Genomic DNA, 97,012 nt, shown 5'->3' with positions numbered 1-97,012 from the left:
CGTGAACAATCACCAGCCTGCCATGACCGCCCCCTCTCAGCGAATTTGCAGAACTCTCAGCACACTACCGCTCGACTACATTCTTCGTGGCGGCTCCGCCTGGAACCGCTCCCATCTCATCGAAGGGAAACCAGGTTCTGGAAAGACCACTCTTGGCCTCCAGTTTTTGATCGAGGCGCCAAGAAAGGCGAGACATGGCTGGTCTAGCGCTCTGGCCGAGCCATCAGTTCCGAAAAGACCGCCTCTCGAGCTCCCATATGCCTCTGCAACATTGCGAGAGCTCCGGCGTGGTCTATGCGGCCGACCTTGTGATGAAGTCCAACTCGTGCCTCGGCACTGTGACCCGGGTCATGCGTCGTAGACGAAACTTTGGGCTTTCCCGGAGCGCAGCTTTGTCGCCTTCGTGGTCACTGCCCGCCATTTTGCTCAAGATCCTCGTTGATAGCCCGGATGCGCATCTGAATCATCTGCGACCCGTCTGGGTTCCTACTGGCGTCGTAAAAACCAAGAGGCCCGCAGGCAGGCTCGATCAACGGTCAGCTATCCCGAACAGCAAACGAAATCACCCTCGCCTTCGGCCAACCAACTTTCGCCAGATCACCTTCGCAATGGCTGCGGCCCCAGTGAGGGGCCGGGAACATACAACGTCGGTCGTTGTTTCTCTGATCAGGAGGAAAGATAATGGCAGACGATAAGAGCAAGCGTGATTTTCGAGATCACAACCGTGTATCAGTCGATGAAGATTATGAGGTTCGCTATTTCGCCAAACAGCATCGTATCACGCCAGAACAGGTCCGCGAGCTAATCAGAGAACACGGCAACGACCGGAAGAAGCTCGAACGCGAGGCAAGAAACGGGCTGATATCGGCTGATGGTCGCGACGTATCACGCGGCTTTTCGACGAGCGGGTCTGAAAGGCTGCGCGAGCGTGAAAACGTCTGGCCGGATGCCCGCCTCGACTTGCTTCCATGTGACCGGGTGGGCAATTGGGAAGCCGGGCCGCGCTCGCGGGGAAAAAGCGCCTATTGCGGTATTGCCCCGTCCGTTGCGGAGATAGTCGAGAAAGATCCGGCCTCCTCGAGCTGCGGGGTCAGCTGACAACAGGTATCGGTCAGGATCGGTATCAACCAGACGGTGGGCGAGCGACTTGGCCAGTTTCCGGGCGCTGTCATGGGTCACCTTCGCAACGAGCTGGGCCATCAAGTGGATGCCTTTGCCGCCGGTGACCTTTGGCCAGCTCTCCAAGCCTGCCGCTTCCAAGATGCCCCGTAGCGCCAGCGTGGCCTCGATAACAGCGTCCCATGGGACGCCTTCTCCGGGATCGAGGTCGAGGACGAGCCGGTCCGCATTTTCGATGTCGTCAATCGTCGCGTTCCAAGGATGAAGCTCAACGGCATCCATCTCGACCAAGCCAAGCAGACCATCCATGTCATCTATCCATACCCGAATGCCTTCGCCGCCTTCGCGCTTTTGAACCCCGAGCTGGTGCACGGACGCCGGTATCCGAGGTAGCGGTCCCTTGTGATAGAAGGTTGCGCCGGAGGCGTGGCGGACCAGCTTCAGCGGTCGCCGAACCAGATGAACTAGAGCTTGATCAGCGACCCGCCGCCAATAGTCTGCCAGCCCTTCCTTGGAAGGTGCAACCGCATCGGGTAGCAGCTGGAGAATGTTCTCGCGCGGGACGCCGTGTTGTCCTTCCGACCTCCGCTTGGAGGGCGATGGAGGCTTGGGCGGGATTGCCTTAAGATCCTCGCGTAGTCCCTTGAAGACCGCCTCCCGCAAGATGCCGCGGTCAGACACGCCACTGAATTGTACCTCGGCAAGAACGTCTGGTTTGACCCATGTCGCCTTGGGCTTCTTGATCGGCTCCGACAGCGGTGACTTGGCGATTACAAGCGGATCAAGCCGCTCCCTAACGCGCCGGGCTGCGTCCAGCGTATAGCCGGTCTGGGCCTTCCCGGCATAAAGCAGCCGGTCGCCCTCTCGCCTGCCGATGTACAACGATGCGATGCGGCGCGGCTGCGCGCCAAGTTTCTCGACGAAAGCCACGATTGGAAAAGTGTCGCTCTTGACACATTTGACCTTGACCCAACTGGTCTGGACGCCCGAGCGGTAGTGAGCATCCGCTCGCTTCGATACGATTCCCTCTATGCCCATCCGGCAGGCATGGTCGAACATATCCTTGCCGTTCACCTCCAGATGCTCGGCATAAGTCAGGGTTGGCTCGGTTTCGGTCAGCAGCTTCTTCAGCGCAGCCTTGCGCTTCACTAACGGTTGTTCCCGTAGATCACGGCCATCGAGGTACAGGAGGTCGAAAGCGTAGAGAGTCATCCGCAGCGAACTTGGGTTGCCCAGCTCACGTTCCAGGGCTTGATAGTCCGGCAGACCGGTGTCGCCCAGGACGACAGCTTCACCATCGATGATAGCGGATTTGACCGGCAAGCTTGCCGCGGCCTGAACAATCCTCTTGTAACGGTGGGACCAATCGTAGCCGCGACGCGTGAATGCTCGCGCCTTTCCGCCTTCAACGACCAGCTGCGTCCTGTAGCCGTCATATTTGATCTCGTGAAGCCAATCTCCGCCTTCGGGAGCTTTCTCGACCAGTGTGGGCGATTGGAACTCGATGAACGAAAGCCGGTCAATGGCACTGGTCATATGCTCGCGACTCCAGGAATCGCGACTCAAGCCCCAGCGCCCCTGTCGGTTCCGAGCCTTTTAGAAGAATTGCATCGCGACGATTGGTTATCCGCCTCACTTGTTGATGTGACGGCGCAACAGAGTGATGTTGCGATTGTTCGCCTTAAAATAGACGTCGAAGATCGAGCCGAGAATTGGGACACTTCCTACGAGCGTATCCAGCAGCACGTTGCCTAGCATGCGGGCGACCAACCCATTTCCGGCACCGACGTTTCGAGCTCGCAAGACGATGTAGGCCGAGACAATGCCCGTCGCCGCATCTCCGAGTACGGGAACCAGACCTACGAGCGCATCCAGTCCAAAACGAATTGATGTGCCTGGAATGCGCCAGCGGGAATCGAGTAGCGCGGCCAATAGATCCAACTCGGCAAGTACGTTTGCTGTATGACCACCGTGACCGCCCTGCCCGATCATGCCAACTCGCGCGCCAGTACGATTTAGTATCTCTCCCTGATGGATAGCCGTCACCTTAGATATCGCTTTGACCGCCTGAATTCGCTTGCGTCCTGTGCGATGGCACGTCGTCGAGCAAGGTCGTCTCACCGGAGCTTTTCGGCGCCTCAACGGGCAATTCACCAGTAGGCGTCATCTTGCTGACGGCCTCAGGCAAATCTCGCGTGATCCGGCTTATGAGCTCCTCGCGCGATAGGCCGGTCTGCATCGAGAGGGAAGTCAGGGTGTCTTCGTCTATGGCTGCTTCCACCTCGCTTGGCTGGATCGGCTCGTTCGGCCCGGTGCCTACCCATGAATCGACCTTCGATCCGGCGCCTGCCCCTCTGAACCGGTCGAGAATATCGCCAAGCGCGGTCCCCGAAACGCCTTTTGAAAGCTGATCCAGAATCCCGCCTTGCGGATCATTTGGGTTGCGATCGCCCGCTCCACGGATCATGTCGCCGATCTTGTCGCGATTTTGGTATGCCAAGACGCCGAGCATCGCGATCGCCAATTTTCCTAGGTTAGCCATTGGTACCTCCACTGTTCAATGGACAAGGGCTCAACATCACAAAAGTTCCGACCGGCGACGATCTAATTGAATAAGGGCTGGCGTATCGACACAGACGTGAGCGGTGCTGCCTAACCGGCTTGTTTCCGTTTTTTGCGGTGCGGCTTCGGCCTCGCAGACGCTGATCGTGCAAAGCTCGTTGCCTGCCTGATCGCGCATGCGCACTAACCATCCGGTCATATCGTCATCGCCCAGATCAGCCAACAGGCCGATTACGCAACGGATCGCTTCGGCGCGAGCGGCCTCAAAACTTCGCGTCTCGGCAGGCGGAACCTGGCGAGCCTGGTCGCCGTGGCGATAGTAGAACGTATAAGCGAGATGGATCCCACGCGCTGCCTTAGAGTATGGAACTACCACCCTCATCTTTGACGGGGGTTTGGCCAAACAGCGAACATCGGCTAGGCCTAAGACGATCGATCGAGGTCGACTCGCGCGACGGCGTAGGCGCCAAGCGAGATGCTTTGATCATCCAGCGGTCTTGCGGAACTTTCCATGAAGTCGGGATCGGTTGCCGCCCGCTCGAACTGCTCGGCGCCGAGAAGAGCAATGCGGGCGCTGCTCGGCGAATCCGAAAGCCGCACAGATTGCGTCTTGGCGGTAAGGTTAGCGACCCACAGGGTCACGCGGCGATCTTTTTCAGCCGCGATCGTCACGACGCCGTCACAGCCGGAAGTTCCTACGGACAGCAAGGTGGCTCCGCCGAGCTTTGAGAGACCAGCCAAGACATGGAAAGCGGGATAGACCGTTGGGCCATCCTGCTGGTCATACCATGGCTGCACGAAATCAGCCTTCCTATGGATTTGGCCAAAGGGGCCAGCGAAGTCACCGAACGCGACGGCCTCGATTCCTTCGCGAGCGCAGGCCGCGAAATATCCGACAGTCCAAGCCGCATTGAACAGCCCGCGCTGACGAGGATCAATGCGCGATAGACAGACGCGAGCGTTCGCTTCATTCGGCGCAGTGGATTTCCTTCCGTATGGGTTCTCACGGCAGCCGAGCTGGATGGGACCGATACGCAGTGGCAAGCGTTCCCCCATGAAAGCATGCGCGGAGCGGATTAGATGGGGGATTGCCTGAAGTGTCTCCATCACCGAGACATCATCTGCGGCGTGCACGCTTGGACAGGTGGTGAAGGTCACGTAGTCGAGCGCTTCGGCTGGCGGACGCTTGCGGTTGAGTTCGGTGAAGTAAGCGGCCATGCCGCCGCCCAGCGCGATGCCTGGGAAAGCCCGGCGAGCAGCGGAGTAGCTTTCGTGGAAGCTGGGCATAGTCGGCCACGGTGCTCCCGGCTGTACGGATGTCATGTCCTGCGCCGGAAATACGGAGACAGCTTCTAGTTTGAGGCCGAGTGAGTGGACAGCATCCGCGACCGGCGCCAATTCGCCGAATGGATCGCGCGTGCCCTTGGTGACAATCTCGAGGACCACGCCAGCGCCGGTCAGCCGTGCGAGCGCGGCGTAGCTTTCTAGTTCGTCCTGGCCGTGTGCGATCCGGAGATCGACCTGGCAGACCATCCACTGGGGAGCCATTCGTCGTAGGAGCTCGGGGGTTTCGAGCGCGTGCTTTGCCTCGTCGGCGGCGACGCCGACGCCAGTGCGGGGCACTCGGCCGACCGGTCCGCCGATGGTCAGGTTGATGAGTGGATTGCGATTTTCAGACGTCCCGGCAGGGAGCGTTCCTGACACGTGAAGCCGGACGGCCTGCGTGAATTTCTGGCCCCTGGGCAGTCTGTAAGGCCACGGGCGACGCAGAGGGCGGACATATGTTTTATAGGAGGCGTCAGACCAATTGCGTTGGTCCTCCATCTCAAAGGCATCACCCTCCATGGTGCATGTCGCCCAGATCCCAGGCGCGATCTCGTGCGACAACGCCCGGATGTCGGTGAACGGACATTTTGGATCGATGTGGTCCGGAAAGAACGATAGCTCGTCGTGACCATCCTCATGCAGCACCTTTATCGGCTTGCCGGCTAAGCCCTCGATCGGATGAAGGACGACGAAGCCGGTCCGATTCGTCAAAACGTCAGTCTCGGGCTCTGCCTCCGCCACAAACGACAGCGCACCATCGCCACTGCCTGAGACGCGCGCCCGGTAAATCAGGCGGCCGGATGTTGCGGCACATGTTGCACGGTATTCAATGGCGAACGCATCCGGCCTCTCGTCGATCCGGAGATCATCGAGAACGGTGGTACATGTTCCCCAGTTTTCGTCCCGTACAAGAAACGAGATTCCGCGCAAGATCTCGATCGTCCCGACGTGGATGTAACGCAACGCCCCATTGTCGAACGCGACCGACAAGGATCCGGCGCGCAGTGTGCGCAGCGGTGCCTCGAGCTCTTCGGTGCCACACAAGCGGACTGCCAGGGAAGCTGCCGAGGTCAAATTGCGCGCTCCGTCGTGGCGTCGAAGATCGAGGCCCGGTTCATGTTGATGTCGATCGCAAGCTTCTCGCCCGGACGGCTGACATCGTGCGCCTGCAGCTCAGCCATCACCGGCACGCCGGCCAGTCGGAATGTCGCGTAACTGCGCGAGCCGGTCGGCTGCAGCAGGTCGATCGTTGCCTCATAGCGAAACGTGCCCTGCTCCGGCGTTGCAGTGTGCGCACGAGTGAGGTGTTCTGGCCTCAACCCGAGCAGCACCTGCTGTCCGTCCGCGACGCCCTTCAGCCCCCTGCCGCGCGCTAAAGGCAGCAGTGCATCCGCGAGCCGGATGGCAGCGGCGCCTGCGTCCAAGGCAAGGGTACCTGGCAGGAAGCTCATCCGCGGCGAACCCAGGAACCCAGCGACGAACGTTGAGGCCGGGTGCTCGAACAACTCGAGTGGCGCGCCCTGCTGCTCTATCAACCCGTCGCGCATCAGCNCGCATCAGCACGATGCGGTCAGCCAACGTCATCGCTTCGATCTGGTCATGGGTGACGTAGATCATCGTTGTCGCAATGTCCTGGTGAAGGCGTTTGATTTCGCCGCGCATTTCGTCGCGGAGTTGTGCGTCGAGGTTGGACAGCGGCTCGTCGAACAAAAAGATGCGGGGGTTGCGGACTATGGCGCGGCCGATGGCGACGCGCTGGCGTTGGCCACCGGACAATTGGCGCGGAAAACGCCCCAGCAACGGAGTGATCCCAAGCATGCGTGCCGCCTCGGCCACGCGCACCTCGACCTCTGGCTTCGGCATCTTGCGAGCCTTGAGGCCGAAGCCAATGTTCTTGGCCACGTTCATATGCGGATAGAGCGCATAATCTTGAAACACCATTGCCACGTCGCGATCGCGCGGCCGGAAATCATTAACCACCTCGCCGCCAATCTCGATCGTGCCTTGTGAGCTCTCCTCCAGTCCTGCGATGGTCCTCAGCAGAGTGCTCTTGCCGCAACCGGAGGGCCCAACCAGGACAGTGAACTCGCCGTCGCGGATGTGGAGGTCAATGCCGCGCACGGCATGGAACGCGCCGTAGCGCTTGTGCAAGCCGGTAATTCTGACTTCGGCCATGCCTTCCCTTCCTATCCGCGAACGGCGCCGAGCGTCAGCCCGCGCACGAGATGTCGTTGAGCAAGCACTCCAAGGGCGATCGATGGCACAAGGGAGACGATGGCAAGGGCCGCGGCTTCGCCGTATTGCGCGCCCTGGAAGCCGATGAAGGCGCGGAAGACCGTTGGCAGCGTAAAGGCAGTTCGGCTGGTCAAGATCAGAGCGAAGAAGAACTCCGTCCAGCATGCAATGAAGGCGAAGACAGCCGCCGCGACAATGCCTGGTGCTGCCAGCGGCACGGCAACGCGCCAGAACGCCTCCCATCTCGTGCAGCCATCGACGAGGGCCGCCTCCTCCATCGACTTCGGCATGCCGCGGAAATAAGCAAACATCATCCAAACGGACACCGGCAGCGTGAAGACCGTGTAAGCTATGATCAGCCCGATATGGGTATCGTACAGCCCAACGCCGCGGTAGATAAGGAATACCGGCAGGACAATGCCGATCGGGGGCAGGAAGCGCTGCGACAGCACCCAGAAGGACAGATGCCGGCCGCCCGTGTCGTAGCGCGCCAGACTATAGGCCATCAGCGTGCCTATCAGTGCCGAAAGCACCGTGGCCGAAAGCGAAATAATCAGGCTGTTGATGAGCCCGTCGAGACCACGATAGGCGAACAGCGCAGCTTTGTAGTGGACAAGCGTCGGAGCGGCGGGGAACCAGACAGGCGGTACGGTGAGGTAGTCGTCGCTGGGCTTGATGGAGGTGTTGAACATCCAGTAGAGCGGCCACATCACGAACACCAGGAAGAACCCCAGCAGCAGAATTCGGCCGATCGGCAACGACCGGCGTTTCCTGCGGCGGGCGGGCGCGACGGCGGCCATCAGACCGGTTCTACCTTCAAGAGCCGACGCACCAGCAACGTCACGATGAGCGCCGTAAAGATCAGGAACAGCCAACTTCCTGCTGTTGCCTGCGACAGATGAAACTGCGTGAAGCCGATGGTATAAAGATAATAGGAGGCCGTGTAGGTTTGTGTTCCTGGGCCACCCCCTGTCATGATGAAAATGGTATCGAACATACGGATTGCGTCGAGCAGACGGAAGGTCAGCGCCAGCAGCATCATCGACCCGAGATGCGGGAGCGTGATCGCCCAAAAAACCTGCCAGGCGTTGACGCCGTCGAGTTCTGCCGCCTCATAGAGATTGGGTGGGATTGCGGTCAGCCCGGCGAGCAGGATGACGAACATGAACGGCGTCCACTGCCAGACATCGGCGATGATCAGCGAGACGTAGAGCCACGGGCGCTCCGTCATCCAGCCGATCGTAACCTCCTGCCCCAATAGTTGCGTCAGGACATAGTTGGTCGGTCCAAAAGGCCGCTGTAAGAGCAGCGTCCAGGCTTGGCCAACGATGACCGGGCTGATGAACAGCGGCACGATCAGGATCGACATGATCACACCGCGGCCCGGAAAGCTGCGCACCATTGTCAGCGCCACCAGGAGGCCGAGAACGAACTCTATAGCGACGCTGATGCCCGACAGCGATGCTGTCAGCAACAGCGACCAACGTGCTACGGGATCGAACACGACCCGCTCGAAGTTCTTCAATCCGACAAAGGCGTGGCCCGGCACCTGGAAGTCGTAGTTGATGAAGGATACCACCAGCGAGAACAGAAGCGGATAGATCGACAGTGCCAATATCAGCAGCACAGCGGGGGCGACCAGCAGCCACTTGAAATGACGGTCAGCCCATTGGGCAAAGGCAGACAGCCGGGGCGGTGCGCCGGCGGCCTTCAAATGGCGGATCGTGGCTGTGGGCTGCATAGGCGTATCCAATCGCCGCTTAGCGGGGAGGTGTTGCGAGCCAAGCGCCCGCAACACCAATTGCTCCAGAGAGTCCGCCTCCCTTCAGAGGGTGACCGCCATGCCAAGTTTTTCCACCGTGTTGTCGGCGGTGGCGCCAGGCAGTTTCAAGAACTCGGTGTAGAAGCCCTTCTGCGAATCCACACCCAGTCGGTCGGTCGTCTCGTTCCACTCGGCGGCCGCCGTTTCAAGCGACGCCTTCGGATCCGCACCAGCCCACACCGCCGTGCACATGCGATCGATGCTCAAGAAGTAGTCCTGCGCGCCTGGCATGATCGGGTCGAGCAGACCGACGTTTGCCGAGTTGTTGAGGTTGGCAAGGTACTCCTTGGCACTCGGGAAGAGCGCGCCGTAGAGCTCGGACTTGAAGTGCGAGATGCGGTACGGGTCGCGTAGCGCGTAGGGCAGCATGCAACGTGCCAGCGAGACGGGTGGCGAGCATACCCACTGCATGAACAGATACGCCGCCTCAGGGTTGGGCGAGTCGGCCGACAGTGCCTTGTTGTAGCCGGTGGCATGTTCCGGATTTCCCGGAACCACGGCATAGCCGACCTTGCCGGCGATTTGGGACTGCGGAATGAAGTTGATTGCCGTGGCCGACTGCGAATAGTTCGCCGCCATACGGCCGCTAGGAGGCCAGGAATAGATCATCGCGACTTTGCCGGTCAGGAAAGCCGCCCACAAGGAGACGGCGTCGAGCTCGTTGTTGCCGGGGATCGAGGCCTTGTTTGCGGCGAGCATGTTTGTCAGCGTCTTGACGCCGGCATCCGAAACCAAACCTGCCTTCATGTCGTCGCCGAAGAGTTTTCCGCCGTTGGCCCGGTACTGCTGCAGAAAGTCGAACTGATTGCCGGGGCTGCCCGCCTTGCGGAAATGTCCCGCGCCATAGACCTTTGGCGCCATCTGGTCGGTGATGAACTGGGCGATCTGGGCATATTCTTCCCATGTCTTGGGCGGCCCAAGCTTGGCGTTGAACTTCGCCTGGTAAGCCTCCATCATTTTCGGATCCTCGAAAATGTCCTTGCGGTAGTAGAGAGCGAACATGTCGCCGTCGTCGAAGAACCCCCAGATCTTGCCCTTGTAGGTCGGCAGCGCCTTGTACAGGGGATGATAGTCCTCGAGGTCTGCCGGGTTCATGTATTTGGCGATGTAGTCGTCTAGCGGGGCGATGACGCCGCCATCGGCAAGCGACGGCGTCCAGGCCGGCGAGATGTCGAGGACGTCATAGGCACCCGAGCCGGCGATGTGCTCGGCGACCGCCTTGGAGTACTGGTCCGGGTTCGACAGCTCGACGACATTCGACTTCATCCCGGTAAGCTGCTCCCACATCGGCCCACTGAAATTGCGCGGGTCGAGTGCCTGCAGGCCAGCCTCGTAGGTCATGTTGAGGGTGACGCCCGAATGCGCCTTGGCCGCCTCCGCCGCGCGAAAGGCGGAACCGTCCGCAGGCCCTTCCTTCGATGCTTTCAGGGCTGCGGCCTGCGCCTGGCCGAGCGGCGACGTGGCGTCCGCCAATTCCAATGTTTGCTGCGCCAGCGCCCAATCGGTCATCATCCCCAGCAGCGGGCCGGACACGGCCAACATGCCGGTCATCTGACCGAAGCGGGTGATGAAAGTTCGGCGGGTGGTTTCGCCGCGCATGAAGGCGTCGACCTCTGCTTCGAGACCTGCCTGAAAGTCACGTTTTTCACGATCGTTCATAGTGCTTGGTCCTCCCATTTTCCTTTTGCTTCACTCGTCCGCCGGCGCAGCGGTCAAGCATTTCCTCCCGTAAGGTCGCCGCAAACAGGCCGCGGCGGCGCGCCGAAAATCAGTGTCACTCCTAGGTTCCAAAGCGGGCGGCGAGCCCAGACAGCCTGGTCTTCCACAGCTCGCTCGAAAGCACCTCGCGATTGACCACGCCGCGCGGCTCGCGACCGCGCTGCACCTCCATTACCGCTTTGACGTCCGCCGCACCGTTGCCGGCAAAGCACTGGTCGGTCCAGCAAAGCGCGTGCGGCGCCAGGATGACATTGTCGAGTTTGAGGATCGCATCGTCTGCGTCGGGAGGCTCTTGTTCCAGCACGTCGAGACCGGCGCCGGCGATGCGGCGCTCCTGCAGTGCTTGCGTCAGCGCTTTCTGGTCGACGATCGGGCCGCGCGCGGTGTTGATCAGGTAAGCTGTCGGCTTCATCAGGGCGATCCGCTCGGCATTGACGATGTGGTGGGTCTGGGGTGACAGGGGGCAACTCACCGACAGCACGTCGGCGCGGCGAAACAGATCCTCCGGCCCTACCAGCTCGACGCCCAGGTCGGCAGCGACCCCCTTGTCGGCAAACGGGTCATGGGCAATGAATTGCATGTCAAAGGGCTTCGCCAAGCGGAAGACCTCGGCACCGATGTTGCCGATGCCCAGCGACCCAAGCGTACGCCCGACGAGGCCGACCCCCATATGTTCGGAGCGCTTCTCAAAACCAACAGACCCTTTGCGGGTGAGCGCGTCCTTTGTCAGCAGCTTGCCGGTCAGCGCCAGCATGAAGGTGATGACGGATACGGCGACGGGCCGTCGCACGCCATCGGGCGTGATGACCAAGGCAATACCGGCTGCGGTGCATGCCTCAACGTCGACAGTGTCGTAGCCGACCCCGAAGCGGGCAACGACGGCCAGGCGGCCGCTCCTGGGCACACTCGTGGCATCGAAACGATGGGCGAGGAGGATCAGCGCATCGAAATCCTCAAGTTGGTCGGCGCGAAGCGGACTGTTTGACTCCAGGAACACCATCTCGACAGCTGTCGCATTGCGCAGCGGCTCCAGATCGAAATCTGGGTAGGTCGGCGAGCCGTCCGGCCTGCGGAAATCACCGGAAAGCGCCACCCTGAATTTCACGCTGTCCATCGTCTCCTCCGCTCCTATTGGCACCCGGCCCGGATCTTGGAAACCGCGTCGGCGATCGCGTCGTGCAGGACCCAAACGTCGCCTGAATAACAAATGAAATCGAAGCCCTTTGCGTAGAACTCGTGTCCCTGGGCGACGTTGGGCACCAAGCGTCCAAGCGATTTGTTGTGCTTCTTGGCGGCGGCAACGATTTTGGCCATTGCAGCAGTGAAAGTGGGGTGGGCGAAGTCGCCAGGAATGCCGAGCGAGACGGACAGATCGAAATGTCCAACCCACAGACAATCGACCCCGTCCAGTCCCGCGATGCCGTCAATGTTCTTGACGCCGTCGGCGGTCTCGATCAGGCAGATGAACGTCGAGCGCTTGTTGGCGGCCTCGAATTTATCAGCGACCGAGCCTGGCCGGTAGCGGTCATGAGCGATCTGCAGCGCCACGCCGCGGGCGCCGGCAGGGTGGTACTTCATGGAATTGATGATGTGCTGCGCCTGTTCGACGCTGCTCACCATCGGCGCGATCAGGCCTTCGGCGCCCATGTCCATGGCGCGGGCAAGGAAGTGGTAGTCCTGCGATGGCACACGCACCATGACCGGCAGGTCAGCCGCCTCGAAATAGCGGATCGCACTCTTCAGCGTTTCCAAGTTAAATCCCGAATGCTCCATGTCGAAAAAGACGAAATCGCAGCCAGCGGACTTCAGGATGTGACCGATTCCCGGCGTGGCGAACTCGGCGACGAGCGTACCGAGCTTGACCCGCCTGTGAGAAGCTAACGCCCTGAGACTTGGCTCCGACATGCACTTCCTCCCGTTTGCCCCAATGGGCCAATCCGCCTATGTTCGCTTCAATGCGTGGCTTCAAGAACGAGGTCGCAGGTCGTCACCAACTTGGTCACGACGAGCGGCGCGCTCTGCGTATTGAATTCGTCGAAATGAGCGGTGCGGCAGTGGTCCTCGAATGCGGCCTCGCTATCGTAAATCTCATAGAGCAGGACCCGATCCGGTTCGCCGCGCGCCTCCGTCACGTCAAAGCGGCGACAGCCGGCCTCGGTGCGCATCGAGGCGGTCGCATTGGCGTCGACTAGTTCACGGAATCTGTCCCGGGCACCAGGCCTCAGGCGGAAATCGACCCAGACGACAAATCCGGTCATCACTTGGGCCTCGCAAGTTGCAGATACCGCTTGGCCACATATTCGAGATGGCTGCGCATGGCCGCCTCTGACGCGTCTGGATCGCGCGCGGCGACGGCCTCGAAGATTTCGCGATGAGCCTGGTAAGCCTTGCGGTCTTCACCCTTGGCCAATGTGGTGCGACGCTGTTCGAGCAACCATTCAGCTAAGGCCGCGTGAATAGCTGTAAAGATCCGATTGCGGGTGATTACCGCCAGCACGTAATGGAAGTCTACGTCCGTGCGCTCGAAGCGCGCCAGATCGCCGATCGACTGCCGGTTGAGTTCGAGCGCCTCCTTGAGGCTTTCAACGTCTTCCGGGGTAGCATGCACAGCGGCGTTGCGGGCAAGACCGACCTCGAAAAACAGCCGCGCGCTCTGGAAGTCGTGAACCCCTCCCGGCGCCGAAATCATGTGCCGAGCCGGCCCTGAAAGGGCGTCGATCACGAATTGAGGAGTGGGTCGAGTGACGCGGGCACGCTCCCCCGATTTTATCTCGACAAGGCCCATTTTGCTCAGATGCAGCAGGGCCTCACGGATGGAAGGCCGCCCTACCCCGAACTGCCGCATGAGTTCCCGTTCAGATGGGAGACGGTCGGCTTCGGCCAACTCTCCCTCTCGGATCATCCGCTCGAGGTGCGCTGCCACCTCGTCCGAAAGCTTCCGCTGTTTGATCAGAACTCCGATCATGTGGCATACCTGTTATACCAATTAGGTACGTTATGATCCCATAGCACCCCTTGTCAACGAGATCTAAGCATCCGGTGGCCGGGCCCTTAAAGCGACTCCGTCGTTGTCGAGGCGTCCTTTGCGACGCCTTCAATGTCTTCACGAAGATTTCAGTAACTTGAGGGAGAGCGAGCACAATCTGCTCGGTGTTCCGATCGGGAACGGTCTTCGAACCCTGGGTCGGTGGTCAGTTTGAACCTGCGGTGTGGACCCCAGGAGTGCCACCGGGCCGTGTGCTGGCCGAGACCTACCGAACCGCCTGCTTATGAGCTGGGACATGAGCCCTCGATGGCAAGTAGACCTCGACCTGAGCAAGATCAGCGAATGGAAGCGGGTTCACAGCCGAGGCGGAAAACGCGAACTCTCGCTGCTGGACCCCTTTGGCAATACGCCTGCTCCATCTCGTAATCTTTTTCCCCGCCGCAATGTCGCAAAGGAAGGGATTGTCGGGTTAGTCCCCTCTACGCTCCAGAGCGCTCGTCACGTTGTGCTCATCCTTGTGCGGTTGGCGGCCGCCGCTTGAGGATGCGCATTTGAAACTGTCTCAAGATCATTTTAGTCCTGAGGGGCCTCAGGCGGGGGCGCTTGCCATTTAGTTATCGTCACCTGCGCATGTCGAACCCGTACTCGGCGCCAATCTACGCGCTGGCCAGTTGCGACATGTGGTTTCGGCGATCCGCTTTCAGTGCGACGATCATGCTGGACGGCTGATATGAGGCGCGTTCCCGCCTGGCAGCTTAGGGGCAGCAAGCAGGACGTCGGCTTTCTTGCCTCGACCTGGCCTAAGCAGTCATTCAATTCGTGGCCTCAAGCAGCTCGTCCACGCTCCTCCTGACGCGGCGTGCCATCCAGCCGATCTCGGGCTGATGTGCGTGGACGGCAGTCGTCCTTTGACCACCGCTTCTGGCGGCGCCGATTGGCGAGCCGCCTCGCCATCATTAGCTATGGAACGGAAAAGAAACCATTCAGCATCAGACTACCGCTTTTCGACGCACCTTTTCGAATATGTCGGAACGAGCGCTTGTCGCGCAGCCCACGATGCCCCCCATTGGTGAACCGGTTCCATGAAGAGTCTGACAATACGCCACCGCATCCTCGTCAGTTTCGCAGCCGTTCTGGTGGTCATGTCCGTGATAGCCCTCATCGCGTACGCCTGGTTTCTTCAGGCGGGGGAGGAGGCGACTGAGGTCGAGAAGGGCATCCTTCCGGACCTTTATCACAGTACCGAGATCATGACGGGCCAGATGGCGGCCCATAGTCTGCTTCAGGAATATGCCCTTCAGGACAACCCGGCAGACAGAAGCACGGTTGCAAACGCGATCACGACCAATCGCAACCAGGTGCAGCGGTCGATGGACGACTATGAGGCAACGATCGTCTCCGATATCGACAAGCAGAATTATGCAGCCGTCAAACAACTCGCCAACCAATTCCGTCTGGCTGAAACTGCTGTGCTGGAAACAAGCCGGGCTGCCTTGTCGAAAGGTGAAACTCCCAATGAAAGCCCAGCTATCAAGAACGAAGTAGAGCCGATCTTTGTAAAATTGCAGTCCGCTCTGCAGGCCATGGTTGAGGATCACAGAGGCGAGGCAAACAGCGCGACGCAGCGGATCAGCTCGATCGTCAGAACGGCCGAAGTCGGTTTGAGCGTTGGCTTGTTGATAGCCCTCGGGCTAGCCCTTCTTTTGGGTTACCAGCTGTTTCGCGCCATTACAGGTCCGCTCACCCGTTTGGTCGACGCGGTTCAATTGATGCGGCAAGGCGACTTCAGCGAACGGCTCGATCTGAGGCGCCGAGACGAATTCAGCGTGCTTGCCGACGGCTTCAACGCAATGGCGGACGATCTCACAACCCTCATTGGTCAGGTTCAAAGGTCCAGCATACAGGTCGGCACGTCGATAACTGAGATCGCCGCCACCTCCAAGCAACAGCAGGCAACTGCGACTGAAATCGCAGCGACCACAACAGAAATCCGAGCGACAGCCAAGGAAATCTCCGCCACATCAAACGAACTGGTCCGCACGATGAACGAGGTCTCCATAGTTGCCGAACAAACCGCTGCCGTGGCTGGCGGGGGGCAAGCGGGGCTGACCCGTATGGAAGAAACCATGCAGCAGGTCATGGAAGCGGCTGGCGCGATCAATTCCAAACTGGCGATCCTGAGCGAGAAAGCCGGCAGCATCAATCAGGTGGTGACGACCATCACCAAAGTGGCCGATCAGACGAACCTGTTGTCGCTCAACGCTTCCATTGAGGCGGAGAAGGCAGGCCAATATGGCCGGGGTTTTGCAGTGGTGGCGACGGAAATCCGAAGGCTCGCGGACCAGACAGCTGTCTCCACCTACGATATCGAGCAAATGGTCAAGGACATCCAGTCGGCAGTCGCGGCCGGGGTGATGGGCATGGACAAGTTTTCCGAGCAGGTCCGTCGGGGTATGCAGGACATCCAGCAGGTCGGCGGGCAACTCTTCGAGATCATTCAGCAGGTTCAGGGGCTGGTGCCACGTTTCGAAGTCGCCAATGAAGGCATGCAAGCACAGGCGACCGGCGCGGGGCAGATCAGCGACACGCTAACCCAGCTAAGCGAGGCAGCTCAGCAAACAGTCGAGTCCCTTCAGCAATCGACGCTCGCGATCGACGAGCTCAATCAAGTCTCAGGCGGCATGCGAAGTAGCATATCGAGGTTCAAGCTACGAGCATAGCGAGCCGGCAGTAGGAGGTGACAATGCTATTCCTCGCCTTCAACATGGGTCCGGATCGCTACTTGATCGATGTCCACAAAATTGAAGAGGTGCTGCCCTATATCGACGTGAAAGTTCTTCCGGGTGCGCCAACTGGTGTGGTGGGTTTGGTCAGCTATAACGGAATACCCATCCCCCTGATCGATGTCACCCTTCTTGCGCTTGGCCGACCATCGGAGCGCCTGTTGAGCACCCGGATCGTTGTGACGCGCTATCCGGCGGATGATGGCGAGCGACGCCTGCTGGGGCTGATCGCGGAACGGGTGACGGATACGATCGAGCGAGACCCGGCCGATTTCGCGCCGTTCGGACTGGAACCAGGAACCCCGCCCTATCTTGGGCCGGTGGCTTCCGATGGTTTGGAGATCATTCAGTGGGTCAAAGTGGAAGCGCTGCTTTCGGAAGAGATTCGTACCGCATTGCTCCGCCAGGCGGCAATAGGTGATCAATGACCGGAGCAATAGAAAAGCTCCTGACGGAAACGATTGGACTGGACAGTGCCAGCGTTGGTCCGACAGTGGTTCGTCAGGCGGTCAGAGAACGGATGGAAGCATGCCGGATAACCAACCCTCAGGCCTATAGGCAACACTTGGCCGGTTCCTCGCAGGAGCTGATCAATGCGGTGGTGATCCCAGAGACCTGGTTCTTTCGCGACCGAGAAGCGTTCACGATGCTGGCGCGGCATGCGCGCGCGCACAAGCCTGCTCAGCCGATAAGAATCCTGAGCCTGCCATGTTCAACCGGCGAAGAGGCTTACTCGGTCGCCATGGCCATGTTCGATGCCGGCTTTGAGGCGCATGAGTTCAAGATCGATGGCGTGGACGTCAGCAGCCGCAATATCGCGACGGCTGAACACGCCATCTATGGCCGCAATTCGTTTCGCGGCAGCCATTTAGAATTCAAGGATCGCTATTTCGAAGCGGCCGAGGGCGGGTTGCGGCCTGTTGCTGGGGTGCTGAAACAGGTTCGGTTCATGGTAGGAAACTTGTTCGGTTCTCACGCGCCTTTCGGGCAAGAGGTCTATGACATCCTGCTTTGCCGCAATTTGCTGATCTATTTCAATCGAGAGCTGCAGGATCGCGCATTGATCTGCCTGAAGGACCTGCTGGCCAAAGATGGACTTCTTCTGGTCGGTCCGGCGGAAGCAGCTCTTCCAAGGGTGCATGGCTTTCTTTCCGCTGAATGGCCATTGGCCTTCGCCTTTCTGAAATCGGAGCCCGTCAAGACCACGGCGCCGAAGGTTTCGGCCGCCGTCCCGGTGCGGACGCCAAGCCCTAAGGTCAACAAGAGCGAGCCTCTTCGTCCGTTCCGACCGACAATTGGCAATGAAGGCCGCGGGCAGGCTCCGGCCAAGCCGCTTGCACGCGCCTCGGAAAGCCTCATCGCGGTTGAACGGATCGCCAATGCAGGACGCGTAAAGGAGGCACAGGAGGTCGCCCTGGCGCATCTCAGGGAGTTCGGTCCTTCCGCAGAAATCTTCTACCTGCTGGGCCTCGTCCAGGATGCGGATGGTTCTGCACCCGAAGCCGCGCAAAGTTATCGCAAGGCGCTCTATCTCGCGCCAAATCATCGAGAAGCTCTTGTCCATCTGGCCTTGCTGCTTAGCAAGCAAGGCGACCATAACGGCGCCGAGGCGCTGGCCGGCCGGCTGGGTCGGGTCCAGAAAAGGAGCGGCAGTTGATGGCGGCTTCGACAAGGATCGCTCAGCCGGTGGAGGAGATCGAAATCAACGACTGCTGGCGGCAAATAGGCGTACGGGGTGACAAGTCATGTCCGCTACTAGAGCAGCATCTCCACTGCCGCAATTGCCCGACCTACAAGAAGGTCGCACGACGCCTCCTCGACCGTGCAGCTCCCTCGGCATCTCGCGACGAATGGCCTGACAACGCTGGTCGTGCAGGGATCGATTCGGCAGACAGCGACGCGCTGCAGACGGCCGTTCTCTTCCGTTTGGGGGAGGAATGGCTGGCACTTCCGGTCGGTATTTTTCATGAAGTGGCTGAATCTCGTCGCGTTCATTCACTTCCACATCGCAGGAACAGTGCACTGCTCGGCATTGCGAATGTCCGTGGTGAATTGCTCATTTGCCTGTCCCTGGCCGAATTGCTCGGGATAGACGAGCGCAAGGAAGGGGAACAAGGCACACGAACCAAGGTATTTCGCCGCCTTGTCGTGGTAGGCGAGCGCGACAAGCGGGTTGCTTTTATGGTTGATGAGATCCACGGCTTACATCGGTACCAGGAACGCGACACTCTCGCTGTTCCGGCCATGATTGGCAAGGCACTGTCGGCCGCTACGGTTGCCGTGCTGCCATGGCAAGGACGAGCTGTTGGCTGTCTCGATCCACGACAACTGCTCACGATGCTGGATCGGAGCATCGCATGACAGATGAAGACTTCAGCCAGGTTTCGATGCTCAGCCTCTTCCAGGCCGAACTGGAGACGCAGTCACGGGCTCTAACCTCTGGACTTCTGGCACTCGAACGCGATCCTATCGCCGCCGACGCTCTGGAAGCATGCATGCGTGCCGCGCATTCTCTGAAAGGAGCTGCCCGCATCATCGACCTGATGCCCGCAGTCAAAGTTGCAAATGCGATGGAAGACTGCCTGGTCGCAGCGCAACGCGGGCATCTGAGGGTGCGACGGGAGCATATAGATGCGCTTCTGCAAGGTTCTGACCTTTTGAAATTGATCGCATCGGGATCATCGAGCGAGAGCGCCAACTCAGAAGTCGAAACCTTTCTCGCGAAGTTCGAGGGGTTGTCCCTCCCCCAGGCAAAGCCCGGGCCCCAAGATTCTGCAGCTGATTTCGCAACTCCAGATCATGCCCAGGAGCAACTGGCGACGACCTCTTCAGCGAACCTCCTCGTTGGGGCGGTACCGCAAGCCCACGGCAGCATCGGCTCTGATAGAATGGTTCGGGTGACGGCAGACAGCCTGAACCGATTGCTCGGGCTGGCTGGCGAGTCGCTGATGGAAGCTCGGCGGCTCAGGCCATTCGCTGACGGGCTGCTACGGCTGAAGCGACTTCAATCGGACCTCGCAAGTGCGTTCGACAATCTTCATGCAGTGCTGCCGCCGGTTTCAAACGATGCGGCGGTGGTGGAGGCGCTGGCTGAAGCGCAGCGAAAGCTTCGGTTGAGCCAAGCGTTCCTGGCGGAGCGTTTCGATGAGTTGGATTCAGTGGATCGGAAAGCGACCGATCTTGCCAACAGATTGTACGACGAAACGTTGGCGAGCCGGATGCGGCCCTTTGAGGACGGCGTGCGACACTATGCGAGAATGATCCGCGACCTCGGTCGTACCCTTGGCAAGCGGGTGCGACTGGAGATCGTAGGCGGCTCGACCGGCATCGACCGCGATATCCTCGAGCAGCTCGATGCCCCTTTGGGGCACCTTCTGCGCAACGCTGTAGACCATGGGCTTGAACCGCCTGAGGAGCGCCTCGCGATGGGCAAACCCGAAGAGGGGCTCATCAGGCTCGAAGCGAGGCACAATGCCGGGCTGCTGCAGATAGCCGTGGTGGACGACGGCAGGGGGATAGAGCTCTCGAAGCTGCGCGAGACCGTCGTCGCCCGGCAACTTGCAACCAGGGAAAGTGCTGAAACACTCAGCGAAAGCGAATTGCTCGCGTTTCTGTTTCTGCCAGGCTTTTCCATGAAAGCGGGCCTTACCGACGTCTCAGGTCGCGGTGTGGGGCTCGATGCAGTGCAAGCCATGACGAAGGAAGTCCGGGGAGTCGCAAGCGTCTCCTCAGAATTTGGCCACGGAACCCGATTTCAACTGCAATTGCCGCTGACACTGTCGGTCCTGCGCACGCTGCTCGTCGATGTCGATGGAGAGCCCTATGCTTTTCCACTCGCTGCCATTTCCAAGACTTTGAAACTGCAGCGGACGGAGATCAACGTCCTGCAGGGCCGGCCGCATTTTCGATTGAACGATCGACAGATCGGGCTGGTCACCGCTCGCGAGGTGCTCGATCGAGGTGAGCCCGGATCGGAACCGAACGAACTATCGGTCGTCGTCGTGGATGCGGGTCGGGGCGATTCGTACGGCCTGATCGTTGACCGTTTTCTCGGGGAACGCGAGTTAGTGATCAGACCTCTCGATCCACGGTTTGCCAAGATCAAGGACATCAGCGCAGCGGCCCTGATGGAAGACGGTTCGCCTGTTCTGATCTTCGACGTCGACGATCTGATCCGATCGGTGGAAAAGCTTGCATCGTCCAGCGGATTTCGAGCTCTTCGGCGCGCCGCGGGCGGTCCCGAAGCGAGCAGGCGCAAGCGCGTGCTCGTAATTGACGATTCACTGACGGTTCGCGAACTCCAGCGCAAGATGCTCGGCAATTACGGTTATGAGGTCGAAGTGGCGGTAGACGGCATGGACGGGTGGAATGCCGTCCGGTCTGGTCCTTTCGATCTCGTCGTCACCGACATCGACATGCCTCGCATGGATGGCATCGAGCTAGTGAGTTTGATCAGAAAGGACGCTGATCTCAAGAACACACCCATTATGATCGTTTCATACAAGGATCGGGAAGAAGATCGCGCGCGCGGGCTCGACGCAGGTGCGGACTATTATCTGACCAAGAGTAGTTTTCAGGACGAGGCGCTGATCCATGCCGTCGTGGACATGATTGGCGAGGCGGCTGGATGAGATCGAGATTGGAAGCCAGCGAATGAGAATCGGCGTAGTCAACGACATGCCGATGGCGGTTGAACTTCTGCGTCGACTGGTCCTGTCGACCGGCGAACATCAGGTCGCGTGGATCGCGACCAATGGGCGTGAGGCGGTCGAGGTCTGCAGACGTGATCTGCCGGATCTGATACTCATGGATCTAGCGATGCCAGAGATGGACGGCGTGGAAGCGACGCGCAGAATCATGGCGGAAACCCCGTGCTCAATCTTGCTGGTGACCGCCAGTATCGAAGCCAACCTCGCCGGCGTCTACGAAGCAATGGGTCATGGCGCGCTTGACGCAGTCGATATTCCGTCGGTGGGCATCGAAGGCAACGCGTCCTCGCAATCCGCCCGGCTTTTGACGAACAAGATACGAACGATAGGCAAGTTGATCGGTGATGCGCCTACCCAGGCAAAAAGGCGGATGTCACGTGCGGCTGAGCCGTCAACTCGACGCCTGATAGCAATCGGCGCCTCTGCGGGCGGGCCGGCTGCCGTTGCCGCAGTCCTGAGCGCGTTTCCCGTTGATTTTGGCGGCGCGATTGTGCTCGTCCAGCATCTCGATGCTCAGTTCGTTCCAGGCCTTGTTGATTGGCTAGGGCAGCATACGCGTCTCCCGATCCGTCCGGCGGGGGAAAGGGATAGTCCTCAAGCGGGCACCGTTCTCGTTGCCAGTTCTGCGGATCATCTGGTTTTCAAGTCAGCTCAGCAACTTGGCTATACGCCCAGCCCCAAGGACAATGTTTATCGGCCGTCGGTAGATGTGTTCTTCGAAAGTGCGGCGCAATGGTGGCCTGGCTCGGTGATTGGTGTTCTGCTCACAGGCATGGGCAGGGATGGTGCGCGCGGGCTGAGACAGCTCCGTGACAAGGGACATCTCACAATCGCGCAGGATAGAGCAACCAGTGCCGTCTATGGCATGCCGAAGGCCGCCGCCGACATCGGCGCGGCTGTTGATATTCTTCCTTTGGGTGCGATCGGCTCACGTATAATCGAAGCCTGCGAGCGCTCCACGTGAAAGGCCCCTTCCGATGACGCAAGAACCAGAGTTGGTCCCGCCACTCGCAGATAACTATTCATCCATGGTTCTGCTCATCGATGATCAGATCATGGTTTGCGAGGCGGTCAGGCGCGCCCTAGCCAACGAGCCCGATATTTCCTTGCACTTCTGCACCGACCCGTTGAGAGCGATGACGGTCGCGGATGAGGTAAAGCCAACCGTCATCCTGCAGGATCTCGTCATGCCCGGGGTGGATGGGCTACATCTGGTGCGAGAATACAGGAAGCATGCGTCGACACGCGCGGTTCCAGTCATTGTGCTGTCGAGCAAGGAAGATCCAGCCACCAAGGGCGAAGCCTTCGCTGCGGGCGCGAACGACTATCTCGTCAAACTGCCGGATCGTATCGAGTTGATTGCACGCATTCGATATCACACGCGGGCCTATCTGGATCACGTCCAGCGAGACTCGGCACACCGAGCGCTGAGGGAAAGCCAGCGACAGCTGATCAGTGCAAATCTAGAGCTTGAACGTCTGACGCGGATCGATGGCCTGACAGGTCTCGGTAACAGGCGCTATTTTGACGAATATCTGGCGGCTGAATGGAAACGCGCTTTTCGCGCACAGTCCCCACTGTCGCTGTTGATGATCGATGCCGATAACTTCAAACGATACAACGATACCTATGGCCATATGGCCGGCGACGATGTGCTGAAGCAAATCGCCCGCGTAATCCAGAGCGGTTCGGGCCGCTCCACCGATCTCGCTGCGCGGTACGGAGGCGAAGAGTTCGTCATCGTGCTGGTCGACACCATACTGGAACAATCCAGTGCGATCGCCGAGCGGCTCGTCCAGAGCGTGCGAGAGTTGAACATACCCCACGGCCCGGATCGCGTGACCATCAGCGTCGGCGTCGCAACAGCGGTGCCCACCGAGAACGAGACGCCAAACGATTTCGTCAATGCCGCCGATTTGGCTCTGTTTCGTGCCAAATCGGAAGGACGAAATCGTGTTGCGCTTCATATGTCCCGCAGCTAGAGAAGCTCACATCTCAGTCAACGAAGCGCGCCCTGTTCGATTTGAGGACGACCTTGGCGAAGTCGGGCATCTCGAGACCTTGCCGCACCAGGCCATCAAGAGTTTTCTCAGCCGCCCTGATGGCGGAGAGCCGGGCCAGCACAGTCTCAGCCTCCAGGCGAGGCACCACGGCGACACCGTCGCGGTCGCCCACCAGTATGTCTCCCGGCGAGATAGTCACTCCTCCCAGCACCACCGGGAATCCGACCGTGCCTGGACCATTTCGCGCAGGCGAATTCGCAATGACCCCGGCACAGTAAACCGGCAACCCGACCGCCTCGATCCCGACAACGTCGCGCACCAGGCCGTCAGTGATGAAGCCGGCGACCCCCTTGTTGCGCGCCATGCCGAGCACGAGATCGCCAGTTACCGCGGTACCGGCAAAGCTGTCGGTGGCCGCGACGATGACATCGCCACTTGCTGCGGCATCCAGTGCTCCAAACAGGGCGAGGTTGTCGGCGGGACCGCAGTGACAGGTCACGGCGACGCCGACCATCGTCGCAGTAGCTGGCGACAGTGGCTTGATCGTATAATGCAAGGCGCCGCGTCCCCCCATCGCGTCTACGACCTGGCTAACCGGCACGCCCGCAAAAGCACTGATGATTTCTGCTGCGGGCCGTTCGAAACGGCGCTTGATGGTGAGCAGTGGTGGGTCTTCAATCATGTAGCGGCCCCATTCCCTGAACGAACGAAATACAGTCCGGCCCGAGGTCGCGCAGGCTCCGCGCGCCCATCAGTCCCATGACGCGGTCGATCTCCTTGCGGTAGAGTTCGAGCACGTGGCGTACCCCCTCCTCGCCGGCGACCGCGAGCCCCCACAACTGCGGCCGCCCGATCAGACAGCACGAGGCGCCGAGCGCCAGGGCCTTGACGACGTCAGAGCCTCGCCTGATGCCGCCGTCGATAAGCACTGGTACGCGGCCGGTGACAGCCGCGACAACCGCCGTCAACGCGTCCAGGGATGCGGCGGCGCCGTCAAGCTGACGTCCCCCATGATTGGATACGATGATGCCGTCGATTCCTCGGGCTACAGCCTCGGCGGCTTCGCTGGGATGCAGGACGCCTTTCAGCAACAACGGTCCGGACCAGACAGTGCGCAGCCAGTCGACATCGGCCCAGGAGAGTCCGGGATCGAGCATTGCGGCCATTCGGCCCGCCAATGCACCGACCGTCGCCGTATCTCCGGGGCGCGCGTAGTTGCCGAAAGTCAGTTTCGGGAGTCGGGTGCGCATACGAAGAAGCCACGCCGCCTTGGTGGCGGCCGCGAGGGTTCCGGCCACACCGAAGCGCGGCGGGATGGCAAAACCGTTGCGGATGTCGCGTTCACGGTTGCCAAGCATCTGGTTATCAATGGTGAGCACCAGCGCGTCGTAGCTTGAGGCACGCGCCCGATCCACCATTTCTCGGGTGAAGCCGCGATCGGTATAGACGAACACCTGCATCCACCGTGGGCTACTTCCGGTGGCTGCTATATCCTCCAGCGTGCAGACCGATCCGTGGCTGGCGCAGTAGAATGTCCCTGCGGCCGCTGCGGCTCGGGCGGCTGCGCGCTCGCCGTCGGGCCAGAACAGCCCAGCCAGGCCGGTTGGCGCGATGCCCAGCGGGATGGCAAGTTTCGCGCCGAAGAGGTCAAGGGAAAGGTCTCGCGTCGTTGCACCGTTGAGTGGTCGCGGCAGAATGGCAACCTCACTGAAAGCCTGCTCGTTCCGGCGCAGCGTTCGCTCATCCTCGGCACCGCCATCGGCGAAGTCGAACACCGGGCGTGGCAAAGTCCGCCGCGCGGCGACGCGGACCGCGGCCACGCTGTACAGGCGCTTCAACGCCGCCATCGAAGCAGACGATGCCGCACCGCCGGCGCCGCGGTCGTCGCCTGTGTTTGAGGCTGACGAGGAGCTACTCACGGTTGCTTTCCGCCGATGCGACCATGATGCGTCGGTCCACCGCCTCCCGGAACACGCACGCGGGAGACTGTTCCCTCAAAGGATGGATCGCTGCCGGTCGCCAGCACGCCGGCATTTGTCACCCAAAGCGTCTCGCCCAAGAAGACGCAGTTGGTCGTTGCCTTGCCGCAGACGAAGAAACCTTCCGCTGTTCCGTCCGGCCTGAGCACATGAATGCCGTTGGCGGCAATATCCGTTACGTAAAGGCGGCCGTCCGCACCGACCTTCAGCCCGTCCGGGATCGGATTGACCCCAGGCAAGCGGCCAAGGTCTTCGACGCAACCATCCGGACGCTGCCGCTTAACGCGCCCCGTATAGGACTCTCCCCAAATGACCGAGCCGTCGGCTTCGATCGCCACACCATTCGGGAAGGTCGGCTCGTCGAAACCGAGAGCAAGGTACGCACTGCCATCGGGGTTGACGGCGAAGATGTAGCTGGGGTCCGGGTTCCCCGGGTTGTATGTGCCGGGATCGCTGAAGATAAGCCGGCCATCAGCAGCAAATACGAGATCGTTTGGACCATTGAGCCGGATGCCTGCAACTTCGGTCAGCAGGATTTCCGGCTTTCCGCCTTCGGCAACCCGCTGGATGGACGGTGTCGTCATCTCCGCGGCCCGCCAAGGTCCTGTCGTGCCGCCGTTCTGGCAGACATAGAGCAGGTCATCCGATCCGAGAACGCAGGCGTTGGGCGCTCCTGCAACATACGCGAACTGGCGAGCACTTCCGTCGCGATCTATGGCCGTCAGCTGGCTGCGATAGCTTTCGACGATGACAATTCGGCCACCGGGCAGCACCGTCGGGCCCTCGGGCCAGCCAAGGCCGGTCGCGACAACCTCGACGGCCAGCTTTTCAACCTCGTTCATCGTGCGACCCCCAGAACGGCAGCCTATCAAGATTTGTCGGGTATAATCCAGCCTGACGATCTGGCGGTCACCGGACCCGGCGACTCGAAAGATAGCCAGGCTGACGTGCGCGTTGCTGGGCCCCCCTAGGCCGGCCCCCACCCCGACGCCGGTGAACCCCGACGGGCGGAGGCCTATGGCTACAGCGCGAGCCGATCGGTGTCTACACAGCTCGGTAGCACTGGCTTGCTCCTCCAGGTTGCGTGGCAGGATTAGGTGCTGCTGAGGCCAGCGTGCAATGAACAAGTGCAGGTGGAGAAGGTTGAATCTCAGTTCCTCTCCCTCTAACACTCACAAAGTCCAACAATTCTCTGCTCCGCTGCCAGGCGCTCTTGAGCCGAGCGTTTGCAGGGCGTGCGTGTGGCCAAAAGCTGGGGAGCGCCGCAGCGCCCAGGCGTGCAAATTGCTCTCTGAACGCCGATCCTTCTCCGAAGCTGGGGAGTAGCCCCAAAATCCAACAGCAATATCATGCCTCAACGGCGGTTTTGCCACTGCCAGTTTTGCGGTTCGCTCGCCTGTCAAAAGGGACAGTCTTTCGGGTCACGATCCGGAGTGGGTTTGCCAAGGCTCCCGGAATCGAGGTGGCCCACTTTTGCGTCGGGGCTCCGCCACTCTTCAGATCAACAGCAACCAGCACCAATACGCACCAATCACCATTTGCACAGCGAACGCGGTGAACCTGAGACTGACCGCGAGTTGGCTGGTTGAGACGAGGTGGATCACCGACTGCACTATACGTGCGCCTAACATCGTGGAGGCCAAGGGATCCGTGACATCTGTCTTTGAAATGATGATCGCGACTCCGAGCAGACCTCCGAAGATTGGAAGCCCTTCAATGCAGTTGGCGTGGGCACGGGCTAACCTCCGCATAAACGGGGAGAGGGCTCCGTTATCTGGCGTAAAGCCGTTTGCCGGGACTTGCCCAGAGATCACCAGGTAGCTCCGGATAACTTCCATCACGATCAGCAGGGCCAGCGCCCACGAGATGAAGCCAGTCAATGCGTAAGCACTCGCCGACATGTGCCCTCCCCGTTGCTAGCACTCTAGGTCGTTGTAGCCGATCAACTAGTCTAATGCTATTCGACGAGGAGGGGCGGCCTGTAGTGGGGCCGAAACGGAATAGCAGCTTTTGGACGTTGTGCCCGGAATAGCTGCCGTTCAGCCAATTAGCAGTGATTGACCGCTTTCGCCCTTTAGCGACCCTTCCGCGCCAGATCAGTCGATGCTTGAAGCTGCCATTCGCAGAGTGAAAGCGGCGTCGAGCATGATCAGAAAGGCGCGCACGGCGGGGTTGGCGCGTCGGCTTGCCGGCCAGAGCACGGTGACATTGTTTCGCTCGACCGCGAACGTGGACAGCACTGGGACCAGTTCGCCGCGCTTCACATAGGGAGCCGCCATGAAGGAGGCGCCTATGCCTATCCCACCGCCGGCTGCCAGCATGATGAGCACGGCATCGCTGGCATCGGCGACCACACCGGAATTGGGCACGATCTCGATTTCACGGTCGCCAATCCGGAAGGGCCAGCGAAAGGCCTGGCCTGTGCTCTGATATCGAAGGTTGACGGTGTCGTGCCCTTCCAGGTGATCGGGATGGGTCGGTGTGCCGCGTTCCTCGAGATAGGCTGGCGAGGCGAAGCAGCAAAGCCGATGGGGTGCGAGCTTGCGTGATAGTAGCCGGGTGTCAGCCAGATCACCGATGCGTATGGCGACATCGATCCCTTCCTCGATCATGTCCACCATCTGGTCACCCAGCCTGAGATCGACGATCAGGTTCGGATGGAGCCGACGGAAAGCCGGTAAAGCCGGAGCGATCAGATGCAGTCCGATCGGCAGCGACGCGGCCACGCGCAACGTGCCCGATGGTTCGGAGCGCGCGGTCATTGCCGCCTGCTCTATTTCCTCCGCCTCGCGTAGCAGACGCAGCGCGCGCTCATGCAGGTCGCGCCCTTCGGGCGTGAAGGTGAGCGAGCGCGTTGTACGGGTAAACAGCGACACTCCTAAATGCCGCTCGAGCCGCTGGACGCTCTTGCTGACCGCCGACGGGGAAATCGACAGCGCGCGCGCCGCTGCCGTGTAGCTGCCCAGCGATCCCGCACGCGCGAAGGCGATGATGCCAGTGAGCCGATCCAAAGTGATATGTTCCGCCATGGCATTACTTAACCGCCATCGGCACCGATTATCAACCGGCGTTCATGCCGCTAGATTCGCTCCAATGACATGGATGATTGGAGATTTCACCAATGAGCGATAAGATGAAGGCAGTCCGTCTGCACGCATTCGGTGGTCCCGAGATGCTGGTGTACGAAGACGCGCCTAGGCCGGGTGTGAAGCCCGGCGAGGTGCTTGTCCGTGTCCAGGCGGCCGGGCTTAATCCGCCCGACTGGTATCTGCGGGATGGCTATCGCGCACTGCCGCCAGAATGGCGACCCAACGCGTCCTTCCCACTGATTCTCGGCACGGACGTGTCGGGCGTCATTGAAGCGGTTGGCGCTGACGTCGCTGAGTTCAGCATCGGGGACGAGGTCTACGCAATGGTTCGCTTCCCCGATAACTTGATGACGGGTAGCAATGCCTACGCGCATTATGTCAGTGTGCCGGCATCGCATGTTGCGTTGAAACCAGCCGGCATCGACCATATTCATGCGGCTGGTGCGCCGATGTCGCTTCTGACGGCATGGCAGTTCTTGATCGAACTTGGCCACGACGAGCCGAATCCGTTCCAGCCCTTACCGCATGAGCCGGTGCCCCTCGACGGCAAGACGGTGCTCATCAATGGTGCCGGAGGCGGTGTCGGGCATCTGGCCGTCCAGTTGGCGAAATGGCGGGGCGCTCGCGTCATCGCCGTGGCATCGGCGAAGAACGAGGCGCTGATGCGCGGTCTCGGCGTGGATCAGTTCATCGACTACAAGACGACCGGGGCGGAAGATGTCGTCCGAGACGTCGACCTTGTCCTCGACGCGGTGGGCGGCGCGGACATGGAGCGCTTCTTCCAGGTTCTGAAGCCGGGCGGCGCGCTGTTCCTGGTCAACCCGCTGGGCTTCGCTGGTCACGAAGAGACAGAGAGGCTGGGGATCACGGTCTCATCCGCACAGGTCCGATCCAATGGCGCGCAGTTGGCAAAAGCCGCCCGCCTGCTCGACGACGGCCTTGTGCGTATCGTCATCGACAGCACATTCCCTCTGGCCGAGGCGTCGCGCGCACATGAGCGCGCCGCCGACGGCAGTATTCAAGGCAAGATCGTGCTGGCCGTCTGAATTGTTGCTTTCAGTCGCCCGACCATCGGGAGTGCAGACGGTCGGGCGGGATTACGCCGTTCAGCCGACGAAGACCACCGACCGACGTCCGGCTAAATCGTGCTCGACTACAAGTGCCGCGATGGCTGCCGCGATCTTCGCGCCGCCTTGCACTGACGGTTCGATAGGATTGGCGAAGTCCGCGTCCTCATTCGATACCAAGCGCAGGTCGACGAGCGGCAAACCGCGCGAGAACGCCGCCCGGGTGATGACGTCGTTGAGGACCGTCAGGGCAGTTGCGGCAAGTCTACGACGCTGTGGGTCGGGAAAGCGCGCCTCGTAGATCGTGCAGACAGCGGTGGGTAGGTTTTGGCCCAGCGCCCCCTCGAGCATCGTACAGTAGTCGTGCTCGAATTCCTCCCGGATATCGCTGATCCTGTCCAGAACCTCGGCCACCGAACAGGCCCCCTGCTCCAGAATCCCTGCATGACGAAGAGCATCATTGCCACCGACGCTGACGACAAGATGGCTAGCATCCTGGGGGAGCCGTTCAAGCTGCCGCTCGACGCCGCTTGTGACGGCGCCGTCGACGGCGTTTAGCGTTGCACGCCACCCCTCCGGCAAGCGCTCCCGCAGCTGCCGCACTACGTCGGGCCCGTGCGCGACATAGGCAGCGTTGTCAAAGATCGAATCCCCGAGAAGGACGACGTGTGGCATCGGATGCTCCGTTGAGGCCTCTGCAATGCTGCATCAGCAGAGGAGGTAAGGTGGTGGGTTGTGACCGCGGCAGCGAGCACGGTCAGGAGATCACGGCGAGTCAGGCCACCTGCAGAACGGAACGGCATCTCAGCCGTCCAGGAACGCCAGAAGCGCGGCATTCACCGCGCTGGCCTCTTCGCGCTGTACCCAATGCGTTGCCTTCTCGAACGTCTGCAGGCCCCGATCGTTGCAAAAGGCCAGACTGCGCTCGGCCAGGCCATATTCCAGAGCTTGGTCCTGCATCCCCCACAGTACAAGGGTCGGTGTCCTGATCCGCTGCTTCAGGCTTGGGCGGAAGCGCAGCGCCCGATACCAGTTGAGCATGCCGGTCAGCGCCCCCGGCCGTTCCCAGGCCTGCCGATACTCTGCGATTTCCTCCGCCGTGAAGGCATCTGTTCGGCTGGATTTGATGAGCGCCCGTGCCAGCAGAGCCGAGTGCCCTGCTCCCAGAACAGCCTCCGGCAGCAAGGGGAACTGGAAGAAGGCCGCATAGCTGCTCCGCAGGAACTGGGTCGGAGATCGCAAGGAATGGGCAAGCAGCACCTCGGGATGGGGCGCGTTCAGGATGACGAGCCTTTCCAGACGGTGCGGCAGCTTTGCGCCTGCCGCCCAGGCGACGATACCGCCCCAGTCATGACCGACGAGGTGAAACCTTCCGATGCCGAGCGCGTCGGCGATGGCAACGACATCGCCGACGAGCTTGGGGAGCGTGTATTCACGGATGGCTTTCGGCTTGTCACTGGTGTTGTAGCCCCTCTGGTCGGGGACGATGACCCGGAATCCGGCGGAAGCGAGCGCATCGATCTGCCGTCTCCAGCCGATCCAGAAGTCGCCGGGAGCAGTCTGTCCCGGTCCAGCCGCTAGGCTGGCAGCAGCGGAGGCGTCGATCAGAGTTAATATCTCGCGGAGTTGACGAGGAGTTCTGATAAGCAAGTTTCAATTTCGCGCTTTTTCCCGCAAATTCGAGAGCGTGAGGAATTGAAACCATTCGTTGATGAATCAGGCGTTTTCGCCGGCCTGTCACGCCGGAGGTCGCGGGTTCGAGCCCCGTCACTCGCGCCATTTCTCCTCAGGAGAAATGTGACATAATCGCCTAAAATCATGGTCTTGCATGTGGAAATTCAGATCCGGTCGGATCTGAATTCGGTCTCTCCCGCAACGACGTCACCCCTTGGCCAGCAGCGCCTCGACCTCCTGCAGCGTCGGCATGGATGGCGCCGTACCCGGCCTTGTCACCGAAATGCCGGCGACGGCGCAGGCGAAGCGGACGGCTTGCAGCGGCTCCACGCCTTTGGCGAGTGCGGCGGCCAGGCCGCCATTGAAGGCATCGCCCGCGCCGGTGGTTTCGACCACCGGACCGGCACTGACCACGGGAACATGGTCGGACCGAGCGGCCGTGTGCAGCAGCGCGCCTTTTTCGCCGAGCGTGATGATGACCGAGCCGACGCCCTTTTTGAGCAGGCTGTCGGCGGCGCGGCGAGCCTCGTCGATCGAAGAAACCTTGATGCCGGTCAGCTCTTCGGCCTCGGTTTCGTTGGGGGTCACATAGTCGCACAGCGTGTAGATGCGGTCCGGCAGCTTGGCCGCGGGCGCCGGATTGAGAATGGTGGTCACCCCTGCCCCGCGCGCGATCTCGAGTGCGCGCAGTGCCGCGTCGATCGGCTGTTCGAGCTGGGTGACGAAGACGCCGGCTCCACGGATCAGGCCGGCATTGGCCTCGATGTCTTCAGACGAGATCAGCATCGCCGCACCCGGGCTGACGATGATGGCGTTGTTGCCGGTCGTCTCCTCGATGAAGATATAGGCCGCGCCGGTATAGCTTTGCGGCGTGTCGATGACGGCGGATTTCACGCCCGCCTCTGCCCAGGTCGCCTTGGCCATGTCGGCGAAAGCATCGACGCCAAGCCGGGTCAGGAAGGTGACGTCCGCGCCGAGCTTGCCTGCCGCCACCGCCTGGTTCGAGCCCTTGCCGCCCGGTCCCAGCTTGAAGGAATTACCAAGAATGGTTTCACCCATGCGCGGCTGTCGATCGGCGCGGTAGGCGGTGTCGGCGACGAAAACGCCCAGAATGACGACAGGTTTGCCCGACGCCATGGCCCTACTCGGCGTCCGGCGGCACGACGCCCTTGCGAAAGGCGAAGCAGCCATAGAAGCGGCGCTCGCCGGTCTGGATGACGCAATAGGCTTTCTTGGCGCGCTCGTAGAAGGCATAGCGCTCGACCGAGATCATCGGCCAGGCCTTGCCTTCCGCCTTGTCGATCTCCTTCTGCACCTCTTTTTGCACCGGCGGGATCTCGTCCGGCTTGCCGACGATCTCCATGCGCGCGGCCGCATCGTCGACGAAAGTGTCCAGCGGATAGAGCGACAGCACCGCCTTGGCCACATCGGCCGCCGGCGCATCGATGTGCAGCAGCTTGCCGAGCACGGTCTGCTTTGCCACCGAATCGGCGGGGAAATTGGTGTCGGCGATGATCAGATCGTCGCCGTGTCCCATTGCCCTGAGCGCCTGGAGCACATCGGCATTGAGCAATGGGTTGATCCCTTTGAGCATGGCAGTCCTCGTCAAACAGGTTTGGTCAAAGTCGATTGGAAATCAGAGCCGGTTGCCGGTCTCGGCGTCGAAGAGATGGACCTGGTCGAGGCGCGGCTTGAGATTGAGCGTGTCGCCCGGCTTGAAGTCGTGGCGCTCGCGAAACAGCGCCACCATCTCGCCGTCGCCGAAGCGCACGAAGACCAGCGTTTCGGAACCGGTCGGCTCGACCACCGAGATCTTTGCCGGCACGCCGTCGGGATGGATTTCGAGATGCTCGGGCCGCACGCCATAGACCACGGCCTGGCTCTCCTTGGCGGCGCTGCCGGCCGCGACCGGGAACAGCGTGCCTGCAATCTCGACCTTGTCGCCCTTGCGCACCACGCCTTTGAGCAGGTTCATCGACGGCGAGCCGATGAAGCCGGCGACAAACAGATTGGCCGGCCGGTCGAACAATTCCAATGGCGCGCCGACCTGCTCGATACGGCCATCGCGCATGACGACGATCTTGTCGGCCATGGTCATGGCCTCGATTTGGTCGTGGGTGACGTAGATGGTGGTGGTCTTCAGCCGCTGGTGCAGTTCCTTGATCTCGGTGCGCATTTGCACGCGCAGCTTGGCGTCGAGATTGGAGAGCGGCTCGTCGAACAGGAAGACTTGCGGATTGCGCACGATGGCGCGGCCCATGGCGACGCGCTGGCGCTGGCCGCCGGATAGCTGGCGCGGATAACGTTTCAGGTACGGATTGAGGTCGAGAATGTCGGCGGCGCGCTTGACCCGCTCGGCGACCACGGCTGGATCGGTCTTGCGCAGCTTCAGCGCAAACGCCATGTTCTGCTCCACCGTCTTGTGCGGATAGAGCGCGTAGTTCTGGAACACCATGGCGATGTCGCGCTTGGCCGGCGGCAGATTGTTGACGATGCGCTCGCCAATGGCGATCGTGCCGCCGGAGACGGTCTCCAGCCCGGCCACCATCCTGAGCAGCGTGGACTTGCCGCAGCCCGACGGGCCGACCAGCACCACGAACTGGCCATCGGCGATGTCGACGCTGACCTCGTGCAGGACCTTGACGGTTCCGAACGCCTTGGCCACATTGCTGATCGCGACTTGAGCCATCGTCCCCCCTTTTCTCGCGGTGAAGCTAGCCATTGCCAACGGCAAGGGCAAGTCGGTATGTTATCGATAAAAAGCCATTCGTGTTGACAAGGTAATCGATTACGCAAATATTGGCTGTTGCCAATCCGGCAGTCGGATTTTTATCCGAAAATCGGAGCTCCAGGCGACGCAGGGTGGGGTCCCACGTCCCCGTATGATAAAGGAGAACCGCCGACGTTTCGGCGTCGGAGGGATTGGCATTTTAATTCACGACTGTTGTTCTGGGAGGAATAGATGAGAGTCGGTCTGTACGAAAAACTCGTCCGCGCGGGTGCCACCCGGCGTGACATACTCAAAGGCGCGGCCTCGATGGCCGCGATCGGCGCCGCATCGGGCGCTGGGCTCGGCGCTTTCACCCGCCCGGCTGAAGCCGCCAGCGAGCTACGCTCCAAAATTCTGCAGATCCCCGGCGTCGGCAAGGGTCAGCCGACGGATGCCGATTTCCAGAAGGTCGGCGAACTCTGCCTGGAAGCCACCAAGGCCAACGTCAAGGAAGGCGAATTCGCCGGCGTCGAGCTCACCTTCATGGGCCTCAACAACCAGAACCTGCACAATGTGCTGTTCCGCGGTTTCCTGAAGCCGTGGGAGGCCTATACCGGCGCCAAGATCAGCTGGATCGACCTGGCGCAGGCCGACTACAATGCCCGCCTGCAGCAGTCGATCGCCACCGGCACCGTCGACTTCGACATCATCGAGATGGGCGCGCCCTTCGAAGGCGATGTCTGCGGCAAGGGCCTGACGTCCGAGATGCCCGACTGGGTCAAAGAGCAGATCGACATGAAGGATGTCGTGGCCTATCTGCAGCCGCCGGTCGGCACCTGGGACGGCAAGCAGTACCGGATCACCGTGGACGGCGATGCGCATAACTTCAATTACCGTACCGACGTGTTTGCCGATGCCGACCTCGCCAAGGCGTGGAAGGACGGCGGCGCGACCACCGAATGGGGCGTGCCGAAGACCTGGCAGGAAGTCCAAGCCGTCACAAAATTCCTCAAGGGCAAGCAGTTCAAGGGCCAGGACGTCTTCGGCTATCTCGATGCGCCCAAGGCATGGGGCGGTTTCGGCTTCTACTTCCTCGGCAGCCGCGCCACCGCCTATGCCAAGCATCCCGACGACAAGGCCTGGCTGTTCGATGCCGACACGATGAAGCCGCGCATCAACAATCCGGCCTGGGTGCGCGCCATCCAGGACGTCATCGACGCGCTGCCGTCGGAACCCGCCGACCAGATCAACGCCGACCCGAACACGACAGCCTTCCAGCAGTTCCTGGCCGGCACCGGTTCGATGGTCACCTGGTGGGGCGACGTCGGCTCCAACGTCAAGACCAATGATAGCTCGGTCATCGGCGACGTCACCGGCTTCTCGATCCTGCCGGGGTCCGACGACGTCTACAATGCCAAGACCGGCGCTTGGGACAAACTCGCCAGCGGCCCGAACTATGCGCCGAACTGCGCCTATCTCGGCTGGGGCGTCTACGTCATGGCCCGCGTCGATACTGACGAAAAGAAGAAGAAAGCGGCATGGTCGGCCGCCGCCCATCTCGGCGGCAAGGACCTGTCGATCTGGACGGCGATGTATCCGTCCGGCTTCCAGCCCTACCGCAACTCGCATTTCGACATTCCCGAATGGGTGGCGGCAGGCTACGACGAGGCCTTCATCACCTCGTATCTGAAGTCGGAAGCCGACAGCTACAACCATCCGAACGCGGCGATCGAACCGCGCATCCCCGGCATCTTCCAGTACTATTCGGCTGCCGAGGACATTCTGGCCAACACATTCGCCGGCAAGATGAAGGCGCAGGAAGGCGCCGACGCCATTGCCGCGGCCTGGGAGAAGCTGACCGACCAGATCGGCCGCGAAAACCAGATCAAGCTCTACAAGGCCTCGCTCGGCGTGTAGGCTGATCCTATCGTGACAACAGGTCCGGCGGTGCAAGCCGCCGGACCTGACCGGCTCGGGCCGGTCGCAGGCTTGATTTTTTAAACGGACGGGGACGCGTGGCTGACCAGACCACCAATGTATGGCCGGCCAACGCCGGCCCAGCCGATCTGATCTCGCCGGCCCGCAAGCGGGCGGGTTTTGCCCTGATGGCGGCCGCCACGCTTGGCCTGCTGGCGGTGATCGCGTTTGAGATCCTCTACAAGAACGAGATCACCACGCTCGGCTTCGAGACCTGGCGTCCGATCGTCTACGCCTATGTTCTGTGGGGCGTGGCGCTCGGCATCGGCCAGGTGCTGACGCGCGGCGAGGACGGCCAGCGCGCGCTGTTCCTGCTGCCGGCGCTGCTGTTCACCATCGCCATGGTGATCTTCCCGACGCTGTTCGGCTTCTATATCGCGCTGACCGACTGGAACCTGTCGTCCTTTTCCGGCCGCAAGTTCAACGGGCTCGACAATTTCTGGCAGATGCTGGCCGATCCCTACTACCGCAACGCGCTGTTCAACATGGTGCTTTATGTGCTCGCCGTGCTGGTTGAGTATGTGATTGCCTTCGGCCTGGCGCTGCTGCTCAACGCGCAGATCCGGGCGCGCAAATTCTTCCGAGTCGTCTTCCTGATGCCGCTGATGCTGTCGCCGGTCGCGGTATCCTGGATGATCGGCAAATCGCTGATGGAATACCGTTTCGGGCCGGCGGCGACGCTGGCGCGCCATCTCGGCTGGGAGAACCCCGCCTTCTTCTCCAACCCGATCACCGCCCGCATCTCGATCATGGTGCTCGACGCCTGGACCTTCATCCCGTTCATGATGATCATGCTGCTTGCCGGCCTGCAGGCGATGTCGCGCGACGTGCTGGAAGCGGCGCGCGTCGATGGCGCCACGCCCTGGCAGACTTTCTGGCAGGTCACCTTCCCGCTGATGCTGCCGGTGTCGGTCACGGCGGTGATCCTGCGCATCATCTTCAAGTTGAAGCTCGCCGACATCATCATCACCGTGACCTCCGGCGGGCCTGGCGGCGCCACCGATTCGGTGTCGAGCTTCATCTACCGCGAATACCGCGACCGCTCGAATGTCGGCTACGGCACCATGCTGGCGATGGCCTATCTCGTCATCATCGTCGTGTTCGTGACCTGGCTGTTGAAATTCGCCAATCGCTTCGTGCGCAACGTGAACTGACGAGGCACAATGAGCGTCCAGACCACCGACTATGCTGCCTCGGAAATCCGCTCACCGCTGGGTTTTCTGGCCAATCGCATCTTCATCTATGGCGCGCTGGCGTTCTGGGCCTTCATCTGCCTGTTCCCGATCTACTGGACCATCACCACCTCGTTCAAGACCGCGGTCGACGTCACGCAAGGACACCTCATCCCGTTCGTCGACTTCCAGCCGGACTGGAAGGGCTGGCGCTCGCTCGGCCTGTCGCCGGATTCGATCTTCCAGACCTCGACGGTGCGCGAGGAGTTTTTCAAGCGCTTCATGAATTCGGTCATCACCTCGGTCGGCGCATCGAGCCTCGCCATCGTCATCGGCAGCCTCGCCGCCTATGGGCTGACCCGGTACCGCTATCAGTTCGCCTGGTTCAAGAACGAGGACATCTCCTTCTTCTTCCTGTCGCAGCTGATCCTGCCGCCGGTGGTGCTCGCCCTGCCCTTCCTGGTGCTTTACCGGGAAGTCGGCCTGCTCGACACACGCATCGGCCTGATCCTGCTCTACACGCTGATGGTGCTGCCGATCGTCATCTGGATCATGCGCGACCAGTTCAACTCGATCCCGGTCGAGCTCGAGGAGGCAGCGCTGGTCGACGGCCTGTCGATCTGGGGCGCCTTTTTTCGCATCGTCATGCCGATTGCGCTGCCGGGCATGGTCGCCGCCTTCATCCTGGCGATGGTGCTGTGCTGGAACGAGTACTTTTTTGCGGCACTCCTGACGTCGACCGACGCCAAGACCATTCCGGTGATGGTGGCGAGCCAGACCGGCTCGCAAGGCATCAACTGGTGGTCGATGGCGGCGCTCGCCACCGCCGCGATCGCACCGCTGGCGGTGATCGGGATTGCGCTGGAGCGGTATCTGATCATGGGCATGACGGCGGGCGCGGTGAAGTAGGGCGAGAGGCGGCGTGCCCCTCTACTGTTGACCTCGGCGGGACAGCACCCCCCTCTGGCCTGCCGGCCATCTCCCCCGCAAGGAGGGGAGATCGGCAGCTTTGGCTGCATCGCTTTTCTTGCGACGTAGGTGATGACGAAAGCGGAAATGACATCTGATCTCCCCCCTTGCGGGGGAGATGTCCGGCAGGACAGAGGGGGGGTGTGAAGGATCGCTACAGAGCGACTTTGTCTGCTAGCGCCCCAATATCGCCCTCAGGTGATCCATGATCATCGCCACACCCTTTCGCCCCAGCTCCGCCGAGGCCTCCGGCGCACTCGCCGTATACCACGCGGTATTCTCGCCAAAACGCCCGGCATCGACCGCTTCCGGACACAGCGCCAGCATCAGCGACGTCTCGCCGATGCCGGCGTGATCGAACGGATATTTCCCGTTCATGGCAGCCGACATGAGCGGGTGCACCTGCACCCAGTTGAAGAAATTCTCGCCGGCGGCGTGCCCGGCATAATAATCGGCCATTTCGTCTGAGCCCCACCAGCCCTCGCCGCGCTGCTTCTCGAGGAAGCGGAAGATCGCCTGGCGGCCGGCGGCCTTGAAGGCGAGATCGGTCGGCATGCCGGCGGCAAAGTTCTCGGTCTGGTGGTGGATGATGGCGTTGATGTTGCGAAAGCCGATGCGCAGCAGGCTGTAGAACAATTCTTCGGCGAACGGCGCCAGCTGGTTGCCGCCGACCTGCACCGAGCCGTTGCCTTCAGGTGCTGCCACCACATAGCTCGCCGCACCGTAGTAGAAAGCCGGCAGGATGACGATGTCGGCCTCCTTCTCGTAGAGCTCCAGCGTCTTGACGACGGCCAGCGTGTCCATGCCGACAGCCATGTGCTCGCCGTGATATTCGAGCACGCCGAGCGGGAGAGCGACCGGCCAGTTCTCGGCGATCGCCTTGCGGATCTGGTGCGGCAACATCAGTTCGTAGCGCATGATCTATTCCATGTTGGTGTGGCGGGTGCGCATGGCCTCGGACGACTGGCCGGTCAGCGCCTTGAGCTTCAGCACCATCACCTCGAACAGCAGGAACAGCGCCCCTTCGAAGACCGAGCCCATCGGCAGCAGCGATGTCTTTTGTGGCCCCTGGTCACGCGCCATGGTCTGCGCCGGGATCAGCAAGGTAAAGTCGGCAAGCGCGACCGCACTACTGCCTGCCTCGGCGGTGAGCAAAAGCACGGTGGCGCCGGCCTGGCGGGCGACTTGCATCAAGGTAAGCACCGTCGTCGTCTCGCCCGGGCCGGAACTGACCAGGAAGACATCGGCTGGGCCAAGCGGTGGCGTGTTCATGTCGCCGACCACCGACACCTCAAGGCCAAGGTGATAGAGGCGCATGGCGAAACCCTTGAGCTGCAAGGCCTCGCGGCCGCAGCCATAGACGACGATCTTTTGCGCGCGGGCCAGGGTTTCGCAGGCGGTGTAGATGCCGGCTTCGTCGACGCGCGCCAGTACGGCGCCCAGCTCTTGCAGGGCGGTCGAAAACATATCCGAGCCGGCATTCGTCATGAGAGTCCCATCTGTCCGGCTGAGTTTGTGGCCGGTGATTTCGGGTTGCGCGCTTTCGGAAAAAGGCTTGTTTTTGTTCATGCTATCACCGCGAAAATGCCTGTCCAACGGCCATGGCGGCTTTTGCTGAGCCAGCGGCGTGATAGTGTCATGTCAGACAATCAATCCAGGAAATCAGCACGACATGAAGACACGGCATTTCGACCGCATCGGCAATGGCGGCCTCGACTTTACCGAGCTTGGCTTCGGCAGCGCGCCGCTCGGCAACCTTTACCGCGCCGTCCCCGACGAGGATGCCAACGCGACGCTGGAGGCGGCGTGGGCGACCGGCTGCCGTTACTACGACACCGCGCCGCTCTATGGCCTGGGCCTTGCCGAAACACGGCTCAATGCCTTCCTGCGCGGCAGGAAGCGCGACGACTATGTGCTGTCGAGCAAGGTCGGTCGCCTGTTGCGCGCCTGCCCGCCGGAGGAACGAACCGGCATCGGCAAGTTCTTCGACACACCGACGCGCAAGGAGGTCTACGACTACAGCTATGACGGCGTCATGCGCTCGTTCGAGGCGTCGCTGGAACGGCTTGGCGTCGACCGCATCGACATCCTTTTCGTCCATGACCTCGACATCTTCACCCATGGCAGCAAGGAGGCGTCAGACCAGCGCATCGAGGAATTCATGGCCTCGGGCTACAACGGACTGGTTGCACTGCGCGACCAGGGCGTGATCAAGGCCTTCGGCGGCGGCATCAACGAATGGGAGGTTTGCCAGACGCTGGCGGAGCGTGGCGACTTCGACCTGTTCCTGCTGGCCGGGCGCTACACGCTGCTGGAACAGGAAGCGCTTGCCACCTTCCTGCCGCTCTGTGAGCAACGCGGCATCGGCATCGTTCTCGGCGGTCCTTACAATTCCGGCATCCTGGCGACCGGGCCGAAGCCAGGCGCCTATTACAATTACTCCGAGGCGCCAAGGGACATCATGGATCGCGTCGGGCGCATCGAGGCCGTCTGCCAGCGCCATGGCGTCAGGCTGATCGAGGCGGCGCTGCAGTTTCCGCTGCTGCACCCTTCCGTGGTGTCGGTCATCCCCGGCGGCCAGCGGCCGAGTGAAGTCGAAAGCAACCGCGCCCTGCTCGATGCCAAGCTGCCTGCGGCGCTGTGGGCGGACCTCAAGCAGGAAGGCCTGATGCGCGCGGATGCGCCGGTGGGCTGAAGGCTCGCCTCAGCGGGCTGACGGCCTGCCGCCATCGAGGCAAAAGAAAAGCCGGGCGAACCCGGCTTTCAACATTCTCTGAAAAATTTTTAGTTGACCGCGTCCTTGAGGCCTTTGCCGGCCGAGAACTTCGGCACGGTACGCGCCGGAATCTTCACTTCCGCGCCAGTCTGCGGGTTGCGGCCAGTAGATGCCGCACGCTTGGAGACGGTGAAATTTCCGAAGCCGACGAGCCGTACATCGCCGCCCTTCTTCAGTTCGCCAGTGATGACGGAGAACACCGCCTCAACCGCCGACTGTGCGTCACCCTTCGAAATGCTCGCGGATTCAGCGACAGCGGAAACCAGTTCGTTCTTGTTCATAAAAATTCCCTTCCATGAGAAAACCGGAACTTTCGACTCATCCGGCAGGAGAGGGACTTTAGAAAGAAGCGCTCGCAAACCCAAGTCAAAAAGCCGGAAAAAAGTTGAAAAAAGCCCGGAAATGGTGGGTTTTTCACATGAAAAAGCCGGGCTCAAGGCCCGGCTCTCTCTTTGTGCACTGCAACTTTAGTAGTTTCTAATGTGCAAGCGACTTTCCAGCATCGTCAACGGTATCGGTGGAAGCCGGCGGATTGACCGGCTCGACCCACTCGATTGGTTCCGGCATGCGCACCAGCGCGTGCCTCAGAACCTCGCCGACACGTGAGACCGGAATGATCTCCATACCGTTCTTCACATTGTCCGGTATCTCCGCCAGATCCTTGGCGTTGTCTTCCGGGATCAGCACCTTCTTGATGCCGCCGCGCAATGCGGCGAGCAGCTTCTCCTTGAGGCCGCCGATCGGCAAGATGCGGCCGCGAAGCGTTATCTCGCCAGTCATCGCCACATCGGCCCGGACCGGAATCCCCGTCATGACCGACACGATGGCTGTCGCCATGGCAGCACCTGCAGACGGACCGTCCTTCGGCGTGGCGCCTTCGGGCAAGTGGACGTGGATGTCACGCTTGTCGAACAGCGGCGGCTCGATGCCGAAATCGATGGCCCGCGAGCGGACATAAGAGGCCGCCGCCGAGATCGATTCCTTCATCACGTCGCGCAGATTGCCGGTCACCGTCATGCGGCCCTTGCCGGGCATCATGACGCCTTCGACCGTCAGCAGCTCGCCGCCGACTTCCGTCCAGGCAAGACCGGTGACGACACCGACCTGATCGTCAGCCTCGACCTGGCCGAAGCGGAAGCGCGGAACACCGAGGTAATCGGCGAGGTTCGCCGCCGTGATGCTCACCGTCTTCTTCTTCGTCTTCAGGATCTCGGTCACCGCCTTGCGCCCGAGCTTCATCAGCTCGCGCTCCAGGCTTCTGACGCCCGCTTCACGGGTGTAGGTCTGGATGATGCCGCGGATCGCGTCCTCGCCGACGGAGAATTCCTTCGGCTGCAGGGCATGATCGCGGATCACCTTGGGCATCAGGTGACGCTTGGCGATCTCGATCTTCTCGTCCTCGGTGTAGCCGGCGATACGGATGATCTCCATGCGGTCCATCAGGGGCGCAGGGATGTTCAGTGTGTTCGCCGTCGTCACGAACATCACGCTCGACAGGTCGTATTCGACCTCGAGGTAATGGTCCATGAACGTCGAGTTCTGCTCGGGATCGAGCACCTCGAGCAAAGCCGATGACGGATCGCCGCGGAAGTCCTGGCCCATCTTGTCGATCTCGTCGAGCAGGAAGAGCGGGTTGGACTTCTTGGCCTTCTTCATCGACTGGATGACCTTGCCGGGCATCGAGCCGATATAGGTGCGGCGGTGGCCACGGATCTCGGCCTCGTCACGCACGCCGCCAAGCGCCATGCGGATGAACTCGCGGCCGGTCGCCTTGGCGATCGACTTGCCGAGTGAGGTCTTGCCGACGCCGGGAGGGCCGACGAGGCACAGGATCGGCCCCTTCAGCTTCTTCTGGCGGCTTTGCACGGCGAGATACTCGACGATGCGGTCCTTGACCTTATCGAGGCCGAAATGATCGGTGTCGAGCACGTTCTGCGCAAACGCCAGGTCCTGCTTGACCTTGGAGTTCTTGCCCCACGGGATCGACAGGATCCAGTCGAGATAATTGCGCACGACGGTCGATTCCGCCGACATCGGCGACATCGTCCGCAGCTTCTTCAACTCGGCTTCCGCCTTTTCGCGGGCCTCCTTGGAGAGCTTGGTCTTCTTGATGCGCGCCTCGATCTCGGCGGCCTCGTCGCGGCCGTCCTCGCCTTCGCCGAGCTCCTTCTGGATCGCCTTCATCTGCTCGTTGAGGTAATATTCGCGCTGCGTCTTCTCCATCTGGCGCTTGACGCGCGAGCGGATGCGCTTCTCCACCTGCAGGACGGAGATTTCGGCTTCCATGAAGCCCATCGCCTTTTCCAGCCGTTCCTTGACGGATAGCGTGGCAAGCATCTCCTGCTTCTCGGGGATCTTGATGGCGAGGTGCGAGGCAACCGTATCGGCGAGCTTGGAATAGTCGTCGATCTGGCTGGCGGCGCCCACCACTTCAGGCGAGATCTTCTTGTTCAGCTTGACGTAGTTTTCGAAGTCGGTGACGACCGAACGGGCGAGCGCCTCGACCTCGACCTCTTCCTCCTCCGGCTCGACCAGCGCCGTGGCGGTAGCTTCGTGGAAGTCCGGACGGTCGGTGAACGAGACGATCTTGGCACGCGAAGCGCCTTCGACCAGCACCTTGACGGTGCCGTCGGGCAGCTTCAGCAATTGCAGCACATTGGCGAGCGTGCCGATGTCGAAGATCGCATCGGGCTCGGGATCGTCATCGGCGGCATTCATCTGGGTGGCAAGCAGGATCTGCTTTTCCTGACCCATAACCTCTTCCAGCGCCTTGATCGACTTTTCACGCCCGACAAAGAGCGGAACGATCATGTGCGGGAACACCACGATGTCGCGCAGTGGGAGGACTGCGAAGACGCCGTCGCTGGGAGCCTTGGATATTTTGGCCATTGTCCAACCTTTCATGTCGCGGCCGCTAATTGAGCCAACCGCGAATCTCATATTAACGACCGGGGATCGTTCCGCCTACCACCGTTTGTGACGGGAGTTTTGCAGCACAGAATTCGGCACCTCGGCCTTCCGATGTTAGTTGGATGCACGAGGGGCAAAGATCAAGGGTCGACACGTTCGTTCATCCACTCCGTCACAAGGATCGGTACCTCACCACAGCAAAACGGCGCCCCGCGGGCGCCGTTCCATAAAAAGGTTAGGCCAGATGCCAGATCAGGCGCTGACGTTGCCCTTCTTTTCCTTCTGCTCGGAATAGATGTAGAGCGGCCGGGCGCTGCCGGTCACCACTTCTTCCGAAATCACCACTTCGCGCACGCCTTCCAGAGCGGGCAGTTCGAACATGGTGTCGAGCAGGATTGCTTCCATGATCGAGCGCAGGCCACGGGCGCCGGTCTTGCGCTCGATGGCGCGCTTGGCGATCGCCGACAGCGCATTCTCATGGAAGGTCAGGTCGACACTCTCCATCTCGAACAGCCGCTGATACTGCTTGACCAGCGCGTTCTTCGGCTCGGTCAGGATCTGGATCAGCGCCGGCTCGTCGAGGTCTTCAAGCGTCGCCAGGACCGGCAGACGGCCGACAAACTCGGGGATGAGGCCGAACTTCAAGAGATCCTCGGGCTCGACCAGGCGGAACACGTCGCCGGTGCGACGATCCTCGGGCGAAGCCACGATGGCGCCGAAGCCGATGGAAGTCTTCCTGCCGCGATCCGAGATGATCTTGTCCAGCCCGGCGAAGGCGCCGCCGCAGATGAATAGGATGTTGGCGGTGTCGACCTGCAGGAACTCCTGCTGCGGATGCTTGCGGCCGCCCTGCGGCGGCACGGAGGCAACGGTGCCTTCCATGATCTTCAGAAGCGCCTGCTGCACACCCTCGCCCGACACGTCGCGGGTGATCGATGGGTTGTCGGACTTGCGCGAAATCTTGTCGATTTCATCGATGTAGACGATGCCGCGCTGGGCGCGCTCGACATTGTAGTCGGCCGACTGCAGCAGCTTCAGGATGATGTTTTCGACGTCCTCGCCGACGTAACCGGCTTCGGTCAGCGTCGTCGCGTCGGCCATGGTGAAGGGCACGTCGATGATGCGGGCCAGCGTCTGGGCAAGCAGCGTCTTGCCGCAGCCGGTCGGGCCGATCAGCAGGATGTTGGACTTCGCCAATTCGACGTCGTTGTTCTTGCCGGCATGCGCCAGGCGCTTGTAGTGGTTGTGGACAGCCACCGACAGCACGCGCTTGGCGTAGGGCTGGCCGATGACATAGTCGTCGAGAACCTTCAGGATCTCCTGCGGGGTCGGCACGCCCTCGCGCGACTTCACCATCGAGGTCTTGTTCTCCTCGCGGATGATGTCCATGCATAGCTCGACGCACTCGTCGCAGATGAACACCGTTGGGCCGGCGATCAGCTTGCGCACCTCGTGCTGGCTTTTGCCGCAAAACGAGCAATAAAGCGTGTTCTTCGAATCACCGCTGTTGTTGCCGACTTTGCTCATTTTCCTGTCCTTTCATGGCCGCCCGCCGATGGTCTGGCTGAAAGGGCGCATATTCTATCTATCGCGGGAATTCGCCGCCGCCAGTGTCCCGGCTCCCGCAACGCATTCCGTACGAAACACAAATCAGAAAACGTCGCAATGATTCGCGCCAACCCTGCACAAAGCTAAGCCGTCGAAAATCAACATAGCCTTAACGTAGGCAATCCCATCCACCGAGGGAACAGCCAATTGTGGCCGAAATGCCGCAAATCCCAGCAAAAGCGCGTTATCCAGCCACGCAACTGCCATGCAGCGCTTATGCCGCAGCGCCTTCGACCGGCTCGCGCGACGAAATGACCTTGTCGATGAGGCCGAAATCCTTGGCTTCGTCGGCTGTCATGAAATGGTCGCGGTCAAGCGTCTTTTCAATGTCTTCGTAGCTCTTACCGGTGTGTTTGACGTAGACCTCGTTGAGGCGGCGCTTCAGCTTGATGATGTCCTGCGCGTGCCGCTCGATGTCGGAGGCCTGGCCCTGGAAACCGCCGGAAGGCTGGTGAACCATGATACGGGCGTTCGGCGTGGCAAAACGCATGTCCTTGTGGCCGGCGGTCAGAAGCAGCGAGCCCATCGACGCCGCCTGGCCGATGCACAGCGTCGACACCGCCGGCTTGATGAACTGCATGGTGTCGTAGATCGCCATGCCCGAGGTCACCACGCCGCCCGGCGAGTTGATGTAGAGATTGATCTCTTTCTTCGGGTTCTCGGCCTCGAGGAACAAAAGCTGTGCACAAACCAGCGTCGCCATACCGTCTTCGACCGGGCCGGTGATGAAAATGATGCGCTCTTTCAGCAGGCGCGAGAAAATGTCGTAGGCCCGCTCGCCGCGATTGGTCTGCTCGACCACCATCGGAACGAGGTTCATGTAGGTTTCGACGGGGTTCTTCATGGACTACCCTTTTTGGAGATGGGGATTCCGGCGCCGGGAAATCGGGCAGAATCGGTTCTTGATGGTTAGAATGTAAATAGGATGCCGGCTCACCCTAGCGCAAGGCCGCCTCTCCTAGCCATCTGGTTAAGCCGAATCAAGGTTTCCGCGCAAGGGAAGCCCGAAGGCGGCCAACGGCGTTTTTGCGGTGTAGCAATTCCTTAACCCCGTCGCTTAACGAAACGCGGCGAAACCGCTTTCCCCCGGAGAACCATCCCCTACAGTTCAACGTTGAACCTCACCTTCTCGCGTTCAAACAGGGGGAGTGCCATGATCAGGAAAACTGTTTGCCTCGCCATTTCCGGCCTTGCCGGTCTCGGCATGGTGTCCGATGCGGTTGCCGACGGCCGGGCCGCCGAATGCTATGAGCCGGTGCACAGGCCGGCGCTCTATGACACCGTCTATGAAGACGTCATGGTCAGTCCCGGCGGGCAGTTGGTCGACTATGATCCGCCGATCTATGGCACCATGGAGCGCGTCGAGCAGATCGCGCCGCCCCGAGTCACCTATGACATCGTACCGGCGAGAACCCGCACCGTTTACCGCACGGTCCAGGTCGACGATGGCGGCTATGCCTGGGAATGGCGCGTCATCCACGGCCGCAAGGTGCTGTGCAAGGTGTGGCGCAAGGCCCGCTACGCGCGTGTGGCCGAAACGGTGGTGGTTGAACCGGAGCGCACCCGCCGGGTTGTGCTGCCGGCCGAATATGAGAGCGTCGCCCATGAAGTGCTGGTGCGGCCCGAGCGGCGGCACGTCACCCAGATAGCGCCGTCATACCAGAGGATGGCGCGCCGGGTGGTGGTGCAGGAAGGCTCGACCAGCTGGCGCCGCGTGCATATTGCCAGGCATTGCGAGGATTAGACTTCGGTACTTCGCCGAGGTCCGCCTCGGTTGGCTCAATCCATAGGGCCGTCGGGTGCCAACATCCGGTCTGGCACCAAGCCGGCAAGCCGCGGTAATGGTCTGGCATGACCACATCCATGCCGCCCTACCTCGCCTTTGATCCAGCCACGCGCCGCCTGCGGCTCGATCCGCACGAACCGGCGTTTTTCCAGAACCCCTACGACGCCTATGCCGTCCTGCATGGCGCATCGAATGCCTTCTTCTGGGAGGAATTCGGCTTCTGGTGCTTTGGCGGCTTCGACGACGTCAACCGGCTGTTGCGCGACCGCCGCTTCGGCCGCCAGAACCCGGCCGGCATTCCCGACAGCCGCGGCATCGGCGAGGATCGCTCGCATTTGGCCGCTTTCGACGGCATCGAGAGCAATTCGATGCTGGAGCTGGAGCCGCCGGTGCACACCAGGCTCAGAACCCTGGTCAACCGCGCCTTCGTCTCGCGCCAGGTCGAGCGGCTGCGGCCGCGCGTGGAGGCGCTGGCCAATGAGCTGATCGACCGTTTCGAGCCGCGCCAGGTCGATCTATTGCCCAGCTTCGCCGCACCTTTGCCGATCACCATCATTGCCGAAATGCTCGGTGTGCCGGTCGAAATGGGGCCGCAACTGCTCGACTGGTCGCACCGGATGGTGGCCATGTACATGCATGGCCGGACGCGCGAGACCGAGGAAGCGGCCAATCGCGCCGCGCGCGATTTTTCCGACTTTTTGCGCGGCTATGTCACCGAGCGGCGCAAGAAGCCTGGCGACGACCTGCTGTCGCTGCTGATCGCGGCGCAGGAGGATGGCCAGAAGCTGTCGGAAGACGAGTTGGTCTCGTCCGCCATCCTGTTGCTCAATGCAGGCCACGAGGCGACCGTCCATCAAACCGGCAACGCCGTGCGCACGTTGCTGGCGCAAGGCGGCGACCCCGGCCGTTTCTTCACCTCGCCGGAAGCAACCGCTGCAACGGTCGAGGAGTGCCTGCGCTTCGACGCGCCGCTGCACATGTTCACCCGCTACGCCTATCAGGAGGTCGAGGTGACATCGGGGGTTGTCGTACAACCGGGCGAGACGGTCGGCCTGCTGCTCGGCATGGCCAATCATGATCCGCTTGCCTTTGCCGAACCTGGCGCCTTCCGGCCCGGCCGACTAGACCAGAAGAATGTCTCGTTCGGCGCCGGTATCCATTTCTGCATCGGTGCGCCGCTGGCGCGGCTGGAGTTGCAGGTGTCGCTGAAAACCCTGTTCGAGCGGCAGCCGCAACTCCATCTTGCGGAGGAGCCGCGCTTCCGCGACACCTATCATTTCCATGGGCTGGAAAAGCTCATTGTGAGCTTGTGAGGACGGCGGAGCCGACGCATGCCCAAGAAAATGAGATTCGCCTTTCTACAGGAACCACCCTTCTGCTTTATCGACGGATCGGGACGTCTGGGCGGCAGCGATGCCTGCCTGGCCAAGAGGGTCTGCCTGACGCTCGGGCTGGAACTTTTGCCCATCGAGACCGAGTTTGCCGAGCTGCTGCCTGGGCTTGCCGAAGATCGGTGGGACATAACCACCGGCCTGTTCATTTCCGACGACCGCCGGAAGCTGGTCGACTTCACAAGGCCGATCTGGATGCTGGCGGATGGATTGCTGGTCGCGAAAGACAATCCCCGCGCCTTTGATGGCTATCGGTCCATCGCCAATGATCGGACGGCGCTGATCGGCGTCATATCGGGCCAGATCCAGCACCGGACGGCCCTGCAAAACGCTATTCAGCCCGAACGGCTAAGGATATTTGCCACCCAGGCCGAAGCAGCTAACGCCGTCGCGGCCGGCGTGGTGCATGCCTATGCGAGTGTAGCGCTCGCGCATGGCGGCTATCTGAGCCGGCGACCCGACGCGCCTCTCGACGTCGTCGACGTCCCGGCAGTCGAAAAACAGCCAGCGCCCGGCGCTTTCGCTCTCGCCAAAGGCAGTGCCACCCTGCTCCAGCGCGTCGACTTATGTGTCAGTGATTTGCTTGGCAGTCCCTGGCACAGGGAGATGATGAGCGGATACGGCTTTTCCGACACTGACATCGATCGGCTTTTGTGAAGTCCAAGCGCGCCGCGTGATCAGAGCTTGATCACATACTCCTTGCGGGTCGTTTCAAGCACTTCCCAGCTGCCCCTGAAGCCTGGCCTGAGCACGAAACTGTCGCCGGCGCGCACCGTGCGGGCCTCGCCGCCGTCCTCGGCAACCACCGAGACGCCGGAAAGGATGTGGCAGAACTCCCATTCGTCATATTCGATGCGCCATTTGCCCGGCGTCGCTTCCCAGATGCCGGCATAGAGGCGGCCATCGCGCTCCTCGACATTCCAGGTGCGGAACTTCGGATCGCCCGCAATCAGACGATCCGGCGCCGGGGCGTCATGTTCGGCGTCGACGCTGTCGGTCGATATTGTCAGGTAATGCGCGGACAGGGTTTGCCTCCAACAGGTTAGTGAGTAGTGAGTAGTGAGTAGTGAGTGGAAAGCGCTCCCTCGAGCGGGTGGCTAATCACTAATCACTGCTACTAACAAATACCGGCTACTACTCACTACTCACTACTCACTCAAAAAATCAAACCTTGGCCAAAGCCTGTTCCAGATCGGCGACGATGTCGTTGACATCCTCGATGCCAACCGACAGCCGGACCGTGTCCGGTCCCGCACCCGCCTTGACCTTCTGCTCGTCGGAAAGCTGGCGATGCGTGGTCGATGCCGGATGGATGACCAGCGACTTGGTGTCGCCGACATTGGCGAGGTGCGAGAACAGTTCGAGCGCCTCGACGAACTTGATGCCGGCCTCGTAGCCGCCCTTCAGGCCGAAGGTGAAGACAGCACCGGCGCCTTGCGGCGAGTATTTCTTCTGCAGCGCGTTGTTCTTGTCGCTGGGCAGGCCGGGATAGTTGACCCAGGCGACCTTGGGGTGGTTGGACAGCCAGCCGGCTACGGTGATCGCATTGTCGCAATGGCGCTGCATCCTGAGCGGCAAGGTCTCCAGCCCGGTCAGGATCAGGAAGGCATTGAACGGCGAAATTGCCGGGCCGATGTCGCGCAGGCCGAGCACGCGCGCGGCGATGGCGAAAGCGAAATTGCCGAAGGTTTCGTGCAGGACAAGCCCGCCATATTCGGGGCGCGGCTCCGACAGCATCGGATATTTGCCGGATTTCGACCAGTCGAACGTGCCGCCATCGACGATGGCGCCGCCGATCGAATTGCCGTGGCCGCCGATGAACTTGGTCAGCGAATGGACGACGATGTCGGCGCCATGCTCGATCGGCCGCACCAGATAGGGCGAGGCCAGCGTGTTGTCGACGATGAGCGGCAAGCCGTGCTTGCGGGCGATGTCGCCGATCTTCTCGATGTCGACGAAGGTGCCGCCGGGATTGGCCAGGCTCTCGATGAAGATCGCCTTGGTCTTGCCATCGATCTGGCTTTCGAAAGTGGAGATGTCGTTGGTGTCGGCCCAACGCACCTCCCAGCCGAAATTCTTGAAGGCATGGCCGAACTGATTGATCGAACCACCGTAAAGCCTTGTGGCGGCGACGAAATTATCGCCAGGCCGCATGAGATTGTGGAACACGATCACCTGTGCGGCATGGCCGGAAGCAACGGCAAGTGCAGCCGTGCCGCCTTCGAGCGCCGCGATCCGCTCTTCCAGCACCGCCTGGGTCGGGTTCATGATGCGGGTGTAGATGTTGCCGAAGGCCTTCAGCCCGAACAGCGAGGCGGCATGGTCGGCATCGTCGAACACAAAGGAGGTCGTCTGGTAGATCGGCGTGGCGCGTGCGCCCGTCGCCGGGTCGGGCTTGGCGCCGGCATGGACGGCGAGCGTGTTGAAACCGGGCGTGCGGGTCATCGAAAACCTCCGTGAGCGGTAAACGTGCGAATGATGAAATGGTCAATGGTGAGCGATGAATGGTGGTCGCAAAGTCGGCCAGTCCCACCTTGATTGCAAGCCGCTCATATGCGGCTTTACCCGGCTTCCAGGAAAATCCTTCTATTCACCATTCACCATTCACTGCCTTACTTCTGGCGCACACCGAAACTCTGGAATCCCGACCGCATCAGCGGCTTCTTCGACGAAAGCACACCGGAGTTGACGCCGGTCCAGCCGATCTCGCCCGACAGCTTGCCATATTCGATCTTCGGGCAGCGGTTCATCACCACCTTGATACCGGCCGCCTCGGCGCGCGCGGCCGCCTCGTCGTCGCGCACGCCAAGCTGCATCCAGATCACCTTCGGCAAGGGGTCGAGCTTCAGCACCTCATCGACAATGCCGGGCACCGATGCAGAGGCGCGAAAGATGTCGACCATGTCGACCGGCTCCGGCAGATCGGCAAGGCTGGCATAGGTCATGCGGCCGAGGATTTCCTTGCCGGCCTGCCCAGGATTGATCGGAAACACCGAAAAGCCCTTGGCCAACAGATATTTCAGCACGAAAAAGCTCGGCCTGACATCGTTGGCCGACGCGCCGACCATGGCGATGGTCTTCACAGAATTGAGGATGCCGCCGATATAGGCATTGTCGTAGCTATCGTGATTCACTCGTCGGTCTCCCTCAGTGCTTCCTCCATAAAGGACTGCGGGTCCGTGCAGAAGTCGCGCATCATGCGAAAATGATCGGTATCGGTGAAATCGGTCGGATCGAGGCCGAAACGGCTGATTCGGAAGAGCCGCGCGCCGGGACAAGCCATCAGCAGCGGCGAATGCGTCGCCATGATCACTTGCGCCGTGCCTGACTGGTCCATGCGCCGCAGCATCTTCAACAATTCGATCTGCCGCGACGGCGACAGCGCGCTTTCGGGCTCGTCGAGGATGTAGATGCCTTGCCGGCGGCAGCGCTCCTCGAAAAAGCGAATGAACCCTTCGCCATGCGACCACGATAGAAAGTCCAGCGGCGGCGGTCCGAACGGGTCTTCGAGTGCCGCCTGGTCGAGATAGCGCGCGACCGAGTAAAAAGATTCGGCACGAAAGAACCAGCCGGCGGTGACTTTTGGCAACCAGTGGCCGCGGAATGTATTCGCCAGTGCCGCACCGCTCTTGTCGATGGCGATGGAATGATCGACCGGACGATAGCCCTTGCCGCCGCCGACCTCGTCGTAACCGGCCAGCGCGCCGATGGCTTCCAGCAGTGTCGATTTGCCGGTGCCGTTTTCACCGACAATGATGGTGATCGGCGTGGTGAATTCGAGCTCGAATTCACGGCCGCGAAACAGCGGCAGGTTCCATGGATATTTTTCCCAATCTTCCACGCGCTCGGGGTCAATCAGGATGCGTTTGAGATAAGGCGCCTTAAGCCGGGTCAGTTGCTTGCGATAGCCCATGCGGACGCTCAGTCCGGCAGCGAGATGGTGCCGTCATCCGCGATCGGGAAGGCCGGATTGTGTGCGACTTCCCAGACATGGCCGTCGGCATCGGCGAAATATCCATACCAGCCGCCCCAGAAGGCGCGGCCTGCCGGCTTGACGATCCTGCCGCCGGCCTTCTCGGCGGCCGCCAGCACGTCGTCGACTTCGGCATCGGAGCGGGTGTTGTAGGCGAGGTAGACCGCCGACGGTGCTGCGGCGAAGGCAATGCCTGAATCCTCCTCGGCGCTTGGCCTCGGGAACAGGCCGAGAATGGCGCCGCCCATCTGGAAGAAGGCGACGCCATCGGTGATGCCGGCGTGGCGCTTCAAGCCCATGCCTTCGTAAAAGCGCACGGCGCGCTCGAGATCGTCGGTGGCGATGGTGATGATGGAGATGCGCGGTTCCATGGATCGAAAACCTATTCGTCCGTCCATTCCGGTTTGCGCTTGCCGATGAAGGCGCCGATGCCTTCCTCGGCGTCGCGGGCCAGCATGTTCTCGACCATGACGCGGCCGGTATAGGCATACGCGTCCGCCAACCCCATCTCGGCCTGCGCGTAAAAGGCTTCCTTGCCGGTCTTGACCACCAGAGATGATTTGGAGGCAATGGTTTGCGCGTATTTGGTGACGATCTGATTCAGGTATTCGCGCGGCACAACGCGGTTGACCAGGCCGAATTCCTTGGCGGTTGCGGCATCGATGGTCTCGCCGGTGAGCAGCATTTCCATGGCGTGCTTGTGAGACACGTTGCGGGACAGCGCCACCATCGGCGTCGAACAAAACAGGCCGATATTGACGCCCGGCGTGCAGAAGGTCGCTTCATGCGAGGCAATGGCGAGGTCGCAACTGCAAACCAGTTGCAGCCCCGCAGCGGTGGCTAGGCCATCGACTTCGGCGATGATCGGGAGCGGATGGCGCACGATCTGCTGCATCAACGCCGCGCAAGCCGAAAATGTCTGCTCGAAAAACCCCTTGCCCTTGTCGGCGTCGGCGCGGCGCGCGGTCATTTCCTTGAGATCGTGACCGGCGCAGAAGACTTTCCCGGCGGCCGCCAAGACGATGACGCGGACCGATTTGTTGGCCTTGGCACGGTCGAGCTCGGCGCTCAATGCCGCCATGACGGAAAGCGACAAGGCATTGGCGGGCGGATTGGCGAGCGTCAGGCGCAGCACGCCCTTGTCCAGCCCGGCGATGACCGGCCCGTCAATGGCAACAGGTTTGATCGAAAGGATTTCGGCCATGACAAGGGTCTCCGCGATTCCGCCGGGCGCCGCCAGACTATCTAATATCGGATCGAGTTTCATCAACACCCATCGCTTGCGCCAAGGTGTTGCCAGAAGCGCATCATTGCGTTCATACAGGCCCGGCATAGAACGAGAGACCGACATGCCCGCCCAGGATAATCTCAAGCCGGTGCTGACGGCGGCTGAAGTCAATGCGCTGATGGCCAGCGTCTACCCGCAGCTCAACGACGAGTTCACGTCGTATGAGGCGCTCGACGTTTTCCCTGGCGGCTGCACTGTGCGGCTCAACGCCAACGAACGGCATTTGCGTCCCGGCGGCACGGTATCGGGTCCGTCGCTGTTCACGCTGGCCGACATTGGCGGCTATGTCTGCGTGCTCAGCCATGCCGGGCCGGATGCGCTTTCGGTTACCGTCAACCTCAACATCAATTTCGTCCGCAAGGCCGAGGCCGGCCCGATCGACGGCCATTGCCGCATCCTAAAGCTGGGCAAGAGCCTGATGGTGTTCGATATCGACATCGTCGGCGGACCGAGGGAACACACAGTAGCGCATGCGACCGGCACCTATTCGATCCCGCCGAAGCGCGCCGCCGATGTGGTAAAATAATACCTTTTGGTCAAACCTTTGTTTTTATTACACTTTGCGAGCAGACGTGCGTTTCCTGCGCCTTGACGTGCCCACTCCCCTCGCCTATAAGCCGTCACGAAGCAGCGGCCCGCAAAGGCCGCCGTTTTGTTATTGGCGGCGGGCAAGTGCCTTGCCGCCAATCCAAGCAACAAGAAACGCCTTCTTCGGAAGGTCAAAATCGAAAGCAGAAATCCATGGCAACCTTTTCGCAGAAGCCTGCGGATGTGGTGAAGAAGTGGGTGCTGATCGACGCCGAGGGTCTCGTCGTCGGCCGTCTCGCCACTGTCATCGCCAATCATCTTCGCGGCAAGCACAAGCCCACCTTCACCCCGCATGTCGACGACGGCGATAACGTCATCGTCATCAATGCCGACAAGGTGGTGTTCACCGGCAAGAAGTTCACCGACAAGGTCTATTACTGGCACACCGGTCACCCCGGCGGCATCAAGGAGCGCACCGCGCGCCAGCTGCTCGAGGGCCGTTTCCCCGAGCGTGTCGTCGAGAAGGCCGTCGAACGCATGATCCCGCGCGGGCCGCTCGGCCGTCGCCAGATGAAGAACCTCCGCGTCTATGCAGGCACGGAACATCCGCATGTCGCCCAGCAGCCCGTCACCCTCGACGTCGGCGCGCTGAACGCCAAGAACAAGAAGGTTGCATAAGATGGCTGAGCTTTCCTCGCTCGCAGAATTGGGCGCCGCCACCGGCAACACCAACACCCAGCCGGCAGCACCCGTCCATGTCCAGAAGCTCGACAAGTCGGGCCGCGCCTATGCCACCGGCAAGCGCAAGAACGCCATCGCCCGCGTCTGGGTGAAGCCGGGTTCGGGCAAGATCGTCGTCAACGACAAGGAATTCGCGACCTATTTCGCGCGTCCGGTCCTGCAGATGATCCTCAACCAGCCGATCATCGCTTCCAACCGCGCCGGCCAGTACGACATCGTCGCCACCGTCATCGGCGGCGGCCTCTCCGGCCAAGCCGGTGCCGTTCGTCACGGCATTTCCAAGGCGCTGACCTACTACGAGCCGGCACTGCGCGCCGTGCTCAAGAAGGGCGGCTTCCTGACCCGCGACAGCCGCGTCGTCGAGCGCAAGAAGTACGGCAAGGCGAAGGCCCGTCGTTCCTTCCAGTTCTCGAAGCGCTAAGCGCTGCGACGTTCCAGACATCGAAAGGCCGCCTCCGGGCGGCCTTTTCTTTTGGGTCTCGGCAGTCACCCCACTCGGCGCGAAGCGCCGGGTGGGGTGATGGCGCCGGCCTCGGTTCAAGTCTCAGAACTTGCCGGCCTTGATGTAATCGATAAACGCCCGTAGCGGCGCTGGAACCAGACGCCGTCCGGGATAGTACAGAAATGGTCCGGGAAAACTCTGCCACCACGGTTCGAGCACGGGGTCCAGGGCGCCGCTTTCGAAGTGAGGGCGAAGCCAGCCCTCGAAGAGAGCGACGATGCCGCTGCCGGCAATGGCCGCATGGACGGCAAGATCGCTCGCCCCGCCGATCCGCACGATCAACGGCCCCGTCGTGTCGACCCGCACCACCTCGCCGTCGCGCTCGAATTCCCACGGCAGCATCGCACCGCTGGCAAAACGACCGCGCAGACAAGCATGGCCAAGCAGGTCGCTCGGGTGCTGCGGCCGCCCATGGCGCTCGAGATAGGCGGGGCTGGCGCCAGTGGCGAAGCGCTGGACGCGCGGTCCGATCGGCACCGCGATCATGTCCTGCTCCAGTCGCTCGTCATAGCGGATGCCGGCGTCGCAGCCGGCCGCCAACACGTCGACGAAGTTCTCATCGGCGATGACCTCCAGCCGAATGCCGGGATAGGCGGCGAGGAAGCCCGGAACGATGTCGGGCAATATCAGCCGCGCGGCGCTGACCGGGACGTTGAGGCGCAGCGAACCGGCCGGCCTGTCGCGAAAGCCATTGACCACGTCGAGGGCCGCCTCCACCTCCGACAGCGCCGGGCCAAGCCTTCCCAAGAGGCTGAGGCCTGCGTCGGTTGGAACAACGCTGCGTGTGGTGCGGTTGAACAGCCTGACGCCGAGCTGCGTCTCCAGGCGGCGCACCGCTTCGCTCAGGCCCGACGCGCTGCCGCCGCCGGCGCGAGCCCCTTCGCGAAAACCGCCGGCACGCGCCACCGTCACGAAAGCATTCAGATCGCGAAGATCCATCATTGTTCGCCATTCCGCACAAGCTGTACGGATTGTACCTTATTATCCCAAGGTTGAGCAGCGTCTATCTTCGCCTCCTCAAAGGAGATCGACCATGTCCACCATCCAAAAATCCGGCACATTCACCCTCGGCAGCCACACCGTGAAACGGCTCGGCTACGGCGCCATGCAACTTGCCGGCCCGCACGTTTTCGGTCCGCCGAAAGATCGGGACGCGGCCATTGCTGTGCTGCGCGAAGCGGTGGCGTCCGGGGTCAACCACATCGACACCAGCGACTATTATGGCCCGCATGTCACCAACCAGCTGATCCGCGAAGCGCTGGCGCCCTATCCGCATGACCTCGTCATCGTCACCAAGATCGGGGCGCGGCGCGGCAGCGACGGCTCCTGGCTGCCTGCCTATTCCGCCAAGGAACTAGAGCAGGCCGTGCACGACAATCTCAGGAATCTCGGCCTTGAGGTGCTGGATGTCGTCAATCTGCGCATCATGTTCGGGGTGATGGGTCCCGCCGAGGGCTCGATCGAGACGCAGTTGACGGCGCTTGCCGAACTGCAGCGGAAGGGCCTGGTGCGCCATATCGGCCTGAGCAACGTCACCCCTGCGCAGGTCGAGGAAGGCCGTGGGATCGCCGAGATCGTCTGCGTGCAGAACCAGTACAATCTGGCGCATCGCGATGACGACGCGTTGATCGATGAACTGGCGCGCGCCGGCATCGCCTACACGCCGTTCTTCCCGCTCGGCGGCTTCAGCCCGCTGCAGTCGTCGACCTTGTCGGATGTGGCCACGCGGCTCGGCGCCACACCCTTGCAGGTTGCGCTCGCCTGGCTGCTGCGCCGCTCGCCGAACATCCTGCTGATCCCGGGGACGTCGTCGGTCGGGCATTTGAGAGAGAACCTGGCGGCGGCGGAACTGGAGCTGTCGGCTGATGTGCTGAGGGAATTGAATGGGGTGGCGAAAGCGGCGTGAAGATTTTGCGGGCGGCGCTGTCACCCCACCCGCGCCTTCGGCGCTACCTCCCCATCGAGGGGAGGTAGGAGGTCGCGGCAGCCTTGCATGCCTCGCAATCGCTACGACTGTCGGATCTAAAGCGCCAACGCCCTACCTCCCCTCGATGGGGAGGTCGGCGCGCAGCGCCGGGTGGGGTGATGGCGCCGACGTACGATTTCTAATTGATACTCGCCGTATTCGCGGCTCGGCCGGCTTCCCTCATCCACATAAGGCGCCCGAAACCCATCGGCCCCCAGCCAGCCAATCGCAGCCTTCGGTTCTTCGGTCTGGATGATGGTGGCGCCGCGTTCGGCCCAGAAACCGTGTCTCGGCCGGCATGCCGGCCCGCACCGCCAGTTCATCGCCGCGGCCGCCGGAGAGGAGTCGCCGGGCCTTGCGCCTTGGCGATGCAAATCCTGTGTCGCCCCTCTAGAACGCTATGGCGTTTCGCCAAGCTGTGACTGGCATCTTGCGTGCCGGTTCTGTAGTTGTGGCAGCCCGATGAACAAAGAAGGACCCGTAATGGCGAACCAGACCATCGACAACGCCTTCACCGCCCGCTCCAAGACGGGGCCTTCCTTCGAGCCGACCTATGCCGGCGCGCTGTCGTTCATGCGGCGCAAATACACCAAGGATGCAAAGGGCGCGGACGCCGTCGTGTGGGGCATTCCGTTCGATGCCGCCGTCACCAACCGGCCGGGCGCGCGCTTCGGGCCGCAGGCGATCCGCCGCGCCTCGGCGATCCTCGACAACGACCCGCAATATCCGTTCTCGCGCGACCTGTTCGAGCATCTCGCCGTCATCGACTATGGCGATTGCCTGCTCGATTCGGGCAATCACCAGAAGACACCAGGCACGATCGAGCGCGAGGCGGCGAAGATCCTGAAATCGGGTGCCTTCCTGTTGTCGCTCGGCGGGGATCATTTCGTCACCTGGCCGCTGCTCAAGGCACATGCCGCCATCCACGGGCCGCTGGCGCTGGTGCAGTTCGATGCGCACCAGGACACCTGGCCCGACGATGGCAAGCGCATCGACCATGGTTCGTTCGTCGGCCGCGCCGTCAATGAAGGCATCATCGACCCCGACCGCTCGATCCAGATCGGCATCCGCACGCATGCCCCCGATACGTTCGGCATCAAGATCCTTTACGGTCACGAGATCGAGGAGATGCGGGCTTCCGACATCGCCTATGCGATCGTCGACCGCACCGGCGGCAGGAAGACCTATCTCACCTTCGACATCGACTGCCTCGACCCGGCCTTTGCGCCCGGCACCGGCACGCCGGTTGCCGGCGGACCGTCCTCGGCGAAAATCCTGTCGACGCTGCGCCAGCTCGGCCAGGTCGATATTGTCGGCGCCGACGTCGTCGAGGTTGCGCCGGCCTATGATCACGCCGATATAACGGCGATCGCCGGCTCGATGGTGGCCATGCACTATCTCGGCCTGGTGGCCGAGCGAAAAGCGCGGGCGGAAGAGCTGAACAGCGGCAACCATGGCGCGGCAAACCATGGCCAGGGCATATAGGCCAGAATTAGCAGGGAATTGACGGGCACATGAAACCGAAAATCTTCATCGATGGCGAACACGGCACCACCGGCCTGCAGATCCGGGCGCTGCTGGCCGAGCGCGGCGACCTCGAGATCATCTCGATCCCGGCCGAGCGCCGCAAGGAAACGGCGGCGCGCGCCGAGTTCCTCAATGCCGCCGATGTCGCCATCCTGTGCCTGCCGGATGCGGCTGCCAAGGAAAGCGTGTCGCTGATTGCCAACGACACCACCAAGGTGATCGACGCCTCCACGGCGCATCGCGTCGCCGAGGGCTGGGAATACGGTTTTGCCGAGCTGGACAAGGATCAGGCCAGGATCATCGCCAATGCGAAACGCGTCGCCAATCCCGGCTGCTGGCCGCAAGGGCCGATCGCGACGCTGCGGCCGCTGGTCGCTGCCGGTCTGCTGCCGACGGATTTCCCGATCACGGTCAATGGCATTTCGGGCTATTCGGGCGGCGGCCGGCCGATGATCGAGGACTATGTCGCCAAGGGCGAGGATGCCTCTGAATTCCAGGTCTATGGGCTGACCCTGCAGCACAAGCATGTGCCGGAGCTGCGCACCTATGCGAAGCTGTCGCACGATCCGATCATGCAGCCGGCGGTCGGCAATTTCGCCCAAGGCATGATCACAGTGGTGCCGCTGCAGCTCGGCGGGCTCGACCATGTGCCGGCCGGCGCCGAACTGCACGCGGCAATCGCCGACCATTTTGCCGAGATCAAGGGCGGCGTGGTCGAGGTAGCTCCTTACGAGCACGTGGAGCGCCTGCCCGAGATCAATCCCGAGGTCTATAACGGCACCAACCGCATGAAGGTCTATGTCTTTGCCAATGACGACAGGGCGCAGGCGCTGCTGATTGCGGTCTATGACAATCTCGGAAAGGGCGCCTCGGGTGCTGCCGTTCAGAACATGGATCTGATGCTCGGCCTTTAATTCAGTTGCAGAGAGCATGTTGCCCGAAAACCGCTTAACACTTTTCGGCATCACGCTCTGAATGGACGCGCCTGCATTTCCAAAGCGCTGGAAGATCAGCGCGCCCGAGCTCATTGCCGAGACGTTTTCGAGCCGCATCTGGAAGGTGCGGCGTGAGGACGGCTCGCCGGCCATCGTCAAGGCGCTCAAATCATTCGACGATGTCGACGACGAGTTGCGCGGCGAGCACTATCTCGCATGGCGGCGCGGCGAAGGCGCGGTGCGGCTGCTTGGCCGGGACGGCCACCGCATGCTGCTGGAATATGCCGGCGACACCCTGCTTTCCGAAGTTCTGGCCAAAGAAGGCGACAACGCCGCGACCGCAATCGCGGCCGAGTTGATGGGGAGACTGTTCTCGCCCTCAAGACACCCTGCCCCGCCGGACCTGCAGCCGCTGCGGACACGGTTTGCCAGCCTGTTCAAAAAGGCCGGAGCCGATCGCGACGCCGGAGAGCACAGCCTCTATGTCGAGGCCGCCGAAATCGCGGACCGGCTGCTCGATGCCCCGCATGCGGTCAAGCCGCTGCATGGCGATCTGCATCACGACAACATTTTTCACGGTGCGCGCGGCTGGCTGGCGATCGACCCGAAGGGCGTGCTCGGCGATCCCGGCTTCGACGCCGCCAATCTGTTCTACAACCCACTGGGGCGCGACGACCTCTGCCTCGATCCCGAGCGCATCGCGCATATGGCCGAGATCTTCGCCAGGACACTCGGCCAGACGCCGGCTGCCATTCTCGACCATGCCATCGCCTATGGCTGCCTGTCGGCCGCATGGCATCATGAGGACGAGAATGCGGTCGACGAGAACCGCGAGCTGTCGGTTGCGGGAGTGATCCGAAAGGTGCGGCTCAGCTTCTGACCGGCGCAGCCTCGCGCGTTAGACGTAGCGAGGCAGTTCGTTCGCGAAATAGATTATTGCGACGGCCAAGACACCGTAGACGATGTACCTGCGTTCATGGGCGGCCGCGTTGGCAGTGGATAGGCGCCCTTGTTGCCGCGCCAGTGGGCGGCGGCAAATCCCAGCAGGACAAGCGCGAAGGCCTGATGGGTCAGCGCCATGTGCAGCGGCACCTGCATCAGCAGCGTGCCGATGCCGATCGAGGCCTGCACCAGCACCAGCAGAAACAGCAGCGTTGCGCGGCGTGCGTGTGTCGTGCCCGGCAGCCGCCGGCGCGTCGCTATCATATGCCAGAGCGCGATGGCAAAGACCGTATAGGCGCCGAGCCGGTGGACGAACTGCACCGTCTTCGGGTTCTCGAAGAAATTGCGCCAGGCCGGCTCGAGCAGAAGCAAATCTGACGGGATCACCTTGCCGTCCATCAGCGGCCAGGTGTTGTAGCTCAGGCCGGCGTCGAGCCCTGCGACCAGGCCGCCGAGATAGATCTGGACCAGCACCAGCAGCACGATGAAGCCGGCCAGCCTTTGTGTCGGCCGGTCGGCGGCAGGCTCCGAATGCGGCGCCAGCCCGCGCGCGACCACCATGGTGGCAGTGAAGATCAGGGCGGCAAGCGTCAAATGCGTCGCCAGCCGGTACTGGCTGACGGAGACGCGGTCGACCAGGCCGGAGGCCACCATCCACCAGCCGATGGCGCCTTGCAGGCCACCAAGCAGCAGAATACCGACCAGCTTTGGCCCAAGGCCGCGCTCGATGCGGCGCGTCGCCCACAAGACCAGCAACGGCAGGCCGAAGACCAGGCCGACACTGCGCGCCAGGATGCGGTGCGCCCATTCCCACCAGAAGATCGATTTGAAGGCGTCCAGGCTCATGCCCTTGTTGAGCTCGGCATATTGCGGAATCTTTTGATAAAGCTGGAATTCCTCCTGCCACTCCGCGTCATTGAGCGGCGGTATCACACCGTGGATCGGCTTCCACTGCGTGATCGACAGGCCGGAATTGGTGAGCCTGGTGGCGCCGCCGACCAGCACCAGCGCAAACAGCACCAGAAGCACGACATACAGCCAGCCGCGCACCAGCGCCCGATTTTTCAAGTCGCGATCGCGGTCAATGTAAGGCGCGGCGGCTGATATGGCGGCCATGGTTGGTCCCGGCAGGTTGACGTGGCGGATTGGTGAACCATCGCAACCCGGCTGACAAGACCGGACGGCGCGGCACGCCGTCGCGCCGCATCTCCCGGGTTGCACAGGCGCGCGGTTGGGCCTAAGCGGAGGCGATCAACGAGAACGCTCATGCCCATCCGCCTGAAAAAGCTGATCGGAACTTTCCTGCTGGTGGCGCTGGTCATCATCTATGCGCTGGTCGCGTCGATCATAGCGGTCGCGCAGCTGTCGCAATCCAGCCCGCTGGTGCACTTCCTGTTCTTCCTGTTCAGCGGCCTGTTCTGGGTGCTGCCTGCGATGGGCATCATCAAATGGCTGATCCTGGAGCCGCCGCCGAAAGGCTGAAGAGCCCGCCCCAGGTTAGATGGTGACCACCATTTTGCCGGCATTGGCCAGCGGCGTCGTTAAGCCCGACAACATGGTGCGGATATGGGCGACGCTCTGGTAGCGGCCGTTGATCGAAATGCGCGGCAGCGCGTGCAGGAAGCCGGCGTGCTCGGCGTGCAGCACGCCGTGGCGAGTGGTCACCGCCGAGGCGTAGCCGGCGTCGCGGGCAAAGCCCACTTCGCGGCAGCCGACAGCGCTGGCGTAACCATAGGGGTAAGCGAGATGACGGGGGTCTTCGCCGAGCTGCGCCTGCAGTTGGCGCCTGACGTCGACGATCTCATGGCGCGCATCGCCTTCGTCGAGCCGCTTCAGATTGCGGTGGTTGACCGTATGCGCGCCGATCGTCACCAGCCTGTGCCCGGCCACGGCGCGGATGTCGTCCCAGGTCATCAGCGTGCTTGGGCGCAAGCCATCGAGGTCGATGCCGTTCGAGTGCGCCAGATCGCGCAGCACGGCGCGCTGATCCTCCTCGCGCACCTCGAGCGTCAGATAGGCATGCAGACGCGCATTGGCGTGGAGTTTCTTGCCGTGGGTCGAGCAGTCTATGGTCACCGGCCCCTTCGGCGTCGCCAGCGTCAAACGCTCCCGCGCGTTGACGATATCCTCGACCACGTCCCACCATAAATCGGCGCTGCCGTCGATCAGACCCGGCGCGACATAGATGGTGATCGGCGCGTCGTGCTTTTCGAGCACTGGCAGCGCTTCGGTCATGTTGTCGCGATAGGCGTCGTCGGCGGTGATGGTGGCGAACTGGCCGTCCTTGCCGCCGGCCTTGATGCGCTCGATCGCCTCGTCGAGGGTGACGAAGGCATAGCCCCTCGCCTTCATGTCGGCGACGAGAGCGTCGAGGAATCGCGGGGCGATGTTGAGGTGGCGGTTGACGCCGTCCGGCTTCTCCGGCGTGGCGGTGACCCGATGCAACATGAGGATGGCGCCAATGCCGCCGACAAACGGCTTGGCCAGCGGTGCAAGGCCGGTAAAGCGGGCGATATTAAGCGCCAGTTTCCGAACTGCCTCACCACCGTCGATCATTCATTCACCTTTTGCGCCTAGGCTCGATCCAAGCACGGAACGCGCCGACGCGAACTCCTGATCGCGACGAATACGCCTTAAGGATTGAGGTATGGTTGACGCCACCGCGTCATTTGACGGCAATCGGCTCGCCGCAAGCAAGGCGTCTGCGCGCACGCCGGCTGTCGACCAGACCAGTCTGTCGGCGTCGATCGCAGATGCTGCCGCGCTCGCCTCTTACGGCGAATTCTGCCGTTCGGCGCTGTTTGCGCCGGCGCAAAGCGCGGCCTGGGTTCGTGCCTGGACGGCGCAGGCCAATCCCGATGCCGTCATTGCCACGCTGACAATCGAGGACAGGCCGGTCTTTGCACTGGCACTGGAAATCACGCGAACTGGTCCATTCCGCGTCGCCCGCTTCATGGGCGGGCGCCATGCCAACGGCAATTTCGCCGCCGCCGATCCGGCATGGCTGGCAAAGGCCGATGCCGGGGGGATCCGCAGGCTGGTGACGGCGATCGGCAAGGCGCGTCCCGATATCGATCTCGTTGCCTTGGAAAGGCTTCTGCCCGACCTCGATGGCGTTGCCAATCCGCTGGTGGCGTTCTCCAACTTTCCGAGCCCAAACCTGTCGCTCGCCGTCAATCTCGACGGTGGTTTCGATGCGCTGCTGTCGCGTGTGGGCGGCAAGCGCAAGCGCAAGAAGCACCGTTCGCAGACACGCAAATTCGAGGCGGTCGGCGTTCATCGCCGCATCGAGGCGCAGACACCCGAAGACGTGAACCGGCTGCTCGACGCTTTCTTCGAGATGAAGGAGTTCCGTTTCGCCAAGATGGGCATCGCCAATGTCTTCGGCGAGCCGGAGGTGCGGGCTTTCTTCCGTGCCCTCTTCGCCGGCGCGCTGGCCGAGGAGAAACCGGCCTTTGTGCTGCATGGGCTCGAAGTGGCCGGCAAGCTGCGCGCAATCACCGGCTCGAGCCGCTCGGGCAAACGCCTGATCTGCGAATTCGGCGCCATCGCCGAGGACGATCTCGGCCACACCAGCCCCGGCGATTTCCTTTTCTTCGACATCATCGAGGAAGCCTGCCAAACAGGCTTCGATGTCTATGATTTCTCGGTCGGCGACGAGCCCTACAAGCGGCTCTGGTGCGATATCGAGACCCAGCATTTCGAGGTGCTGGCGCCCCTGACGCTGAAGGGACGCGCCCTGGCGTCGGCGCTGCGGCAGGGCGCACGGGCGAAAGCCTTCATCAAGAACAACCCGACGGTCTGGAAGCTGACCAAGATGCTGCGCCGCAAGGCCGCCGGACAGGCAGCGCCCGCTCCCACGGACGACGAAAACTAGCGTTCAGAAATTCAGCGCTTCGCGGAGCGCCGGGCCGGCCCTGACCCGCAGGTCGAGATCCGCCTCGATGTGGTCGATATGGTGCAGCATCAGCCGGCTCACCAACCCGCAATCGCCGCTCTCCAGCGCGCCGACCATTTCCGTGTGCTCACTGTGCCCGCAGGCCGACACGCCGGATCGTCCGTAAAGGGCGATCACCAGAGACGAACGCGCCACCAGCTCCTCCATGAAGCGCTGCAGGATGGCATTGCCGGCGACGGAGGCGAGCAGCAGATGGAAATCGCCCGACGCCTTGATTTCGGAGCGCCGGGCGGTTGGGCCGCGCTCGGCGATGAAGCGGCCTTCCTCGTCGAGCTGCGCGCGGAACGCAGCGATATCGGTGGCTGTGACCCGCCCGCAGGCGGCAATGGCGATGCCCGGCTCGATCAGCCGGCGCGATGCGAACACCTGGCGCGCTTCCTCGGGCGAAGGGTTGGCGACGAAGGCGCCACGGTTGCGCTCGGTACGCACCAGCCCCTCGAAGGACAGCATCTGCAGCGCCGCGCGCGCGACCGTGCGCGAGACGTCGAACAGCGTGCCGACCTCGCCTTCCGACAGCTTGGTGCCGGGCGTCAGCCGACGGTCAACGATGGCGTCCCGCAGATTGTCGCGAATCGCCTGGGCGCGATCCTGGTTGGCGCTGTCGTCGGAATGGATCTGATCGGCAATGTTCATGGCGATGATGGTTCCCAGCCTCTTCTAGCGCAACTCGTCGCCTGCACACGAGAGGCAAAGTGGACACGAAGCCAAAAAAGATTGCATACGATTCTTGTGCAGATCGCGCACAATCGCCCATAATTTGTGCAATGCACAAGATAGCCTACCGGCTAGGCAGTGGGCAAGAACCCCGATTTTTCTGTCGATTCAAACGCTTGGGCCGATTGCCGCCGATTGGCACGCATAATGCTTTGGGTAATGCGACCAAACGGGGAAGCCTGAATGTCCAAAGCCGCCGAGATCGACATCGTCTCCGTTTCGAAAGTGTACGGAACGACGACTGCCGTCGAGGCCATCAGCCTGAAGATACCGGCAGGCACCTATTGCTGCCTGCTTGGCCCCTCCGGCTGCGGCAAGACCTCGACGCTGCGCATGATCGCCGGCCACGAAAGCATTTCGTCGGGCGATGTCCGCCTCGGCAACATCGTCGTCACCGACTTGCCGCCGGCAAAGCGTGGCACGGCGATGATGTTCCAGTCCTATGCGCTGTTTCCGCATCTCGACCTTGTCGACAATGTCGCCTTCAGCCTGAAGATGAAGGGCGTCGACAAGGAGCAGCGCCGTGCCAAGGCGCTCGACATGCTCAAGCTGATGCAGATGGAGGCCTATGCGACGCGCCGGCCGGCGCAGCTTTCCGGCGGCCAGCAGCAGCGTGTTGCACTCGCCCGCGCTCTGATCACCGATCCCGAGGCGCTGCTGCTCGACGAGCCGCTGTCGGCACTCGACCCGTTCCTGAAGATACGCATGCGCGCCGAGCTGAAGAAATTGCAGACCTCGCTTGGCATCACTTTCGTCCACGTCACCCACAGCCAGGAAGAGGCCATGGCCTTGGCGGACCTGATCGTGGTGATGAATGACGGCCGCATCGAACAGGCGGCGCCGCCGCGAGATGTGTTCGAAAGGCCGGCCACCGCCTTCGTCGCGCGCTTCATGGGTGACCACAATGTCATCTCCGGCCGGGTTACCGGCGCGCGCGACGGCATGGTCGTCTTCGACGTCAATGGTGGCGCCTCGCTCGCCGCCCGCGGGCAAGGCCGGGAGGCGGGCCAGGAGGTGGGCACGCCGATCGACATCGCCATCCGCACCGACCATGTGCGCATCGGCGAAGCACCCTCTCCCGGCCTCGGCTTCACCGGCATCGTCTCCAACATCGAATATCGCGGCGCCACGGTGAAGCTGTCGGTCACCGGCGGCGGCATCGACGATTTCACCGTTATCATCGACGATTCCGACTTCTTCGCCAAACCCGTCGCCCTTGGCGACGCCGTACCGCTCGCCTGGGATTCCGAGGACGCCATCGTCCTCGGCCGCCTTCATTCATGAATTCAACGAAGCAAAACAAAACAGGGGAATAGGAATGACAAAAACAGCAGAAACAAAGACCGGAATTTCGCGCCGTTCGTTGCTCAAGACAGGTGCGGCCGCCGTCGGCCTCGCCGCAGGCTCGGGCGCCATTACAGGCTTCCCGACCATCTGGGCGCAGTCCAACATCACGCTGCGCCAGTTCGGCACCGGCGTGTCGAACCTGAACGCGATCGCCGACAAGTGCAAGGCCGACCTCGGCATCACGCTGGAAATGACGGCGACCGATTCGGACGCGGCCGCCCAGCGCGCCGTGACCCAGCCCGACAGCTATGACATCGCCGACATCGAATACTGGATCTGCAAGAAGGTGTTCCCGAGCGGCGTGCTGCAGCCGATGGATGTCAGTAAGCTGAAATACTACGACGAGCTGGTGCCGTTGTTCAAAACCGGCAAGCTGACGCCCGACAGCATCATTGCCCAGGGCACCGCGCCGCACACGGTCGGCTATGTCGAAGCGCAGGACTCAAAGACCTTCGCCAAGGCGCCGACCAAGTGGTTCACCATGGTGCCGACGATCTACAACGCCGATACGCTAGGCATCCGGCCCGACCTCGTCGGCCGCGACATCACCACCTGGGCCGACATCATGGACCCGGCCTTCAAGGGCAAGACCGCGATCCTCAACATCCCGTCCATCGGCATCATGGATGCGGCCATGATCATGGAGGCCACAGGCAGCATCGAATATGCTGACAAGGGCAACATGACCAAGGAAGAGATCGACAAGACGATCGACTTCCTCATCAAGGCCAAGCAGGCCGGCCAGTTCCGCGCCTTCTGGAAGTCGTTCGACGAGAGCGTCAACCTGATGGCATCGGGCGAGGTGGTCATCCAGTCGATGTGGTCGCCGGCCGTCGCCGCCGTCCGCTCCAAGGGCATCGCCTGCCGCTTCCAGCCGCTCAAGGAAGGCTATCGTTCATGGGGCGGCGGCCTTGGACTTGCCGCCCATCTGAAAGGCGCCGAGCTCGACGCGGCCTACGAATACATCAACTGGTATACGTCGGGCTGGGTCGGCGGCTATCTCAACCGCCAGGGCTACTATTCCGCCAATATGGTCTCGGCCAAGAAGTTCATGTCCGAGGACGAATGGGGCTACTGGATCGAAGGCAAGCCGGCCAAGGGCGAGATCAAGGCGCCGGACGGCACCGTCATGGAAAAGGCCGGCGCCGTGCGCGACGGCGGCTCGTTCGAAGAGCGTATGGGCAAAGTCGCCTGCTGGAACTCGGTCATGGACGAGGACCGCTACATGGTGAAGCGCTGGAACGAGTTCATCGCGGCGTAGAGCGGACGCGTTCACTGTGATGTTGCGATCCTTCGCGCCCCCCTCTGTCCTGCCGGACATCTCCCCCACTTGGGGGGAGATTGGCAGCGTCATGGCCGGCTCTTCGTTAGCAACGTTGGAGTTTGGCGAAGGCCGTTATGAGAGTTCGATCTCCCCCCTCGTGGGGGAGATGTCCGGCAGGACAGAGGGGGGCGCGAAGGATCGCAAGTCATCGCGATCACACGGAGGATTTTCCCAATGACAGTCGCGCTCGAAAGCCCCGCCATCGCAGCAGCCAAGCCCGCCAGACACCGCCGCTTCTCCATCAGTGCCGTCACGCCCTACCTCCAATCGGCGCCGCTGGCGCTCATCCTCGGTGCGTTCCTGCTCTTGCCAATCATCATGATCGTCGTCGTCTCCTTCTGGGATTATGACTTCGCCGCCATGTATCCGGATTTCCTGACGACGAACTATTCCGACGTGCTGGGATCATGGGTCACCTGGAAGACCTATCTCAACACCATCAAATTCGCTGCCATCGTCTGGGCTCTGACCTTGTTCATCGGCTTCTGGGTCGCCTATTTCCTCGCCTTCCATATCCGCACCACCGCCATGCAGATGGTGCTGTTCCTTGTCTGCACGGTGCCGTTCCTGACCTCCAACATCATCCGCATGATCTCGTGGATCCCGGTGCTTGGCCGTAACGGGTTGATCAACTCGACGCTGGTGCAATTGGGGCTGGTGCCAAAACCCATCGAATGGCTGCTCTATTCGGAATTCGCCGTGGTGCTGGCCATGGTGCATCTCTACACGCTGTTCATGGTAACGCCGATCTTCAACACGTTGATGCGCATCGACCGCTCGCTGGTCGAGGCCGCGCGCGATGCCGGCGCGTCCGGCTGGCAGGTCTTGTGGAACGTCGTCATCCCGCTGGCCAAGCCCGGCATGGCAATCGGCACCATCTTCGTCGTCACGCTGGTGATGGCCGATTTCTCCACTGTGCAGGTGATGTCGGGCGGCCAGAGCGCGTCGGTCGCACTGATGATGAAGAACCAGATGTCGCTGCTGCAGTATCCCGCAGCCGCCGCCAATGCCGTAGTGTTGCTGGTGTTGGTACTGTTGATGGTCGCGGGCATCCTGCGCATCGTCGACATCCGCAAGGAGCTTTGAGGTGAGCCACGAAAAACGCACCTTCGAGTTCTATGTGCTTGCGGCCTTCTTCACTCTGTTCGTGCTGTTCCTCTATGGCCCGCTATCGGCGATCCTGATCCTTTCTTTCCAAGGCGAGACCGGCGGCCTCACCTTCCCGCTCAATGGCGTGTCGCTGCACTGGTTCGCCAATCTGTTCGAGCGCCAGGCGGTCGGCGATTTCGGCGGCAGCTTCAAGCGCTCGCTCGTGCTCGGCCTCATGGTGATGATCGTCACCGTCGTCGTGTCGCTGCTGGCAGGGCTCGCTTTCCGGCAAAAATTTCGTGGCGCCACCGCTTTGTTCTACCTGGCGGTCGCCAGCCTCGTCGTACCCTCGATCATCATTTCGCTCGGCATCGGCGTCGTGTTCCAGCAGGTCGGCTTCCGCCCGGCCTGGTACACATCGGCCTTCGGCGCGCACCTGACCTGGACCTTGCCCTTCGGCGTGCTCATCATGTTCGCCGTCTTCAACCGCTTCTCGCCCGCCTATGAGGAAGCAGCGCGTGACCTGGGCGCCAACTCCTGGCAGACCTTCGCCCATGTCGTGCTGCCGATGATCGCGCCGAGCCTGATCGGCGTCGGCCTGTTCGGCTTCACGCTGTCCTATGACGAGTTCGCCCGCACGCTGATGACGTCGGGCACCTTCAACACGCTGCCGCTCGAGATCTACGGCATGACCACCAATGTCACGACGCCGGTGCTCTATGCGCTGGGCACGGTGACCACCGTGTTCTCCTTCCTGGTGATCCTGGCCACACTGGGCGCCATCCTCTATGTCGGCCGCAAGCGGGCCAGGGTTTGATCGTGCAGATACTGGTGGTGAACCCCAACACGACGGCGAGCATGACCGAGACGATCGCGGCGGCGGCGCGCGCCGTTGCCGGCGCCGGGACCGAGGTGATCGCGGTCACCTCCTCGATGGGTCCTGCCTCGATCGAGGGCTATTATGACGAGGCATTGGCCGTGCCCGGCCTTTTGATGGAGATCGCCGCCGGCGAACGTGCCGGGGCTAAGGCCGCCATCATCGCCTGCTTCGACGATACCGGCCTGGATGCGGCACGCGCCATGGCCTCCATTCCGGTCATCGGCATCTGCGAGGCCGCACTCAGTGTCGCCTCCTACATTGCCCAGCGCTTCACAGTGGTGACGACCACCGAACGCTCGCGTGTCCCTGTCGAGGGGCTGGTGCACCGCTACGGCATGGCCGGGCGTGCCCGCGTGCGCGCCGCCGACATTCCCGTACTCTCGCTTGAAGACGCTGCTTCCGGCGCTGTCGAGAAACTGCGCGCCGAGATCGCCCGCGCCATAGCGGAAGACCGCGCCGAGGCCATCGTGCTCGGCTGCGCCGGCATGGCCGACCTGGCACACCGGTTGCAGCAAGAGTTCGACCTGCCCGTCATCGACGGCGTCGGCGCCGCCCTCAAACAGGCCGAGGCGCTGATCGCATTGGGCCTGTCGACCTCGAAGCGCGGCTCCTATGCCAGTCCGCTGGCCAAGCCCTATCGCGGCGTGCTGAAATCCTTCTCGCCGGGGGTGGTCGCCGCGGAGTGAACGCTATGAAGCCTACCGTCCGCGCATTGTCTCCGCCGGAACTGACCGTTCTCATCGACTGGGCGGCGGCTGAAGGCTGGAATCCTGGCCTTGACGATGCCGCCGCGTTCCGGCCAACCGATCCTGAAGGGTTCATCGGCGCTTTTGTCGACAACGAGATGACCGCCGCCATCTCGGCTGTCGCCTATGGCGGCAACTTCGGTTTCATCGGTCTCTACATCTGCCGACCAGACATGCGCGGCAAAGGCCATGGCAAAGCAGTCTGGAATGCGGGCATGGCCAGGCTGGCCGGCCGAACGGTCGGCCTCGACGGGGTCGCCGCGCAGCTGGCGAATTATCGCCGCACGGGATTCAGCTCGGCGTACGAAACCATCCGCTTCAGCGGCCGTATCGCGACCCCGCCCGTCCGAAGCGAAGGGGTGCGCATGATAACCACGCAACTCGTGCCCGACATCATCGTCTATGACGCCCGCTGTTTCCCCGCGCCTCGACGAGCCTTCCTGCACCGCTGGGCGCAGCCGCCGCATTGCGGGTTCGCCGCGATCAGTTCACTCGGCACCATAGGCTACGCCGTGGCTCGTCCCTGCCGTTCGGGTTACAAGATCGGCCCGCTGTTTGCCGACGACACCGAGACGGCGATGCAGCTCATGGGCAGTCTGGCTGCCGCATGCGAAGGTGGCGACCTGCATATCGACGTTCCTGCCGAAAATTTCGATTTCACCAAGGCGCTTGCAGCGATTGGTTTCAGGCCGACCTTCACCACCACGCGCATGTACAAGGGCCCGCCTCCGAAGGTCGACTCGCGCCGAATATTTGGCGTGACGACCCTGGAGTTGGGGTAGATCCCGGCGCCGGCTGACAGGCTTGGTTTTTCGGGAGCCGGCGGGCGATGGACGAGCCGATCCGTAGTAGCGCCGCCTAAGTCGAATTGTCTGATGTCTCAGGCGGCGCTACGTCGTCCCGGCACGGGGTTACCCGGCGTCTCGTGGCCGATCGGCGTCACCAGAGTGAGGTCGGGATAGCCGCTTTCGATCAGCTCGACGGCGGCCTGCGCCACCTCATCGTCCGCCTGCAGCATGGACATGAAGACCTCGGTGCTGTCGCCGACCAGTCGGCTGATGCCTTGCGCATCGGCCGGTCCGCATTCGACGATGACCAGATCATAGGCGGTGGTCAGCGACTGCATGATGATCGGCAGCCGGTCGGCGGCGCGCATGGCGCGCACCGGATCGGCGGTGCCGACGGGAACGACGTGGCAGTCCGAATAGAGGTCGGCGTGGATGACGTCGCTGAACTGCGCTTCCGAAGCCAGCAGATTGGTGATGCCGGGGAAAAGTCCGCTGTCCAGCATCGGCCGCGACGCCGCGCCCGATGCGGTCAGATCGAGCAGCAACACGCGCAGGCCGGCGTCGGAGACTTCGCGCGCTACCAGCACTGCCGAGGCCGCGGCCTCATCGCCTTCGGGCGAGACGAAGATGGCGCGCGCAGCACCGCTGGCGATCAGCTTCTCCGCCGCCTTCTCGACATCGATCTCGCCAAGGCTGGAGCGGACAGGTTCAGGTTCGGCTTGCGGTTCGGAACCGGCAGCCGCTGCTCCTTCCAGCACTGAAGGAGCCGGCTCGGGCTCTGGCACCAGTTCAGACTCCACGGTCGTCGGCTGATCGTCCACTTCCACGACCTCAGGAGCCGGTTCCGGGTGGACGACCGGCGCCGACATTGCCGGCATCGCAACCTGCTCGATACGCTCGAAGCGCGCCCCTGGGGCCGGACGCATGGCGCGGCCGGAAAACAGCTCCTGCAGCAGCGTGATGACCGACATCAGCAGCAGCGAGCCGACTAAGGCGGCGCCGACGATCGGCACGAGCTTGGGGAAATAGGGTTCCGACGGCACGCGCGCCTCGGAAAACACGCTGGCATCGACCGGCAGGTAATTCTTGCGCGAGGACACTTCGCGGAAGCTCGCCATATAGGATTCAAGCTGCTGGCGCCGGACGTTCGCCTCGCGCTGCAGCGCATCCAGCTGGACCTGCTCCTCGCCGGCCCGCGACGACGCCGCTTTCAGCTTGTTGACGTCCGATATCAGCTGGTTTTCGCGCGCCTGGGCGGTCTGCGCCTGCGTCAGCAACCCGCGCATGATTTTTTGCGCTTCGTTGCGGATCTGGCCGTCGAGATCGGCAAGCTGCGACCTCATCGCCCGCAGGCGGGGATGGTTGTCGAGCAAGGTGGTGGAAAGATCGGCGATGTTGGTTCTGAGCTCGATCTGACGCTCACGCAGCCGCTGGATCAGATCGGAAGACAGCACTTCGGGTACAGCGTCCAGCGAACCGCCATTCTGCAAAGCCTGGCGCACCCTTTCGGCCGTTGCCTCAGCCGAGGCGCGGCTGGCGCGCACACGCGACAGCTCGCTCGATAATTCGGACAATTGCTGTGTCGCCAGCACCGAATTGTTGCCAGCCATCAACAGGTCCGACTGAGCGGAGCGGAAGGCCGCGACCTTGGCCTCTGCATCCCTGACCTGCTTCTGCAGCTCCTCGATCTCCGGCCCGAGGAAGGCGGTCGCGGCGGCGTTCGACTTGGTCTTGGCATCCGCCTGGTAGGCCAGGTAGGCCTTAGCAATGGCGTTCGGAATGTCGGCGGCAAGCTGGGGATCTTCAGAGGAAAATTCGACGGCGATGACGCGGGTCTTTTCCACGCCATAAACATTGAGCTTGTCGCGCATCTTCGTCAGCACGCGCTCTTCGAGCGGAATTTCTTCCGGATCGCTCTTCAGCCCGGCAATGACCAGGAGCCGGGTGACCGGCGACATGCCGAGCGCATCGTTGAACTCGGGCTTGTCGCCCAGCTTAAGGTCGGCAGCCACCTGCTTGAGAATGTCGGACGAGGAAATGACCTGAACCTCGGTTGCTACACCTTCCGCATCGAGCACAGGTTTGTCGTCTTCATTGGTGCCGGCAGGCCGCGTATAGGCCGATTCGCTCAAATGGATTTTCAGCTGCGTCGTGGCCTTATAATGCGGCGTGGCAAGCCACGCGAACGCGAAGGCGAGACCAGTGACGAGAAGCGTGATCACAAGAATGCGCAGCCAGTTCCGCGCCAGGCTGGCGAAGAGCTGTCTCAGGTCGACATCGACATCTGCGGCCGCGGACTGGTCGGACATGCATTCCTGCTCCGGACATGAGGCTAGATGGTAGCGTAAACAACTATGGTAACTCAGCCGTTAAGATCGCGGTAAGCAGCTGTTAGGGTTTGCTGACATCCGGTAAACAAAGCCAGCAAAACTATACGGCTTTTTGTCGATTGCCGCCAAATCGGCCGCGTCCCTTTACCGGCCATTAACCCTAACAGGATGATAACGAACCCAGATCCTTAAGGTTTGCCGCCGTGTCCTGGCGGCCATAGCGACGAAGGTGTGTGTCCGATCATGAAAAGCGCTGCTGGTCTGTTTCGCGCTCTGCTGGCCGTGTCGATCCTCGCCGGCTGCTCCAGCTACCGGCCGACGCCGGCGGCCTTCCACGAGGTACTCGACCAGCCCTATCGGCTCGGCGCCGGCGACCGTGTCCGCGTCACCGTGTTCGAACAGGACGGTCTGACCAACACCTACAGTGTCGATCAGTCCGGCTACATGTCCTTCCCGCTGGTCGGCGCGGTGCCGGCGCGCGGCCACACGGCCCAGCAGCTGGAAAAAGCGCTCGCCGACAAACTGCGCCAAGGCTATCTGCGCGACCCCGACGTGTCGGTCGAGATCGATCGCTACCGGCCGATCTTCGTCATGGGCGAAGTGGGCGCCGCCGGCCAGTATTCCTACGTGCCGGGCCTCACCGTGCAGAAGGCCATCGCGATTGCCGGCGGTTTCTCGCCGCGCGCCAACCAGGAAAGCGTCGACATCACCCGCGACATCAACGGCAAGGTGATGACAGGCCGGGTGGTTACCTCCGATCCGCTGCTGCCGGGCGACACGGTCTACGTTCGCGAACGCCTGTTCTGACATCAACGTGGCGGACCAGCTCAGGATCGTCCACTGCTTTCGCTCACCCGTCGGCGGGATCTTCCGGCATGTGCGCGACCTGACGGAGGCCCAGCTCGCCGCCGGACATGTTGTCGGCATCGTCTGCGATTCGACCACCGGCGGCGAATACGAGGAACGCCTGTTCGACCAGATGAAGGACAGCCTGGCGCTCGGCATCCATCGCACGCCGATGCAGCGCCATGTCGGGCCGGGCGACTTCGCCTCGGCCTGGCGCACTTACAGGATCATCAAGGAACTGCAGCCGGACGTGTTGCACGGACATGGCGCCAAAGGTGGCGCCTATGCCCGTCTGTTCGGCTCATTGTTGCGGGTATCTAGGTCTCGCGTAGCCCGCCTCTATTCGCCGCATGGCGGCTCCCTCCACTATGATGAAACGACGACGACCGGGAAGCTGTTCTTCGCGCTCGAGCGCTTCATGGCGCGCTTCACCGACTGCCTGCTGTTCGTCTCCGACTATGAGCGGCGCACCTATCGCAGGAAGGTCGGCGAACCGCCTATCCCGAACACGCTGGTCTATAACGGCCTGCGCGCCGCCGAGTTCGAACCGGTGGTCGCACAACCCGACGCGGCCGACCTGCTCTACATCGGCATGATGCGCGACCTCAAAGGGCCTGACATTTTCATCGACGCGCTGGTGCTGGCCGGGTCCCAGCTTGAGCGCCGCTTGACCGCGGTCATGGTCGGCGATGGCGACGACCTGCCGCGCTACCATGCGCAGGTGAAACGGCTGGGCCTCGGAAAACAGGTCCGCTTCTTGCCGCCGATGCCGGCCAGGGAGGCATTTTCGCTGGCCGATCTGGTCGTCGTCCCCTCCCGCGCGGAAGCCATGCCCTATATCGTGCTGGAGACGCTGGCGGCCGGCCGGCCGATGATCGCCACGGCCGTCGGCGGCATTCCCGAAATCTTCGGGGAGGGATCCCCTGCCCTGATCCGTCCCGATCCGCGCCAACTCGGCGACAAGATGGGTGAAGCGCTGCGCGATCTCGACGCATACCGGCGCGCCATGCCCGATACGGCCAGCCTCAGGGCGCGATTCGGCGCCGATGTGATGGCCGCCGAAATCGAAAAGGCCTATTTCGCCGCGCTCAACAGATAGACGACCCTCCAAACCACAAGTTGTCTCAAGGTTTTTTTAGCTCTCTTTCTGCTATCGTCATCGCGGAAGCTTGTGGGAAACCCGATGAACGAGACCGACCCCACGCGCCGCTTTTCGGCCGATGCGGTGCGCAAATTCGACAGTCCTGCCGAGAGCCCCACGCCCGGCGGCATGAACAGTGTTGCCCGCCAGGTCGCCTCGCAATACCGGCGCGATACGATGTCGCCGGTCATGGTCAGCGGCGTATTGCGCATCGTCGAATTCGGCTTGCTGTTCCTGTCGGGGCTCGCGCTCTACTTCCACTTTGTCGGCTTCTTCAACTATCTCGCCTGGCAATATCCGCTGACCATTGCCGCGGCGTCATTCGTGGCCGTGGTGCTGCTCGACGTCAGCGATTGCTACCAGATCTCCGCCTTGATGCGACCGATCTCCAATCTCGGCCGCGTGCTGATGGTCTGGGCCGGCACCTTCGCGCTGATGGCGCTGACGGCCTTCATCATGAAAATGTCGGAGGATTATTCGCGTCTGCTGTTCGGCACCTGGTTTGTCGTCGGCCTGCTTCTGCTGTTCGGCCTCAGGCTGGTGATGTCGAAGCTGATCCGGCGCTGGGCGCGCAACGGCCGCATGGAACGCCGCGCCGTCATCGTCGGCGGCGGCAAGGCGGCCGAGATGCTGATCCGCTCGGTCGAGAAGCAGCCAGACAACGACATCCGCATCTGCGGCATCTTCGATGACCGCGGCGACAAGCGCTCGCCGCCGATCGTGGCCGGCTATCCCAAGCTCGGCACCATTTCGGAGCTGATGGAATTCGCCCGCATCGCGCGCATCGACATGCTGATCGTGTCGCTGCCGCTGACTGCCGAAACGCGCGTGCTGCAACTGCTGAAGAAGCTGTGGGTGCTGCCGGTCGACATCCGGCTCTCGGCGCATTCCAACGCGCTGCAGTTTCGCCCGCGCGCCTATTCCTACATCGGCTCGGTGCCGATGCTCGACATCTTCGACAGGCCGATCAACGACTGGGATTCGGTCGCCAAGCGCGCCTTCGACATCGTCTTCTCGCTGATCGGCATCATCCTGTTTTCACCGGTGATGCTGGCGACTGCCATCGCCATCAAGCTCGACAGCAAGGGTCCGGTGCTGTTCAAGCAGAAGCGGCACGGCTTCAACAACGAGATCGTCGAAGTCTACAAATTCCGCTCCATGTATACCGACCGCTCCGACCCGACCGCCAAGCAGACGGTGACCAAGAACGATCCGCGCGTCACCCGCGTCGGCCGCTTCATCCGCAAGAGCTCGATCGACGAGCTGCCGCAGTTCTTCAACTCGCTGTTCGGCACGCTGTCGCTGGTTGGCCCGCGCCCGCATGCGATTGCCGCGCAGTCGCACAACCTTCTCTACAACGAGGTGGTCGACGGCTATTTCGCCCGCCACAAGGTCAAGCCCGGCGTTACCGGCTGGGCGCAGATCAATGGCTGGCGCGGCGAGATGGACACCAATGAGAAAATCCGCATGCGCACGGAATACGACCTCTATTACATCGAGAACTGGTCGATGCTGTTCGATCTGCGCATCCTGCTCATGACGCCGCTGCGGCTGCTCAACACGGAAAACGCCTATTGAGCGCGATTTCCCATGATTTGTCGCAGGCTGCGGTCAATGCCAAGCTGATCGCGCTGATATCGTCGGGCGCGGTGTTTTTCGGCGTCTTCCTGTCAGGCTTCGTCATCGACGAACCGGCGCCCTACGATCTTTTCATGCTCGGGCTGATCGGGGTGTGGGTGCTGTTTGGCCTGCGCATATCGCGCGCCGCCGTGCCGCTGCTCGTGCTGCTGATCACGATGAACATCGGCGGCATGATTGCCATGACGCAGATGGCCGATCTCGCCAACACACCGCTCTATCTCGCCGTCTCGCTGTTTCTCGCGTTCACCGCGGTGTTCTTCTCGTCGGTGACGGCGGTGCAGCCCGGCCTCTACCGGCTGATCTTCATCGCCTATGTCGTCTCCGCGGTGGTGACCTCGCTGCTCGGCATTGCCGGCTATTTCCACGCTTTCCCGGGCGCTGAAATCTTCACCAGATACGACCGCGCCCAGGGCGCCTTCCAGGATCCGAACGTGTTCGGACCATTCCTGGTGCTGCCCGGCATCTATCTGCTCTATCTCCTGTTGACCGGCTCGATCGCGCGCATGCCGCTTCTGGCGGTGCCGCTGCTGATCATCACCGCCGGCATTTTCTTCTCCTTCTCGCGCGGCGCCTGGGGCATGTTCGCCGTCTCGGCCATCCTGCTCACCGGCGCCCTGTTCCTGCAAAGCAACAGCGGCAAGTTCCGGCTGCGCGTCATCATCATGAGCATTGCCGCCGTCACCCTGCTGGTGGTCGCCATGATCGTCATCCTGCAGTTGCCCGGCGTCGGCGAGATGTTTTCCAGCCGCGCCCAGCTCGAACAGAGCTACGACACGGCGCGCCTTGGCCGCTTTGCCCGCTACACGATCGGCTTCGAGATGGCGCTCGAACATCCGCTCGGCATCGGCCCGCTGGTGTTCGGCACCATTTTCGGCGAAGACACGCACGACATCTGGCTGAAGACGCTGATGGATTATGGCTGGCTCGGCTTCGTCTCGTTCCTGTCGCTGACGCTGTGGACGATCGCGGCCGGCTTCCGCATCCTTTTGCGCGACCGGCCGTGGCAGCCCTATCTGCTCTGCGCCTACGTCGCTTTCATCGGCAATACCGGGCTCGGCACCTTCATCGACATCGACCACTGGCGCCATGTCTACCTGCTGCTCGGCCTAATCTGGGGCGCGATCGCGCTGGAATACAGGCATCAGCGCGGGTTGCGGGCGGTGGCCGCAATCCGAACCGATGGGAAAGCCGCCGAGTTCGGATGACTTCGCCTTCGGAACGAATTGCGATCGACGATTTCTTCTATCTCGCGATACCGGTCACCCGCTCGGGATACCGCACTGCCAGCATCGATTTGTTGGCGTGATCGGCAAAGATGGCGCTGACCTTTTCGGCGTCGAACCGCGCCCTGCGTTTGCGCTTCTCGTCGTTCAACAAGATGCCGCTGATGGCATCGAACTTGCGGCCAAAATTCTTCATCAACCCTCTCTTGACCGGCCAGCTGCGGCTGAAGCGTCCGGCCCAGGGGGTGCCTTTCGCCAGGTCGCGATAGACAGCCATGGCGTCGACCTCGACACCGACTGGCCGAGGCTCCCAAGGTTTGCCCCACGCGAAGTGCCGCGCATAGCACCTGCTGAAAGGGAGCTGGCTGCTGTAGTTGGTCATCACGTTCCAGAACGGGTGCATCGTCTGCCATCGGCCTTCGAAGGCCACGTTCAATGCGCCCTGATCCATTCCGTAGACATGCTCGGACGCCAGCTGCCGCGTGCGCTCCAGAAGCCCCTCAGCCCTGAGCAGGGGCATGTTGAAGAGAAGAACGCCGGCGTTGAATTTCGGCGCTCCAGGCTGCATCGGCAGATGTTGCCTGTACTTTGCATCGAAGTAACTCTGCTCGTCGTGAGCGGCCAGCAACGGTGCATTGAGCGGGGTGTTGCAGAGATCGGCTATCGATCGGTTGAAAAGCACGTCGGCGTCTGAATAGGCGATGCGGTCGTATGGCTCGAATTCAGGCAATTGATCGGCAAACAGCCTGATGTAGGTCGCAAGGGTGGGATGCGTTCCACGGTTGAAGTTCGTCGCCTCCATGAATTTCGTCACGTCGATGATGCCGATCCTCCCATCGAGCAAACGCTCACCGGCAGACCGGTCGTCACCGGGAATGACGCCGGTGTGCAAAATAAAGCCGTCGACGGCGCCGGACAAATCCAACACACGGCGCGCCGCCAAGCAGGTGTACGGAAAATACCTTTGATCGGCGGCGAAAAAGAAGCATGGCTTTTGCGACACAGTCTAATTCTCCTGCCCTGCGCCTTACGGATCAAAGTCGCGAATGTCTCAAGCGAAGCCGCCGAGTATTTCAGGAAATTGCACGGCCATCGCACCGGCAAGGGCATGCTCGGCATATATCCTATGCACCTTGCTCCCATCATACCTTGCCCGCCGCCGATACCGATCCTTGTCAGGCAACATCCCCATGATGCCGTCGAACCTGCGAGCGAATCGCCTCATGACGCCTCGCTCGAAGGGAATGCGCTGCCGGAAGGGCTGGAGCCAGGGCGTATCCCTTGCCAGACCGCGCCAGACGGCAAGCGCCTCAAGTTCCACGTCGACCTGGCTCCCCCACGGCTTGCCGCCGGCGAAATGCCGGGCATAGGCTTGGGCGAACCGAAATTCCTTCGTATCGTTGGACATCAAATTCCAGTTCGGATGCATCGTCTGCCACTTGCCCTCGAAGACGATGTTCAGCGCGTTCTGATCGTTCATCTGCCCGGCAACGGCGACATCTCTGGCGCGGTGCAAAAGTCCCTGTTCACGCACCAGCGGCATGTTGAAGACGATGATGCCGGCATTGAAGTAAGGCGCTCCCGGCTGCATCGACAATTTGTGGCGGTAGCCCGGGCGGAAGTACATATAATCGTCATGGGCGGCCAACAATGGGGCATGAAGTGTCTGGCCCAACAGGTCACCTATATCCCGATTGAAGAGGACATCACAATCAACATGGGCGATGCGGTCATAGTCCGCGAACTGAGGCAGTTGGTCGGCGAAAAGCCGAACAAAAGTGCCGACATTGCTTGGCCGGAAAGTATGACCGGCCTGCGCAAACAACGCCGACACGTCCATTATGCGAAGGCGATTCTTCAGCAGGCGTTCAGCAACACGCATATCGGCATCGCGTGCGCCGAAATGCAGGATGAAGCCTGGCGTTGCGTCTCCCGAAACGTCCAGAATTCTGCGCGCCGCCAAGCATGCATATGGGAAATAGTTGGCGTCGGCCGCTAGAAAAAAACAGGAATTTGCCACGCGCAATCCTTCTTATCGGTATTGGGCAAGCCATACCGTCTTGGCGTTGCGCCGACAAGGCCGGATGCCTCGCGACTTTTCCGGTCCAACGCGCCGTTTTAGCGCTTGCACCATAACCCTTGAAAATATATGGCTTTGCGCGGTCCGGAGTGTAGCGCAGCCCGGTAGCGCACTTGACTGGGGGTCAAGGGGTCGTCGGTTCGAATCCGGCCACTCCGACCAAACAAATAGTTGGCCGCTTCCCCCAAGGTGGCTACCGTCTTTTCGATTTCCCGCAAACAAGATGCATTCTTAAGCCGTCATGCTGGCGTGCCGCTCGACAAAGAGTTCGATGGGACCTGTGAGAAAAGCAGCCTCCTGCTTGATCTTCTCGTCGCTCCATTCCCACCACCGGATCGCCAGCAATTTCGCAATAACATCCTGTGAAAAGCGATACCGGATAAGCTTGGCCGGGACCCCGCCGACGATCGCGTATGGCGGCACATCCCTGGTGACAATGGCGCCGGCCGCAACAATAGCGCCATCCGCGATGTGGACGCCTGGCATGATCAGCGCTTGGCGGCCGATCCAGACATCATTGGCGATGGTAATGCCGACGGGTTTGCCGCCGTGCGCATTGAGATCAGTCGTGTCCATCATGCGGCTGTGGATCGGAAAAGTGGTTGCAGCCCAAGGCACGTGGCTTCCCCCGGAACATTCAAAGCTCACGTTGCCGGCGACCGAACAGAACGCCCCAAGGGCCAACGGAGTGGCGGCAGACGCTCCAAGCACCTTCTTCCGGCTCACCCCATAGGTGTGACGTCCAACGGTCACGCTTGGGGGCAGCTTGGATCGAAACAGATTCCTCGTGCGCAGCCACCCCGTCACAGTGACCTCTTAAGCTTCTGGAGCAAGAGATCCGCGGGAGTCCGCCATAGACGATATCGACTGGCCTTTGCAACCTGCTGGCCGACTGGCGCCATGCCGTACGCGTTAAAGAACGCATGAACACGCGGCTCAGCGAACTGCTTTTTGCCTCGGGTATTGTAGTGTCGGATCGGCAGGCTATGAGGGCTTATGGTTCGGCCGTTTTGAGAAAGGGCTACCCCGAGGCAGAACTGCTCGGGCGCCCAAGTGTCGGTCACCTCATGAACGGCCTTGATAGCAGCGAAGGCGTCCACCATGGCTGTGAGGTTGTCCCGGTGGATCCCGACGATGCCGCTGTTCCACATCGGTTCCTTGCCGGTCAGGACCTGGCCGCCGACGCTGATGTTCTTGCCCGGCAGCGCGTTCTGATAGATGCGATGCGGCCCTTCGCACAGGCGCATAGAGGAATGGGTCGCAGAGATCGAGCGGAAGCCCTTCGACGGGTCACCCACCGGGTACATGTCGGTGTCCATGAAAAGGAGCCGATCTGCTCGCTGCAAAAGCTCACGCATTGCCCCGGCCTTGATACCGAAATGGTAGCTTCCGCCGAAAGACCACTGGTCTTTCTGTTCGGCCGTTATGAGCATTGTCTCAACAGGATAAGCGCGAAAGAGGTCAGTCCTGTCCGTTGCGACGACTATTCTGGCGGTCGGGCAATGGTGCAAAAGCTTGAGGGCGCTGAGTAGCGCGCCGCGATGGTAAAGCCCGTTCTCACCATAGGCGATGTAACCAAAAACGTCGTTCATTCCGCCACGTATAATGGGTCGTTCAATCTTCTACTAGCTGCGCTCGCAGTCGTTTTGCTCCCAGAAATCTCCTGCTGAAATCAGCCGACGATTCACTACTGGCAGACATCAACCCATTCGGCGCCGACAATCTGTGCCATGCGCTGCGGGCTGAGCCTTACAGCGGCGTTGGTGGCGCCGGCCGCGGGCACGACTTCATCGAAGGCGCGCAGCGAGACGTCGCAATAGACCGGCAGCGGCGCCGGCAGGCCGAATGGGCAGACGCCGCCGACGGGATGGCTGGTAATCGCGACAACCTCGTCGGCGTCAAGCATGCGCGGCTTGCCGCCGAAACGGTCCTTGAATTTGCGGTTGTCGAGCCTCGACATGCCGCCGGCCACGATCAGCATGGTCTCACCGCCGACGCGCAGGCAGATGGTCTTGGCGATCTGCGCCGGCTCCACGCCATGCGCCTCAGCCGCCAGCGCCACCGTCGCGGAACTCGCTTCGGTGACGAGCACTTCGACATCGGGCGCATGGGCAGCCAGGAAGGCGCGCACGGATTCAAGGCTCATCTCGGCATTGTCCCATTCGAAAACGGTTAGCGTTCACACTGGATAGCTTCACGCTCGGTCGGCGGCAACCTCCCCGCCCCTCGACGGCTGCAGCGATACCAGGCCAGGCGGGTCGCGCCGCATGTCAGCAACGCAAGGCGCATCCCCCGTGCGGGAGATGTGTTCGGGCTGCTGCCTTGGTAGGTCGCAATGGATCAGGGCCGGCGCTGATGCTGTGCTCCCACGACCAACCGGAGAGATCATCATGCTCAAGCTCGCCTCGGCTCTGGCGCTGCTGCTTATCGGGACGGCGCCGCTGCTTGCCGACGACATGCCGATAAACGCGGACGCCATCAAATGGGGCCCTGCTCCTGCTGTCTTGCCCGCCGGCGCGGACATGGCTGTCATCGCCGGGGACCCCTCGAAGGATGGCATCTACGTGCTGCGGTTGAAGCTGCCGGCCGGCTACAGGATTGCCGCGCACAACCATCCCACCTCGGAATATGTGACGGTGATTTCCGGCAATTTTCATATCGGCATGGGCGACAAGCTCGACGAGACCAAGGGCATCGAACTGACCGCCGGCGGCTTCGGCGTAGCCCCACAGGGAATGAACCATTACGCCTGGACGACAAGCGCTACGATAGTCCAGGTTCATGGCGAGGGGCCGTTCGCGATCACCTACGTCAACCCGGCGGACGATCCGAGCAAGAAGTGACATTCGCCGTTGGGCGAATGCAACAAGCCCGCCAGGGCAAACCATGGCGGGCTTGTTGAACGACGCTTGGCCGTTGTTTATGAAACGGACCGGTTTTCCACAGGCGCCGTGGGCGCCGGGGCATCGATCAGGGCCGTTTCCGGCAATTGCAATGCTGCGGCGATCCGGCGAAGTTTCGTCGGATCGGTGTCCTTGCCGCTCTCTATGTCGGCAATCTCGCTGGTCGACAGACCGCAGGTCAGGGAAAGCTCTTCAATACTGTATCCCTTTGTCTCCCGGATGGCTTTGAGGCCGGGGTGCTCGAGCGCAACGTCGGCCGCAACATCGGCCGCCAGCCTGGAGAAGGGTTCGTGTTTTGCAGTTTGGGGCATTGGCAACTCCATGGGGCTAAAGAGTTTTGGATCAAATGATAGGGTGTTGCCTGAGAGCCGGGACAATGCCCGCTTGACGGCGATTTGCCAAGGCCCAAACCGACCGTCACAGCATCGTGAACCGGCGTCAAAACCGCAGGCGCCAGGGCACATATAGGATCTCCGCCCCAATCTCCCAATCAAGTTCTTTTGAAGGGCCGCACGCCGAAGCGTTCAGCGGTTTTGCGCCGCTCGCGCGTTAACCTGATGTTGCTGGCAGCCGCATCGGGCCAGCTTTTCCCAAGAGGATCAGATCCATGACATTCAAGACATCAGCCATCGTGCTCGCCACGATTTCAGGCCTCGCTGGCGCGAGCATGGTCGCGGCGCAAGCCGCCGAGGCCGTGCGCATTCGCGGCACGGTGACCGCCTTTGCCGGAGCGACGCTGACGGTGAAGACCCGCGAAGGCGCTACCGACGCCATCGCGCTGGCTGAAGGGTGGAAGATTTCCGGCGTCGCCAAGGCGGATGCCGGGGATATCAAGCAAGGCGATTTCCTCGGCATTGCCTCTGTTTCGAAGGCCGATGGCGGCAGCGGCGCGCTCGAGGTGGTGATCTTCCCGGCCGCGCTGAAGGGCGCCGGCGAAGGCGACCGCCCGTGGGATCTCGAGCCCAACAGCCGGATGACCAACGGCACGGTCGCCGATGTCACCGAGATTGCAGGTCGCACGGTGACGCTGACCTACGACAATGGCCAGAAAAAGCAGATCGCGATCCCGCGGACGACGCCGGTGGTGACCTTCGCGCCGGCGACGCCCGCCGACCTCAAGCCTGGCGCTGTGGTGTTCGTCAACGCCGAGCGCGGCAGTGACGGCAAGCTGACCGCGGGCCGGGTCGTTGTCGGCACAAACGGCGTCATTCCGCCGATGTAAGTTGCCGACGAAGCCGCCAGACACAATCCAGAAACAAAATTCTACAGTCCGGAAAAACTGTCGAAAAGTTCGGAGGCGATAGTCATGACTGCGGGGTTCACCGGCACCGATCTTGCTCGGTGACGGCCAAATTCAGCCCGCGCAGAAAAGGAAACGAAGTCATGAAGAAGTCCCTCCTGTCGGCTCTCGGGCTGGCTTTTGCCCTGGCTGTCTCTCTGCCGCTCATCGGCGCCAGCAGCGCCGACGCAGCACCGCTGCACAAGAAGCATCACCACCATCATCATCATCACAACAAGCATCACCGCCATCACCATCACCATCACCACCACCACCACCACCACAAGAAGGTGGAGGCCAAGAAGGCCTGACACGGCCGACTTGCCCAACGGGAAGGCTGGCCCTGGAGTCCTCGCCAAGGCCGCCTTCCCGTTGGTTTTTGCCAGGCGACACGTGGAAAAGCTGAAGGCAGGATTCGATGGCGCCGATGCGCCAGAACGCGAGCAACCACAGCGCACCCCAACGAACGTATCAGGCGCAAGGCCGACAACACAGCGGTTGCCAGTTGCAGGACACCACGGGTCTCTCAATGCTGTCGGAACCCGCTAGGACGGCGCCGCGAACGCGAGCACTATTGCGATCAAAATCAAAAGCGGTCCCATCCATTTGAAATGCTTCGCGACCTGCAGCCACCATGGCTGCTGACCTTTCTGGGCCTGAAAAGGACTTTGGAGCAGCCCAAAACCAACGCCTGTCATCCACAGCCCAGCGCAGAACATGATGAACTCGTCGATGTAATTTGCGACCACGCCCGTCTCCTCCGCCGGTACCTTTGGACTGGCGTTATAGTCGCAGCCGGGAGTGGCAGAAAGCGCGGTGCCAAGTGGCGGCAATGACTGCTGCCGCTACCTGACAAGAGCCGGGCGCGGACTAGGTCTTGGCCGGCCATTTGGGCACGCCACGGTGTGACCTTCGCATGGGATGCCGCGCCGCTACCTCAGCGGCCTTCACGCGAAAATGCATGATCGATGCCGGCCCCGCCAGGCGCCGTCCGTTGGCGAAGGCTAAAAATCGACGTCGCGAAAAAACGCGAAGAAAATTCGAACCACGCATGAACCTTTGCTTTGGAGGCCGCACTAACCGGCATGGACGCCGAGAAGGCGATCCCAACACAGAAGGACGCCATGGTGGCGATCCTCGATCCAGAGAAGGAAATGCTCAAATGACCAACTTCAAGCGCATCACGCTCGCCGCGGCCCTCATCGTCTCGGCCTTCGGTTCGGCTTCCGTTCCGACCTCGGCTTTCGCCAACGGCACGCATCCCACGGGCGACGGCGGCGCGGTTTGCAAGGGCTCCGGTCATTGCCTGGTGCTCTCGATCGAGTGCAAAGGCACCTATACCGACGCCACGGACAAGAATGGCACTGTCTATGGCAAGTGCAGCCAGACCGCGCAGGTTTCGCCGCAGGCCAAGATCAAGCTCGCCAAGTAATCGGCCGCAGATCAGGGAAATGGCGGTCGTCCGCGGGACGGCCGCCATTTTCTTTTTGTTTTCGTGAATTGTTTTAGCGCCGGCTGAGCAACAAGCTGGCGAGAAGGCCGACCACGACCAACCCAACAGCAGCGGCTGTTGCCGGACGATCGCGCGCCGTCTTTTCGATCGCCCTGCCCTGCTTCCTGATCGCCGGCAGCGCATCGCTGACAAGGTCGGCAAGCTGCCCATAATAGTCCGAAGCGGCATCGCGCCCGTCCTCGTAGTAAGCACCGCCGCGTTTGGCCACGACTTTGCGCAACGCGGCGAGCTCTTTGGAAAGGGTCGCGACCTGCTTTTCGAGATCGAGATCGGAGAGGGTCGAAAGCGATGCCATGATTGTTTTTCCTTCTTTTGAGAGAAGGCCAAACGCATGGCCGCAGAACCGGTTCCGGTCTGCTTGCCCGAGGGCAGCGGAAAGGTTAGCGCACCTGGTCGAGCAGGCGCTTGCACTCCAGGAGGTCAAACAGCGCCTCCTGCAGCAAGGCCCGGTTGTCGCGCGACAGTTTCGATGCGCCGGGCTGGACCGGACCTTCCTCCTCGGTCTTGCCCAGGCCGAAAAAGCGGCGGCTGGGTTTTACCTTGGGCTGACCGACCAGCATCTCGTCATCCATGCCGCGCGGCTGGGCGGCTGGCGTCAGCGGCACCTGATCGGCCTGCCTGCGCTGCGAGATCGCTTCGACGGCAGCCATGTCGCCATTGCCGATGGCGACCAGGAAATGGTTGCCGTTCTCGCGCAGCAGTTTCTGCACGCCCTTGATCGTGTAACCCTGGTCGTAGAGCATGTGGCGGATGCCCTTGATCAGTTCGACATCCTGTGGCCGGTAGTAGCGGCGGCCGCCGCCGCGCTTCATCGGCTTGATCTGGTTGAAACGGGTTTCCCAGAAGCGCAGCACGTGCTGCGGCAGATCGAGATCCTCCGCGACCTCGCTGATGGTGCGGAAAGCGTCGGGGCTCTTGTCCATGGGCGAAATCCTCTCGCTGGACGGCGATCCGGCCCAGTCTACCGAATCGGGTATCATTTCAGCGGTTTATGAAACAATATTCAAGCCCGGCGTCAAAACGGCCCGGCGTTTTCAACCGAAGCCTGCGGCAGAACCTATTTGCCGCCCTTGGCCTTGCTGTTCTGGTGCGAGCGCAGGATACGGCTTTTCAGCACGTTCGACGACTTGAAGGTCATCACCCGGCGCGGCAGGATCGGCACTTCCTCGCCGGTCTTGGGATTGCGGCCGATGCGTTCGTTCTTGGAACGGACGTGGAAGGTGGCGAAGGACGACAGCTTCACCGTCTCGCCGCGTACGATGGCTTCGCAGATTTCGTCCAGCACCGCTTCGACGAGTTCTGCCGATTCAGTGCGTGACAAGCCGACCTTACGGTAAACAGCTTCGGCAAGGTCGGCGCGCGTAAGTGTCTTTCCCCCCATGCGACCGTCCCATCAGTTCAAAAAACATAAATCGATACAGGTAAAGGCAGAGCCTAAGTAATTGATCCGGCAAGGTCAAGGACCGAAACCGGACCGTTCGGCACTTACCAGCGAACGAGAACCGCGCCCCAGGTGAAGCCTCCGCCCATCGCTTCCAGGAGCACGAGATCACCCTTCTTGATGCGACCGTCGGCGACGGCCACCGAAAGCGCCAGCGGCACGGAAGCAGCCGAGGTGTTACCGTGCAAATCGACGGTGACCACCACCTTTTGCTCAGCAATCCCGAGCTTCTTGGCCGAAGCGTCAATAATGCGTTTATTGGCCTGATGCGGCACGAACCAGTCTAGGTCGTCGGCGGTTATGCCGGCCTGCGAAAACGTCGCCTCGATGACATCGGTGATCATGCCGACGGCGTGCTTGAACACTTCGCGGCCTTCCATCCTGAGATGGCCGACCGTGCCGGTGGTCGAGGGACCGCCATCGACGAAAAGCTTGTCCTTGTGGGCGCCGTCGGAGCGCAGGCTCATCGCCAGCACGCCACGGTCGGCAATGCCGCCGGTGCCCTCATCCGCTTCCAGCACCAGCGCGCCGGCGCCGTCGCCGAACAAGACGCAGGTCGAGCGGTCGCTCCAGTCGAGGATGCGGGAAAAGGTCTCCGCGCCGATCACCAGCACGCGCTTGGCGAGGCCGCCTCTGATGTAGAGGTCGGCGGTGGTCACCGCATAGACGAAGCCCGAGCACACCGCCTGCAGGTCGAAGGCAAAGCCGTGATGCATGCCGAGCCGGTTCTGGATCTCGACGGCGGTCGCCGGAAAGGTGTTGTTGGGTGTCGAGGTCGCCAGCACGATCAGGTCGATGTCGGCAGGCGTAAGACCAGCATTGTCGAGCGCTGCGCGCGCCGCCGCCTCGCCCAGCGACGCCGTCGTCTCGTCATCGGCGGAGATATGACGCTGGCGGATGCCGGTGCGCTGGGCGATCCACTCGTCCGAGGTCTCGACCATGCCTTCGAAATCGGCATTCTTCATGATGCGGCGGGGCAGCGCAGCACCGGTGCCGCGCACGACTGATCTGATCAAAGCTCTTTCCTATTCCTTTTCGTCGACGGTGGCGTCGGATTTCCTGTTTGCCTGGGCATGCGGGTTGCGCGCATGGAACAGGTCGAGATCGGCCTCGATGCGGTCGATCAGATTGTTGCGCACCATGTCGTAGCCAAGCTCGATGGCCGCCGCGAAACCGTCCGAATCGGCGCCGCCATGGCTCTTTACCACGATGCCGTTCAGACCCAGGAAAACACCGCCATTGGAGCGGCCCGGATCGAGCTTTTCGCGCAGGCGGTCAAAAGCGCCCTTGGCGAAGACATAGCCGATCCTGGCCATCAGCGTGCGGTTCATCGCGGCGCGCAGATAGCCTGAGATCTGGCGCACAGTGCCTTCTGCCGTCTTGAGCGCGATGTTGCCGGCGAAGCCCTCGGTGACGACCACGTCGACCGTGCCCTTACCGATGTCGTCACCCTCGACGAAGCCGTGATAATTCATGGAGGCCATGTTGGCCTCGCGCAGCATGCGCCCGGCTTCCTTGACCTCTTCCTGTCCCTTGATCTCCTCGACGCCGACATTGAGCAGGCCGACTTTCGGCCGGTCGATGCCGAACACCGAGCGCGCCATGCCGGTGCCGAGAATGGCAAAGTCGATCAGCTGGTGCGCATCGGCGCCGATGGTGGCGCCGACATCCAGCACCACGCTCTCGCCGCGCATCGTGGGCCAGATCGCCGCGATCGCCGGACGGTCGATGGTCGCCATCGTGCGCAGGCAGAATTTCGACATCGCCATCAGCGCGCCGGTATTGCCGGCCGAAATGCAGGCCTGCGCGCTGCCACTCTTGACTGCTTCGACAGCCTTCCACATCGACGACTTCCAGCGGCCGTGGCGCAGCGCCTGGCTCGGCTTGTCGTCCATCCTGACCGCGACTTCGCAATGGTGGAACTCGCTGACCTCGGCCAGTTTGGGGAATTTGGCGAGTTCGGGGCGCACCAATTCCTCGCGCCCATAGATGACGAAGCGGATGTCGGGACGCCTGACGGCGACCGTCATGAGTGCCGGGATGACCACGTTTGGCCCGTGATCGCCACCCATGGCATCGATGGAAATCCTGATCACGCGGTCTTTATCTCACTAGCTTGGGCCAGGGCACATGGCCCGCGAAAGAAATACTAAACTCGCGAAATTCGGGGGCTCGCGAAGGTTCGGCGAAAATAGCGGTTTTGGGCTGCCGCACAACCGGCTTTTCTCCGATCGCTTTGTGTTTTAGGATTTTCCAAGCAAGGATCGCAGCTTTTGCTGGAATTCATTCTCGACGGACTCGTTCGGGCCGGCGGCATCGAGCGAGGCGCCTGCCTTGCGCGGATAAGGATCGATCGCCAGCCCGAAGAACTGTTCGGCGAGCGCGCCGACGTCGATCGTGTCGCCGGAGAATGTTTCCGGGCCGTCTGGCCCGTCGGCGTCGAGCAGGATCTCGCCGCCGCCTTCGAAACCTTGCCGTCCGAGTTTGGATTGTTCGGGCAGGAACAGCGCCTCGACCTCTTCGTCGATATGGGCCGCGACCGGCTCAAGGGTGACGATGCAGGCCTGGGTGATATCAGCCTCGACGCGGCCGCTGACCTTGACGCCATTGCGCTTCCACGGCGCCACCAAAAGCTCAGCACGGTAGTTTTCGACAGAAAGCAGCTCGTGCTCGCGCGCAAGCGTTGCGCGCTGCGCGGCGTCGGCGTCGATCACCACCTGCAAACCTTTGTGCGGCAGGCGGCCGACATTGGCCGCGAATGAGACCGGGCTAGGCGTGTCCACATGTTTCATCTTGGTCTCCCCTCCTCACTCCGCTTTCGCGACGGGAAACGCCACGGCACCGGAAACGATCGATTCGGACGGCTGTGCTTCAAGCTGCCTTGCGGCATCGATTACATAGGACGCCAGCGGCAAGGCTTGCGGCCAGGCGCCGGCATCGGGTCTGACATTGCGCGCCAGGGCGGCAGCAAGCGCGTCGCGATCGCTGCGTTCCAGCGCGTCGTCATAGGCGGCGGTACGGCCGTAGAACATTTTGGCCAGCCTCTTCATGCGCTTGGGCACGCCGACATCGCCAACGCCCAGTTCCCGCAGCGAATGCTCCACATCGAGAAAGAACTCGTCGATCAGCACCTGCGCGACCTCATGCGCGACGCCCTCTTCGCCGCGCAGCCGGTGCTGAAACAGGAACATATGCAGCGACAGCATCTCGAAACGGCCGAGCGGCGTATCCGGCACATTCCAGTGGGAATAAAACACGGTCTGCCGCGCCGCCGCCACGATTTGTGCGTAAAGCGCCTCGGTGATAGCGCGGTTGGCGTTGCGTTCGCGGCCAAAAAGGCGCTGGAACATTGAGGGTGGTCTCCTGGGGACCGATTGTTTGAATGGGCCTTGTTGCATCGGCAAGCAAGCTGGTTTACCGGTTTTGCCGCCCAGCGCAAGTTGCGGCCAGCTAATGGAGTTGTTGTTGCGCGCGCTGAAATTCAAGTCGACTTTTCTGCCTGGGGCCACCGCCGCGGTTTCGCTGGTGCTGGTGGCTTCCGCGCTGTCGGGCTGCAATTCGTCCAAGATGTTCGGCGACCTTAACCCTAGCGAGACGCTGACGCAGGGCTATGTTATCGACCAGCAGGCGGTCGATTCGGTGCCGGTGGGCTCCAGCCGCGAACAGGTGCTTCTGGCGCTCGGCACGCCATCGACGAAAGCCACCTTCGACAATGAGGCGTTCTATTACATTTCGCAGACGCGCAAGCGCTATGTCGCTTTCGACAAGCCGCGCCTGGTCGACCAGAAAGTGCTCGCGGTCTATTTTGGCGAGGACGGGCGCGTCACCCAGATTGCCAATTACGGTCTGAAGGACGGCAAGATTTTCGACTTCATCTCGCGCACCACGCCGACCGGCGGCAAGGACCAGAACTTCCTCAGCCAGATCATCAAAGGCGCCAGCAAGCTGGCGCCCCCCATTCCTGGCGGCGGCGCCTAAGAAGCGACCGCCTTCCTCAGATTTTTGCTTCCCCCGAAGCGACACCATCTCAGGCGACCAAAAGCCCGCGGGAGCGATCCTGCGGGCTTTTGTTTTGAGGTTATGCGGCCGCAACACCCGTCGCGCTTTGCCGCGCGTGGCCTGTTCGGCCGCCGGGCTCCAGCGAGGCGCGGTGCACAGCCGCACTCTGCCGCGCTTCCGAAGGCGTCATGCCGAAATGCCGGCGGAAGGCGTGGTTGAAGGTCGAGAGATCGCCGAAGCCGGCGTCGAAGGCGATGGCGCCGATGGTGCGGTGTGCCAGGCGCAGGTCGGATAGCTTGCTGCAAACCAGCGCCAGCCGCCGGCCAAGCACGAACTGCGACAGCGAGGTACCCTCACCCTCGAACAGCTTTCTGATATAGCGCGCGCTGACGCGGTGGCGCCCGGCCAGCGCGTCGGACCCGACATCGCCGGAAGCCAGATTGCTTTCGATATCGGCTTTGATGGCGCGCAGCCGCGCGGCGCGTATGCCGCGACCTGCGGCGACCTCGGTGGCGTCCTGCGTTGCCCCAACCACGACCGCGACAAGGTCCTGTATGTGCTTGGCGGTAAGCCAGCGCAATTCGGATGCGGCCAGGTTCGGCTCCTGCATCAGCAGACGGACATAGCTGGTCAGCAGCAAGAACTTTTCGCCCACGCATGACATCGGCGTCATCAGGGCGGCATCCGCATTCGCAGCCATGGGCCCGAGCGCTGCCTTGGGGATGGTGATGAAGAGATGATGCGACATCGCCCGTTCGATCACATGCGGATCAGAGGAGGACAGAAGGATTGCCTGGCCGGCCTCGATGCTGGCCTCGCGGCCGAGATGCGAGAAGGTGGCAGCGCCCTCCAGACACATGAAGAAAATGTAGTCATCGGTCCCCTTGGCCATGGCGCTGGAACGGATGGTGCGGAAGGCGGTGGTCCTCGAATCGGCGATGCCGACGCCCGGTAGCCGCAGGATGGTCGCGTCGACGGAGAGCTTTTCCTCCGTGACGTTAAAATCCATGTCGGTCACCATCCGGCGCAACAGATCGCAATAGACGTTTCGCCATTCCGCTCGCGGCCACATGGGGGTCGAAAAGCGCGCATGCGCAAACTCGGGGGGTCGAATAGTCATGGGGTACTCCCAAGCGATTGTCTTCATTTCACTGTCGTTCGTAGTCGAGGCTCGTTCCATGAACGGCCTCTCATTCGACGGCGGCAATCGGGGGGCAGTGGATGGCTACAATGATTTGCGCACTTGGACAAAAGACTATTTACGAAGCTATGGATGAGCTTTGTTCATTCATGCCTAAGGAACCCATGGCGGGATCGGGTAACGGCAAATGACAAGACGGCTTCCACAACTGGAATCCATTCGTGCTTTCGAGGTCATTGCCCGGCTGGGCAGCTTCAAGCGCGCCGGCGATGAGCTGAATGTTACGCCAAGCGCGCTCAGCCACCGCATCGCCGATCTCGAAGCCGATCTCGGCGTGCTTCTGTTCACCCGCCATGTCCGCCGCGTCGAACTCACGCTTGAAGGCGAAAGATTGTCCGCGGGCGTGCGACGCGCACTGCTGGAAATCCAGAGCACGATCGCGAGTGTCGCGCGCAACGAGCGCACGAGGCTGAGGGTCACCGCCATTCCTTCGCATGCCGTGCGCTGGCTGGCCCCGCGTCTGCACAGGTTTCGCAAAAAGCATCCCGAAACAGAGATCGACATCAATGCGGATCTTGCAGTCGTCGACCTTTCGCAGCGAACAGTCGACATCGCATTGCGCTTCGGCGGCGGACACTATCCGGCCGTCGAGACCGAATGGCTGATGGCAGATGCGATCTTTCCTGTCGTCAGTCCCGACTATCTCGCCGCCAACGGCCCGGTCAGAGACCAGCACGATGTGCTGCGACTGTTCCGCATCCTCGACACGACGGCCGAAAATGACGAGAGTGGCGCCAATTGGCGCCACTGGTTCGAGAGAAACAATCTGCCGCTGGATACGGTTGGCGACGGCATGAATCTGAATGGCACCTTGTTGGCGGTCGAAGCGGCGGCGAGCGGTCTGGGCGTCGCCATCGCGAGGAAGTCGCTGGTCGAGAGCGATTTGCGCACCGGCAGGCTCGTCCGCCTCCTGACGACGGACATACCGACGAACTGGAACCACTACGTCGTCGTCCACCCGTCCATCTCCGCCTGGGAGCCTGCCAGATCGTTCATCAACTGGCTGAAGGCGGAAGCCGGCGACAACACCGGCGACGGTTGACCTCGGCGGCCGTCTAGGAGCTCTCATCACATCGTATCGGCCATTTGCTCATCCTTGCGGCCCGACTGGTTTGCGGTCTTGGCGGCAAGCGCTGCCGCCATCTGGCTCTCCAGCTCGCGCAGCTTGGCGTCGAGTGTCGCCATGCCGCCCCAGGCGAATGTCGCGCGGTACAGCGGTGCGATCTCGGGCGTCAGGAATTCGACCAGGGTTTCGTCCTCGACCCAGACCTTGAGCACCTTGAACAGGCGGGCATCGATCAGCCCGCTATGCCAGCCCATGCGGGCGGCAATGCCCTGGATGGTTTCGGTCGAATTGGGCGTGCTGAGCAGCACATGCGAGCCGGAGCGCAGGCGCATGTTCGGGTCGAAGCCGATGCCGAGCGGCGCTTGCTGGTCCAGAACCGTGCCGCACGGCAGGATTTCGATCAGCGAGCCGAAATCGTCGCCGAGGCAGACAAACCATGCGCCCTCAGGAAATGGCGGCGACGGCGCACGAACCGCGGTGGCGACAAGCATTTCGGCAAGGACGCTGGCGACGGCCTGCGGATCGCGGGCGTTGAATGAAGCGTGATGCAGCATGGCAATACTCCTGTTTTCAACGGCGGCGGCCGGCAGAAGTGCCGACCCATGCCGCGGCGTTCCGTAAAAACTGAATCACCGGCTGAGCGTCAGGATGACCGCGGCAAACAGGCAGGCGTATTCGGCCAGTCCAAGCACAAGGCGCAAATTGTGGTTGGCCGCCCAGCTGTCGCGCGTCTGCGCCCAATCATCGGGGATGGTCACCGGCGTCCAGCTCTGCACCTGTTTGTTGAGCGGCACCTGACGGCTGACGGTGAAGCCAATGTCGAGCACCACCAGCGCCGCGGCGACGATGGTCAGGATGCGCGGCAGGCCGGCATCGACCGCAAACATCGCCATCGCCGCGATCAGCACCAGCGTCGTCATCCTGACGAACGGCATCACGCGGGTAAACGTCCGGTCGCGCATCTGATGCATGGCCATGTACTGGCCGGCGGTAAGATCATCGATGCGAAAATCATGGATTAGGCCCGAGACGTAGATGCCGGCAATAATTCCAGCCAGCGCAAGCGAAGCCGTCATCAAAAACATGTCCATGTCTTTTCCTGCCGAAATGCCTTTCCCTGCCCGAAATCGCCGCGAGGGCGAGCAGACACCGCGTCGATCGCAATGTCCTGGCCATGGCCGGGGTATTAAAGCAGGCGAACGGTCCGGGCTTGGGCAGAACGGAACGATGTTTTGGGCAATGCGGCCCTCCGATTGCATCAAAACATCAAGTGCCGTGAGATCGAAACCCATCAGCAAACCTTGACGCGTACTTGCCAGCGACCGGTCAAATTCGTATCAGACCGTGCTGGCCAATGGCGCATCACGCTGAATTGGGAGGAGCATCCGTGCCGGAAAAAACCCGGACAAAACCGACAGGCTGGATGGCGACCGGAACGGCTGACAGCCAAGTGGTCACGCCTGACTGGATGCCCATCGAGCAGGTGACGATCGATGGCGTGAGGGTCAAGGAGATCAGGCCGGTCGCAACCTCCACCGGCTATCTGACCGAGATCTTTCGCGAGGAGTGGGAGCTCGATTCGGAGCCGGTCGGCCAGGTCTTCCAACGCACCTTGTATCCCGGCGCGGTGACGGGCTGGCATGCCCATGCGGTGACGACCGACCGGCTGTTCTGCTGCGTCGGCAGCGTTCGCATTTCGCTGTTTGACGGACGCAAGGCCTCGCCGACCTTCGGCGCCGTCTGGCACAAGATTATCGGCCCGCTGCGCCCGGCGGTCGTCATCATTCCGCCCGGCATATGGCATGGTGTTGTCTCGCTCGGAGCGGAGACGGCGGTGCTGCTCAATCTCGTCGACAAGGCCTATGCCTACGATCAGCCCGACCATTGGCGCCTGCCGCCAGACACCGACCACATTCCCTACAGACTGGTGTAGCGTGGAAGCATCGGCGCAGCGCGACCAGGCCGGCGGCGAACCGCTGGTCTCGATCGTGATCGCGACGCACAACCGGCCGGCAGCGCTGCGGCAGGCATTGACCAGCGTCATGCGCCAGACGTTGCAAGACTGGGAAGCCTTGGTCATCGGGGACGATTGCAGGCCGGATACGGCGGCCGTTGTCGCTGAATTTGACGATGCCCGCATCGTCTACATCGATCTTCCCGTCAATTTCGGCGAACAGTCCGGTCCCAACAATATCGGCTTTGCCAGGGCGCGTGGCCGCTTCGTCGCCTTGCTCAACCACGACGATCTGTGGTTTCCCGACCATTTGGCGGCGACGACCGGCTGGATCGACGCCACAGGCGCCGACGTGGTGCTGGCGCGCGGCGCCGTCATTGGGCCGCCATCGGCGGCAGGCGATCTCGTCAATTCGATCTTCGGGTCGGGCAAGGACGGTTTTTACGATCCGGTAACGACGGAAGGATTTGGCTCGGCACACATGTTTCGCCGCGCTTCGTTCAGCCTGCTCGGACCTTGGCGACCCGCCAGCCAGTGCTTTTGCGAAAGCTCGCAGGACTGGCTGTTTCGGGCATGGCGAAAAGGCGCGGTGATCGCGACGATGCCGCACCTCACGGTGATCAAGCTGCATTCCGGCATACGCAAGGGTTCCTATCTCGGCGACAATGCGCAGGAACAGAAGGATCTTCTGGACGCCATGCAGACGCCGGACGCCTTGCGCGTGAAAATCCTTGGCTGCGCGGGCGAACCCATTCGCCTGGCGGCATCGAGTTAT

At 61.8% G+C, this 97,012-nt stretch carries 96 protein-coding genes, 1 tRNA gene and 5 pseudogenes (1 of these 102 only partly in view); 45 read left to right on the top strand and 57 right to left on the bottom strand.

The window, feature by feature from the left end; translation table 11 throughout:
- Positions 1–22 precede the first annotated feature (22 nt).
- Together X756_RS1000000167970 and X756_RS1000000167965 are read left to right on the top strand one after the other, a co-directional pair.
- Positions 23–172: pseudogene (locus X756_RS1000000167970) on the top strand (ATPase domain-containing protein); the annotation flags it as partial.
- Positions 173–681: 509 nt separating this feature from the next.
- Positions 682–834 (top strand): annotated as a pseudogene (locus X756_RS1000000167965) (DUF3606 domain-containing protein); the annotation flags it as partial.
- A gap of 51 nt (positions 835–885) precedes the next feature.
- Here the strand turns inward: X756_RS1000000167965 and ligD are convergent.
- The 12 genes and pseudogenes from ligD to nanR all read right to left on the bottom strand — a co-directional run bounded on the left by ligD (position 886) and on the right by nanR (position 13,748).
- Complete coding sequence (gene ligD, locus X756_RS143745) at positions 886–2,655, bottom strand: DNA ligase D (RefSeq protein ID WP_023730904.1); 1,770 nt, start codon at positions 2,653–2,655, stop codon at positions 886–888.
- 96 nt (positions 2,656–2,751) lie between these two features.
- Positions 2,752–3,111, bottom strand: a complete 360-nt coding sequence (locus X756_RS0135090; RefSeq protein WP_032998960.1) for a DUF4112 domain-containing protein — start codon at positions 3,109–3,111, stop codon at positions 2,752–2,754.
- 55 nt (positions 3,112–3,166) lie between these two features.
- Positions 3,167–3,661 carry a YidB family protein gene (locus tag X756_RS143750; protein WP_023682271.1) on the bottom strand — a complete coding sequence of 165 codons (495 nt, stop codon included), beginning with the start codon at positions 3,659–3,661 and terminating at the stop codon, positions 3,167–3,169.
- Between the two features lie 443 nt (positions 3,662–4,104).
- The gene (locus X756_RS143760) at positions 4,105–6,081 is read right to left on the bottom strand and encodes a hypothetical protein (RefSeq protein ID WP_023730902.1); all 1,977 of its coding nucleotides are present in this window, start codon (positions 6,079–6,081) and stop codon (positions 4,105–4,107) included.
- A pseudogene (gene ugpC / locus X756_RS01000000165865) lies at positions 6,078–7,182 on the bottom strand (sn-glycerol-3-phosphate ABC transporter ATP-binding protein UgpC). The gene X756_RS143760 and the pseudogene ugpC (X756_RS01000000165865) overlap by 4 nt, the downstream one beginning before the upstream one ends.
- Before the next feature lie 11 nt (positions 7,183–7,193).
- On the bottom strand, positions 7,194–8,000 hold the full coding sequence (locus X756_RS143765) for a carbohydrate ABC transporter permease (RefSeq protein ID WP_245264566.1): 807 nt from the start codon (positions 7,998–8,000) through the stop codon (positions 7,194–7,196).
- 41 nt (positions 8,001–8,041) lie between these two features.
- The gene (locus tag X756_RS143770; protein ID WP_245264565.1) at positions 8,042–9,037 is read right to left on the bottom strand and encodes a sugar ABC transporter permease; all 996 of its coding nucleotides are present in this window, start codon (positions 9,035–9,037) and stop codon (positions 8,042–8,044) included.
- A 30-nt stretch (positions 9,038–9,067) separates the two neighbouring features.
- The gene (locus tag X756_RS143775) at positions 9,068–10,723 is read right to left on the bottom strand and encodes an extracellular solute-binding protein (RefSeq protein WP_023693331.1); all 1,656 of its coding nucleotides are present in this window, start codon (positions 10,721–10,723) and stop codon (positions 9,068–9,070) included.
- Positions 10,724–10,844: 121 nt separating this feature from the next.
- Complete coding sequence (locus X756_RS143780; protein WP_023693330.1) at positions 10,845–11,897, bottom strand: NAD(P)-dependent oxidoreductase; 1,053 nt, start codon at positions 11,895–11,897, stop codon at positions 10,845–10,847.
- Positions 11,898–11,911: 14 nt separating this feature from the next.
- The gene (locus X756_RS143785; protein WP_023730901.1) at positions 11,912–12,688 is read right to left on the bottom strand and encodes an aldolase/citrate lyase family protein; all 777 of its coding nucleotides are present in this window, start codon (positions 12,686–12,688) and stop codon (positions 11,912–11,914) included.
- Positions 12,689–12,735: 47 nt separating this feature from the next.
- Positions 12,736–13,041: a putative quinol monooxygenase gene (locus X756_RS143790; RefSeq protein WP_023693328.1), complete on the bottom strand. Its 306-nt coding sequence runs from the start codon at positions 13,039–13,041 to the stop codon at positions 12,736–12,738.
- Complete coding sequence (gene nanR / locus X756_RS143795; RefSeq protein ID WP_023693327.1) at positions 13,041–13,748, bottom strand: transcriptional regulator NanR; 708 nt, start codon at positions 13,746–13,748, stop codon at positions 13,041–13,043. The genes X756_RS143790 and nanR overlap by 1 nt, the downstream gene beginning before the upstream one ends.
- Positions 13,749–14,851: 1,103 nt before the next feature.
- Between nanR and X756_RS143800 the strand changes: the two genes are divergently transcribed.
- From X756_RS143800 to X756_RS143835, 7 genes are all read left to right on the top strand, one after another.
- Positions 14,852–16,489: a methyl-accepting chemotaxis protein gene (locus tag X756_RS143800; RefSeq protein ID WP_023693326.1), complete on the top strand. Its 1,638-nt coding sequence runs from the start codon at positions 14,852–14,854 to the stop codon at positions 16,487–16,489.
- 23 nt (positions 16,490–16,512) lie between these two features.
- Positions 16,513–16,980 carry a chemotaxis protein CheW gene (locus tag X756_RS143805; protein WP_023730900.1) on the top strand — a complete coding sequence of 156 codons (468 nt, stop codon included), beginning with the start codon at positions 16,513–16,515 and terminating at the stop codon, positions 16,978–16,980.
- Positions 16,977–18,209 (top strand): protein-glutamate O-methyltransferase CheR, encoded by a 1,233-nt coding sequence (locus X756_RS143810; RefSeq protein ID WP_023730899.1) that lies wholly within the window; start codon positions 16,977–16,979, stop codon positions 18,207–18,209. Before X756_RS143805 ends, X756_RS143810 begins: the two co-directional genes overlap by 4 nt.
- Positions 18,209–18,913: a chemotaxis protein CheW gene (locus tag X756_RS1000000167960; protein WP_084569959.1), complete on the top strand. Its 705-nt coding sequence runs from the start codon at positions 18,209–18,211 to the stop codon at positions 18,911–18,913. The genes X756_RS143810 and X756_RS1000000167960 overlap by 1 nt, the downstream gene beginning before the upstream one ends.
- Positions 18,910–21,183: a hybrid sensor histidine kinase/response regulator gene (locus X756_RS143825; RefSeq protein ID WP_023730898.1), complete on the top strand. Its 2,274-nt coding sequence runs from the start codon at positions 18,910–18,912 to the stop codon at positions 21,181–21,183. Before X756_RS1000000167960 ends, X756_RS143825 begins: the two co-directional genes overlap by 4 nt.
- A gap of 22 nt (positions 21,184–21,205) precedes the next feature.
- Positions 21,206–22,225, top strand: a complete 1,020-nt coding sequence (locus X756_RS143830) for a chemotaxis response regulator protein-glutamate methylesterase (protein ID WP_023693323.1) — start codon at positions 21,206–21,208, stop codon at positions 22,223–22,225.
- Between the two features lie 64 nt (positions 22,226–22,289).
- The gene (locus X756_RS143835) at positions 22,290–23,243 is read left to right on the top strand and encodes a PleD family two-component system response regulator (protein WP_023669440.1); all 954 of its coding nucleotides are present in this window, start codon (positions 22,290–22,292) and stop codon (positions 23,241–23,243) included.
- A gap of 13 nt (positions 23,244–23,256) precedes the next feature.
- Here the strand turns inward: X756_RS143835 and X756_RS143840 are convergent, their stop codons facing one another.
- The 5 genes from X756_RS143840 to X756_RS143860 all read right to left on the bottom strand — a co-directional run bounded on the left by X756_RS143840 (position 23,257) and on the right by X756_RS143860 (position 28,272).
- Positions 23,257–23,946, bottom strand: a complete 690-nt coding sequence (locus X756_RS143840) for an aldolase (protein ID WP_023730897.1) — start codon at positions 23,944–23,946, stop codon at positions 23,257–23,259.
- Positions 23,939–25,111, bottom strand: coding sequence for an alpha-hydroxy acid oxidase (locus X756_RS143845; protein ID WP_032894240.1), 1,173 nt, complete (start codon positions 25,109–25,111; stop codon positions 23,939–23,941). The genes X756_RS143840 and X756_RS143845 overlap by 8 nt, the downstream gene beginning before the upstream one ends.
- A gap of 68 nt (positions 25,112–25,179) precedes the next feature.
- Positions 25,180–26,226 carry an SMP-30/gluconolactonase/LRE family protein gene (locus X756_RS143850; RefSeq protein ID WP_155927357.1) on the bottom strand — a complete coding sequence of 349 codons (1,047 nt, stop codon included), beginning with the start codon at positions 26,224–26,226 and terminating at the stop codon, positions 25,180–25,182.
- A 513-nt stretch (positions 26,227–26,739) separates the two neighbouring features.
- Positions 26,740–27,144 (bottom strand): MAPEG family protein, encoded by a 405-nt coding sequence (locus tag X756_RS143855; protein WP_023682292.1) that lies wholly within the window; start codon positions 27,142–27,144, stop codon positions 26,740–26,742.
- 195 nt (positions 27,145–27,339) lie between these two features.
- A complete protein-coding gene (locus X756_RS143860) occupies positions 27,340–28,272 on the bottom strand; it encodes a LysR family transcriptional regulator (RefSeq protein ID WP_023730894.1) in 933 nt (310 codons plus the stop codon).
- Between the two features lie 92 nt (positions 28,273–28,364).
- On the opposite strand from X756_RS143860, the gene X756_RS143865 reads away from it, so the two are divergent.
- Positions 28,365–29,378, top strand: a complete 1,014-nt coding sequence (locus tag X756_RS143865; RefSeq protein WP_023669435.1) for an NADP-dependent oxidoreductase — start codon at positions 28,365–28,367, stop codon at positions 29,376–29,378.
- Between the two features lie 60 nt (positions 29,379–29,438).
- On the opposite strand, the gene X756_RS143870 is transcribed toward X756_RS143865, so the two are convergent.
- The 5 genes from X756_RS143870 to ugpC (X756_RS143890) all read right to left on the bottom strand — a co-directional run bounded on the left by X756_RS143870 (position 29,439) and on the right by ugpC (X756_RS143890) (position 33,762).
- Positions 29,439–30,074, bottom strand: coding sequence for an SGNH/GDSL hydrolase family protein (locus X756_RS143870; RefSeq protein ID WP_023669434.1), 636 nt, complete (start codon positions 30,072–30,074; stop codon positions 29,439–29,441).
- 129 nt (positions 30,075–30,203) lie between these two features.
- Positions 30,204–31,049: an alpha/beta hydrolase gene (locus X756_RS143875; protein WP_023730893.1), complete on the bottom strand. Its 846-nt coding sequence runs from the start codon at positions 31,047–31,049 to the stop codon at positions 30,204–30,206.
- A gap of 231 nt (positions 31,050–31,280) precedes the next feature.
- The gene (gene rbsK, locus X756_RS143880; protein ID WP_023730892.1) at positions 31,281–32,210 is read right to left on the bottom strand and encodes a ribokinase; all 930 of its coding nucleotides are present in this window, start codon (positions 32,208–32,210) and stop codon (positions 31,281–31,283) included.
- A 4-nt stretch (positions 32,211–32,214) separates the two neighbouring features.
- Positions 32,215–32,667 carry an RbsD/FucU family protein gene (locus X756_RS143885; RefSeq protein ID WP_023730891.1) on the bottom strand — a complete coding sequence of 151 codons (453 nt, stop codon included), beginning with the start codon at positions 32,665–32,667 and terminating at the stop codon, positions 32,215–32,217.
- Positions 32,668–32,709: 42 nt separating this feature from the next.
- Complete coding sequence (gene ugpC / locus X756_RS143890) at positions 32,710–33,762, bottom strand: sn-glycerol-3-phosphate ABC transporter ATP-binding protein UgpC (protein WP_023730890.1); 1,053 nt, start codon at positions 33,760–33,762, stop codon at positions 32,710–32,712.
- 273 nt (positions 33,763–34,035) lie between these two features.
- Between ugpC (X756_RS143890) and X756_RS143895 the strand changes: the two genes are divergently transcribed.
- The 3 genes from X756_RS143895 to X756_RS143905 all read left to right on the top strand — a co-directional run bounded on the left by X756_RS143895 (position 34,036) and on the right by X756_RS143905 (position 37,841).
- A complete protein-coding gene (locus X756_RS143895; RefSeq protein WP_023730889.1) occupies positions 34,036–35,700 on the top strand; it encodes a sugar ABC transporter substrate-binding protein in 1,665 nt (554 codons plus the stop codon).
- Between the two features lie 98 nt (positions 35,701–35,798).
- The gene (locus X756_RS143900) at positions 35,799–36,914 is read left to right on the top strand and encodes a sugar ABC transporter permease (protein ID WP_023730888.1); all 1,116 of its coding nucleotides are present in this window, start codon (positions 35,799–35,801) and stop codon (positions 36,912–36,914) included.
- Positions 36,915–36,923: 9 nt separating this feature from the next.
- A complete protein-coding gene (locus X756_RS143905) occupies positions 36,924–37,841 on the top strand; it encodes a carbohydrate ABC transporter permease (protein ID WP_023669427.1) in 918 nt (305 codons plus the stop codon).
- A gap of 234 nt (positions 37,842–38,075) precedes the next feature.
- Here the strand turns inward: X756_RS143905 and X756_RS143910 are convergent, their stop codons facing one another.
- Positions 38,076–38,819, bottom strand: coding sequence for a creatininase family protein (locus X756_RS143910; protein WP_023730887.1), 744 nt, complete (start codon positions 38,817–38,819; stop codon positions 38,076–38,078).
- 3 nt (positions 38,820–38,822) lie between these two features.
- On the bottom strand, positions 38,823–39,389 hold the full coding sequence (locus X756_RS143915; RefSeq protein WP_023682302.1) for an SIS domain-containing protein: 567 nt from the start codon (positions 39,387–39,389) through the stop codon (positions 38,823–38,825).
- A 184-nt stretch (positions 39,390–39,573) separates the two neighbouring features.
- Here X756_RS143915 and X756_RS143920 point away from each other — a divergent pair, with 184 nt between their 5' ends.
- A complete protein-coding gene (locus X756_RS143920; protein WP_023682303.1) occupies positions 39,574–40,596 on the top strand; it encodes an aldo/keto reductase in 1,023 nt (340 codons plus the stop codon).
- Between the two features lie 89 nt (positions 40,597–40,685).
- Here X756_RS143920 and X756_RS143925 read toward each other — a convergent pair whose 3' ends face one another.
- The 4 genes from X756_RS143925 to clpP all read right to left on the bottom strand — a co-directional run bounded on the left by X756_RS143925 (position 40,686) and on the right by clpP (position 46,039).
- Positions 40,686–40,958: an HU family DNA-binding protein gene (locus X756_RS143925; protein WP_023669423.1), complete on the bottom strand. Its 273-nt coding sequence runs from the start codon at positions 40,956–40,958 to the stop codon at positions 40,686–40,688.
- 196 nt (positions 40,959–41,154) lie between these two features.
- Positions 41,155–43,566, bottom strand: coding sequence for an endopeptidase La (lon, locus tag X756_RS143930; protein ID WP_023682304.1), 2,412 nt, complete (start codon positions 43,564–43,566; stop codon positions 41,155–41,157).
- Positions 43,567–43,839: 273 nt separating this feature from the next.
- Positions 43,840–45,114: an ATP-dependent Clp protease ATP-binding subunit ClpX gene (gene clpX / locus X756_RS143935; RefSeq protein WP_023682305.1), complete on the bottom strand. Its 1,275-nt coding sequence runs from the start codon at positions 45,112–45,114 to the stop codon at positions 43,840–43,842.
- Positions 45,115–45,409: 295 nt separating this feature from the next.
- A complete protein-coding gene (gene clpP / locus X756_RS143940) occupies positions 45,410–46,039 on the bottom strand; it encodes an ATP-dependent Clp endopeptidase proteolytic subunit ClpP (protein WP_023682306.1) in 630 nt (209 codons plus the stop codon).
- A gap of 309 nt (positions 46,040–46,348) precedes the next feature.
- Here clpP and X756_RS143945 point away from each other — a divergent pair, with 309 nt between their 5' ends.
- The 3 genes from X756_RS143945 (at position 46,349) to X756_RS143955 (ending at position 49,029) form a co-directional block, all read left to right on the top strand.
- Positions 46,349–46,939: a hypothetical protein gene (locus X756_RS143945; RefSeq protein WP_023730886.1), complete on the top strand. Its 591-nt coding sequence runs from the start codon at positions 46,349–46,351 to the stop codon at positions 46,937–46,939.
- A 107-nt stretch (positions 46,940–47,046) separates the two neighbouring features.
- Complete coding sequence (locus X756_RS143950; protein ID WP_023730885.1) at positions 47,047–48,294, top strand: cytochrome P450; 1,248 nt, start codon at positions 47,047–47,049, stop codon at positions 48,292–48,294.
- Positions 48,295–48,312: 18 nt separating this feature from the next.
- Complete coding sequence (locus X756_RS143955) at positions 48,313–49,029, top strand: transporter substrate-binding domain-containing protein (RefSeq protein WP_023730884.1); 717 nt, start codon at positions 48,313–48,315, stop codon at positions 49,027–49,029.
- A 20-nt stretch (positions 49,030–49,049) separates the two neighbouring features.
- Here the strand turns inward: X756_RS143955 and X756_RS143960 are convergent, their stop codons facing one another.
- The 6 genes from X756_RS143960 to X756_RS143985 form a co-directional block, all read right to left on the bottom strand.
- Positions 49,050–49,397, bottom strand: a complete 348-nt coding sequence (locus X756_RS143960) for a cupin domain-containing protein (protein WP_023730883.1) — start codon at positions 49,395–49,397, stop codon at positions 49,050–49,052.
- A 139-nt stretch (positions 49,398–49,536) separates the two neighbouring features.
- Positions 49,537–50,817: an O-acetylhomoserine aminocarboxypropyltransferase gene (locus tag X756_RS143965; RefSeq protein WP_023711524.1), complete on the bottom strand. Its 1,281-nt coding sequence runs from the start codon at positions 50,815–50,817 to the stop codon at positions 49,537–49,539.
- Positions 50,818–50,984: 167 nt separating this feature from the next.
- Complete coding sequence (locus X756_RS143970; protein WP_023711525.1) at positions 50,985–51,506, bottom strand: CoA-binding protein; 522 nt, start codon at positions 51,504–51,506, stop codon at positions 50,985–50,987.
- Positions 51,503–52,285 carry an AAA family ATPase gene (locus X756_RS143975; RefSeq protein WP_023730882.1) on the bottom strand — a complete coding sequence of 261 codons (783 nt, stop codon included), beginning with the start codon at positions 52,283–52,285 and terminating at the stop codon, positions 51,503–51,505. The genes X756_RS143970 and X756_RS143975 overlap by 4 nt, the downstream gene beginning before the upstream one ends.
- 8 nt (positions 52,286–52,293) lie before the next feature.
- Positions 52,294–52,716, bottom strand: coding sequence for a VOC family protein (locus tag X756_RS143980; protein ID WP_023689472.1), 423 nt, complete (start codon positions 52,714–52,716; stop codon positions 52,294–52,296).
- 11 nt (positions 52,717–52,727) lie between these two features.
- On the bottom strand, positions 52,728–53,549 hold the full coding sequence (locus X756_RS143985) for an enoyl-CoA hydratase (protein ID WP_023689473.1): 822 nt from the start codon (positions 53,547–53,549) through the stop codon (positions 52,728–52,730).
- 145 nt (positions 53,550–53,694) lie between these two features.
- On the opposite strand from X756_RS143985, the gene X756_RS143990 reads away from it, so the two are divergent.
- The 3 genes from X756_RS143990 (at position 53,695) to rpsI (ending at position 55,323) form a co-directional block, all read left to right on the top strand.
- Positions 53,695–54,159 (top strand): PaaI family thioesterase, encoded by a 465-nt coding sequence (locus X756_RS143990; RefSeq protein WP_023689474.1) that lies wholly within the window; start codon positions 53,695–53,697, stop codon positions 54,157–54,159.
- A 215-nt stretch (positions 54,160–54,374) separates the two neighbouring features.
- Positions 54,375–54,839, top strand: a complete 465-nt coding sequence (gene rplM / locus X756_RS143995) for a 50S ribosomal protein L13 (RefSeq protein ID WP_023669409.1) — start codon at positions 54,375–54,377, stop codon at positions 54,837–54,839.
- A gap of 1 nt (position 54,840) precedes the next feature.
- Entirely contained in the window at positions 54,841–55,323 is a 483-nt protein-coding gene (gene rpsI / locus X756_RS144000; protein ID WP_023669408.1) for a 30S ribosomal protein S9, read from the top strand.
- 123 nt (positions 55,324–55,446) lie between these two features.
- Here the strand turns inward: rpsI and X756_RS144005 are convergent, their stop codons facing one another.
- On the bottom strand, positions 55,447–56,346 hold the full coding sequence (locus X756_RS144005; RefSeq protein WP_023730881.1) for a LysR family transcriptional regulator: 900 nt from the start codon (positions 56,344–56,346) through the stop codon (positions 55,447–55,449).
- A 91-nt stretch (positions 56,347–56,437) separates the two neighbouring features.
- On the opposite strand from X756_RS144005, the gene X756_RS144010 reads away from it, so the two are divergent.
- A complete protein-coding gene (locus X756_RS144010; protein ID WP_023730880.1) occupies positions 56,438–57,310 on the top strand; it encodes an aldo/keto reductase family oxidoreductase in 873 nt (290 codons plus the stop codon).
- 199 nt (positions 57,311–57,509) lie between these two features.
- Here X756_RS144010 and X756_RS1000000170055 read toward each other — a convergent pair.
- Positions 57,510–57,712 (bottom strand): annotated as a pseudogene (locus X756_RS1000000170055) (glycerophosphodiester phosphodiesterase); the annotation flags it as partial.
- A gap of 141 nt (positions 57,713–57,853) precedes the next feature.
- Between X756_RS1000000170055 and speB the strand changes: the two are divergent.
- The 3 genes from speB to X756_RS144025 all read left to right on the top strand — a co-directional run bounded on the left by speB (position 57,854) and on the right by X756_RS144025 (position 60,712).
- Positions 57,854–58,855: an agmatinase gene (gene speB / locus X756_RS144015; protein WP_023669405.1), complete on the top strand. Its 1,002-nt coding sequence runs from the start codon at positions 57,854–57,856 to the stop codon at positions 58,853–58,855.
- A gap of 29 nt (positions 58,856–58,884) precedes the next feature.
- Positions 58,885–59,811 (top strand): N-acetyl-gamma-glutamyl-phosphate reductase, encoded by a 927-nt coding sequence (argC, locus tag X756_RS144020; protein WP_023730879.1) that lies wholly within the window; start codon positions 58,885–58,887, stop codon positions 59,809–59,811.
- A 61-nt stretch (positions 59,812–59,872) separates the two neighbouring features.
- Positions 59,873–60,712 carry an aminoglycoside phosphotransferase family protein gene (locus X756_RS144025; protein WP_023730878.1) on the top strand — a complete coding sequence of 280 codons (840 nt, stop codon included), beginning with the start codon at positions 59,873–59,875 and terminating at the stop codon, positions 60,710–60,712.
- Positions 60,713–60,765: 53 nt separating this feature from the next.
- Here X756_RS144025 and X756_RS144030 read toward each other — a convergent pair whose 3' ends face one another.
- Complete coding sequence (locus X756_RS144030; RefSeq protein ID WP_023730877.1) at positions 60,766–61,890, bottom strand: COX15/CtaA family protein; 1,125 nt, start codon at positions 61,888–61,890, stop codon at positions 60,766–60,768.
- Positions 61,891–62,040: 150 nt separating this feature from the next.
- Here X756_RS144030 and X756_RS144035 point away from each other — a divergent pair, with 150 nt between their 5' ends.
- Positions 62,041–62,256, top strand: a complete 216-nt coding sequence (locus tag X756_RS144035; RefSeq protein ID WP_023669401.1) for a DUF2842 domain-containing protein — start codon at positions 62,041–62,043, stop codon at positions 62,254–62,256.
- A 15-nt stretch (positions 62,257–62,271) separates the two neighbouring features.
- On the opposite strand, the gene X756_RS144040 is transcribed toward X756_RS144035, so the two are convergent.
- Complete coding sequence (locus tag X756_RS144040; RefSeq protein ID WP_023730876.1) at positions 62,272–63,330, bottom strand: polysaccharide deacetylase family protein; 1,059 nt, start codon at positions 63,328–63,330, stop codon at positions 62,272–62,274.
- A 91-nt stretch (positions 63,331–63,421) separates the two neighbouring features.
- Between X756_RS144040 and X756_RS144045 the strand changes: the two genes are divergently transcribed.
- The gene (locus X756_RS144045; RefSeq protein WP_023730875.1) at positions 63,422–64,651 is read left to right on the top strand and encodes a GNAT family N-acetyltransferase; all 1,230 of its coding nucleotides are present in this window, start codon (positions 63,422–63,424) and stop codon (positions 64,649–64,651) included.
- 3 nt (positions 64,652–64,654) lie between these two features.
- Here the strand turns inward: X756_RS144045 and X756_RS144050 are convergent, their stop codons facing one another.
- Entirely contained in the window at positions 64,655–65,365 is a 711-nt protein-coding gene (locus tag X756_RS144050; RefSeq protein ID WP_023730874.1) for a GntR family transcriptional regulator, read from the bottom strand.
- A 264-nt stretch (positions 65,366–65,629) separates the two neighbouring features.
- Between X756_RS144050 and X756_RS144055 the strand changes: the two genes are divergently transcribed.
- The 6 genes from X756_RS144055 to X756_RS144080 all read left to right on the top strand — a co-directional run bounded on the left by X756_RS144055 (position 65,630) and on the right by X756_RS144080 (position 71,614).
- A complete protein-coding gene (locus X756_RS144055) occupies positions 65,630–66,730 on the top strand; it encodes an ABC transporter ATP-binding protein (protein WP_023689478.1) in 1,101 nt (366 codons plus the stop codon).
- A 34-nt stretch (positions 66,731–66,764) separates the two neighbouring features.
- Entirely contained in the window at positions 66,765–68,054 is a 1,290-nt protein-coding gene (locus X756_RS144060; protein WP_023730873.1) for a PotD/PotF family extracellular solute-binding protein, read from the top strand.
- Between the two features lie 237 nt (positions 68,055–68,291).
- Complete coding sequence (locus X756_RS144065; protein ID WP_023700525.1) at positions 68,292–69,203, top strand: ABC transporter permease; 912 nt, start codon at positions 68,292–68,294, stop codon at positions 69,201–69,203.
- 1 nt (position 69,204) lies between these two features.
- Positions 69,205–70,023, top strand: a complete 819-nt coding sequence (locus tag X756_RS144070; RefSeq protein WP_023730872.1) for an ABC transporter permease — start codon at positions 69,205–69,207, stop codon at positions 70,021–70,023.
- A 2-nt stretch (positions 70,024–70,025) separates the two neighbouring features.
- Entirely contained in the window at positions 70,026–70,772 is a 747-nt protein-coding gene (locus X756_RS144075) for an aspartate/glutamate racemase family protein (protein ID WP_023730871.1), read from the top strand.
- A 5-nt stretch (positions 70,773–70,777) separates the two neighbouring features.
- Positions 70,778–71,614 (top strand): GNAT family N-acetyltransferase, encoded by an 837-nt coding sequence (locus X756_RS144080; protein WP_023705048.1) that lies wholly within the window; start codon positions 70,778–70,780, stop codon positions 71,612–71,614.
- A gap of 98 nt (positions 71,615–71,712) precedes the next feature.
- On the opposite strand, the gene X756_RS144085 is transcribed toward X756_RS144080, so the two are convergent.
- Positions 71,713–73,929 (bottom strand): exopolysaccharide transport family protein, encoded by a 2,217-nt coding sequence (locus X756_RS144085; RefSeq protein WP_023730870.1) that lies wholly within the window; start codon positions 73,927–73,929, stop codon positions 71,713–71,715.
- A gap of 264 nt (positions 73,930–74,193) precedes the next feature.
- Here X756_RS144085 and X756_RS144090 point away from each other — a divergent pair, with 264 nt between their 5' ends.
- The 4 genes from X756_RS144090 to X756_RS144105 all read left to right on the top strand — a co-directional run bounded on the left by X756_RS144090 (position 74,194) and on the right by X756_RS144105 (position 78,783).
- Positions 74,194–74,757, top strand: coding sequence for a polysaccharide biosynthesis/export family protein (locus X756_RS144090; protein ID WP_023682330.1), 564 nt, complete (start codon positions 74,194–74,196; stop codon positions 74,755–74,757).
- Between the two features lie 7 nt (positions 74,758–74,764).
- A complete protein-coding gene (locus tag X756_RS144095; protein WP_023715409.1) occupies positions 74,765–75,895 on the top strand; it encodes a glycosyltransferase in 1,131 nt (376 codons plus the stop codon).
- 84 nt (positions 75,896–75,979) lie between these two features.
- Positions 75,980–77,515 carry an undecaprenyl-phosphate glucose phosphotransferase gene (locus X756_RS144100; protein ID WP_023689486.1) on the top strand — a complete coding sequence of 512 codons (1,536 nt, stop codon included), beginning with the start codon at positions 75,980–75,982 and terminating at the stop codon, positions 77,513–77,515.
- On the top strand, positions 77,512–78,783 hold the full coding sequence (locus X756_RS144105) for an O-antigen ligase family protein (protein WP_023730869.1): 1,272 nt from the start codon (positions 77,512–77,514) through the stop codon (positions 78,781–78,783). Before X756_RS144100 ends, X756_RS144105 begins: the two co-directional genes overlap by 4 nt.
- 37 nt (positions 78,784–78,820) lie before the next feature.
- On the opposite strand, the gene X756_RS144110 is transcribed toward X756_RS144105, so the two are convergent.
- A complete protein-coding gene (locus tag X756_RS144110) occupies positions 78,821–79,804 on the bottom strand; it encodes a glycosyltransferase (RefSeq protein WP_023730868.1) in 984 nt (327 codons plus the stop codon).
- Positions 79,805–79,852: 48 nt separating this feature from the next.
- Complete coding sequence (locus tag X756_RS1000000167945; RefSeq protein ID WP_084569958.1) at positions 79,853–80,821, bottom strand: glycosyltransferase; 969 nt, start codon at positions 80,819–80,821, stop codon at positions 79,853–79,855.
- Between the two features lie 145 nt (positions 80,822–80,966).
- Here X756_RS1000000167945 and X756_RS144125 point away from each other — a divergent pair.
- Positions 80,967–81,043, top strand: a tRNA-Pro gene (locus X756_RS144125).
- A 69-nt stretch (positions 81,044–81,112) separates the two neighbouring features.
- Here X756_RS144125 and X756_RS1000000170600 read toward each other — a convergent pair.
- The 3 genes and pseudogenes from X756_RS1000000170600 to X756_RS144135 form a co-directional block, all read right to left on the bottom strand.
- Positions 81,113–81,421, bottom strand: a pseudogene (locus X756_RS1000000170600) (CatB-related O-acetyltransferase); the annotation flags it as partial.
- Positions 81,422–81,684: 263 nt separating this feature from the next.
- Positions 81,685–82,473 (bottom strand): hypothetical protein, encoded by a 789-nt coding sequence (locus tag X756_RS144130; RefSeq protein WP_023730865.1) that lies wholly within the window; start codon positions 82,471–82,473, stop codon positions 81,685–81,687.
- Positions 82,474–82,568: 95 nt separating this feature from the next.
- Positions 82,569–83,027, bottom strand: a complete 459-nt coding sequence (locus X756_RS144135; protein ID WP_023669382.1) for a YbaK/EbsC family protein — start codon at positions 83,025–83,027, stop codon at positions 82,569–82,571.
- A gap of 244 nt (positions 83,028–83,271) precedes the next feature.
- Here X756_RS144135 and X756_RS144140 point away from each other — a divergent pair, with 244 nt between their 5' ends.
- The gene (locus X756_RS144140; RefSeq protein WP_023730864.1) at positions 83,272–83,724 is read left to right on the top strand and encodes a cupin domain-containing protein; all 453 of its coding nucleotides are present in this window, start codon (positions 83,272–83,274) and stop codon (positions 83,722–83,724) included.
- A gap of 77 nt (positions 83,725–83,801) precedes the next feature.
- Here the strand turns inward: X756_RS144140 and X756_RS144145 are convergent, their stop codons facing one another.
- On the bottom strand, positions 83,802–84,248 hold the full coding sequence (locus X756_RS144145; protein ID WP_245262868.1) for a helix-turn-helix transcriptional regulator: 447 nt from the start codon (positions 84,246–84,248) through the stop codon (positions 83,802–83,804).
- Positions 84,249–84,391: 143 nt separating this feature from the next.
- On the opposite strand from X756_RS144145, the gene X756_RS144150 reads away from it, so the two are divergent.
- Complete coding sequence (locus tag X756_RS144150) at positions 84,392–85,006, top strand: hypothetical protein (RefSeq protein ID WP_023730863.1); 615 nt, start codon at positions 84,392–84,394, stop codon at positions 85,004–85,006.
- A 161-nt stretch (positions 85,007–85,167) separates the two neighbouring features.
- Positions 85,168–85,374: a hypothetical protein gene (locus X756_RS1000000167940; RefSeq protein ID WP_084559020.1), complete on the top strand. Its 207-nt coding sequence runs from the start codon at positions 85,168–85,170 to the stop codon at positions 85,372–85,374.
- 234 nt (positions 85,375–85,608) lie between these two features.
- On the opposite strand, the gene X756_RS144160 is transcribed toward X756_RS1000000167940, so the two are convergent.
- The gene (locus X756_RS144160) at positions 85,609–85,812 is read right to left on the bottom strand and encodes a hypothetical protein (protein WP_023669377.1); all 204 of its coding nucleotides are present in this window, start codon (positions 85,810–85,812) and stop codon (positions 85,609–85,611) included.
- Positions 85,813–86,225: 413 nt separating this feature from the next.
- Between X756_RS144160 and X756_RS144165 the strand changes: the two genes are divergently transcribed.
- The gene (locus X756_RS144165) at positions 86,226–86,495 is read left to right on the top strand and encodes a hypothetical protein (RefSeq protein ID WP_023669376.1); all 270 of its coding nucleotides are present in this window, start codon (positions 86,226–86,228) and stop codon (positions 86,493–86,495) included.
- Between the two features lie 73 nt (positions 86,496–86,568).
- Here the strand turns inward: X756_RS144165 and X756_RS144170 are convergent, their stop codons facing one another.
- The 7 genes from X756_RS144170 to X756_RS144200 all read right to left on the bottom strand — a co-directional run bounded on the left by X756_RS144170 (position 86,569) and on the right by X756_RS144200 (position 91,367).
- On the bottom strand, positions 86,569–86,871 hold the full coding sequence (locus tag X756_RS144170) for a hypothetical protein (RefSeq protein ID WP_023705060.1): 303 nt from the start codon (positions 86,869–86,871) through the stop codon (positions 86,569–86,571).
- Between the two features lie 85 nt (positions 86,872–86,956).
- Entirely contained in the window at positions 86,957–87,499 is a 543-nt protein-coding gene (locus X756_RS144175) for a MerR family transcriptional regulator (protein ID WP_023669374.1), read from the bottom strand.
- 134 nt (positions 87,500–87,633) lie between these two features.
- On the bottom strand, positions 87,634–87,957 hold the full coding sequence (locus X756_RS144180) for an integration host factor subunit alpha (protein WP_006201891.1): 324 nt from the start codon (positions 87,955–87,957) through the stop codon (positions 87,634–87,636).
- 104 nt (positions 87,958–88,061) lie between these two features.
- Complete coding sequence (locus tag X756_RS144185) at positions 88,062–89,033, bottom strand: beta-ketoacyl-ACP synthase III (protein WP_023669373.1); 972 nt, start codon at positions 89,031–89,033, stop codon at positions 88,062–88,064.
- A 9-nt stretch (positions 89,034–89,042) separates the two neighbouring features.
- Positions 89,043–90,113, bottom strand: a complete 1,071-nt coding sequence (gene plsX, locus X756_RS144190) for a phosphate acyltransferase PlsX (RefSeq protein WP_023669372.1) — start codon at positions 90,111–90,113, stop codon at positions 89,043–89,045.
- A 147-nt stretch (positions 90,114–90,260) separates the two neighbouring features.
- Complete coding sequence (locus X756_RS144195; RefSeq protein WP_023730861.1) at positions 90,261–90,809, bottom strand: DUF177 domain-containing protein; 549 nt, start codon at positions 90,807–90,809, stop codon at positions 90,261–90,263.
- Positions 90,810–90,824: 15 nt separating this feature from the next.
- Positions 90,825–91,367 (bottom strand): ubiquinol-cytochrome C chaperone family protein, encoded by a 543-nt coding sequence (locus X756_RS144200; protein WP_023669369.1) that lies wholly within the window; start codon positions 91,365–91,367, stop codon positions 90,825–90,827.
- 115 nt (positions 91,368–91,482) lie between these two features.
- Here X756_RS144200 and X756_RS144205 point away from each other — a divergent pair, with 115 nt between their 5' ends.
- Entirely contained in the window at positions 91,483–91,995 is a 513-nt protein-coding gene (locus X756_RS144205) for an outer membrane protein assembly factor BamE (RefSeq protein ID WP_023669368.1), read from the top strand.
- A 100-nt stretch (positions 91,996–92,095) separates the two neighbouring features.
- On the opposite strand, the gene X756_RS144210 is transcribed toward X756_RS144205, so the two are convergent.
- Positions 92,096–93,136, bottom strand: a complete 1,041-nt coding sequence (locus tag X756_RS144210) for a helix-turn-helix domain-containing protein (protein ID WP_198020057.1) — start codon at positions 93,134–93,136, stop codon at positions 92,096–92,098.
- 208 nt (positions 93,137–93,344) lie between these two features.
- Between X756_RS144210 and X756_RS144215 the strand changes: the two genes are divergently transcribed.
- Positions 93,345–94,259: a LysR substrate-binding domain-containing protein gene (locus tag X756_RS144215; RefSeq protein WP_023730859.1), complete on the top strand. Its 915-nt coding sequence runs from the start codon at positions 93,345–93,347 to the stop codon at positions 94,257–94,259.
- Positions 94,260–94,285: 26 nt separating this feature from the next.
- Here X756_RS144215 and X756_RS144220 read toward each other — a convergent pair whose 3' ends face one another.
- Both X756_RS144220 and X756_RS144225 read right to left on the bottom strand, forming a co-directional pair.
- A complete protein-coding gene (locus X756_RS144220; RefSeq protein WP_023730858.1) occupies positions 94,286–94,837 on the bottom strand; it encodes a hypothetical protein in 552 nt (183 codons plus the stop codon).
- Between the two features lie 75 nt (positions 94,838–94,912).
- Positions 94,913–95,374: a DUF1772 domain-containing protein gene (locus X756_RS144225; RefSeq protein ID WP_023730857.1), complete on the bottom strand. Its 462-nt coding sequence runs from the start codon at positions 95,372–95,374 to the stop codon at positions 94,913–94,915.
- Positions 95,375–95,670: 296 nt separating this feature from the next.
- On the opposite strand from X756_RS144225, the gene X756_RS144230 reads away from it, so the two are divergent.
- Together X756_RS144230 and X756_RS144235 are read left to right on the top strand one after the other, a co-directional pair.
- Positions 95,671–96,216, top strand: a complete 546-nt coding sequence (locus X756_RS144230) for a dTDP-4-dehydrorhamnose 3,5-epimerase family protein (RefSeq protein WP_245264036.1) — start codon at positions 95,671–95,673, stop codon at positions 96,214–96,216.
- A gap of 1 nt (position 96,217) precedes the next feature.
- Positions 96,218–97,012, top strand: the 5' portion of a protein-coding gene (locus tag X756_RS144235; RefSeq protein WP_023730856.1) for a glycosyltransferase family 2 protein. Its footprint extends 204 nt past the window's final position; only the first 795 of its 999 coding nucleotides appear in the window; its start codon is at positions 96,218–96,220; the stop codon falls past the right edge of the window.

Source organism: Mesorhizobium sp. LNJC405B00, from assembly GCF_000502615.1.
Classification (GTDB): domain Bacteria; phylum Pseudomonadota; class Alphaproteobacteria; order Rhizobiales; family Rhizobiaceae; genus Mesorhizobium.
The sequence above is the reverse complement of the archived record's forward strand: the minus strand, read 5'-3'. Positions and strand labels throughout refer to the sequence as shown.

Bases quoted from the DNA above. Each gene is read 5' to 3' on its own strand.
- ligD (WP_023730904.1), bottom strand. From the start codon at position 2,655: ATGACCAGTGCCATTGACCGGCTTTCGTTCATCGAGTTCCAATCGCCC.
- X756_RS0135090 (WP_032998960.1), bottom strand. From the start codon at position 3,111: ATGATCGGGCAGGGCGGTCACGGTGGTCATACAGCAAACGTACTTGCC.
- X756_RS143750 (WP_023682271.1), bottom strand. From the start codon at position 3,661: ATGGCTAACCTAGGAAAATTGGCGATCGCGATGCTCGGCGTCTTGGCA.
- X756_RS143775 (WP_023693331.1), bottom strand. From the start codon at position 10,723: ATGAACGATCGTGAAAAACGTGACTTTCAGGCAGGTCTCGAAGCAGAG.
- X756_RS143780 (WP_023693330.1), bottom strand. From the start codon at position 11,897: ATGGACAGCGTGAAATTCAGGGTGGCGCTTTCCGGTGATTTCCGCAGG.
- X756_RS143785 (WP_023730901.1), bottom strand. From the start codon at position 12,688: ATGTCGGAGCCAAGTCTCAGGGCGTTAGCTTCTCACAGGCGGGTCAAG.
- X756_RS143790 (WP_023693328.1), bottom strand. From the start codon at position 13,041: ATGACCGGATTTGTCGTCTGGGTCGATTTCCGCCTGAGGCCTGGTGCC.
- nanR (WP_023693327.1), bottom strand. From the start codon at position 13,748: ATGATCGGAGTTCTGATCAAACAGCGGAAGCTTTCGGACGAGGTGGCA.
- X756_RS143800 (WP_023693326.1), top strand. From the start codon at position 14,852: ATGAAGAGTCTGACAATACGCCACCGCATCCTCGTCAGTTTCGCAGCC.
- X756_RS143805 (WP_023730900.1), top strand. From the start codon at position 16,513: ATGCTATTCCTCGCCTTCAACATGGGTCCGGATCGCTACTTGATCGAT.
- X756_RS143810 (WP_023730899.1), top strand. From the start codon at position 16,977: ATGACCGGAGCAATAGAAAAGCTCCTGACGGAAACGATTGGACTGGAC.
- X756_RS1000000167960 (WP_084569959.1), top strand. From the start codon at position 18,209: ATGGCGGCTTCGACAAGGATCGCTCAGCCGGTGGAGGAGATCGAAATC.
- X756_RS143825 (WP_023730898.1), top strand. From the start codon at position 18,910: ATGACAGATGAAGACTTCAGCCAGGTTTCGATGCTCAGCCTCTTCCAG.
- X756_RS143830 (WP_023693323.1), top strand. From the start codon at position 21,206: ATGAGAATCGGCGTAGTCAACGACATGCCGATGGCGGTTGAACTTCTG.
- X756_RS143835 (WP_023669440.1), top strand. From the start codon at position 22,290: ATGGTTCTGCTCATCGATGATCAGATCATGGTTTGCGAGGCGGTCAGG.
- X756_RS143840 (WP_023730897.1), bottom strand. From the start codon at position 23,946: ATGATTGAAGACCCACCACTGCTCACCATCAAGCGCCGTTTCGAACGG.
- X756_RS143845 (WP_032894240.1), bottom strand. From the start codon at position 25,111: ATGGCGGCGTTGAAGCGCCTGTACAGCGTGGCCGCGGTCCGCGTCGCC.
- X756_RS143855 (WP_023682292.1), bottom strand. From the start codon at position 27,144: ATGTCGGCGAGTGCTTACGCATTGACTGGCTTCATCTCGTGGGCGCTG.
- X756_RS143860 (WP_023730894.1), bottom strand. From the start codon at position 28,272: ATGGCGGAACATATCACTTTGGATCGGCTCACTGGCATCATCGCCTTC.
- X756_RS143865 (WP_023669435.1), top strand. From the start codon at position 28,365: ATGAGCGATAAGATGAAGGCAGTCCGTCTGCACGCATTCGGTGGTCCC.
- X756_RS143870 (WP_023669434.1), bottom strand. From the start codon at position 30,074: ATGCCACACGTCGTCCTTCTCGGGGATTCGATCTTTGACAACGCTGCC.
- rbsK (WP_023730892.1), bottom strand. From the start codon at position 32,210: ATGGCGTCGGGCAAACCTGTCGTCATTCTGGGCGTTTTCGTCGCCGAC.
- X756_RS143885 (WP_023730891.1), bottom strand. From the start codon at position 32,667: ATGCTCAAAGGGATCAACCCATTGCTCAATGCCGATGTGCTCCAGGCG.
- ugpC (WP_023730890.1), bottom strand. From the start codon at position 33,762: ATGGCTCAAGTCGCGATCAGCAATGTGGCCAAGGCGTTCGGAACCGTC.
- X756_RS143895 (WP_023730889.1), top strand. From the start codon at position 34,036: ATGAGAGTCGGTCTGTACGAAAAACTCGTCCGCGCGGGTGCCACCCGG.
- X756_RS143905 (WP_023669427.1), top strand. From the start codon at position 36,924: ATGAGCGTCCAGACCACCGACTATGCTGCCTCGGAAATCCGCTCACCG.
- X756_RS143910 (WP_023730887.1), bottom strand. From the start codon at position 38,819: ATGCGCTACGAACTGATGTTGCCGCACCAGATCCGCAAGGCGATCGCC.
- X756_RS143915 (WP_023682302.1), bottom strand. From the start codon at position 39,389: ATGACGAATGCCGGCTCGGATATGTTTTCGACCGCCCTGCAAGAGCTG.
- X756_RS143920 (WP_023682303.1), top strand. From the start codon at position 39,574: ATGAAGACACGGCATTTCGACCGCATCGGCAATGGCGGCCTCGACTTT.
- X756_RS143925 (WP_023669423.1), bottom strand. From the start codon at position 40,958: ATGAACAAGAACGAACTGGTTTCCGCTGTCGCTGAATCCGCGAGCATT.
- lon (WP_023682304.1), bottom strand. From the start codon at position 43,566: ATGGCCAAAATATCCAAGGCTCCCAGCGACGGCGTCTTCGCAGTCCTC.
- clpX (WP_023682305.1), bottom strand. From the start codon at position 45,114: ATGAGCAAAGTCGGCAACAACAGCGGTGATTCGAAGAACACGCTTTAT.
- clpP (WP_023682306.1), bottom strand. From the start codon at position 46,039: ATGAAGAACCCCGTCGAAACCTACATGAACCTCGTTCCGATGGTGGTC.
- X756_RS143945 (WP_023730886.1), top strand. From the start codon at position 46,349: ATGATCAGGAAAACTGTTTGCCTCGCCATTTCCGGCCTTGCCGGTCTC.
- X756_RS143950 (WP_023730885.1), top strand. From the start codon at position 47,047: ATGACCACATCCATGCCGCCCTACCTCGCCTTTGATCCAGCCACGCGC.
- X756_RS143955 (WP_023730884.1), top strand. From the start codon at position 48,313: ATGCCCAAGAAAATGAGATTCGCCTTTCTACAGGAACCACCCTTCTGC.
- X756_RS143965 (WP_023711524.1), bottom strand. From the start codon at position 50,817: ATGACCCGCACGCCCGGTTTCAACACGCTCGCCGTCCATGCCGGCGCC.
- X756_RS143975 (WP_023730882.1), bottom strand. From the start codon at position 52,285: ATGGGCTATCGCAAGCAACTGACCCGGCTTAAGGCGCCTTATCTCAAA.
- X756_RS143980 (WP_023689472.1), bottom strand. From the start codon at position 52,716: ATGGAACCGCGCATCTCCATCATCACCATCGCCACCGACGATCTCGAG.
- X756_RS143985 (WP_023689473.1), bottom strand. From the start codon at position 53,549: ATGGCCGAAATCCTTTCGATCAAACCTGTTGCCATTGACGGGCCGGTC.
- X756_RS143990 (WP_023689474.1), top strand. From the start codon at position 53,695: ATGCCCGCCCAGGATAATCTCAAGCCGGTGCTGACGGCGGCTGAAGTC.
- rplM (WP_023669409.1), top strand. From the start codon at position 54,375: ATGGCAACCTTTTCGCAGAAGCCTGCGGATGTGGTGAAGAAGTGGGTG.
- rpsI (WP_023669408.1), top strand. From the start codon at position 54,841: ATGGCTGAGCTTTCCTCGCTCGCAGAATTGGGCGCCGCCACCGGCAAC.
- X756_RS144005 (WP_023730881.1), bottom strand. From the start codon at position 56,346: ATGATGGATCTTCGCGATCTGAATGCTTTCGTGACGGTGGCGCGTGCC.
- X756_RS144010 (WP_023730880.1), top strand. From the start codon at position 56,438: ATGTCCACCATCCAAAAATCCGGCACATTCACCCTCGGCAGCCACACC.
- speB (WP_023669405.1), top strand. From the start codon at position 57,854: ATGGCGAACCAGACCATCGACAACGCCTTCACCGCCCGCTCCAAGACG.
- argC (WP_023730879.1), top strand. From the start codon at position 58,885: ATGAAACCGAAAATCTTCATCGATGGCGAACACGGCACCACCGGCCTG.
- X756_RS144025 (WP_023730878.1), top strand. From the start codon at position 59,873: ATGGACGCGCCTGCATTTCCAAAGCGCTGGAAGATCAGCGCGCCCGAG.
- X756_RS144030 (WP_023730877.1), bottom strand. From the start codon at position 61,890: ATGGCCGCCATATCAGCCGCCGCGCCTTACATTGACCGCGATCGCGAC.
- X756_RS144035 (WP_023669401.1), top strand. From the start codon at position 62,041: ATGCCCATCCGCCTGAAAAAGCTGATCGGAACTTTCCTGCTGGTGGCG.
- X756_RS144040 (WP_023730876.1), bottom strand. From the start codon at position 63,330: ATGATCGACGGTGGTGAGGCAGTTCGGAAACTGGCGCTTAATATCGCC.
- X756_RS144045 (WP_023730875.1), top strand. From the start codon at position 63,422: ATGGTTGACGCCACCGCGTCATTTGACGGCAATCGGCTCGCCGCAAGC.
- X756_RS144050 (WP_023730874.1), bottom strand. From the start codon at position 65,365: ATGAACATTGCCGATCAGATCCATTCCGACGACAGCGCCAACCAGGAT.
- X756_RS144055 (WP_023689478.1), top strand. From the start codon at position 65,630: ATGTCCAAAGCCGCCGAGATCGACATCGTCTCCGTTTCGAAAGTGTAC.
- X756_RS144060 (WP_023730873.1), top strand. From the start codon at position 66,765: ATGACAAAAACAGCAGAAACAAAGACCGGAATTTCGCGCCGTTCGTTG.
- X756_RS144065 (WP_023700525.1), top strand. From the start codon at position 68,292: ATGACAGTCGCGCTCGAAAGCCCCGCCATCGCAGCAGCCAAGCCCGCC.
- X756_RS144080 (WP_023705048.1), top strand. From the start codon at position 70,778: ATGAAGCCTACCGTCCGCGCATTGTCTCCGCCGGAACTGACCGTTCTC.
- X756_RS144085 (WP_023730870.1), bottom strand. From the start codon at position 73,929: ATGTCCGACCAGTCCGCGGCCGCAGATGTCGATGTCGACCTGAGACAG.
- X756_RS144090 (WP_023682330.1), top strand. From the start codon at position 74,194: ATGAAAAGCGCTGCTGGTCTGTTTCGCGCTCTGCTGGCCGTGTCGATC.
- X756_RS144100 (WP_023689486.1), top strand. From the start codon at position 75,980: ATGAACGAGACCGACCCCACGCGCCGCTTTTCGGCCGATGCGGTGCGC.
- X756_RS144130 (WP_023730865.1), bottom strand. From the start codon at position 82,473: ATGAACGACGTTTTTGGTTACATCGCCTATGGTGAGAACGGGCTTTAC.
- X756_RS144135 (WP_023669382.1), bottom strand. From the start codon at position 83,027: ATGAGCCTTGAATCCGTGCGCGCCTTCCTGGCTGCCCATGCGCCCGAT.
- X756_RS144140 (WP_023730864.1), top strand. From the start codon at position 83,272: ATGCTCAAGCTCGCCTCGGCTCTGGCGCTGCTGCTTATCGGGACGGCG.
- X756_RS144145 (WP_245262868.1), bottom strand. From the start codon at position 84,248: ATGTGCCCTGGCGCCTGCGGTTTTGACGCCGGTTCACGATGCTGTGAC.
- X756_RS144150 (WP_023730863.1), top strand. From the start codon at position 84,392: ATGACATTCAAGACATCAGCCATCGTGCTCGCCACGATTTCAGGCCTC.
- X756_RS1000000167940 (WP_084559020.1), top strand. From the start codon at position 85,168: ATGAAGAAGTCCCTCCTGTCGGCTCTCGGGCTGGCTTTTGCCCTGGCT.
- X756_RS144165 (WP_023669376.1), top strand. From the start codon at position 86,226: ATGACCAACTTCAAGCGCATCACGCTCGCCGCGGCCCTCATCGTCTCG.
- X756_RS144170 (WP_023705060.1), bottom strand. From the start codon at position 86,871: ATGGCATCGCTTTCGACCCTCTCCGATCTCGATCTCGAAAAGCAGGTC.
- X756_RS144175 (WP_023669374.1), bottom strand. From the start codon at position 87,499: ATGGACAAGAGCCCCGACGCTTTCCGCACCATCAGCGAGGTCGCGGAG.
- X756_RS144180 (WP_006201891.1), bottom strand. From the start codon at position 87,957: ATGGGGGGAAAGACACTTACGCGCGCCGACCTTGCCGAAGCTGTTTAC.
- X756_RS144195 (WP_023730861.1), bottom strand. From the start codon at position 90,809: ATGAAACATGTGGACACGCCTAGCCCGGTCTCATTCGCGGCCAATGTC.
- X756_RS144200 (WP_023669369.1), bottom strand. From the start codon at position 91,367: ATGTTCCAGCGCCTTTTTGGCCGCGAACGCAACGCCAACCGCGCTATC.
- X756_RS144210 (WP_198020057.1), bottom strand. From the start codon at position 93,136: ATGACTATTCGACCCCCCGAGTTTGCGCATGCGCGCTTTTCGACCCCC.
- X756_RS144215 (WP_023730859.1), top strand. From the start codon at position 93,345: ATGACAAGACGGCTTCCACAACTGGAATCCATTCGTGCTTTCGAGGTC.
- X756_RS144220 (WP_023730858.1), bottom strand. From the start codon at position 94,837: ATGCTGCATCACGCTTCATTCAACGCCCGCGATCCGCAGGCCGTCGCC.
- X756_RS144225 (WP_023730857.1), bottom strand. From the start codon at position 95,374: ATGGACATGTTTTTGATGACGGCTTCGCTTGCGCTGGCTGGAATTATT.